The sequence below is a fragment of the Salegentibacter sp. BLCTC genome, from assembly GCF_015143665.1.
Taxonomy (GTDB): Bacteria; Bacteroidota; Bacteroidia; order Flavobacteriales; family Flavobacteriaceae; genus Salegentibacter; species Salegentibacter maritimus.
Genome location: NZ_WYEW01000008.1, coordinates 115343 through 230685 on the forward strand (window position 1 = coordinate 115343; position 115343 = coordinate 230685).

Genomic DNA, 115343 nt, shown 5'->3' on the forward strand with positions numbered 1-115343 from the left:
TTAATTGGTCTCCCCCAATAGCCGCATTTTCTTCGTTAAAGTAAGTAATATACTGGCTGGCATTTGCCATCTCAACCTGATTCAGGATTGGTTTGGCACCAAAGAAGCTTCTAAAATTCATTTTTGCTTTCCCAGACTTCCCTTGTTTTGTAGTAACGATTATCACTCCGTTAGCTGCTCTAACACCATAAATTGCTGCGGAAGAGGCATCCTTTAAAAAATCCATAGATTCTATATTAGAAGGACTAATGTTAGTAATATCATTAACAGGTACCCCATCTACAACATACAAAGGATCACGACCACCCAATGCAGTCCCCAGTCCACGTATTGCAACGGTAGGAGTTGATCCAGGTGCATCACTGTTAATAATATTTACACCCGCTACTTTACCTTGCAAAGCCTGAGCAGCATTAGAGGCCGGCTGCCTGGTAATTTCCTCTGAAGAAACCTGACTTATTGCTCCGGTTAGATCCTGCTTTTTCTGACGGCCATACCCAACTACCACCACTTCCTCAAGCTGATCGGTATCTTCTTCTAAGGCAATAGTATAAGTGTTATTAGCACTTATAGTAAACTCCTGCGGAAGAAATCCCAAAAAGGTTACTCGTACCACATCCCCCTCTTCAACATTTTCCAGAGTAAAATTTCCGTCAAAGTCGGTTACATCATAAATTTCTTTATCAATTACCTTTACTTCGGCTCCCGGTAAAGGTATTTCATTTTGGTCCGTTATAACACCTGAAACTGTTTTGCCTTCCTGAGCGAAGCCAAAACCAGATAAAAGGACCATACAAATGGTGAATAATTTTAATTTCATACGGTTCAAATTTTACTGAATTTTAGAAGAAAGATACAACCAAGACCGGTTTTTACGCAAACGATATAGTACACTACTGCTACATCAAAAATATTGAGATAACAAACAACTAATAATCAATAATATACACATGTTTAGAAGTAGTTTTTTAACAGCAATAAAAACCTTTGACGTAGTCTTGATGTAGTGTTTTTTTGTTAAAATATGGGCTTTAAATAACGAAACTAGTAATTTTTAATGAGGAAATTTGTCAAATTTTCGTTCTTATTTAGTCCCATTTTTTTTCGTAATCTATAACGATGTACTTCCACACCACGAACAGAAATTCCCATTAGAGGAGCAATTTCTTTAGAGGTAAGATTCATTTTTAAATAAGAACAAAGTTTTAAATCCTTACTCGTTAGTTTGGGGTAGGTTTTTAAAATATCCTTAAAAAAATCTTCGTGCAATTCATTAAAATTCGTTTCAAAGACTTTCCATTCATCCTTGTTTCTTATTGCACGGTTTATCTTATTTAAAATATGTTTCTTTTTAAATTGATTGGAAAAATTGGTCTTATCCTTACTCAATTCATTTTGAATCTCCATAAGCATCTCATTTTTCTTAGCCGCAACCAAGGTAGTATTGGCAAGTTCCTTACGTTTCAGGTTAATCTCATTTACAAGACGCTCTTTTTCTAATTTGTTAATACGCTCCTGATGCTCCTTTTCAAATTTTTCTTCAAGCAAGGATTGATGTTTCCTTAATTTAAGCCGGTTAAACCAATACATAGACGCGAGAATTACCAAAAAACAGAAAACATAGGCTATTTTCATGGCATTTGAGAGATACCAGGGTGGTTGAATACTAAAACTAAAGCTATTCCTTTTCGCAATATGAGCCTGAGGGCCCATAGCTAAAAGCTCTAATTCATAATCGCCATGACTTAAATTTTGTAGGTTTATAACTCCGTTAACCACCTTACCACTAAGCGTATCCTCACCTTTTAATTTATAATTTAAACCCATGGCCCCAGAGGTCGGAAAAGAAGTTTGTACATTTAAATCTCTTGAGTTTTTATAAGCCATTACCGGCTTTTCCCCCAGTTCTACACGTCCATTTGCATTAAAAAAACCTTTTACTTTGGGGGTGCTCACGGGTGTTTGCCCCAAACCTTTTATAAACTTCCTTAAATCTATTCGGGCAAAACCATCATTTAAGACCACATAATATATTGAATCTCCATTCTTTATAATCTTCTCATAATTTTTCACCAACCTATTCCCTAAGCTTTCTGGAGCAATTATTATAGTGTTCTCAAAGTCTGTGAACTTTAAGCTATTATTTTCGGTATCGCTAAACCAATAAGAACCTGCATCTTTAAAAAGCATTTTATGTTTTCTAAACGCTTTTAATTCTTCAAAAATATCCAGAGAGTCTTTAAATGGATTATACTTAAACCAACGATCTCCGTTAAATATGGCCAATTGATTATTAATCTTGGAAATGTTGGTATTAATACTATTCCCACCATCGGGCATAGCTATTTTTTTAACAAAATTGGTTTGCGCAAAATTATTCTCAAAACCAGCCCTATAAAGACCTTCGTACGGATGCACGGCCCATAGGGTATTTTCATTCTCAAAAACAACATTCTTAACAGGAAAATCCAGGCTATCTAATTGATAAATACTGTCTTTTAAAGGGTTTAGTTTCCTAAGCCCCGTATAACTACTAATTAAGTAATTACTCGCAGAATAGGAGATTTCATCTATCTTATAACTCCCTGTCGCAGTTTCAACCGGATACAAACTATTTTCTTTAATAAAATATGTCCCGGAGTTATGGTTTACAAATAAAGTATTATTAAGAATTTTTAAATTCCAGGTGTGCCCTTCAGAGCCGTCAATAATCTGAAGTTTGTTATTATTAAAATTATAAACTCCGGTATTACTTGCCAGGTACATTTTAGTTTCGTGAAATTCAAGGTCGTACACCGCACCCAATTCTCCCGTATCATCGGTATAGAAGTTAATCGGTGAATCTATTTCAATGCGATCTATTCCATTATCGAGGCCTAACCAAATATTGCCGTATTTCTCTACAAAACTTAAAACAGTATTATTTTGAAGTCCATTATTCCTATTTAAAATATTGTAACTATTATTCTTTAAATCGTAATTTATAAGGCCATTTTTAACCGTACCCAATAGCAATCTCTCATTATCTAAAGCAAGAATATGGTTTAGTTCAGAACGTTTTAACTCATCTGTTAAATTACTATCTCCAAAAGTCGAAAAAGTGTCACCGTTGTACCTATATAAATTATCCTTTGTTCCTATAACTAGATTCTGCCCGCTCACAGCCATATCAACAACTATTTCCCCTTGTAAAAGTTCCTGGTTAGGTATATTCTTCAAATCATTATCGGCACTTAAGATGTGAAGCCCGCTTCTCCCTAATGCCACCACAAGCTGATTTTTATAAACAATCATTTTATTGCTAATCACATTTTGAACCGGTTCAACGGTATCTTGGCTATATCTATAAATCGCGCCAAAAGACCTAAAATAAATGTCGCCTTTAAATTCAAGAATTTCCCAAAACTCTTCGCTTTGCATTTTATAATCGCCAAGGTTTGGTATTAAAGAGGTATAGTACATTTTACCGGTACTATCTCTTTTCCAGTATCCAAATTCTTTATAAGACCCGGTAAAGATTCGGTCTTTATGTACGAAAACAGATCTAATAATACTACCATTGGGCAAAGGAAAAAGTTCCCATGATTGTCCATCATAGCTAAGTAACCCCTGATTATTGGCGGCATAAATTACACCTTCTTCATCTACATCAATATCCCAGTTTTGACTAGCTGCATTATAATTAGTAGCCAAATAATTATGTATAGGCGGGGTAAGTTGTTGTCCTATAAGGCTGGAGTACTGCAAAACAAAGAAGAAAGCAGTAATTATATTCAGGATAGAGCGCTTCATAAATTCTATTTGTGCAGTTTTTGTATAGTTATAATTTAAGACAAAAATACATACTTTTTGTACTTTGGAACTTTCTCAATTTAAAAACATATTGGTATGATATTTAAAAAGGCGTTTCCCTTAATTTTGGGTTTTATATGTATAGGTATTTCTATTATTTCCTGTAAGAATAATTCAGAAGAAAAGAAATTAGATAAAGACGAAACAAACAAGCGTCCAAACATTGTGTTTATAATGACCGATGATCATGCTGCGCAAGCTATTAGTGCCTATGGCCATCCCATAAGCAAATTAGCGCCTACGCCAAACATAGATCGTATTGCCAAAAACGGGGTAACCTTTAAAAATAATTTTTGTACAAACTCTATTTGTGGCCCCAGTCGTGCCGTAATACTTACCGGTAAACATAGTCATCTAAATGGTTTTAGAATGAATGGTGAAACCTTTGATGGTTCCCAACCTACACTCCCAAAACACCTACAAAAAGCGGGCTACCAAACAGCATTGTTTGGAAAATGGCACCTACATGGTTCACCGCAGGGTTTTGACGATTGGAATATTCTTGTAGACCAGGGAAATTATTACAATCCCGATTTCATAAAAAATAAAGATACCACCAGAATTGAAGGATACGCCACAGATATTATCACCGAAATGGGCTTAGACTGGCTAAAGAACAACAGGGATAAAGAAAAACCATTTATGCTTATGGTACAGCATAAAGCACCTCACAGAAATTGGATGCCGGCTTTGAGGCATATCAACAAATACGACTCTATTGAATTTCCACTACCAAAAAGCTATTTTTCAGATCACCAGGGACAGCCGGCTGCACAAGAACAATTGCAAACAATCTATAAAGATATGTATGAAGGTCATGATCTTAAAATGACTATAGCAAAAGGCAGCGATTCGCTAAGACATAACCCCTGGAAAACCGATTTTGAAAGAATGACCAAAGCACAAAGGGAAGCCTGGGACAACGCCTACCGACCTAAAAATGATGCTTTTCACGATGCTAATTTATCGGGAAAAGAACTTGCTAAATGGAAAGCTCAGCGCTATTTAAGAGATTATCTAGCCACCGTAGCCTCGGTAGATGAAGGGGTAGGGAAAATTTTAGACTACCTGGAAACAACTGGTTTGGCTGAAAACACCTTAATTGTTTACACTACAGATCAGGGATTCTATCTAGGGGAAAAAGGCTTTTTTGATAAACGTTTTATGTATGAAGAATCTCTTGCCATGCCTATGTTAATGCAACTACCCGGTGAGATAGAAGCAGGAAGCGAAATTGATGCTTTAACACAAAATCTAGACTTCGCTCCTACTTTCCTTGACTTCGCCAATGCAGAAATTCCAAAAGAAATGCAGGGCAATTCTTTTCGCCCTTTACTGAACAATGCCATTTCAAATAAAGATTTTAGGGATGCAATCTATTACCATTACTACGATTTTCCTGCTTTTCACATGGTTAAAAGACATTATGGAATTAGAACCCATCGGTTTAAACTTATGCATTTTTATGATGATATAGATGTATGGGAAATGTACGATTTACAAGAAGACCCTAATGAGGTAAACAATATCTATAAGCATCCGGATTATGCTAAGGTTAGAAAAGATTTACACTCCAGGCTGGATTCTCTTCAGCAGAATTATGGGGTAACCGAGGAAGAATTCGCTACAACGCCCAAAGAGAAGGTAAATCAGGCGTATAGAAATTTTGCGCGAATGGCAGGAGAAAAGCCAGAAAATTATTCCGGATATAAAAAAGAGCAATAAAAAATAACAGCGAATAAGTAATTATTCCTATTTGTTGGATTTTTTCCTACATTTGAATCAAATTTCAATAATTATGAGGTTTGATAGAATTGAGGAAAAATTAGAAATTCTGGCCGATGCTGCCAAATATGATGTCTCCTGCTCCAGTAGTGGCAGCAAACGCAGCAATAAAAATAAGGGGCTTGGAAACTCAGATGGAATGGGCATTTGCCATTCCTATACGCCAGATGGGCGCTGCGTTTCCTTGCTTAAAATTTTGCTTACCAATCATTGTATTTTTGATTGTGCCTATTGCGTTACCCGCCGTAGCAACGATATAAAAAGAGCTGCTTTTAAAGTTCAGGAAGTAGTAGACTTAACTATCAATTTCTACCGAAGAAATTATATTGAAGGCCTGTTTTTAAGTTCGGGGATTTTTAAAAATGCCGACTTTACAATGGAGCGTCTTATACAAGTGGCCAAAAAACTGCGCCTGGAAGAAAACTTTAATGGTTATATACACTTAAAATCTATTCCCGGCGCAAGTGACGAACTTATGAGGGAGGCCGGCCTATATGCCGATAGGCTAAGTGTTAATATTGAAATACCAACGGTTTCCGGACTAAAAAAACTGGCCCCGGAAAAAGATCATTCAGATTTCATTAAACCCATGAAGAAGGTGAAAAATGAAATAATTCAATACAATTCAGAAAAGAAACTCATTAAAAGCACTCCCAAATATGCCCCCGCCGGCCAAAGTACCCAAATGATAGTTGGTGCATCAGGCGAAAGTGATCGCGAAATAATGCTTTCGGCAAATTATTTTTATAAAAACTATAATATGAAAAGGGTATATTATTCGGGTTATGTACCCATAAGTAACGATCCCAGGCTGCCTTCCCTGGGTTCCCAGGTTCCTATGCTAAGGGAAAACCGTCTTTATCAAACCGATTGGTTAATGCGCTTTTATGGTTTTGATGTAAATGAGTTATTGAACCAACAATTTCCTAATTTAGATGTAGAAGTAGACCCAAAACTAAGTTGGGCACTAAGAAATCAACATCAATTTCCGGTAGATGTGAATAGCGCCGAAAAAGAAATGCTACTAAGAATACCGGGGGTTGGATTAAAATCTGTACATAAAATACTTCAAGCCAGAAAATTTAGAAAGCTCAATTACGATCATTTAAAAGCCATAGGGGTAGCCTTAAACCGGGCACGATATTTTATAATTTGTGATGGTCGTGGATGGGAGAAACAAGATCTGAGCGCGAGCAGAATAAAATCTTTAATCTTACGAAATTCGGCCGGAAAGTTTAGAAAGGAGTACAGCAGCCAATTAAGTTTATTTTAAAATGAATTCACCCAAATGCCTATTGTACGATGGAACCTTTAAAGGTTTACTTACCTGCATTTTCGTAGCTTTTGATGAGAAATTGGAAGTGAATAATATTCTAGCTCCCGGCATTCACAAAACAGATATTTTTGCTGAAAATATTGAAGTAATTACAGACGAAACCAAAGCAAAACGTGTATGGCACGGATTCCAAAAGTTTGCCAACCATCGCAGTCAAAACGCAGTATATTACGCCTACTTGAGTGAGTTACCTAAAATTGAACTTGACATTTTAAGGTATTTTCAACATACCTTTAAAACTAAGGCTAACATTCACGGCGATTTTACAAATAAACACGTCCTAAAAATTGCACAAACCGCTAAAAAGGTAGGAAGGGAGAAACATAGAATGGAAGCTTTTGTTCGTTTTCAGCTAACAAAGGATAAAATTTATTTTGCCAATATTGAACCAGATTTTAACGTACTACCTTTAATTGAAAAGCATTTTACTTCCCGCTATAGCGATCAGCAATGGATTATTTATGACCTAAAACGAAAATTTGGCCTCTATTACGATCTCCAAAAAGCGCAAATAATTCAAATTAATTTCTCAAAAAATCTGTCTTTATCAGAAGAAAAAACACGAATATTTGATACATCAGAGATAGAATTTCAGAAATTATGGAAGAAATATTTTGAAGCAACTACCATTGAATCCCGCATAAACACAAGGCTTCACCTACAACACGTACCAAAAAGATATTGGAGATATTTGAGTGAAAAGAATCCCTTGCATAAATAAAAAATAGTTTACATTTGTTTCTTCAACTAATTAAACAAATTCTAACATGAAAAAATTATTTTTACTGTTTGCAGTTGCAACAATGTCTCTTTCTATCTATTCTTGTAGAGAAACTACTGAAGAAAAAACTGAAGACGCTATGGAGTCTGCAGGTGAAGATTTAGAAAATGCAGCTGAAGAGGCCGGAAACGAAATTGAAGAGGCCGGAAATGAAATCGAAGCAGAGGCTGAAGAAGCTGAAGCTGAAATGGAAGAAGAAATGAACGAAGACGATAACATGTAATCGTCTTGCTTCTTAAAAATGCTAAAGGCTGCTTTCCTTAAAGAAAGCAGCTTTTTTTTATTAAACCTAAAAGTAAAACAATGAAAAAGTTACTATTAATTATGGTGGCCGTTTGGGCTATAAGCCTATCTTCCTGTCGGGAAACTACCCAGAAAAAAACAGAAGATGCCGTAGAAGCAATTGGCAAAGACATTGAAGATAATGTAAAGAAAGCCGGTGATAAAGTTAAAGAAGGTACTGAAAAAATTAAGGAAGGTGCTAAGAAAGTAGAAGAAGGCGCTGAGAAACTTGAAAAGGAAATCGATGAAGAAATCGATAATTCCAGAGAACAATAATTAAAAGGGATTCTAAGTAAGGCTGTTTAAAGTTTTGCCCATAAGGCTAAGAAACAGCCTTATTTTTTACGTTCAATTACATAATTCACCATAAGTTCTAAAGATTCGCGGTAAGGAGAAGCCGGATATTTTTCCAGGATCACCAAAGCCTCCTGTTGAAACTCTTTCATACGCTTTACGGCATATTCCAGACCTCCCTTATCCTTTACAAACTGAATAACTTCATTTACCCGTTTTTTATTTTTATTATGATTCTTAACCGAATTAATTACCCAGGCTTTTTCCTTTTTGGTAGAATTATTCAGGGCATAGATTAATGGCAATGTCATTTTCTGCTCCTTAATATCTATTCCAGTGGGCTTTCCTATTTTCTCATCTCCATAATCAAAAAGGTCATCTTTTATCTGAAAAGCCATTCCTATTAATTCCCCAAATTTTCTCATTTCGGCAACCGCATTAGAATCGGGCTTTACCGACGCAGCACCTAAACTACAGCAAGCAGCGATAAGAGTAGCCGTTTTTTGCCTAATAATATCGTAATAAACTTCTTCAGTAATATCGAGTCTTCTAGCTTTTTCAATTTGCAACAACTCCCCTTCACTCATTTCCCTTACGGCAACTGAGATAATCTTCAATAAATCAAAATCGTTGTTATCTATAGAAAGCAACAAACCTTTAGAAAGTAAATAATCGCCCACCAAAACGGCAATTTTATTCTTCCACAAAGCATTTATACTAAAGAACCCCCGGCGACGGTTAGAGTCATCTACCACATCGTCATGAACCAAAGTGGCCGTATGTATAAGCTCTATTACTGAAGCTCCCCTATAAGTACGTTCGTTTACCTCGCCTTCTGAAACCATTTTGGCTACCAGGAAAACAAACATAGGTCGCATTTGTTTTCCTTTACGGTTTACAATATAATGAGTTATTCTATTAAGAAGTGCCACTTTAGAAGACATGGCTTCGAGGAACTTTTTTTCAAAAAGCTCCATCTCTTTCTCTACCGGAAGTTTTATTTGGGAAATTACTTTCATTAAGCCAGCAAAGATAATTATTTATACAGAATATTCAGTGATGCTTTTCTGCCAAAATCAAGATTATGAGCTAAGTTTGAGAGCTTATAAAAAAATAAAGCCTTAAGGAAGCTATGCCGACTTATTTGCCAACTGACCACAAGCAGCGTCTATATCTTTTCCACGAGATCTTCTAACGGTTACCGTAATTCCATTACGCTCTAAAATTTCCTGGTACATATCTGTAGCCTTAGACGAAGCCTGTTGAAAGCTACCATCGTCTATTGGGTTATACTCAATCAAATTCACCTTGCACGGCACATAATTGCAGAACCGAACCAGGGCTTCGGCATCCTTTCTTGTGTCATTAATATCCTTCCAAACAATATACTCGTAAGTAATTCGGCTTTTGGTTTTAGAGTACCAGTACTCTAAAGACTCCCTTAAATCGTTTAAAGGAAAGGTTTCATTAAAAGGCATTATTTTGGTTCGAATCTCATCGGTTGCAGCGTGCAGAGAAACAGCAAGTTTTATCTTGGCTTCGTCATCTGCGAGTTTTTTAATTATTTTAGGCACGCCCGATGTAGAAATCGTAATTCGCTTTGGGGACATGCCCAAACCTTCGGGAGAGGTAATTTTTTCGACCGCTTTCATAACATTCTTGTAGTTCATAAGCGGTTCTCCCATCCCCATAAACACAATGTTGCTCAAGGGCCTGTCAAAATACAACCGGCTTTCATTGTCTATAGCAACTACCTGGTCATAAATCTCATCAGGATTTAGGTTACGCATTCTTTTTAAGCGAGCAGTTGCACAAAATTGGCAATCTAAGCTACAACCAACCTGAGAAGAAACGCAAGCTGTAGTTCTGGTGGCGGTAGGAATTAATACCGATTCTACGGTGAGCTGATCGTGCAGCTTTACCGCATTTTTAATAGTACCGTCGCTACTGCGCTGCATACGGTCTACCCGAATATGGTTTATCACAAAATTTTGGTCTAACATTTTTCGGGTAGCTTTGGAAATATTGGTCATTGCCTCAAAACTATGGGCCCCTTTGCTCCAAAGCCATTCATAAACCTGACTTCCACGAAAAGATTTATCGCCATTGGCAACAAAAAATTCCTGAAGCTGGGCCTTGGTAAGTGCTCGTATATCTTTCTTCTTGTTTTTCACGCTGCAAAAGTACTAAGAATTAAAGGATTTTTTAGTTAAGCCAAAGCTAAGTGTTTTAGATTGTGGCAATAACAAAGCTTAAAGTTAGAAGCCTGTGGATTAATACGGCTTTTGAAAGTTACGTAATACGTAAGATTTATCGTTATAAAATAAAGAGCCACGAATTTACCAAATAACTTAGTGAATTCGTGGCTTAAGATTATATTAAACAAAAACTAGATAATCAACATCGCGTCTCCGTAAGTATAGAAACGATACTTTTCCCTTACTGCTTCTTCATATGCACGCTTCATAAAATCGTGACCTGCAAAAGCGGAGATCATCATAAGAAGTGTAGATTTTGGTGTATGGAAATTAGTAATCATACAGTTTGCTATGCTAAAATCGTAAGGAGGAAAGATAAATTTATTGGTCCAGCCACTAAACTCATTTAATGTATGGTTTGAAGACACCGAGCTCTCCAACACACGCATTACTGTTGTACCCACGGCACAAACCCGTCTGTTTTCAAGTTTCGCTTTATTGATAGTTTCAGTAGCTTTCTTTTCTATAAATGCTTCTTCAGAATCCATTTTATGCTTACTAAGGTCTTCTACCTCAACCGGGCTAAAAGTTCCTAAACCAACGTGTAAAGTAACTTCAGCAAAATCTACTCCTTTAATTTCCAAACGCTTTAAAAGATGTTTAGAAAAGTGTAGTCCTGCGGTTGGCGCTGCTACAGCTCCCTCTTTTTTAGCATAAATAGTCTGGTAACGCTCCTGATCTTCAGGTTGAACATCTCGTTTTATATATTTTGGAAGTGGCGTTTCCCCCAGCTCTTTTAGTTTTTTCCTGAAATCTTCGTAAGAACCATCGTAAAGAAAACGAAGGGTCCTTCCACGAGAAGTAGTATTATCTATAACTTCTGCTACCAGGCTTTCGTCGTCCCCAAAATACAATTTGTTTCCAATTCTAATTTTTCTAGCCGGGTCTACCAGTACATCCCAAAGCTTGGTCTCCGGATTTAATTCTCTTAATAGGAAAACTTCAATTCGCGCCCCGGTTTTCTCTTTATTCCCATATAAACGTGCAGGAAACACCTTGGTATTATTAAGTACCATGACATCTTCTGGCTCGAAATAATCTAGAATATCTTTAAATTGTTTATGCTCAATTGTTTGTTCTTTTCGGTTTAGAACCATAAGCCTTGCTTCATCTCTGTTCTCTGAAGGATACTCGGCCAAAAGTTCATTCGGAAGTTCAAAATTGAAGTGTGAAAGTTTCATTCCCATAATTGAATTTTTAGAAGGCGCAAATATACAATCTCAAGATAGGGGTTGTCAAGTATTTAAGCGTTTATTTAAAAAATGCCTTTCATTTAGCACTTTCTCAGCTTAAAATTGAGTTTTTCAAAATCTTCCCAAAACCCGGGATAAGATTTTGACACCACTTCGGCATCTTCAATCTTAAAAGGAACTTTAAGTCCTAAAGGCGCAAAAGCCATGGCCATTCGATGATCGTTATAAGTGGCAACCGACACGTTTTCTTCAAAATCTTTTTTCGGAAATAATTCAAGGCTATCCTGGGTAATCTCTACCTGGCTACCAAATTTCTCAATCTCTGCTTTTAAAGCCTCCAACCTATCGGTTTCCTTAATTTTCAGGGTATGTAAACCGGTTAAATAACAAGGCACCTCCAGCGCTAAACAGGTTACCGCAATGGTTTGCGCAATATCAGGTGAATTTTGAAGATTTTCCTTTATATGCTTTGGTTTCGTACCGGGCTTTTTGGATAAAATAATATGATTATCTTCAAATTTAGTACTTACCCCAAATTGCTTATAGATATTAGAAAGGCAAGAATCTCCCTGTAAACTGGTTTCTCTATAGGTGCTTAATTTAAGTTCGGCTGATTCGCTTATGGCAGCAAGACTATAGTAGTAGGAAGCAGAACTCCAGTCTGATTCTACTGCCAAGCTTTGATCTTTTAATTGTTTTGCAGGTTCAATTTTAATAGTGTTCCCCTCAAAAACTCCTCTTACTCCGGCTCTTTGCAAAAGCTCTAAAGTCATTTTAATATAAGGGGTAGACGTAATTTCACCTTGTAAATTAATTTCAAGTCCGTTAGGCAAAGAAGGTGCAACCAGCATTAAAGCCGAAATATATTGACTGCTAATATTGGCTTCCAGACTTACTGTTTTTGCCGTAATCTTTTTACCCTTAATTCTAATTGGCGGATAACCTTCATTCTTTTCATAAGAGATATCGGCACCCATTGTTTTAAGGGCATCTACCAATAGTTTAACCGGGCGTTCTTTCATTCGTTTACTACCGGTTAAAACTACTTCCCTACCTTCTAAAGTGGCAAAATAGGCCGTTAAAAAACGCATAGCAGTACCGGCATGATGAATATCAATTAACTCACCTTCACTCTTAAGTGCCTTTTGCAAATAATGGGTATCGTCACTATTTGAAAGGTTGCTTATTTTTAAGTTTGGAAATAAAGCCTGAAGGATTAACAAGCGGTTAGACTCACTCTTAGATCCGGTTATATTAATATTAGCCGACAGATTTTCCTGGCTATTTGATATCTCTAAATTCATGAATTAACAGTATTAGCTTTTTGAATCTTTTTTGTTTTTTCCTCTAAACTGCCCAAATGAGATAATAAACCCATAAGCAAAAGCGGCAAAAAACTGCCCGAGGATAAACCTGAACAACTTTCCGTTTTCGGTTCGCTCGGTAAAATAGGCTTTAAAATGAAAGCCTCCATATTCAAACAGCATACTTACAATATCATAGACAATAAGAAAGCCCAGACCAAGAAACAAAACCGATTTCCAGAAGGCTTTTTTAGAGATCATCTCTTTGAATTTCATTATTTTAACTTTTGATTATTATGATGCCTGTCGTGATCCCTTTTTGTTTTTAGATCTAATTTTTTATCAAAAGCTTCCTGTAGATCAACTCCGGTTTGATTGGCAAGACAGAGCACCACAAACATAACATCTGCAAGTTCTTCCCCTAAGTCCTTTTCTTTATCTGATTCCTTTTCACTTTGCTCCCCATAACGTCTCGCAATAATTCGGGCTACCTCCCCTACTTCCTCGGTAAGTTGCGCCATATTGGTAAGCTCGTTAAAATACCGAACCCCATGTTCTTTTATCCAATCGTCTACTGCTTTTTGAGCGTGTTCTATGTTCATATTATTTCTAAGATTTTGACAAAACTATGGCTTCTGAATGTTTATTCACCATTTCAGCATAGAAATTTTTAAGCGCTTTATAGTCCTGTGCAATATAAACCATATCATTCATATCTAAAGAAGATTCTACCCTTAAAAATTTCCCATTTAAGGTTGCCACAAACTTAAAAACACCCGCCCCTTCTTTTAAATTAACGATAGCACTTTCGGGCAGGGATTCTACTTTATAACCATCGGGAATTAAAATATTTATAATCTTATCATTACTGGTTGGAAAGTCAAAAAATATGGGGTAGTTACGATCTTCCCCTTTAAACGGATTTTCGTGTAGCCCGGCAAAAACCATAGGTTTTAAATATATCTTCCCATTTATCTCCTCCATTTCATCCCTTAATTCAAAGTTGTAAGTTTGCCTAATGTTTTCCCCAATGGCTTCTTCTTTCGAAATATCCAGCCCCGAAACCACTATGTTCCCTTTATCTTCCTCCAGGATTTTTAGGTAATCCTTCTCAGCCAATCCAACATAACGATCCCTAAATTCTTTCGCATGTAGACCGCTTAAATCTCTTACCGATTTTCCTTTTAAAACCATGTTATCGTCAAATTGCATATTTAACATCGTTGTGTTCTGTGATTTTGCGTTAGGCATTAAACTCACCCAACCTGAAGTTCCATCTTCCCTTATAATTCTTCCCTGCCAGTTCATAGCCCTTGCCGGAAGCTCTCCTATTGCCGCATTCTTGTCTGTAGCGTCCAATAACAAAATATTATCCTCATTTTCTACAGCAGCTATCACATAATTAAAACCGTTTCGTGTAGGAAAAATTGGGATACCATGAGATTTGGTGCTTACTAAGACAGGGTTAGCATTAAAGCCGGCATATCTTAACATGCTCACTAATAATAAATTTATATCTCCCGTGTTTCCTTTTTCATCCTTATAAGCCGTTCTTGTTCCACTCTCTGCTTGAAAGCCTACGAAATCATTCCAGGCAATTTTACTCTTAACATACATAAAGATTTTAGCTAGTTTTTCAGCATTATCTTTAGATCCGGCAAGTAGTTCATCTAAGTCCTCATCAAAGAAGCCGGTTCTATTTACCTCTTGTTTTAAACCGGCATCATTATAAATGCTTTTAGCAACATCTTCCCAGGTACTGGCAAAACTTTCTATTGGTGAATTAGGAAATTTAGTGTATTGTAATTCCCACCTTAAATATGCTGCATAGTTTTGTAAATAATCTACATAAACTTCTTTCTTCAAAGGAGGAATATCATCTTTCTGAAACTTATAAAAATCCAGCAAATAGTCTAAACTACGCTGTTTATAATCTGTTTGAACAGTTCTTCCGGTGGTTCTGGTTTTTTGGGAGTAATTATAAGTAAAGCTCTCTTTAGTTTTATCGATAGGAAAAACTATGGGCGATTTAGGATTATAATGCATTCTAAAACCAAAAAATTCAGGAATTTTAATCTCGGCTTCCAATCTATTCACCGGAATTTCAAACTGAAGCGGCACATCGTCAATAGATGTCACAAATGGGGATCTTATAGTATACGTATATTCTATAACACTACCTTCGCTTACCGCAGGCATAGTGAATTTTGTCTTTAGTTTATATTTATTAGTTTCTTCTTTAAAAACACCATTTCTTTTTAGCTTTTCTTCAACAAGCTTCCCATCTACAATATTATAGGTAACCCCCTTAATAGCACTGACCTCTTCACTTTCTGATCCGTTTTGATATCCGGTTATTGTTTTATTTGCCCAGTCAAGACCCTCTTTATTATATATTTTAATACGTTCGTGTACCACGGTAACGAGCGTCAAACCGGTATTTTTTCTAATATCATAATAGACCAGGTGCTTTCTAAACAATACAGCCGCATTGGCCTCTTTATACTTTGGATGTTCTTTTTCAAGCACCTCTTCTTTGGATACCCTTCCGAATTTGTAATCCTGTGCCTGAAGTAAACACACCGAAAATAAACTAACAATAAGAATGTAAAAATGTTTCATAATATGATTAATTACTAACTAAAACTGCTTTTTGATTGGCATAAGATTTAATTTGGTTCATAAACTCCCTATACGAATTATACGCTGAACTTTTCCAGTTCCCCTCTTCCAAAACCAGTATTCTTTTTACATCTAGTTTGGTCTCATCTTCCTCTACAATACTGGTTTCCATAATTAGTTTACCGTATTCATTTTCGATGGTTATGGGCTCCGGAATTGACTCTACTTTAAACCCTGCCGGTAAGGTAAATTGAAAGTGATCTTTATAAGTCTTCCCCCTTTCAATTACCAATGGATGTTTACGAGATTCATTTCTGGGTAAATTAAAAGTTTTTGCTTTTAAAAAATTAACAGGCACCAGTAATCGGTTACCAGCTTGCATAGCCAGTTTAGCCCCTTTAATCTTTAGCTTTTCGGTAAACACAATTGAATCCCTATCATTCTCAAAAGCAATTTTATCAAATTGTAATTCTCGTAGATGCCCCCAATTTTCCCGGTAGTATATTTTTTGATGATCATTTTTTAGACTTTCAATACTATAGATATCACCATACGGGATTCCGTGGTTTTTACGCGTAATTTCAGCTAAAAAACCACCAGATTCATCCAATTGAATTTCCACAAAACTTTCCCTAAGGTTGGCAGCAGTAGCATAATTTGGAGTACTTATTATCTCCCCACCATCTTCGGTTATTTTTAAAACCTTTCTATCATCGGTAAAATCGCCCAAATAGTTAAACGGATTAGTTTGACTGGTACACTCCAACCATATATCTTCTTCTGCCAAAGGCAAATTCAGGATTACATGATTGCCCTGCATGGAGGCAAATTCAGGGTCTATATTATTTTTATCGCCGCCATAAACCACTGTATAGTACGAAGGTATTCCCTGCGATTCTAAAAGAGCCTTGGTGTAATTAGTTAAGGCTTTACAGTCGCCGTAGCCCAATTCATCCACCTCTTTGGCAAGCATTGGCTCCCAGCCGCCAATTCCCAATTGTACACTTATATACCGTGTATTTTCCTGAACATAATTATAGATAATCTCTGCTTTTTCCCTGTTAGAAACTGCATTTGAAGTCAACTCATTAAGTTTTAAAATAGTTTCCCGCGGAAGTTCCATTTTCTCCTTCAATAAATACTCATACTGCCATTTACCTAATTCTTTCCAATTAGAAGCTTTTCCTTCTACCCCAACCAGTGCAAATTCATTTAAAGCAACTAACACCCTGGGGGCATAAGTTGAAAGATTAGGACTAAAAACTTCACTTTTTACTGCAGAAATATTCCTCACCTCATAATTTAAACCTGCACCAGTATTTTGTTTTTTAAGCTCTAAGCCTTCCAGGTTTCTTTCTTCAAACCTAAAGGGAATAGCATTTGGGTTAATTAATTTATAAGAAGATTTTTCTACGCTTAAATTATAGTTCTCCAGGGGATTCCATGACTGAATAAATATTGTGGAGTTTGTTTCTATCTCACTTTCGTAAGCAATTGTTATTGGATAATCTTTAATAGTATAGCTTAAGTAACTTAATCTATTATCGCTATAAAGCGTATTAGAACCTATAAGGCTACGATCCTGAAAATCTCTTTTCTTTATTTTCTCTATCTCTTTCCCCTTACTATTGTAAACAATAGCCTCCTGAGATTTTATCTTACTGTGGTCATCGTAAAAATCATAGGCACCTATGTGTTGCTCACCATATTCGTTGAACACGGTTACCACACGCTTTGTTTTAACCCTCATCTTATCTTTAGAAAGAACTGAGATTTCTATAGATTGATTTCGTACTACAGAATTGGCATTGGATAGTAAATTTGGCTCAATGGAAGATATGGCATAGTCCTGACCAAAAATCAAGGAAGGAACTATTTGAATAACTACAAATAGAAACAATAAAATTTTGCGCATTTATCGAATGTGATGAATAATAAATCCGCAAGATATAAATTTTTAACTAATTTTAACTTTTATTTTTAGAATCCACTATTATCGTAACCGGGCCGTCGTTAATTAACTCTACCTTCATATCGGCACCAAACTCTCCACTCCCAACCGGTTTCCCTAAACTTTCTTCCAGTTTTTTAATGAATTTCTCATATAGCGGTACAGCAATATCGGGTTTTGCAGCTTTTATAAAACTGGGCCTATTACCCTTTTTAGTAGAAGCGTGCAGGGTAAACTGGCTTACCACAATAGCATCACCACCTACATCTAATAAAGACAGGTTCATAGCTTCATTTTCGTCATTAAAAATGCGCATTTTTACTATTTTATTACAAAGCCAATCTATATCTTCCTGAGTGTCTTCAGCCTCAATTCCCAGTAAAATTAGAAGTCCCTTCTGCATTACTGCATTAATCTCATGGTTAATTTGCACCGAAGCTTTTGAAACTCTTTGTAATACTACTCTCATTTTTTTGGATAAATATCTGTTCTATAATTGTCTTCCTCGTCTTCCATAATCTGCAAATAACTTTTATAGCGGCTCCAGGCAATCTCTCCATCTTCAAGAGCATCCTTTACCGCACATTTTGGCTCTTCCAGATGTAGACAATTATGAAATTTACAATCTTGTTTAAGTTTAAAAAATTCAGGGAAATAATCTCCCAGTTCTTCTCGTTCAATTTCCACCACTCCAAAGCCTTTAATTCCCGGTGTATCAATAATTCTGGCATCAAAACCAAGATCAAACATTTCAGCAAAAGTAGTGGTATGCTGTCCTTGTTTATGTTGTTCTGAAATCTCAGAGGTTTTTAAATTTAAACCGGGCTCTATTGCATTCACCAAAGTAGATTTACCAGTACCACTGTGGCCGGCAAACATACTGGTCTTACCGGTCATCATCTCTTTTACCTTGTCTACATTTTTACCTGTTTTAGCTGAAATACCTATACAATCGTAACCGGCACTTCTGTAAATTGCCGCAAGATATTTCACTTCTACAAGTTCATCTTCATTGTAAGTATCTACCTTATTAAAAAGCAATACGGCTTTTACCTGATAGGCTTCGGCAGTCACCAAAAACCGATCTATAAAAGTGGTAAGGGTAGGCGGGTTATTTAAGGTAATTAATAAAAAAACCTGATCTATATTGGCTGCAATTATATGAGTTTGCTTAGAAAGGTTAACAGATTTTCGAATAATATAATTTTGCCGTTCCTCAATCTCTTTAATCACGCCCTGTGCCTTGCTTTCTTTATCTTCAACATCAAACTGCACACGGTCTCCCACAGCAACCGGGTTGGTACTTTTAATACCTTTAATTCTAAATTTTCCTTTAATACGGCAATCGTAAAACTTTCCAGCTTCACTTTTCACCTGGTACCAGCTTCCGGTAGATTTATAAACGGTTCCTATCATTCACATTATGGTTTTTTAAGTGGCTGTTTGAAAATTCTAATTTTCGTCAAGCTGAACTTGCTTCAGCTTTTATTATCTTAACAATTTAGATCCTGAAACAACTTCAGGATGACGTCCATAAGTCAACCTTCAAACAGCCACTTTGCTAAAATAGCAAAAGCAGTTTTTACTATTTGCTTTTAAACCAAAAATCATGGAAAACAAGATTCTAAGATTTCATGATTTTCTCCTGGTGATTAATAGATTCCTGGTGAACAGCTTTAAATAACCTTAAGATAAATTCTTCGCTCAAACCGTGTTGCTCTCCTTCAAGCACCATTTTTCCAAGAATTTCATTCCATCTTTTGGTTTGTAATACAGAAACGTTTTGGGCTTTTTTAACCTGGCCAATTTCATCAGAAATCTTCATTCTTTTTGAAAGTAGTTCAATTAACTGGTTATCGGCCACATCAATTTTAGCTCTTAAAGTGCCTAGTTTATTTTGAAACTCTTCACTTTCAGAAATTTCTTTTCTAATCTGCAAGTCTTTCATAATTTGAATAAGTGTTGCAGGGGTAATTTGTTGTGCAGCATCACTCCAGGCATCGTCTGGCGTATGGTGGGTTTCAACCATAATTCCGTCGTAATTAAGATCAAGTGCCGTTTGGCAAAGATCAAAAATAATATCTCTACGTCCTGCAATATGCGAAGGATCTAAAATTAACGGTAGATCTGGAAATTTATTCTGAAGTTCAATTGCTATTTGCCATTCCGGGTTATTTCTATATTTGGTTTTTTCGTAAGCAGAAAATCCACGGTGAATAACTCCTAAATTCTTAATGTCCTGGGTATACAATCTTTCAACTGCTCCCAACCAAAGAGAAAGGTCTGGGTTTACAGGGTTTTTCACCAATACGGTTTTATCGGTGCCTTTTAGCGCTTCAGCAATTTCCTGTACAATAAAAGGAGAAACCGTTGTTCTTGCGCCTATCCAAAGAATATCTACATCATTTTCTAAAGCAAGATCTACATGATGTGGGTTTGCTACCTCAGTTGAAGTTAACATGCCGGTTTCTTCCTTTGCTTTTTTCAACCATTTTAAGCCTAAAGCTCCCACACCTTCAAAGTTTCCCGGTCTGGTTCTGGGCTTCCATATTCCGGCACGTAATACGGTAGCATCAGTATCTTTTAATTGGTGTGCGATGTTTAAAACCTGCTCTTCGGTCTCTGCACTACAGGGTCCTGCAATTACTAACGGATGTTCTAATCCGAAAGCGTCTAGCCAGCCTCTTAATTCTTTCTTGTTTTCCATAATTTAAAATTTAGTTATGATTTATTAGTTTATTCCGTTTAAAATTGATTTAATATGATTGGTGCGTTGCATCTCGTTATACACCTCCTGAAAATCATCATTTTCAAGCAAATCCCTAAAATGTGTAAGATTATTGATATACTCGGTTAAAGTCTCCAGAACATTGCTTTTATTTTCCCTGAATATGGGCGACCACATTGCGGGGGAACTTTTTGCCAGTCTTACCGTAGAGGCAAATCCGCTACCCGCCAAATCAAATATATCCCGCTCATTACGTTCTTTTTCCAATACTGTTTTACCCAACATAAATGAACTTATGTGCGATAAATGTGAAACATAAGCTATATGCCTATCGTGAGACACAGGATCCATGTACCTAATGCGCATTCCCAATTTCTGAAAAATATCGAGTGCCCGTTCCTGAAGCTTAAAAGCTGTTTTCTCTACCTCGCATATAATATTGGTCTTTTTTCTGTAAAGATTAGCAATTGCTGCCTCCGGGCCAGAAAATTCTGTACCCGCAATAGGGTGAGCTGCCAAAAAATTCCTCCTATTCTTATGATTGGCAATTTCCTTACAAAGCCCTGCTTTAGTAGAACCTGCATCAAAAACCAGGGTATTATCACCCACTAAATCCAAAACCCGGCTTACTACTTTAGTAGCAGCATCTACCGGCACTGCTACCAAAACTACATCGGCTTGCGGCGTATCTTCTATTTTTGCAATATGATCTATAATCCCAAGGGTTTTCGCCTTTTTAAGGTTTTTGGCATCGGCGTCACTACCATAAATTTCGGCTTCTGGAAAAGCCGATTTAATATCTATGGCAAACGAACCGCCTATAAGGCCTATTCCTATAATTTGAACCTTCATTGTTTTATCCTTTTTATAGCGCGTTCTATATTTTCTTCGGAAGCACAAAGGGAAAACCTAATATAGGCTTCGCCATTACTACCAAAAATAAAACCCGGTGCAGTAAAAATGTGGTATTTATTTAGCAGAAAATCCACAAAAGATTCGGCGTTTGTTCCCTTCGGAACCTTTGCCCAAACAAACATTCCTGTTTGATCTTTTTCGGGTTCACACTCTAAGGCTTCCGCCAGCTCCAAAACTTTTTCTTTCCGACTTTGATAAATTTTATTCTGTTCAGAAAACCAATCTTTATTTAAGCGTAAAGCTGCTGCTGCACCGGCCTGAAGCGGATAAAACATACCGCTATCCATATTGGTTTTAACTTTTAAAACTGTATTCAAATTTCTTTCGCTGCCACAAAGCATTCCTATTCGCCAGCCAGCCATGTTAAAAGTCTTGCTCAACGAATTAAGCTCTAAAACCACTTCCCTGGCCCCTTCAGCTTCTAAAATACTTTTTGGGTGCTCGTTTAAGATAAAACTATAAGGATTGTCGTTTACAATTAAAATATTATGGGTTTTAGCAAAAGTTACAAGTTCTTCAAATAAACTTTCATTTGCAGAAGCACCGGTAGGCATATGCGGATAGTTAACCCACATTAATTTTACTTTGCTTAAATCTTTTTTGGCCAGTTCTTCCAAATTTGGCAACCAGTTTCCTTCAGCATTCAAATTGTAGTAAACAGCCTTGGCACCTACCAGTTCGGTAACCGAGGAATAGGTTGGATACCCAGGGTTTGGAATAAGTACTTCATCGCCCTCGTTTAAAAAGGCCAGGGAAATATGGGTAATTCCCTCTTTACTTCCCATAAGCGGAAGGATCTCAGTTTCGGCATCAAGTGAAACCTGATAATAATTTTGATAAAATTCGGCTATGGCATTTCTAAAATCGGCGGTACCTTTGTAAGGCTGATATTGATGTGCACCGGTATTTACCAGTGCCTCATTTAAAGCCGAAATCACCTGTTGGGGTGGTGCCAAATCTGGACTACCAATACCCAGGTTAATAATATCTTTCCCGGCAGCCGCCATAGCACGCACCTCTCTTAACTTTGAAGAAAAGTAGTACTCCTTTACACTATCTAATCTCTTGGCCTGCTCTATCATTACAAACTATTTTTGTAGGTTCCTAAAATTGTTAATCGCTCGGTCATCACTTCCAAAATATCCATAGCCTTTTTAAATTCTATATAATCTTCAAAGATTACATCTATAAAAAATGAATATTTCCAGGGAAATTCTATAATAGGCATACTCTGGATCTTGGTCATATCCAGATTAAAATCCCTTAAAATATTTAGTACCGAAACCAGGCTGCCTCGTTTACTTTCCAATTCAAATTTTAAAGATGCTTTATCTATTTTATCGCCATTAGGCTCTTTCTTTTTTGTGCTTAAAATCAAAAAACGCGTTGCATTGCTTTTTTTGGTATGAATACTTTCAGCCAAAATATCCAACCCAAACAACCGAGCTGCTGCCTTACTGGCTACCGCAGCGACTTTTGTGCTTCCCTTTTCTGAGATTCTTCGTGCCACTTCAGCAGTATCTGCATCTTCAATAAGTTTAATATGCGGATACTTTTTAAAAAATTCCTTACACTGTAAAAGTGCCATGGGATGTGAATAGACTTTTTTAATATTCTCTATTTTTTGTCCCGGCATTGCCATAAAATTCATGTCTATGGGAATATAATGCTCGCCAACTACTTTTAAGTTATTTTCATCTATAAGTGCATAATTTGGTAAAATTGAACCCGCAATAGAATTTTCTATGGCCATTACTCCCTCTTTAGCTACACCGGTCACCAGGCTTTTAGTAAGTTCTGCAAAAGACATACATTCTAAAACATCAACCTCTTTATGGTAATATTCCTGGGCTACCAAATGGTGGAATGAGCCCTGCACTCCCTGTATTGCGATAATTTTATCCATTAATCTTTAATTAAATCTCAAAATTGTGTAAAAAAAAAGCCCCGATATTTATCGGGACTTTTTTATATAATTTCTTACTTAACTACATAGCATTCCCGTTCCTATCTCTGAAATAGAAATAAAAAAAATAAAATGCGTTCCAGTTAAATGCGTGATTCATTGTTTCTTTGTTATGCGGCTAAAGTAGAATATAATTCTTTAACGAAAAATCTTTTCTCAGGTTTTTTTAAAGTTTACAAAGCTTTTTATAGACTTAATTTTTTTTCCACAAATAAATCGAAAGATTTGCAATAAGACTTTGATAAGATTACCTGCAATTCCGAAATCTACAAAGCCCTTTATAGGTTACCACAAGCGGCAGACTAATTTTGACTGTTTTAGGTGATTTAAAAATCCTTACTTTTGAAAAAAAGCTTGTTATGTCTATTCATGTTCAGGAAATCTCAAAGTTTTATAACGAACAAAAAGCGCTGGATGCTGTTTCTTTTAAGCTGAATAAAGGAGAAATTGTTGGTTTTTTGGGACCCAACGGTGCCGGAAAATCTACTTTAATGAAAATCTTAACCGGTTATTTAAGCCCATCGGCAGGCACGGCTAAAATAAATGGAATTTCCCTTGAAGACGATTTACATAAAATTCAGCAGCAAATAGGCTACCTCCCCGAACATAATCCTTTATATACAGAAATGTATGTGCGGGAATACTTAGAATTTAATGCCAGAATCTACAAGATAAATAAATCCCGAATTGAAAAAGTGATTGAACTTACCGGGCTAAAACCGGAAGCCAATAAAAAGATAGCACAGCTCTCTAAAGGATACAGGCAACGGGTTGGCCTGGCAACAGCTTTGCTACACGATCCCCAGGTTTTAATCCTGGATGAACCAACTACAGGTTTAGACCCTAACCAATTAGTAGAAATTAGAACACTTATTAAACAAATTGGAAAAGAAAAAACAGGCAAAACCATATTTCTATCTACTCACATTATGCAGGAAGTAGAAGCTGTTTGCGACCGTGTAATTATTATTAACAAAGGTGAAGTGGTAGCCGACAAAAACTTAAAAGACTTACGGGAAGAAAATGAACAGGTTATTTTCGTAGAGTTTGATTACCGGATAGAAAACATTGCATTACAAAGACTACCCCATCTAAAGTCTGCAAAAAACGTAGGCGGATTTGCCCACGAACTTACATTTGATACTAAAAAAGACATGCGCCCGGCTGTATTTGATTTTGCACACAATAATGGGTTAAAAACATTGCAGTTAAATCAAAAGACAAAAAACTTAGAAAGCTTATTTGCTGAACTTACTCAAAAATAAGTCTTCCGGTATAGTGCTGTTCAACATCTACTATGGGCGGACGATTTTTTGATATAATATCACCAAATCCAAAAATAACTCCCTTTAAAGATTGCTGCGGATTCACAATTAACTTGTTGGTACCGCGGTGCAACACATCATAATGCTGCACTATTAAATCGTCGGCTTCCAATCTACCGTCCCCATTGGCAAAAAACAGGTTAACATTGGTAGCTTTTCCGCTAAGGAAATAATTAGAAATATTATCGTTGGTAATTCTTAGGTTCTCAACCTCCAAATCTAAAATAAAATCGCCATTTGTATGAATATTGGGATCTTCCTCCTGGTTAAAAGAACGCAACCAAAGTTCAGGGAATTTTAAAGTTCCCATGCTTTCTATACTGCTTCCACTACTATTCTGTAACCAATTTAAAGTAGGTGTAGTTACATAAATTTTAGTGATTTCATAATCCCGAAAAAGATTACAGGAGTTTTCGTTTCTAAGCTGAAGCCTATTGTTTTCTACTTCAGCATATACTTTTTCCCTTAAATTTTCACCGGTTTCAATCTTCACCTTATATTCATCACCTTGTTCAAGGAAGAGCTTTACCCGTTCATAAACTATAATTTCCTCGAAAGCATCTACAGCAAACTCTTCAGCAATAATCTTACCCGAAGTTTTTATACAGGTAGGCGCATCTTCAGCATTACATCCTAAAAAGATAAAAAGTAAGATCGATATTCCTAAAACCTGTTTTTTCATAAGCGATATCCTATAGAAAGTTCTACAGCTTCTGCGTTGGCATAATGCGATCTAACTGTTAGTGAAGCCCATAAATCTTCGGTAAGTTTTCTTTGTAAACCAATGCGGTTATATAACTGATCTACAAAATGCTCGTAGGGGTAATAGGCATAATAGCCCAAATGCGTAATTACCGATAGTTTATCAAAATTTAACTGGTGACCTACAAAAACACCAACCCGTTTAGAATCTTCATCTCCAGTAGTACTGCCTAAAGGAAAAGCTATCGACTGGTATTTTATACGCTCTGCCATTGCTTTTGAGAAGAAAACTTCGGTTCCGGCCTGAAGGGTACTTTTATGGTTAAGCACCTTATCTACATAGGCCGAAAAGGTTAAAAACGGATACTGTTTAGAACCTATAATTCCCATAGTATTTACACCGCTTCGCAAAGCAAAATTAAAATGAAAGGGTTCTGTATATTTTTCTTTTGCCCCCCTGGGAATATAATCGGGTAAATTTTGGTGATTTAGCACATAGTTTATCCCCAGGTTAAATGTAATAGTGTTTGTACTGGCATTAGGCGATTTAAAATCGGCATTGGAATAATGAATTAAAGAAAGCCCGCCTTGAAAACCCAGGCCTTCAAATATATTCTCCTTTCTATAGTTTGCCATAAGATAGGTAGAACTTAGCAAACGTGAACCATAGGCATTATTCCTGTAATTTTTATCGGGATGGTATGGGTTAGAGGCATAGGCAAGGCCCTGGCCTATTCTAAACATCAAATTTCTTTTAAAGAGGTAAAAATTCATATGGGCATACAAGCCATAATTTTCACCCAAATTAGGATTTTTCATATCCTGATAGGTAAGAGAAACCCCAACATCGGGATAATTATAAGGTTTTTCCCAATCTTTAAAACCGAAACTTTTTTTATTAAAACCAAGAATAAGCCCGGTAGGATGCCCGGTGATTAAATGGGAGATATCAGGATTATGTTCAGCTATGGTTCCGTAAAAATAGCTGGCATCAAAAGAATAATGTTTCTGCCCGAATTCCTGGGCAGAAGCATTATATAAATTTATAAGAAAAAATAGGGCTGTAATTTTCTTCATGCCCCACAAATGTAGCCTAATATTTTAAAAAACAGCTTCTGCTATTTTTTGAATATTACTGCTTTTTCCCATAGAGTAATAGTGTAAAACCGGCACTCCCGCCGCTTTTAATTCGCGAGATTGCGCTATGGCCCATTCAATCCCCACTTCTCTCACCTCTTTATTATCTTTACAAGCTTCAACACCCACTATCAACTCCTCGGGTAAATCTATGCTAAAAACCTGCGGTAATAATTGTAAATGTTTTTTAACGGCAATAGGCTTTATCCCAGGAATTATTGGCACATTTATCCCGGCTTCCCTGGCTTTCTCTACAAAATCGAAATAGGCCTGGTTATTAAAAAACATTTGGGTAACCACATAATCGGCACCAGCGTCTACTTTTGCTTTCAGCCACTTTAAATCGGTAGTTAATGAAGGCGACTCCAAATGTTTTTCCGGATAGCCGGCCACACCTACACAAAAATCGGCATTGTTATCTGATTCTATTACTTCGTTAAGATATTTCCCCACGCCCAGGTTTTTAATTTGGGTAACCAGATCGCTGGCGTAACAGTTTCCTCCGTTGGTTGGCTCAAAATAACGTTGGTGTTTCATAGCATCACCACGTAAGGCCATTACGTTATCTATCCCCAAATAATGGCAATCTACCAACAAATACTCGGTCTCCTCTCGTGTAAAACCACCGCAAAGAACATGCGGAATGGTATCTACCTGGTATCTTTGCTTTAATGCGGCACATATACCTACCGTACCGGGACGCATACGCGTTATTTTTCGCTCCAATAAACCATTCTTTTTCTTAATATACAGGTATTCTTCCCTGGAGGTAGTGACATCTATAAACGGAGGATTAAACTCCATTAACGGATCTATATTATCGTATAAATCCTGAATATTTTTTCCTTTTTGTGGAGGAACAATTTCAAAAGAAAACAAAGTTTCCCCTTTGGCATTTTCTATATGTTCGGTAATCTTCATGGTATCGCTATTATTTTTAATCTGCAATATTTGGGTTTAGCCACTTCTCGGCTTGTTTCAATGGGATTCCTTTTCTTTCGGCAAAGTCTTTCACCTGGTCGTCCTTAATTTTTCCCAGGCCAAAATATCGAGCTTCCGGATTGGCAAAATAATAACCGCTTACGCTCGCGGCCGGCCACATGGCCAAACTTTCGGTTAGTTTAACCCCAATTCGCTCTTTAACCTTCAAAATTTCCCAAATACTCAATTTTTCTAAATGATCTGGACAGGCAGGATAACCTGGCGCAGGCCGAATCCCCTTATAAGTTTCTTTTATTAATTCTTCGTTGCTTAAATTCTCTTCGGGCGCATAACCCCAGTCTTCACGCCTTATTTTTTTATGTAAATATTCTGCAAAAGCTTCAGCCAGCCTATCGGCCAGGGCTTTGATCATAATAGAATTATAATCGTCAAGATCTTCCTCAAATTTTTTAGCTAGCTCTGCCGTTCCAAAACCGGTAGTCACACAAAAACAGCCTATATAATCCTGGATTCCTGTTTCTTTTGGTGCTATAAAATCTGCCAGGGCAAAATTTGGTTTCCCCCCGTGCTTTTTTAACTGTTGCCGTAGGCTTCTAAAAAGAATCGTTTTTTCTTCGGAATTTTCTTCATAACGAACTTCAATATCATCGCTATTTATGGTATTTGCCGGGAACAGCCCATACACAGCTTTCGCTTTCAGCAATTTTTCATCCAGAATTCTTTTCAGCAACACCTGAGCATCTTTAAACAAAGAAGTAGCTTGCTCACCTACTACTTTATCTTCTAAAATATCTGGATAGCGACCATGTAAATCCCAGCTTCTAAAAAATGGGCTCCAATCTATAAAAGCTTCAAGTTCTTTTAAGTCGAAATGATCTATTTGATGAATTCCAGGATTATTGGGTTTGGTAATTTGCGTATTCTCCCAATCTATACTGTACCTGTTTTGCCTGGCTTCCTCTATAGATAAAAAAGATTTTACTTTACTTCGTTTCTTAAAGCTCTGCCTGAATTTATCATATTCAGCCTTAAGATCGCTCATATATTTTATTCGTGTTTCCTCTTTTAAAAGATCTCCCACCACTGTTACTGCCCGCGATGCATCGTTTACGTGGGCAACGGCATTTTTATACTGCGGATCTATCTTTACTGCTGTATGAGCTTTAGAGGTAGTAGCACCCCCAATAAGCAAGGGCACATCAAAATTTTGCCGCTGCATTTCTTTAGCTAAAAAAACCATCTCATCTAAGGAAGGCGTAATTAATCCACTTAAACCAATGGCATCTACATTTTCTGCTTTTGCAGTATCTATAATCTTCTCGGGAGGTACCATCACCCCCAGGTCTATAATTTCGTAATTGTTACAGCCCAATACTACGCTAACAATATTTTTTCCAATATCGTGTACATCTCCTTTAACCGTAGCCATAAGGACTTTTCCGGCCGAAGAGCGCTTATTTGACTTATCGGCTTCAATATATGGAAGAAGGTAGGCCACTGCTTTTTTCATCACCCTGGCAGATTTCACTACCTGTGGCAGAAACATTTTTCCGCTTCCAAAGAGATCACCTACCACATTCATTCCAATCATTAAATGGCCTTCTATCACCTCAATTGGTTTGCTTGCTTCCTGGCGGGCTTGCTCTATATCTTCCAGGATATAGGTATCTATACCTTTTACCAAAGCATGGGTAATTCTATCCTGAAGCGGATTTTCCCTCCAGGAGAGATCTACTTTACTCTCTTTTTTTGAACCCACCACAGTTTCGGCAAACTCCAGCAAACGTTCGGTGGCATCTTCCCTTCTATCTAAAATTACATCTTCTACATGTTCCAGAAGGTCTTTGGGAATATTATCGTAAACTTCCAGAAGGGCCGGGTTTACAATCCCAATATTCATTCCGGCCTTAATGGCATAATACAAAAACACTGAGTGCATGGCTTCCCGCACCGGATTATTTCCGCGAAAAGAAAACGAGACATTACTTACTCCTCCGCTAACACTGCAATGCGGAAGGTTTTCTTTTACCCACCGGGTTCCCTCAATGAAATCTATCGCATTTTTTTTATGCTCGTCCATCCCGGTTCCCACGGGAAATATATTCAGGTCAAAAATGATATCTTCCGGAGGAAATTTCACCTGATTCACCAAAATATCATAAGAACGTTGGGCAATTTCAATTCTACGCTCATAATTATCGGCCTGTCCAACTTCATCAAATGCCATAACAATTACCGCCGCCCCGTAACGTTTAATCTTTTTGGCGTGCTCAATAAATTCTGCTTCTCCTTCTTTAAGGCTAATAGAGTTTACCACACATTTTCCCTGTACTACCTGTAAACCGGCTTCTATAATGTCCCACTTAGAACTATCTATCATAATAGGTACGCGGGCAATATCGGGCTCGGCTACAATTAGGTTTAGAAATTTCACCATAGCTTCTTTTCCATCAATAAGACCATCGTCCATATTGATATCTATAATCTGCGCACCACCGTCTACCTGATCCCTGGCAACTTCCAGGGCTTCCTCAAACTTATCTTCTTTTATTAATCGTAGAAATCTTTTAGAACCCGCAACGTTGGTACGCTCCCCCACGTTTACAAAATTACTGTCGGGCGTTATTACCAAAGGTTCCAGCCCAGATAGTTTTAAGGGCCTAATCTCCATATCCTTTTCTTTATTCTCAGTTGCTATCATAATACAGTAGAAAACTTAGGGGTCACTATTTTACGTGGCTTATAATCTTTGGTGATATCGGCAATAGCTTTTATATGTTTTGGTGTGGTACCGCAGCAGCCACCTAAAATATTCACCAATCCTTTTTCCAGATATTCTTTGATCTCAGCCGCCATTTCTTCGGCGTCCTGGTCATATTCTCCAAAAGCATTTGGTAAACCGGCATTTGGATAGGCTGAAACCCCTGAACTTGCAAAACGATTTAAAACTTCCAGGTGTGGCGTTAATTGTTTAGCTCCTAATGCACAGTTAAAGCCAATACTTACCAATGGAATATGGGAAACCGAAATAAGAAAAGCTTCAGCGGTTTGCCCAGATAAGGTACGGCCCGAAGCATCGGTAATTGTGCCACTAACCATTACAGGAATATCTAAAGCCAACTCTTCTTTAAGTTCATCTATGGCAAAAAGGGCAGCTTTAGCGTTTAAAGTATCAAAAACGGTTTCTAACAAAAGAATATCTACGCCTCCTTTTATTAAAGCTTTGGCTTGTTGCCTGTAGGCTAGTCGTAATTCCTCAAAAGAAATTGCCCTAAACCCGGGATCGTTTACATCGGGGCTCATACTGGCTGTTTTATTGGTAGGGCCCATAGCTCCCGCTACAAAACGAGGCTTTTCGGGGTTTTTCTTTGTTAATTCTACCGCCACCTCTTTGGCAAGTCTAGCCGACTCATAATTGAGTTCATCTACCAGTTCTTCCATCTCATAATCGGCCATTGCTATGGTAGTAGCAGAAAACGTATTTGTTTCTACTATATCTGCACCGGCTTCAAAATATTTGCGATGAATGGTAGCAATTGCCTTTGGCTGCGTAATAGATAGCAAGTCGTTATTACCCTGTAAAGGCGCAGGCCAATCTTTAAAACGTTCTCCACGAAAGTCTTCTTCAGAAAATTTATATTCCTGAAGCATAGTCCCCATGGCACCGTCTAAAACAAGTATTTTTTTTTGAAGTTGTTCTTCTAATCCTGACATATAATTTTATCTAAAATCACTATCAAAAAAAGAAGCGGGAAAGAATTCTTTTCTGTTATCTATCTGCGCAATAAGCGAAGTAGAATTTAGCACCTTCTCCCATTACAGGAGGGTTGCCAAGGTGTCGCAGGGTCTAATCCCTCAACCTTTCTTGATAACGATATTTCAAACAATGAACTTGAACCCACAAATATACGATACAAGCCATTAAACACAAGCCTCCAAAGCTATTTTTATTAAAAAGAAACTTAAATTAACATTTCAAAAGAATTATCTAAATACTGAAATTAAAAAAACTCAAAAGCTTTTAAATAGCAAAATTATAATGCTTCTTTAAAAACCTTTGAGTTTGTATTTAAGAGAGGGGTTATTAATTAATCAACTCCCCGTTTAAGATAATGGCGTATTTAATTTCTGCTGCTTTCTCCAACATTTTAGAAACCGAACAATATTTATCCATAGAAAGGTCTACTGCACGTTTGGCCTTAGCCGCAGGCACATCTCCTTTTAATAAAAAGTTAACCTGAATCTTCTTAAAAACATTGGGGATAGCTCCATCTTCCCTAAAGCCCTCTACCTCCACCTGAAGGTCATCTAACTCTATTTGTTGTTTTTTTAAGATCATTACAATATCGATACTGCTACATCCGGCAATGGCACGAAGCAGCAAATCCATAGGGCTGGCACCCTTTGGCTCGGCATTGGTTTTATTATCTAAATGAACAATATCCCCGCGTTCGTTTACGGTTTCAAAATGGTAATCTTTATTAAGTCTTTTAAGGCTGATTTTCATAATATTTTATTTTAAACAAATTTAATCAAAGCATACTAAAAAACCTCATAGTTCCAGAGCTTATCCCATATTATGGTTTTCCGTAAATGCCGGTAACAAATTTTTAATAGATTTACTGGGAAGTTTATTAATCAACCTGCTTTTATACCGACCAAAATCTGATTTAATAGTTTTGAAAGGTTGAGATAAAAGGAGTTGGGTACAATTTTAAACAAAATTTCATATATGAACATATTTACGCAAATTGTTGTAGTCATAGGAAAAATAAATCCTAATGGCGTACAAATGTTAGGAACTGGATCATTTATTACTACGGATGGAAAAATTGTAACATCAAAACATGTAGTTGGACAAGATCCAAATAATTTGGTGATTTTAGCACCACACATAACAAACATTAATGAGTATCAAGACACTTCTGACAATAGATGTCAACCTGTTTCTACAGAAGTTTTAGAAATTGATCCAATAAAAGATTTATGTATTCTTAAAGCAGATATTCAATTTCATGGCAATCTTCCAAAAATTGGTTCATTTGATGAATTAAATATTGGAGAAAAAATAGGGATATTTAGTTTTCCTCATTGTACAGAGGGAAGAAGAGTTCTGACTTTTCAAGAAACTGAAATCGGAGCCAAAATTCTATTAGAATCAAATTCTATAAAATCAAAACATGCCGTAATTAATACTCAGGCACGACCTGGACAGTCCGGAGGAATTATTTTTTCAGAAAAATTAAATAAGATTGTAGGCGTACTAATTGGAGCTTATGCACCATCACAAGGAGGAGGAATATCTTTAGGCGGAATAAATCCAAGAGAATTACATCAAACTACTCACTGTATATCTGCAGAATATATAAACGACATGATATGATAAAAGAAATTGAAAATATAAAATTAGAAGATTGGCTTAGCGAACTGAAAAATTACCAAAAAACCTCAATAGAAAGTCTGATTTCGAATTATGGAGAAGATGAAGCTATAGTGAAGTGGTTATCTGCAGAGGGTCCTAATGATACTGTTCCATTTGGAGGCAACAATAAAAAATTAGATTCAGAACCATTTTTAAACAAATTTAAAGATGAATTTAAAAAGTTCATTTGTGACCATCCAGATTATTCGGAAGAAAGAAAAAAGCTAAAATCACAATCAAATATTACAAATGCAATTTTCATCTCGGTAATTTCTGCGGCTCTTGGTGCAACATTAGGATTTGCAGCTACATTACTTGCTCCTGCTGTTGCAATAATGTTAGCAATTGTAGGTAGAATAGGTGTTAATGCTTATTGTAAAAACTAGGATTAAAACTGTACCCAACACCGCTTCATCGCAAATAACGGGTTTAATCGAAAAAGTGTAATTTTAGAAACCAAGATACAAAAGAATTAAGCCGACAACTCCGCATCCCTACTCCCGCAACTTGCGATAAGCGAAACCGTCGTAGCGCATTTTATAATATGAGTAATCGATTAAAAGCAAGAACCAAATTATTCGAAAAATTTTCAAATCAACTCCATCTTCTAAAAAATGAAGGAATAATTGATATTGAACTCAAATATGATGAAACATATATTTGTCAAATTTGCTTGAAACAATTTGAGAAATCTGATTTAATTTCTGATAAATCAAAAAATTTCCTAACAGAAGAAGATTCACCTCCAGCAAAATTAAACGGTTCAAGAATAGCATTAACTTGTTATGTATGTAATTCCAAAGCAGGTCATACTATTGATCATCACCTTATAAATAGATTGAAAGAAATTGATGACTCTAAATATTATAATGGATCGAATCAAAGAATAAGAGTGGAATTTGAAGATACACACGTTAACTCAGAAATTACATCTCAAGGTGATGGAATTTTGAAGGTTCTACACAGAATAGAAAATAATAATCCTAATACCTTAGAAAAATTTATTTACGGCTTAAAAAATAAGTCACTAGGAGAAATACTAACCTTTCATCCAAAAAAGAAAAAAATTGAAAATCTAAAAGTTGATAAAGCCTTACTAAAGACTAATTACATAATTTCATTTGCGAAATTCGGCTATTTATTTCTATTGGATGATTATTACAATGAAATTAGAAAGGAAATTACTGAGCCAGATTCAGATACTTCCGGTCATTTAATGGTTAATAATCAATTTACATCAGAGCAGACAGGCACATACTATATATGTAATTACAATGTGAAATCCATACTCAACGTTTTCTCATTAAAAACCGATTATTCTGAGACAATAATTGGAGCTTTGCTACCTTTTCCCAATATGGCCCCTAATGAATTAAGAAGAAATTTGACAAGTCAAGGCCGAAAACTTCCAGGAGAAAAAGTAGGCGTCACGATTGACACTAGAACATACGATCCTAAAGCAGATTTGTTTTCTGATATTGATGAAATTAACAAAGTTTTGAACTGGATAAAACGCACTACAACACCGCTTCATCGCAAATAACAGGTAATTAAAGAAAAAGTGTAATTTAAGAAACTAAGAAAAAATGGTTAAGCCGACAAGTTCGCGTCCCTACTCACACAACTTGCGATAACCGCAAACCGTTGGGCACAATTTATTTCGTGAACCGAACTCAATAATGATTTTTTAAAAAAAATAAAAAAGCCTCCCATAATAAGAGGCTTTTCAATATTCTTTCACTTGATTACGTTTCCGAATGGAAAGAGGCTTTATCAAGCATTACAGTACAAAAATAGTGACTATATTTGTTATGAACAAGAAAATTTCTTCTTAATTGGAATATCGCAAACTTGAGTATTACGTTTCTCAACCAAGATTAAATAGGTTTTTACAGGCAACAGGAAACTCCAAATCTAAAGCTCAAAAGTTATATAGAATAAACCTAAGAACTTCACAAGCATTTTACCCAATCCTAAATCTATTCGAAATTGTACTTAGAAACATAATTAACTATCAGATTTCAGGACATTTTGCAAATCCAAATTGGATAATTACTGAGAAAAATGGATTTATGGATGACAACTCCTTAAGAAGATCTCGATTTTACCTTAAAAATAGTATTCAAAAGGCTGAAAGAACTATTCGAAGAATGGGAGGCACTGTCACTGCTGGAAAAGTAATAGCAGAACAATCTTTGGGATTTTGGACAAGTCTTTTCGATCCACATCATTATAAATTAATTGGTGGCGTAGTAATACATTGCTTTCCTAATAAACCTGCACAAGTCAACAGGAGTATACTAAACCAAAAATTAAACAATATAAGAGAGTTCCGAAATAGAGTATACCACAATGAGCCAATTTGCTTTAATGCAAATAATATAGATTTTACAGAGGCAATTTCAATTAAAGAAGAAATATATGAGCTTCTCGAATGGATTGAGCCTGACTTAGTCGACTACGTAGAATATTTCAATGGAATTGAAGCCAAGATAAATTCGGCAAATAGTTTATAAACTTTGCCAACACCGCTTCATCTCAAATTACGGGAATCGTAGAAAAAGTGTAATTTTAGAAACCAAAAAAGACAAACGATAAGCCGCCAATGTCGAGTGCCCACTCCTCCAACTTGAGATAACCGCAAACTGTTGGCGGCATTTAGATGAAAAATCCAACTAAAATACATCAATGAAAAACTTTGGTAAAACAATTAAAATCTTTCTCGTAGATGGAGAGCCAAATGGAAGAATGACATGCGAATTATCAAATTGGACAGGTAAAGCATTAAAAATTCCAAGAAAAAAAATTAAGGAATCATCTGACAGACCAGAGTTAGAAAATACTGGAATTTATATTTTATTTGGAAAATCTGATAAATCAGAGAATAAAGAATTAGCATACATAGGTGAAGCGGAAGGGATCTACAAAAGGTTAAATCAACATTTATCTGCTAAAGATTTTTGGAACGAAGCTTTAGTTTTTGTGAGTAAGGATGAAAATCTAAATAAAGCTCATATAAAATATCTAGAAAGTAGATTACATGAAATTGCTATAAAAGTAAATCGCTACGATATAGACAATGGTAATTATCCAACCAGATCAATAATTTCAGAATCTGATAAAGCAGAAATGGAAGAATTTCTTGAAAATATAAAACTTCTAGTAAATGCTTTAGGTTTCAAAATATTTGAGGAATTAAGGAAAGATCAAACATTTGAAGAAGAAATAAAAAGTACATTTTATATAAACGCTGCCCGAGGAGCAGATGCAAAAGGACAAATGACTAATGAAGGATTTGTGGTTCTTAGAAACTCGGAAATTGCAACTACAACCACAAATTCTTTTCCTGAAAACTTAATTAAGTTAAGGCTGAGTTTAATTGATGACAACATTATAAATAAGATTAACAACAAACTTATTTTTAAAGAAGATTATCTATTTTCAAGTCCAAGCGCTGCAGCGGCTGTAGTAATGGGAAGAAGTGCAAATGGATTAACAGAGTGGAAGCTTAATGACGGTAGAATATTAAAATCCGTAGAATCTGATAACTAAACACAGCAAAACAACCCATCCTATGAAAAGCAATAATCTTGTCTCTCAAAAATAATATTTTAAACTCTATTATCTCATAATCATTTAATTTTTAAGGCGTTGAATTTTTAATAAAGCTTTGCTTCAGTAAGAATTCAATGCAAAAATAACCTGCTCAGCATCCTATTTGTGGTCACTTCCAGAGTGCCACCAGCATCACTATGATTGGTTAAATAAATCTGTCCACTTGCTAAAAAATGTGATCCTAATTGGCCACCTACGTTGTTTTGTGGTACAGACTTGTACTATTTTGAGCTTATCTATTGAATAATACTATGATATAAGCCCAATTTCATAAGAAGTTTCTGTTTTAATTACCGCCAAAGTGCGACTCCATAATTTATGCCCTACTTTGAGTGCAATTATTAACATGTAATACCATAAAATTAGAACTATCACCACATTCAGGGAAAATTGACTTTTCACCGAATTGTGCAACATGACCATAGGTGGGCCAAACAAAGATTTAGACCGCTTAAAGTACCATACAAAAAAGGGGCTGTCAATTACTTTTTTTTTCAAAACCTATGATATTATTAGAATCCCCTTAATTACCATATTAAATTTTTAATTTAACAAATAAAATAAAATCTTTGACCTATCAAATTATATGCATACATTTGCACATATAAGTGAAAAATGGCAAATCCAGAGCATAACATAGAAGAATCTATCAATTTGAAATTTTTTCTCACCATGTTTGAGCCTGTTCGCTTTGAACTTGTAAAGCACCTGGCTGATGGAAAGGAACGTAGCATCAAAGAAATTGCAGAAAATTTCACGCAGGATAGATCAGTAATTTCAAGACATTTAGAACAACTGCAAACACAAGGCATCGTTATAAAAGAGAAACGCTCAAGACATACTTTCTACACACTTGATTGTGAATTAATTACTCAACATATTGAGAAAACTGCTAAATCATTGAGAGATTTAATGAATGTACATACTAAGAACTAAAAAAATTTAATTCAAAATATGCATATGTGTGCATACAACCAAACAAAAAATGAAAGAACATAAAAAAAGACATTTTCTTGTTGTAGCGGCAGCATCTCGTGGTGCACGCTTCTTTGTAAAAAAGGCATTAAGACAAGGTCACGATGTCACAGCACTTTGCCGTGCAGTAGATGATAAAGCGGCACTAAGACGAATGAATGATGTATTGGAAAATACAAATCTAACCCCTGACGGAATAGCGACTAATAACAAAACAGGTAAATTAAAAGCAAAGAATAGCAACATTTTAAAGCCGGAAACTTATGCTCAACTTCTCAAAGAAGACAAGTCTATAGATGCAATTTGTTGTTTTGTTGGGGTGACAAAGACCAAAGACATGATAAATTCTAAAAACACACTTTACACCGATACGATTCAAGCAATAGTTGATGGCCAGCGAAATAGCCGTTGGGTAGAAACATTATATCATGGTTCGGTAGGCACCGAGGGCGTTCCGGGGAAAAGCCTAACCGCATGGCCTGCGAATTACAATATGTTATCTAATCTTGTTCAAGTGATTTTTCCAATTTTTAAAAATGTAACCAAGAGCGAGGCAATTCTTGCTAAGGCTCAACCGGAAGGTTTAGATTTTATCATATTCAGACCTGCTGCATTAAAAGATACACCTGCCAAAAGACGGTACGCATATGTTTTTAACACGACAGGATTAAATAGTGAAGAGCTCCCATTAAAATATGCCAAAAGAACAATTGGTAGAGAAGATACTGCCGAAGAAATATTAAGAGTTGCCACATTATCCAATGATGAAAAAAAACAATGGTATGGTCAAGGTGTATATCTAGTGGATATGAAAGATAATTATTTCAAAAAATTCAAGAAATAATATAAAAACAACATTCTATAAAGCGAGTTAGATGATTGAATCGTACCCTTGTGATATCAAGTAAGCGACCAAAAAAAGGCTTTAACCACCAGGCCTATTAGCCACCCCTCCTTTAAAAGGAGGGGAACTAATAACCATAAAAGGCATTTCTTTTACTCCCCTAAAGTAACCTGTTTCAAATTTACTTCGAGAGCTAAAAAGCCTACACGCCAATACTCTGTACCACTTCTTTTTTGGCTTCTTTTTTACTACCGTCAAATCCGGTTACGCCACCAACGGTGGTATATTTAAGTACATATTTTTTATCGGGAAAAATACGGTTGTAAGCACTTTGACACATAATAGCCGCCTCGTGAAACCCGGAAAGAATTAATTTCAATTTTCCTTTATAAGTGTTTACATCACCAATAGCATACACCCCTGGGATATTGGTTTGATAATCATAGGAATTATCAACTTTTATAGCGTTTTTTTCAATTTCGAGTCCCCAGTTTCCAATGGGCCCCAATTTTGGCGACAAGCCAAATAATGGGATAAAATCGTCTACCTCTTTAAATTCTTCTTCGCGGGCTTCATCTTTATGCCTAATTACCACTTGCTCAAGCCTGTCTTCTCCTCTTAGGCCAACTACCTCAGCATTGGTAATCATTTCTATCTTACCTAGTTTTGCCAATTCTGAAACTCTTTCTACAGAATCCAGGGCACCACGAAATTCTGCCCTTCTATGTACCAGCGCAACTTCAGCAGCAACTTCAGCCAGGTAAATAGCCCAATCTAAAGCCGAATCTCCTCCCCCGGCAATCACTACTTTTTTATCGCGGTAAACTTCAGGATCTTTAATAAAATAAGAAACACCTTTATCTTCAAAATCGGCAATATTTGAAATTGGGGGTTTTCTGGGTTCAAAAGAACCTAATCCGCCGGCAATAGCTACCACCGGAGCGTGGTGTTTTGTTCCCTTATTGGTAGTTACTATAAAGGTACCATCATCCAGCTTTTCTAAAGTTTCGGCGCGTTCTCCTAAAGTGAATCCCGGCTGAAAAGGTTTAATTTGCTCCATTAAATTATTTACCAGATCTCCAGCTAAAATTTCGGGAAATGCCGGAATATCGTAAATGGGTTTTTTAGGGTATATCTCAGAACACTGCCCCCCGGGTTGCGGTAGGGCATCTATTAAATGGGTTTTTAGCTTTAACAATCCCGCTTCAAAAACGGTAAATAAACCGGTTGGCCCGGCTCCTATAATGAGGATATCTGTTTTAATCATCACTCTTATTTTTAACTTTTAAAGATTCGGTTATAGTATTCATTTGTTCCACTTTGGCTTCAAAGTCGCCTTTAATAGTGCTTCGGTATTCATTAAGATTTTCTACCATTTGGTTTATATTTTCGGGAATAACTTCCTCGAAAAACTGGCGCAAACGCTTGGCAGCGGTAGGCGATTTTCCATTGGTAGAAATCGCAATTTTTACGTGCCCCTTATTTACAATTCCACCCATATAAAAATCACAGAGTTCAGGCGTATCAGCAATATTCGCTAGCAAATAGCGTTTTTTTGCATGGCGGTGAACACGTTTGTTGAGTTTCGCATCGTTAGTAGCTGCAATTACAAAGTGCCGGTTTTTCAAGTATTTTTTCTTATACCGACCTTTGGTTAATTTGGCGCCATGTTTCTTTGCAAGCTCTTCTGTTTCCGGCAAAAACCATGTTGCAACCACTTCTACATTGGCCCTGGGACTGGACTTAAATAAAAAGTGAAGTTTCTCATGCCCCACACTTCCACCACCAACCACTAAAACATTTAGCTTATTGACTTTTAAGAATACCGGGTATAATTCGTTTCTCTCTTCCATAAGCCCCTAGGCCCCAAACGGGGAATTTATAATTACTGGTTCCTGAATTGCGTTTTTCATTACCGACTCTAATTTCCCGCTTTCTTTAACAACTTCGCCGATCACGATAATGGCAGGTGCGGTTAATCGCTTTTCTGCAACTACTTTTTCTATACTTTTTATGGTTCCAAAACCCGACTTTTCATTGGCTGTGGTTCCATTCTGAATAATCCCTACCGGAATATTCTCTTTTCCGTAATAACTAAAAATCTCAACAATTTCCCGGAGTTTTGCCATTCCCATCAAAATCACCACCGTTGCGGTAGATTGCGCTGCCAAACGAACATCTTCTGAAATTTTCTTTTGGGTTGTGGTTCCTGTTATTACCCAAAAACTCTCGGAGGTGCCACGTTGGGTAAGTGGAATCCCCACATTGGCCGGAACGGCAATAGAGGAAGTAATCCCCGAAACTACCGTGGTTTCCAGGCCATATTGTTTTGCATAGTTAATCTCTTCTGAGCCTCTTCCAAAAATAAATGGATCGCCTCCTTTTAGCCTAACTACGTGACCTCTCTCCAGCGCATACTTTACAATAAGTTCGTTAATCTCATCTTGAGAATAGCGATGTTTATCCTTTCTTTTTCCTACAAAAATATGTTCGGCTTGTGGGGCGTATTCCAATAAATCGCGATTAATAAGCGCATCAAAAAGCACCACTTTGGCATCTTTTAAAGTGTTTAAAGCCTTAAGTGTAATCAATTCAGGATCTCCCGGCCCGGCGCCAACCACGCTTAATTTTGGTGAATTATACATTTTGTACCTCCTTTGTTCTAAATGCATCTACTCTTTTTAAGAACAAATGCGCATCTTCTAAATATTTATTGGCAAAAGCTTCATTGGGCTCGTGCTCATTCATTTGGTAGGCAAACTCTTTAAAAGAAGTTGCCAACTCAATTTTGCCGGTGTCTATAAATAACTCATCAAACTGAGAGATAATCCCGGCCTGGGTATTGGTTTTCACGTCTTCTGCAAGCAATAATGCTTTAGCTGAATTTACAATAGACGTATAGGAATGATAAATACTATCGGCCCAGGCTTTTCGCTCCAATGCACTTTTAGCATTATCTATCTTTTCTTCACTTTCAAATAACAAAGTTGCGATAAGATCTATAACCACGCCGGCACACTCGCCTACTCCAACCGCTTTTATATAAGGCTTTTCGTGCCCCCAATCCACATATTCATTTTCGGTAATAGTTGAAGTATCGGCAAGTTCTTTTAGTAAATCATAGAAATAGGTTTTCCCCTGTCTATCATAGTATTCTGCAAATTTTTCTTCAGAATTGGCATTCGCCTCGAAATCGTTAAGTAGCAATCGTAATGCTTGTGGCCCTCGCTTACTGGGCACTTTTACAACTTTATCGGCAAAACGACCTTTTCCGTTTCCAAGTGTTCCACCACCAAGTAAAACCTGAAGTGCCGGTGCCACGGTTTTTCCAACTTTTACAGACATTCCCTGAAAACCTATCTCGGCCATATTATGCTGGCCACAGGCATTCATACATCCACTAATTTTTATGGTGATGTCTTTTCCGTTTATAAACTGCGGATATTCCTCTTTTAAAACATCTTCCAAAACATCTGCAATTCCCGTACTGCTGGCAATACCAAGGTTACAGGTATCGGTACCCGGGCAGGCGGTAATATCTACGGTTTTGTCGTAACCGGTTTCAGCGTAACCAAGTTTTTTTAATTCTGAATAGAAAAAAGGCAGAAACGCTTCTCTAACATGACGAATTAGGATATCCTGTCTTAAACTAAGTCTGATTTCATTTCCCGCATATTTTTTAACCAAATCGGCAAGTTTCCTGGCACCTCCGGTATAAAAATCACCTAGCGGCACACGAATTCCCACAGCAAATAAGCCTTCCTGTTTCTGCGGAATTACGTTGGTGTTTTTCCAGGTTTCAAAGTGCTTTTTATCTTCAATTTCAACCTGAGGAACCTCAACTTTCTGAAGTAGTGGTTCTACCTCAAATTTTTCAATTTCAAAATCTGGATGATTTTTAGAAAGTGCCGTATTTTGCTCAGACACCAATTTCATAAAAGCTTCTTTACCTATATCTTTTATAAGAAACTTCATTCTGGCTTTCAGCCTCTTTTTGCGTTCACCATATCTATCAAAAACCCGTAAGACCCCTTCAATTAAAGGAAGAAGTTTTTCGGCCGGTAAAAATTCATAAAGTTCATCGGCGTGTCTTGGCTGAGAACCGAGTCCGCCGCCCAACATTACTTTAAATCCGCGTTTCCCGTCTTTCAACTTTGCAATAAAGCCCAGATCATGAATATAGCTAAGTGCCGTATCTTCTTCTGAAGAAGAAAAAGACATCTTAAATTTCCTCCCCATTTCCTGGCAAATAGGATTCCGCAGGAAAAACTGGAAAGTTCCATGGGCGTAAGGAGAGACATCAAAAGGCTCATTTTTATCTATCCCTGCAGTTGGGGAGGCCGTTACGTTTCTCACCGTATTTCCACAAGCTTCCCGTAAGGTAATGTCATCTTTTTCAAGTTGCGCCCAAAGTTCTGGCGTTCTATCCAGACTAACATGATGAATTTGAATATCCTGGCGCGTGGTAATATGCAATCGGCCTTTGGAATATTCATCAGAAACATCGGCTATTCTATGTAATTGTTCTGAAGTGACTCTTCCAAATGGCAGTTTTATACGAACCATTTGCACCCCAGCCTGCCTTTGTCCATATACACCACGCGCCAAACGCAGGCTTCGGAATTTTTCTTCGTCGGCTTTTCCTTCACGAAACAGCCTGATTTTTTTCTCTAAATCAAGGATATCTTGCTCAACTACCGGGTTTTCTATTTCGGTTCTAAAACTTTGCATTACTAATAATTTTTAAAATGATGCCTAAAACAGGCGTTTAACAAAAAAGGTTCTTTTGTGTTTTCACCTAAAAGAACCTTTTATAAATTTTACAAAAAGATACCTTTAAGTGCTGGGAATACACATAAAGCGGCACATGATAATCTGTGATTTTTCTTTATTCATTTTTTTATATTAAGCATGAAGCCCACACTCCCTATTTTCCAGAACTTTAGTGGGATCAAAATACTTGAACTCATTTGGCAGGTTATTTTCCTCTAAATAAGCATCTAGTTTTTCGTCACTCCAGTGATAAAAAGGGCTCACTTTTAACAATCCGTCTTTACTGTAACTCAAAATATCTATGCTATTCCTAAAATTGGTTTGACCCTTTCTAAGATTTGTAAACCAAACATCAGGATTTTGCTGATTCATGGCACGTGCAAAAGGCTCCAGTTTCACCTGCCTGGTAAACTCTTCGTGTTGAGGATTATTAATATCGGGAATTCCTCCAAAAAGTGCATCCCTATATGCTGCGGTTTGTTTTGGTATATAGAGCTTTACATTTAACTGTAATTGATCTATCACCTGTTTTGCGTGCTTGTAAGTTTGAGGGGTATTATAACCGGTATCGCACCATATGACCTTTATCACAGGATCTATTTCTGAAACTGCATGTAAAATTGCAGCTTCATAAGGCCTAAAGTTGGTGGTAACTACAGGTCTTTCTGCATTAGAAGTCACCCATTGTACAATCTCGGCCGGGGTTATTCCCTTGAATTGTTGGTTGAGAATTTTTAATTCTTTTTCACTGTACCGTTTCATCTTTCAAAATTTTCTGGTTCTTCTAGAACCTAACTTAACTTTATATATTTTTCTAAAATTCAATTTCAATCTTTCCCAAAACTAATCATGTTCCAAAGTCGCTCGTGGCCAAAATACAAAACCATTTTAGTGACCAATTCTACCGATCCTATGGCGAGTGCAGTGTCAATTTCCCCTGTAAGAACCCAGGAAATAGCTATGGTATCTAAGGTTCCTACAATCCTCCAACTCACCGTTTTTAGAATACTTCGTAGAGGCTTCTCTGAAGTCCTGTCTTTTTTATATGTGGTTTTAGTTTTTGCCTGATCCAATATCATACTCCTCAAAATTTTTAATTCTATTAACCTATAGAATTAGTAGGTTATAGAGCAAAAGTAATTTTATTTTTTTTTAGACCAATAAATAATGGTCTAATTTTCAGTTTTTAACATTAAAAAAATTATTTCCTTGCTGAAATATCGGCTAAAGTATTATCGCCTAAAACCTTAAGTGTACTATCCCTAACCTGTATCATTAGGCTATGCACCGAACAGGTTTCTTCACTAGGGCAATCGTCACACTTTTCGTAATAATTAAGGCTCACACAGGGAACCATGGCAATAGGACCTTCCAAAACGCGTATAACCGCTGTCATTTGAATATCTTTAGGCTCTTTTATTAAATAATAGCCCCCACCCTTGCCTTTTTTGGATCCTAAAAATCCCGATTTTCGTAATTCCAACAGAATGCTTTCAAGGAATTTTTGGGAAATATTTTCGCTTTTGGAGATTTCTGAAGTTTGCACTGGTTTCTTATCGGCTTTTTTCGCGATAAACGCCAGGGCTTTAATACCGTATTTAGTCTTTTTTGAAAGCATACTGCGAATATACTCAAATATTGACTTTTTTACATTTATTATAGATCTCTCTACGAAAATATCAAAACGAAAGCATTCTGCTGAAATGAGCATATTAAATTGAATTTAATGCCTGCTTTAGGTCTTCTATTATATCTTCTACATGTTCCAGGCCTACCGAAACCCTAACTAAACCGGGGGTTATCCCAGCTTCCAATCTATCTTCTTCACTTAATTTACTATGGGTGGTAGAGGCAGGATGCGTCACAATACTTCTTGTATCTCCCAAATTGGCAGATCTTGAACAGAGTTTTACGGCATCAATAAACCTTCTACCTGCTTCAATCCCCCCTTTAATCTCAAAGGAAACAATGTTTCCTCCTTTTTTCATTTGTTTTATTGCAATCTCATATTGTGGATGCGATTTCAAAAATGGATATTTTACATTTTCAGCATTGGCCTGGGATTCTAAAAACCGTGCTACTTTTTCGGCGTTTTCGCAATGTTTATCCAAACGCACCGACAGGGTTTCAAGGCTTTTTGAAAGCACCCAGGCATTGAACGGCGACAAAGCCGGGCCGGTATTTCTTGAGAACAAATAAATTTCCCGAATCAAATCGGCTCTTCCTACAGTTACCCCTCCTAGCACACGCCCCTGGCCATCTATTAGTTTTGTTGCAGAATGAATTACTAGATCTGCTCCATATTTAATAGGGTTTTGCAACCAGGGTGTGGCAAAACAATTATCAATTACCAGAATAATATTATGCTTTTTCGCAATCCTCCCCAACAACTCCAAATCCAAAATGTCCAAACCTGGATTGGTAGGCGTTTCGGCAAAAATCATTTTGGTTTCCGGCTTTATTAATTCTTCAATCTTATCAACTTCGTTTACATTAAAATAAGAGTGCGAAATATTCCACTTTGGAAAAAATTTGGTAAACAAACTGTGGGTAGAGCCAAAAACAGCTCTGGCCGAAATTATATGATCGCCACTATTTAACAAGGCCGCAAGACTGGAAAAAACAGCACTCATTCCTGTGGCAAAAGAAAAACCGGCCTCTGCCCCTTCCATTTTTACCATTTTTTCAGTAAACTCTGAATTGTTCGGATTTGTAAAGCGGCTATAGATATTGCGTTCTTTTTCCTCAGAAAAAGAAGCCCTCATGTCTTCGGCATCATCAAAAACAAAACTAGACGTAAGATACAAGGGCGTGGAATGCTCCTGGTATTGCGTTCGTTTGTTTTGGGTTCTAATGGCTTCGGATTCAAAATGCATAATTGTTGGTTTTGTTGATTTTTAATTTAGCCTTTGCGATAATTTAAGTACATCGCCGGCAATTCCACGGGCAGTTACGGCAGCTCCTGCACCTGCTCCCTGAATAACCAGGGGTTGATCTCCATAAGATTCGGTGTAGATCTCAAAGATGTTATCGGCTCCCTTAATTTGTCCCAGGGCTGTATTTTTTGGTTCAGAAATAAGCTTTGCCTCCAGGCTGGCACTGGCTACTTCAATCTCACCAATATATCGCAATACATTACCTTGTTCCTGCTCGTTCTTGTGTTTGCTAAAAATCTCGTCTAACTCCCCAAGTCTTTGTTGAAATTCCTCTGCGGTAGTTTTTCCGTTTAATTTCTCGGGAATTAAAGACTGAATTTTAACTTCTTGAAACTCCTTATCTAACTCAAGCTCACGGGCAAGAATTAACAATTTCCTACCAACATCGTTACCTGAAAGATCTTCGCGGGCGTCAGGCTCGGTATAACCAAGCGTTCCCGCTTTCTTTAATACATCAGAAAATTCTTCCTGATTTTCGGAAAAAGTATTAAAAATAAAGCTTAACGAACCGGAGAAAACTCCACGAATTTTGGTGACTTTCTCACCAGATTGGTATAGGTCCTGAACGGTTTGTACTATGGGCAACCCTGCACCTACATTGGTTTCGTAATAAAAATGTTTGCCGTGATAATCCAGTTCTTTACGTATTTCTTTGTAAAAATCTGAAGATAAGGTATTGGCTACCTTATTGGCCGCTACCAGGTTAAAGCCATTTTGAATTAACCTTATATAAATTGATGCAAACTCCTTACTTGCCGTAGCATCTATCCCAATTAAGTTTTCAAGATCGTTGGTTCTGGTAAAATCCAGGATATCTTCAAGTTTATAATTTTTAGCTTTGCTTTTGAATTCTTCTTGCCAGTTTTCAGAAATTCCTTCGGTAGTAAAAAGTGCTTTTGTAGAGTTGGCAATTACCGGAATGCTTATTGAAACTCCCGAATTCTTTTCCCATTGCTCTTTTGCGTTAAGTAATTGATTGATAAGGGTACTTCCTACGTTACCGATCCCAAACAAGATGATGTTCACTTTTTTCATTTTCTTTAATGTTGGTTTTAAATACAGGTTTTAAAAATCTAGACAGTTGTGCGGCTTCAATTAAAAACGCATCATGCCCGTGTATTGATTTTATTTCGTGAATACTCACATTATTTTTTTCGAGCGAAAGGTTTACATAAGTGTCCCAGTTCTCGTCGGCCAGGAAAAACCAGTCTGAATTTACCGTTACTATATGAATATCGCCCTTAATTTTTTTTGCGGCCTCCAGGTATTTACCGCTACCTTTACTAATATCTATGGTGGTTAGTAAATGGTTCATTAACTTATATGAAGCCAGTTGAAAGCGTTCTTCCAATTTTTTACCGTGGTATTGCAACCAGCCTTCAACCTTATAACAAGGCTCCAGTTCTTCTTTACTTCTATTAAATTTTTTACTTAGGGATTGTGGCGTACGGTAAAAAGTCATGGCATGCATTCTAGCGTCTTTTACCGGGGTATTAGAGTTATTTAATATTTGTCCCTGCACTTTACAATTTGCCAACACCCAATCTGTAGCTTTATAATCGGTTGCAATAGGAATAATATGTTCGGCCAAATCGGGTTTTAAAGCAGCCAATTCCCAGGCAAGGGCTCCTCCTATAGAGCCGCCAATTATAGCAAAGAGTTTTTCTATTTCCAGACGTTCCAGGGCCAGGGCTTGAATTCTGGCAATATCGGCCAGGGTAAACTCCTTGTAATTCTCAATTAGGTGTTCTTTTTTCCCATTGAACCCATTACCCGGAATATTAAAAGCCAGAATACTAAATTTATTGGTATCTACACTTTTGTTTTCACCTACAATTTTGGTCCACCACCCCAATTTCCCGGTAATTTGAGAGTTTCCTGTAAGCGCGTGGTTTATTAAAACAACCGGCGCAGTTTTATGGCTTTGCCCAAATTGTTGAAAGCTCAAATGGATATCCTGTACCGTTCCCGCCGAATTCCTAAAATCTTTTAAACAAAGTTCCTGAAGCATTTTTCTCTTTTTTTGATTTAGAAAGAGCAAAAGGAAAAAGACTTAACCTGGCTGCTTTCTCCTTTGCCTTTCCACCAACAATAAATTAAACCAGTGCTTTTTCTTTAATCTTGGCAAATGCCTCCACTAAATCTGCTTTTAAATCTTCTATATTTTCAAGTCCTACAGAAAGTCGAATAAGGTCTTTTGTAACTCCGGTTGTTGCCTGTTGCTTCTCGTCCAGTTGCTGATGCGTGGTACTTGCAGGATGAATAATTAAAGATTTGGTATCTCCAATATTGGCAACAAGAGAAAATAGTTTGGTCTCGTCGGCAATAACTTTAGCCGATTCAAAGCCACCTTCTACTCCAAAAGTAACCACACCACTTTGGCCTTTTGGAAGGTATTCTTTAGCCAGTTTATTGTACTTACTACTTTCAAGCCCCGGATAATTCACCCACTTCACTTCTTTTTGCTGTTCCAACCATTGGGCGAGCGCAAGGGCATTTTCACTATGTTGTTTTATCCTAATTTCCAGGGTTTCCAGCCCCTGTAAAATCTGAAAAGCATTATATGGGCTTAATGCTGCCCCGTGATCGCGAAGACCTTCAATTCTAACTTTAGCAATAAAAGCTGCTTCTTTCAATGCCTCGTGATAAACAAGTCCGTGGTAACCCGGTGATGGCTCTGTAAATTCCGGGAACTTTCCATTTGCCCAGTCAAAATTACCTGCATCAATAATAGCACCTCCCAGCGAAGTTCCATTACCGCTAATGTATTTGGTAAGCGATTCAATAACAATATCTGCTCCGTGCTCAATGGGTTTTAACAATGAAGGGGTAGCAACAGTATTATCAACTATAAACGGAACTTTAAGTGCACTGGCTTCTGTAGCAATGGCTTTTAGATCTAGCACATCGAGTTTTGGATTCCCTAGAGATTCCACAAAAATTGCACGGGTATTTTCTTTGGCCGCCTTTTTAAAGTTTTCGGGATATTCAGGATCTACAAAGGTGGTGGTAATTCCCAATCTAGGTAAGGTTACGCTCAGTAAATTGTAAGTTCCTCCATACAAACTACTGGAAGCTACAATATGATCTCCGGCTTTTAAAAGCGTTAAAAGCGTAGTGTTTATAGCAGCCGTTCCAGATGCAGTAACTACTGCCGCAATACCTCCTTCCAATACAGCAAGCCTTTGCTCCAGAACATCGTTCGTTGGGTTGTTTAAGCGGGTGTAGATGTATCCGGGTTCAGCCAATGAAAAAAGATTTGCAGCGTGATCTGAATTATTAAATACATAAGAAGTGGTTTGATAAATAGGCACAGCCCTTGTTCCTCCATTGTTTTTAGTATCGTGACCGGCGTGTAATGCGTTTGTTGAAAATTTTTGCGTACTCATAATTTCTAATTTTTTATATTCTTACTTCGTATTTTGAAGTTTGATTTATTTTTTATTGAATTCCCTACTTTGCGGGTATATAATTGTTTTGTAAAAAAAAGTCCCCTTAAGTAGCTATTACCAAGGGGACCTTTTAAATTGAACTCTAAACAAACTAAGTTAAATTCGGTTTTGGCAATAGCGATTCATGTGTCGCATCATCATAGACATCATCATATCACGCATCATCATATTGTTCATTGCCTTTTTCATCTCGTTTATTTCTATAGCTCCGGAAAACCGGAATTCTTCGTTTTATTTTTTATTGTAATTCTAAGCTTACAACATTAAATTATGACATAAAAAAACCGCTGCGTTTGGCAGCGGCTTTTTCAATTTTATCTTTTCAGATTTATTCAATTGAATGCGCTGCGGAGGCTTTCCACATCATCATACGCATCATATTGAAAATTGTCTGGTACATTTCTTTGTTTTGTTCCCGGCAAATATAAGGGGAGAAATTTCTAATTTCCAAATCGAAACAGCATTTTTACGAAAAAAATTTTAAAAGGCGTAAAAAATAAAAAGTCGATATTTATTTTGATTTAAAAATAACAATTCTTCATTTTCAAATCAAAAACAAAGACAATAAACTGTAAGTCAAATAATTACAAAATAGATGCTTTTATCTACGTTGCTAACATCCTTAAACCGAATAAAAAAGAAAGTTAAAGCAAGTTCGAGTTGAGGTTATTTTTATACATTTGTATCCGAATTAATTAAAGGGAAGGATTTGACTGATTGCAACCCTCAAATACACGAAATGTGTATTAAAAATGCTAAAGCAGTAATACACTCCTCTTAGCTTTATCTGTCAAATGCTGCCCATATTTTTTAAAAACATTTTTAAATATGGCATATTTATTTACTTCAGAAAGTGTATCTGAAGGACACCCCGATAAAATCGCAGATCAAATTAGCGATACACTGCTGGATAATTTTCTTGCATTTGATGAAAACTCCAAAGTTGCCTGCGAAACCCTGGTAACTACAGGACAGGTTGTACTTGCCGGTGAGGTTAGAAGTGATACCTATTTAGATGTACAAAACATTGCCAGGGAAGTAATAAACGATATTGGTTATACCAAAGGGGCTTATAAATTTAGCGGGGATTCCTGTGGTGTAATCTCATTAATTCACGAACAATCCCAGGAGATTTATCAAGGTGTAGATCGTGGAAACAAGGAAGAACAAGGTGCCGGAGACCAGGGTATGATGTTTGGTTACGCTACCAACGAAACCGAAAACTATATGCCGCTGGCACTGGACATTTCACATAGAATTCTTATTGAACTGGCAAAATTAAGGCGGGAAGGAAAAGATATTCCTTACCTGAGACCAGATTCTAAAAGCCAGGTTACCATAGAATATAGCGATGATAATGTTCCGCAAAAGATTGTTGCCATTGTGGTTTCTACCCAGCACGACGATTTTAATGGTAACGATGAGGAAATGCTGAAAAAGATTAAGAAAGATATTATTGAAATTCTTATTCCCCGGGTAAAGGCACAATTACCTGAATATGTACAAAAACTATTTAACGACGACATCACTTATCATATAAACCCTACAGGAAAATTTGTTATTGGCGGTCCTCACGGTGATGCCGGTCTAACCGGAAGAAAAATTATTGTAGACACCTACGGTGGCAAAGGTGCCCACGGAGGTGGTGCTTTCTCAGGTAAGGATCCCAGCAAGGTAGATAGATCTGCTGCTTATGCTTCCAGGCACGTAGCCAAAAATTTAGTGGCTGCCGGGCTTGCCGATGAAGTGTTAGTACAGGTTTCTTACGCGATTGGGGTGGTAGAGCCTACTTCAATCTCTGTAGAAACTTACGGTACGGCCAAAGTAGATATGAAAGATGGAGAAATCGCTAAAAAAGTAGCTGAAATTTTTGACATGCGCCCCTGGGCCATTGAAGACAGGTTAAAACTTAGAAACCCTATTTATCGCGAAACCGCTGCCTATGGTCATATGGGAAAAACCCCAAGAACCATTACAAAAATCTTTAAAAGTCCTTATTCCGGAGAAATAAAGAAAGAAGTTGAATTATTTACCTGGGAAAAACTGGATTATGTAGATAAAGTAAAGGAAGCTTTTAAGCTTTAAATTACAAATGCCATAATTATATAAAATACCGCTGCAATCAGCGGTATTTTTTTTGACTTTTTCTTCGGAAAGCTTTAACAACGGGGCGCAGTTTTAATTCCTATTTTTAGAATTACACTAACCAAGCGTCTTATGTCTGTTTTTAAAAAAGTAAAAAACACTATCAACCTATTAAAGTCGGTTGATATGGATCAATTAGCGAAAATCAATAAACAAATAGATCTTTCTGAAGCGGTAAAAAGTTTAGGCCAGCTCGATGAACGTCAGCTGCAGGGTTTAATGAAAATGTTAAAAGCCAAGCGTAAAAAAGGCCAAAGCGATCTCCCTCCCATAGATGGCGATTTTTACAACTTAGACCTTAAGTTAACAGAAGAGCAACGCAAGCTCCAGATGCAGGTGCGAAATTTTATGGAAGATGAAGTGAGACCTTTGGTGAACGACCATTGGAACCGGGCTAAATTTCCACACGAAATCATTGAAAAATTCAAGAAATTAAATATTACGGGCGTTCCTTACAAAGGTTATGGCTGCCCCAACCTTCCTTTCTTAATGGAAGGTATCATTGCGCAGGAAATTGCCAGGGTAGATGTGTCTATCTCAACTTTTTTTGGCGTACATAGCGGGCTTGCAATGGGCTCTATTTATCTATGTGGTAGCGAAGAACAAAAACAAGAGTGGCTTCCAAAAATGCAAAAACTGGAGGCGATTGGCGCTTTTGGCCTTACAGAACCAAATGTAGGTTCTGGTGTTGCCGGTGGCCTGGAAACCACCTGTAGGTTTGATGGCGAAAGTTGGATCTTAAACGGACAGAAAAAATGGATAGGTAACGCCACCTTCGCCGATGTAATTATTATTTGGGCAAGAGATGAAGATAGTAACCAGGTAAAAGGTTTCCTGGTTAGAAAAGAAAATCCCGGTTTTAAGGCTGAAAAGATGCAGGATAAAATGGCACTGCGAATTGTACAAAATGCCCTCATTACCTTAACCGATTGTAAGATACCCGAAAGTGATAGGTTGCAAAACGCCAATTCATTTAAAGATACCGCAAAAGTACTTCGCATGACCAGGGCCGGGGTAGCCTGGCAGGCGGTTGGCTGCGCCCGTGGAGCTTACGAAAGTGCTTTGAAATACACCCGAAAAAGAGAACAGTTTGGAAGACCCATTGCCTCTTACCAACTAATTCAGAATCACCTGGTAGAAATGGTATCTAATCTTACTGCAATGCAAACCCTGGTTTTTAGGCTTTCTGAAATGCAGGATGCCGATTTGCTTACAGACGAACACGCATCTCTGGCCAAAGTATTTTGCAGTATGCGCACCAGGGATGTAGTAAGCCGTGCCCGCGAAGTAATGGGCGGAAATGGTATTTTACTTGAACACGATGTAGCGCGTTTTGTGGCCGATGCAGAAGCCATTTATAGTTATGAAGGAACAAAAGAAATAAATTCACTTATTGTAGGCCGTGCAATTACGGGTTATAGTGCATTTGTGAGTTAATACTAATCAAAAAAAAATAGAAAAAGAATGTCATTATTAGTTATTAGTCCGGGGAAAGACCCGGAAGCCTGGGTTAAAGCATTAAAAGAACAACATCCGGGCCTAAACATTTATGTTTATCCGGAAGACCATGATAAAGAAGAAGTAGAGTTTGCCCTTACCTGGAAGCATCCACGCGGAATTTTCAAAAATTACCCTAATTTAAAAGTGATTGCTTCTATGGGTGCTGGGGTAGACCATATTACCAGTGATGAAGAGCTTCCCGAAAATATTAAAATCACCAAAGTAGTAGATGATAGATTAGAAGAAGATATGGGGACTTTTGTGCTGAGCCTTATTCTGGCTCACCAAAGAAACCTTCTGCATTACAGGGAAAGTCAACTTAACGAAAAGTGGGAACCTGTTCCCTACACCCGAAACAATCAAATTAAAGTAGGAATTTTAGGAATTGGAAACCTGGGACAACGGGTAGCACATAAATTACTTCAAAACGATTTTCAGGTAATTGGATTTTCAAGAAATAAAAAAGAAATTGAAAATGTAGAAAGCTTTGCCGGCGAAGATGAACTGGACGAATTCCTGGAACAATCCAATATCCTGGTAAATATGCTCCCTTTAACTCCGAATACCGAAAAAATACTCGACAAAGAATTATTCGAAAAATTACCAAAGGGGGCCTATCTAATAAATGTTGCGCGTGGAGAACATTTGGTAGAGCAGGACTTATTGGCCAAAGTAGATGATGGTCATCTTTCGGGGGCTGCCTTAGATGTATTTTGGGAAGAACCCATTAGAGATGAACATCCGTTTTGGAAACACCCAAAAATTAGAGTAACTCCCCACATTGCCAGTGTTACCCATCCAAAATCTGTGGTACCGCAAATTATTGAGAACTACGAAAGATTGCAGGACGGGGAACCACTTAAAAATGAAGTGAAAAGAGACATAGGTTATTAGTAAACTACCTCGTGTCAAGCTCACGAGGCATTCGTTGGAAACAAATTTTTAATGTCGAGGCAAGCCTTGGAGGTATTACACCCTTTGGCGGCGCCAATAAAAAAGTTACTTATGAAAAATTTCAAAAACATTCTTGTAGCCATAGATTTTAACGATGCCGTTGGGGAACTAATGGCTTATGCTGAAAGTATTGCAATGAAATTTAAGGCAAAGATCTGGGTGGTTCACGTGGCCGCCCCAGATCCCGATTTTGTGGGTTATAGCACCGGCCCTCAATACATAAGGGACATGCGTGCCGACGAACTTAAAACCGAACATAAAGAATTACAGGAAATTTGCAAGATGTTTATTAGTGAAAAAATACCATCTGAAGCCCTTTTAATTCAAGGCTCTACTGTAGAAACGGTTCTGGAAGAAGCCAAAAAATTGAAAGCCGATATGCTTATTGTAGGTACGCACAAACACAGCTTTTTTTACAATCTTTTTGCCGAAAGTGTATCGGTAGAACTTTTTAAAAACGCTGAAATACCGGTTTTTGCTGTACCCATTGAAGAAAAAAAATAGGCGATTATTTCATTTCTATTAAAATCGCAACATTTATTGTCATTAATTTTATTCGCATAAGTTTTTTTATAATGATAAGCAAAGAGGAATTCACAAAATTACACTCCAAAATCGCAACCTATATTAAGCGCACGCCCATTATGCGGTCTCGATTATTGAACGGTCTCGCAGGGACCGAAGTATATTTTAAATGTGAGAATTTTCAAAGAATGGGTGCTTTTAAAATGCGTGGTGCTACGGCCGCAATTATGGCTTTAGGTGCAGAAGAACGTAAAAAAGGCGTGGTTACCCATTCTTCGGGCAACTTTGCACAAGCAGTTTCACTTTCAGCAAAAAGTCTGGGAATTCCGGCTTACATTGTAATGCCCTCCTCTGCTCCACAAGTAAAGAAAGAGGCCGTAAAAACTTATGGCGGGCAAATTACCGAATGTGAACCCAATATAAAAGCCCGGGAATCAGCAGCCAAAAAAATACAGGAAGACACGGGAGCTGTTTTTCTGCATCCTTCTAATGATCTTGATGTAATTTATGGACAGGGCACCGCAGCTAAGGAATTTCTGGAAGATTTTCCCGAATTAGACCTAATTATAACTCCCGTTGGTGGCGGCGGACTTTTAGCGGGCACAGCACTTGCGGTAGACTTTTATGCTGAAAAATGCAAAACTATAGGTGCAGAACCCTTTGAAGTTGACGATGCCTACAGGTCTCTTAAAAGCGGAAAAATTAAGTTTAACAAAAGTACCAATACCATTGCCGATGGTTTAAAAACCCACCTGGGCGATAAAAACTTCCCTATTATTCAAGAAAGAGTCTCTGAAATTATTCGGGTAGAGGAAGAAGAAATTATTTCCGCTATGAAGCTTATTTGGGAACGGCTTAAAATTGTAGTTGAACCATCGGCAGCGGTAGCTTTTGCAGCCCTTTTACGTGAAAAAGAAAAATTTCAGGGAAAAAAAGTAGGGATTATTATCTCGGGAGGCAATGTAGATGTAAGCAATTTACCTTTTTAAATTTCCCGGTTTTCCTTTAAAAAACTCACCGTTACCAAAACTTGCCCAACGTGCCGTTGGCTATGTTCTGCTACGTGAAACAACAAACCAATTACGCTAGATGGCAATGCTTTTCTACCCACCGGTCTATTTTCTGTCAAAATATCTTCAGGGGTATTTTTAAGAAAAACGACTGCCTCCTCTACCTTTTTTCGGAAATTTTGTACAAGGATTTTCATGGAAATATCTTCATTTGAATTTCCCTCATTTTTCAAATAAGCAAATTGAGCTTCCGATAGCTTTTCAGCTTTTGCATAGCTTAACATTCTATCTACTACTCCGGTTAAATGTTGCAAATGAAAACCCACAGAAGCTCTTCCTGAGGACATTTTCCAAAGTAACTCTTCCGGAAATCCCTGCGTGTATTTTTCTATTTCTTCCATGGATTGCAAAAGTGCATGAGCCACAGGCTGCAACAAATTAGGCACCCCCGCTACTTTTCCCCGTAACCAAACTTCAGGTTTATTATCTCCCATTTTTTTAAGAATTTCAGTAAAATATTATTTACATCAAACTTAATAGAAAAAGTAATACTCATAAAAAACATACGTCATAAGATTTCAGGTTTTAAATCTACATATCTGCTTTAGCTTTTAAGCATTTCATAGTATATTTAGCCTCTTAAAATAAGAGCTTATTAAACACTAAGGGCATATCAATTCGAATAGTTTTTATGAATAATAACAATGAAAATTAATTGAGAACAGACTCAAGTGTTTAGCCTTCTCAATATATTTTTTTACTTCAAAAAACGCTCGAATTGAGACTTTTATAATTGGCATCATAACAAAAATCATTAAAAATTACACTATGCTTAGAAATTTCCTTCCGGCTATCTTGTTACTTTTAGCCGCTTCACCACTTTTCTCTCAAGAAGACGAAGAGAAAAAGAAATGGGATGTAAACAATCCTTATTCCGACGATTGGAATATTAAAGAAGTTCAGCTTCAAACCAATGAGGGCACCTGGATGAACCTTGATGTTTCTCCAGATGGCAAAACCATTGTTTTTGACCTTTTGGGCGATATCTACAAAATGCCAATTACCGGTGGTAAAGCAGAACTTTTAAGAAGTGGTATGGCCTATGAAGTTCAGCCGCGATTTAGCCCCGATGGTTCTAAAATATCTTTTACCAGCGATGCCGGAGGCGGTGACAATATTTGGATTATGGATGCCGAAGGAGAAAATGCCAGGCAACTTACCAAAGAAAATTTCAGGCTATTAAACAATGCGGTTTGGACTCCAAATGGCAATGCCATAGTAGCCAGAAAACACTTTACCTCGGGACGTTCTCTTGGTGCCGGCGAGATGTGGCTGTACCATATTGGCGGTGAAGGAGGCCTACAACTTACAGAACGTAAAAACGACCAGCAAGACGTAAATGAGCCCAGTATTTCTCCAGATGGCCGCTACCTTTACTACAGTGAAGATATGTATCCCGGCGGAATGTTTCAATACAACAAAGACCCGAATAAGCAGATTTACGTAATAAAACGCTACGATTTTGAAACCGGTAAAAATAAAACTATCACCGGTGGTCCCGGGGGCGCAGCCAGACCTCAGGTTTCACCCAATGGCAAAAAACTTGCTTTTATTAAACGAGTTAGAACCAAATCGGTTTTATACATTCACGATCTGGAAACAGGCGAAGAATGGCCGGTTTACGATAAATTGAGTAAAGACCAACAGGAAGCCTGGGCTATTTTTGGGGTATATCCCGGATTTAGTTGGATGCCTTCAGGAAAAGAGCTTGTTTTTTGGAGTGAAGGAAAAATCAATAAAGTAAATATTGAAAATTACGAAGCCGAAGTAATTCCTTTTGAAGTTGAAAACACCATAGAAATCGCTGAAACCCATCGTAGCGAACACCAGGTGTTTTCAGAAGAATTTAATCCAAAAGTAATTCGCCATGCGGTGACTTCACCAAACGGAAAAACACTGGTTTTTAATGCCGTTGGTTATTTGTGGAAAAAATCATTACCTAACGGAAAACCTCAGCGTATTACCAAAGGTGAAGATTTTGAGTTTGAGCCTGCTTTTTCACCAAACGGGAAAGAAATTGTTTACGTAACCTGGAACGACTCAGAAATGGGAGCTGTGATGAAGGTAGGCCTAAATGGAAGAAACCCGCAGAAGCTAACTTCAGAAAAAGGTATTTACAGAAACCCGGCTTTTTCAAATAATGGAGAACAAATTGTTTTTGTGAAAGAAAGGGGCAATAGTGACCAGGGACAAACATTTAGCAAAGAACCGGGAATTTACACGATAAGTGCTTCAGGAGAAAACAAAAAGAAAATCCACCACACAGGAGATTTCCCGATGTACAACAAAGACGATTCCCGTATTTTCTTTCAAACCGGGGGCGCACTTATGGGTAGCTTGCAAAAAAGCCTAAAAAGTATTGATTTAAACGGAAATGACGAGCGCACGCATATAAATTCAAAACGTGCCAACCGTTTAGTACCTAGCCCAGACAATAAATGGGTAGCTTTTAGCCACCTGCACCAGGCCTATTTAGCACCACTTACCTTAACAGGAAGACCTTTAGATTTAGATAACAATACCAAAAGTATTCCGGTAACCCAAATTACCAAAGATGCCGGGATGAACTTGCATTGGTCTAACAACAGTGAAAAAGTACACTGGACTTTAGGTGACGAGTATTTTACCAATAAAGTTTCAGAGCGTTTTACGTTCCTGGAAAGCTCTCCAGATTCTATTCCTGCCATTACCGAAAAAGGAACAAAAATAGGATTGGAATTAAAAACCGATGTGCCTAAAGGGCAAATAGCTTTCACAAATGCCAGGATCATTACCATGAATGGTGACGAGATAATTGAAAACGGAAGTATTTTAATTAAGGAAAATAAAATTGTTTCAGTAGGCGAAGCTTCCGAAGTGACTATTCCCAATAATGCCAAAGTTTATGACCTGGAAGGAAAAACCATCATGCCGGGTATTGTAGATGCACACGCTCATATTGGTGCTTTTAGATATGGTTTAACACCAAAAAAACATTGGCCTTTATACGCAAATATGGCCTTTGGGGTAACTACCGTGCACGATCCTTCGGCTTTAAGTGAAAGCATTTTTAGTATGGCAGAACTGGTAAAAGCCGGTGAAATGGTAGGGCCTAGAATTTACTCAACGGGAATTATTTTATACGGTGCTGAAGGAGATTTTAAAGCAGTTATAAATAGTTTAGAAGATGCTAAATCGGCTTTAAGAAGAACAAAAGCCTTTGGGGCAACCTCGGTCAAAAGCTATAATCAACCACGCCGCGAACAGCGCCAGCAAATAATGCAGGCAGCGAAAGAGTTAGAGATGAACGTAGTGCCCGAAGGTGGAAGTACGTTTTTACATAATATGAACATGATTGTAGACGGGCACACCGGGATAGAGCATAATATTCCTATAGCTCCTGTTTATAAAGATATAGAAACACTTTGGGGAAATAGCAAAACCGGTTACACCCCTACATTAATAGTTAATTACGGAGGCGTAAACGGTGAATATTATTTTTACCAGAAAGACAATGTTTGGGAGAATGAGCGTTTGCTGAATTTTACTCCGCGTCAAATTGTAGATTCAAGATCAAGGCATCGAACCAAACTACCTGATGAAGAATATGAAAACGGACCTATTTTAGTTTCAAACACCGCTAAAGAACTATCTGACCTTGGTGTAAAAGTAAATCTTGGCGCACACGGGCAGTTACAGGGTCTTGGTGCCCACTGGGAACTTTGGTTATTGCAAATGGGAGGCATGACGAATTTGGAAGCCCTCCAAGCCGCCACCATTAACGGTGCCGAATATATTGGCATGGGTAGTGAAATCGGGTCTTTAGAAGAAGGTAAACTAGCCGATTTAATTGTTTTAGAGAAAAATCCATTGGAGGATATTCGTAACTCTGAATCGGTTATTTATACCATGGTAAATGGCAGGCTTTATGAAGCCGAGACTATGAATGAAATTGGAAACAACCCAAAAGAACGCAATGAATTTTACTGGGAAAACAACAAATATAATGCGGCTTTCCCATGGCACGAAAGCACCCAGAGCTTTACTGCTCCCGGTTGTACCTGCCATAGATTAACAAATTAAAAACTCATAAATTGGATAGTTAATTTTAGCTTTTGCTTAAACAAACCTAATTTGGTAACTTTTAAAGCAAATTAACTATCCAGTTTCTATGCTGAAATATGAAATTTTATGAGAAGGGTAAAATTTGGTAAGCTTTTCACTCACAGAAAAATAGATGAAAGCATTATTCGTGAACATCTTGCGCTGGAAAGAACTAAGCTCGCCAATGAGCGTACATTGTTATCTTACACGCAAGCATCTATGTATTTTTTACTGGGGGGATTGGCTTTAATTCAGCTAAAGGAATATCAAGAGATGCATTACATTGGCTATTTGGCCCTGGTAATTTCTGTTTTGTTTCTTACTATTGGAATTTGGCGATTTATCGTACTCAAAAATAAAATGAAAGATCTTTTAAAGGGCAAGATAGAATCTTCTGCTGAAGAGAAAGAGGAGCCTTAATAAGTTAAATACAGGCTTCAATTTTCTTTAAAAACTTCAATTTTTAAGAGCTTCATTTGCAAACATTCACACATTATTTTCTTCATTTTATAGCCATTGGTGCTATTGCCTGGTTCTATGATAAAAAGAACTGGAAAAAAAACTGGCTTATTCTACTGGCTACCATGACTGTAGATATAGACCATATTTTTGCCACTCCCCTATTTCACCCTATGCGCTGCGGAATTGGCTATCATCCCCTACATTCACATTTTGCCATCGCGGGTTATGTATTAGGTGTACTTTTTATTAAGAACAAGCTATGGAAATTGATATTTATAGGTTTACTTTTCCATATGCTAACCGATTTTATAGACTGCCTTTGGATGTTTTCTAAATGCGGTGAGTGTTATACTTCTTCTGAAATTTACAAATGGGTTCATTAAATTCCACAGAAATATCGTACAGCATAATTTTAAAGTAAACTACCTCGGGGTGTTACACCCTTTGGCAGTGCCAATAAATTAGTTTCAAATTCGAACATCTTAGGGATTTTAAAAGACAAAAAAATTAAATCTAGATATCAAAAAAAAAACCTAAAAAACCGCATATTTGGGGTATATGCAGTTTTCAGGCATTGGCTAAGCAATATTTTAAAGGTTTAAATTTTTATTTTCTTCCTCATTAAGCATTCGTGACTTTATAAGAAAACGGTAGCCGGTAGGGATATCTAAAGAGAAACTACCTCCCCTCCCCTTAACGATATCTACCGTTAAATGGGTATGCTTCCAATATTCGAATTGGTCCCGGCTCATATAAAAATTCACTCCACCAACTTCGCCAAGCAATATATCGTTATCATCAATATAAAAATCTTCTTTTGGCAATAACATAGGGGTAGAGCCGTCGCAACAGCCACCACTTTGGTGAAAAATCACCTCGCCGTGCTGTTGCTTCAGTTCTTGTAGCAATTTATTTGCTTCAGGAGTTATTTCTACTCTTTTATAATCCATTTTTTAAAAGAAACCCAGTTTATTCTTATCGTAGGAGATTAACATATTTTTGCTTTGGCGATAATGGTTTAACATCATTAAATGATTTTCCCTTCCAAAACCAGATTTTTTGTAACCTCCAAATGGCGCGTGGGCCGGATAATCATGATAGCAATTTACCCAAACCCGACCGGCTTTTATTGCCCGTGGAATTTGATATAATTGATGTGCATCACGGGTCCAAACCCCGGCACCAAGACCATACATCGTATCGTTTGCAATTTCAATAGCCTCGGCTTCATCTTTAAAAGTACAAACGGCTACCACCGGGCCAAAAATTTCTTCCTGAAACACCCTCATTTTATTATGACCTTTCAGAATAGTGGGCTGAATATAAAATCCGTTTCCTAAATCTCCATCCAGTTTTGCTGCTCCTCCTCCGGCTAAAACCTCGGCACCCTCATCTTTTCCTATCTTAATATATTCCAGGATTTTTTGATGCTGATCACTGGAAGCCTGGGCACCCATCATGGTAGATTCTTCAAACGGATTACCCATTTTTATAGCTTTGGTACGCTCAATTACCCGCTTAATAAATTCGTCGTAAATATCTTCCTGGATTAAAATTCTGGAAGGTGCAGTACAAACCTCTCCCTGGTTAAAGGCGAAAAGTACGGCGCCTTCAATACATTTATCGAGAAAAGCATCGTCATGGTCCATTATGCTATTAAAAAATACATTAGGCGATTTTCCACCCAATTCCATAGTTACCGGGTGTAGGTTTTTTGAAGCATATTGCATAATTAATTGCCCGGTAGTGGTTTCTCCCGTGAAGGCAACTTTGTCTACATTTGGGCTTGACGCTAATGGTTTTCCTGCTTCGGGCCCAAAACCGTGAATCACGTTAAATACACCCGGGGGCAATAAATCAGCTATTTTTTCGGCTAAAAATGTTGCTGAAGCAGGGGTTTGTTCAGCAGGTTTTAAAACAATGCAGTTACCAGATGCTAAAGCAGGCGCTACCTTCCAGGCAAGCATTAATAATGGAAAGTTCCACGGAATAATTTGGGCAACCACTCCCAAAGGTTCATTTATAATTAAAGAGAGGGTATTTTCATTAAGTTCGGTAGCCGAACCTTCTTCGGCCCTAATTGCTGCCGCAAAATACCTAAAATGATCTATGGCCAGGGGTACATCGGCATTCATTGTTTCCCGAATAGCCTTCCCATTATCGGCGGTTTCCATTTGTGCAAATGTTTCCAGGTTTTCCTGGATTACATCGGCAATTTTATGCAAAATAGCAGCCCGTTCTGAAGCCGGGGTTTTCCCCCACTCGTGTTTAGCATTGTTAGCCGCTTCAATGGCACTATTCACATCCTTTTCAGTAGACCTGGGATATTTCGCCAATACCTTATTATCTACCGGAGAATGGTTTTCAAAATAGGCCCCATCTATAGGATCCTGAAATTTCCCATTAATAAAATTACCGTATTTTTCTTTAAATTTTGGTGCTGAGTAGCTCATAGAAATAATTTTAATATTTTAGCAATACAATTTATTTAAATTTAACACCAATTAATTGAACATTCCTATCAATAAATACCACATTACTATCAAGTAATTAAATTAAAAAGGTTTTGAATGATAATTTACTAAAATATAATCACGATTTAAAACTAAAAACTTCTATTGAAAACAGAACGATCTACAGTTCAGATTACGCTGAGTTAAATGTTTTTGAAACCAGGCAGGTAGCCGAGAAGATAAACCTTAAGTTTGGATTCCCAATTATTGCGAGTATGCTTACCGGAAAAAAGGTGATGCATCTTGACGGAATAAAGGCCTTTGATTTTTTCCCAGGGGAATCGGTTGTTTTGCCTTCAGATAAAAAGATGCTTATAGACTTTCCGTTAGCAAGTGCAAAAAATCCAACCCGGTGCCTTGCCTTGGGAATTGATCCTGAAAAGATTAAAGAAACGGTTGAAATCTTTAATGAAAACACCCGAATTGAATTTGAAAATGACACTCATAGTTTCGACACTACTGCGGTTCATTTAGACAATAATCAACAGGTACAATTTGTACTAGATCGAATTTTCAATACTTTCCTGGAGGCCGGGACAGCTAGAGACGCATTGCTAGATTTAATGCTAAAAGAACTTATTATTAGGTTGCTTCAAACCAAAGCAAAGGTTATGCTTTTGGACAACGAAACACTTTTTGACAATAATAGGATGGCTTTTATTGTAAAATACATGCGGGAGCACCTTACCGAAAATATTCAAGTAGATAAATTGGCCAATAAAGCCTGTATGAGCACTTCAAATTTTTATAGAAGCTTTAAAAACACCTTTGGCGAAAGCCCAATAGATTATCTAAACGCAGAGCGAATTAAGTTTGCAAAAAAACTTATTCAGCAAACAAATAAAAAGTTTGCCGATATCGCTTATAAAAGTGGCTTTAACAATACCAGCTATTTTAACCGTCAGTTTAAGCGCTTTGAGAAAATTACTCCTAATCAATATAGAAAATTGGTTAAAAACAATATCGCTTAATATTTTGCGACATTTCCACTTAGTTCCTCCAATGCATTTTTCATAGCACTCAACTGTGGAAGGTTTTTGGTAAGTTTAAACCTTTTTGCCAGAAACACAGGGTCGTTGTAGGATATTTTCACCACACCGGCTTCATCACGCCAAACCAAAAATTTAATCGGTAATTCCAGGGCAATTTTGCTATTCTCCTTCATAATTGGCGTACCAATTTTTGGACTCCCAAATATGATGAGTTTAGTAGGGCGCAATCCAATATTTATTTCCTCAGCATTTTTAAAATGATCTAACTCCATAAAAATCTGCAAATCAGGATTTTCTTTAATCGCCGTTACAAGACGATTGTAAGTGGCATTAAAGTTAAACTCACTAATTTCTGAGATAATACCCTGGTGTTTTTTCAGCTTGAGCTTTCCGGAGCTTTTAACCCTATTGCCCGCAGTTTTAGAAACTACGCTTTTAAGCGTTTTACTAAGATTCCCCAGATCCTTGTTTTTTCTAAGATCGTAGCGCTGTTTCAGGTAATTGGTACTACTATATGTTATTATAGTTTGATTGTCTTGTTTATATACCAATATTTTAAGCGGGAGTTCCAGACCCGCCAATTGATCTTTTTGCATTAAAAGGGAACCTTGTTTAGGATCACCAAAAATAAAAAGGAGATTTTCTGAGAGCTCTAAACCGGCTTTTTTAGCCTCTTTTGAATGTTCAATTTTTGAAAAAAAAGTGAACGTATTGTGTTGTTCTAAAGTTTTTGCCAAACGCGAGGCCGTTTCTTTAAAACTATAATCACTGCGGGCAAGCATTAAATGGTCCTTCTCTTTCTCCTGAGCCGTTCCTAATTGAATTCCGCAATAAAAAATAAGGAAGAAATATTTTAACAGGAATTTCATAGCTTTAAGTTAATGAATTTTAAGAAGATATAGAATGAAAAACTTTAGCTTTTCAAGATTTATGAGTATTTTGACAAAGTGGAAAATTCAAAGAATACTAATTCTTGTATCTTTGCAGGCCGCTTTTTAAAGCGGCTCTAACAACTATCTAATTATAACAACTTTATGCATGTAGCGATTGCAGGGAACATTGGCGCGGGAAAAACCACCCTTACTAAATTATTGGCAAAACATTATAATTGGGAGGCACAGTATGAAGATGTCTTAGAAAATCCCTACCTCGAAGATTTCTATAATAAAATGGAACGTTGGTCTTTTAACCTCCAAATTTACTTTTTAAATAGTAGATTTCGGCAAACACTTCAAATACGAGAGAGCGGAAAAAAAATCATCCAGGATAGAACAATCTATGAAGATGCCCATATTTTTGCCCCTAACCTTCACGCAATGGGATTAATGACCAACAGGGACTTTGAAAACTACAGTTCTCTTTTTGATCTTATGGAAGGCGTGGTGCAGGGCCCCGATCTTCTTATTTATTTAAGAAGCAGCATCCCAAACCTTGTCTCTCAAATACACAAAAGAGGCCGGGATTACGAAAACTCTATTTCTATAGATTATTTGAGCAGGTTAAATGAACGCTACGAAGCATGGGTTCATAACTACAACAAAGGCAATCTATTGATAATAGATGTAGATAATATTAACTTTGTAGATAACCCTGAAGATCTAGGAGATATTATAAACCGAATTGACGCTGAGCTTCACGGATTATTTTAAAAACAAGTAAGATGGAATCAACAAAACTTAAACGACCAAAACATAAGGGCTCTCCAAAACTATTTGATAACCCTATTTTAGAAAAGCTAACGCATACACATATTTCCCTGCCCCTAATTATTTTTGGGCTTATTGCTGCTGCTTTAATCTACTACGGAGTTATTGAAAAAGGTTTTGAAGCACCTATGATGATAGGCCTTTTCGCGGCCGGTCTTTTCTTTTTTACTTTTGTGGAATATATTATGCACAGGTATTTGTACCATATCCCTGCTACCAGCGAAAGAAAGAAAAAAATATCTTACACCATGCATGGGGTACACCATGACTATCCAAAAGATAAATCAAGGCTAGCCATGCCACCGGTGTTGAGTTTAATAATTGCTACCATACTTTTTATTATATACCGGGCGGTATTGGGAGATTATGTTTTTGGTTTCCTTGCCGGATTTTTAATTGGGTATGCAGGCTACCTTGCCGTACACTACTCGGTGCACGCTTTTAAGGTACCAAACAATTTCTTAAAAGTTTTATGGCAGCACCATAGCATTCATCACTACCGTGAGCCAGACAGGGCATTTGGGGTATCTTCCCCACTTTGGGATCATATTTTTAGAACGATGCCTAGAAAAACGGCGGCCAGCAGAAAAACTGCAGTAGGAAAAAGCATTGACGACTAGTATTAGATAAACCCCTGTCCTTTTGCGTGGGCTACGGCTTCTTGCGAAGATTCTACCATTAGCACAGGAGTGGTATTGAAGTTATCGATTATACTTCGCACCCGGTTCATCTGCTTTTTATGTTTTACACTACGCAAATAAATTGCCAGAATCCTATCGGGATATTGGGCAGCAATCTCGGTATAGATAGAAGCGTCGTGTTCACCACTATCACCTATAAGAATAAAATTCATACCTGTATAGGTCTGTAAAATATTGGTAATTTCTTTTTGCTTATGTGGTTTTTCCGGTTTCAAACTCCCATCGAACGGCGTGCTAAATTTCCGGAGTAAAATTGGTCCTTTGGGAAAAGCATTATGGTCTAAAAATAATTTTAAATACTCATATAAATTCCACGGGCTGTTACTTAAATAAAAAATGGGGTTATTTGGTGTGTTGTTACGTCCTTTGTGCAGTTTTTGGTAAAATTCTGCCGCTCCCTTTAGCGGAATTCTATCATAGGCATTGGTCAGCAATGAATTTTTGAGCAATCTAAGTTTTAAAAAAGACGTAACACCGGTATGTAAAATGGTATCGTCTATATCGCTAATTACACCATATTCTGCTTCGGGATCCGGAATTAAAAAACTACCGGTAAACGGATTTTCCAATAACTGGGTTTTCTTCCCCATTGGCCCCTTATAGTATAGCTTATAATCTAACCAGCCCTCTGCATCTGCATACTGTGCCAGGTTTTGCTTAATATCATTGTCAAATAAAAAATAGCCTTCCGCATTGGTTTTTGTAGTTGCCGGCACTTTCCCAGGCAGTAGTAAATCTACCTGAGCATCAGGAATCTCAAAAGTATCAAACTGCTTATAAGTGGTTTTTATGGTTCTAAAAATATTGGCATCCTTAATAATTTTTAGCGGCTCATTATCCAATACACGGCCTTTTATATATAAATGAGAATGTGTAGCATAGCTTCTATAAGGTGTAATTAATACCTGATCTATTAGCTTATACCTGCCAGCCAGCTTACGTATTCTTTTTTTCATGAAATTTGCGCTTTCGGACAAGTTAAAAATTATAGGATAGCGCGACCTTACTTTTAAATAAACTTTAGGAAGATGCGAAGTGCTAACTGATCTGTTTTACATACATCAACCTTACATACCTTCAAAACCTCTCTTCTACTTTCGTTTTTATCTTTATTTTATGCCTCTCTACAAAATATGGTAACTCCTGTGCCTAATTAGCGTATCAAGATTAAGCTTCTTTTTTAATAAATCTAAACATGAAAAACCCCTAGAACAGCTACCTATTACTCATTCTAGTGGTTTCTAAGGGCCTTTATCAATTCATCTTTACTCATATCGCTCCGGCCTTCAATCCCGATCTCCTGGGCTTTCTCATAGAGTTCCTCTTTGGTACGCTCTTCATATTTATCGGCTTTTCCACCTTTTTCACCAGAATTGGGGTCGTTTGCAATTCGTGCTGCTTTAGATTTACTCATTCCTTTATCCCTTAATTCCTCGTATTGCTCATCATTTTTAATAGATGGTCCATGATCTTTAGCCATAATATTATTTTTTAGGTTTCTTTTATTCTTAAATTTAAAAGAATTAACACGGAAGCTTAGTTGTAGCTTTGTTAAAATTGGAAAGGGCTTCGGCTTTAAAATGAATTATAAAATTTATGAAAATCTCAACTTTGGGGCATCAAAACCTTGTGAAAAAGAATTAATAAGCAAACTACTTCGAAGCAAGATCGGAGAATATAATTCCATTTTGAGCCAAGCCTAAGAGGCCGGATAACTATCGGGATAAATCTATCGATTATCGAGTAAGAAAGGGACATTAGCCCCTTTTTATATACAGATATACAGAAAGAGACTGTTTGAAAAACATCTTTTTTGTCAAGCTGAACTTGTTTCAGCTTCTAACATGAAATAAATTCTAAACATCTTAGATCCTAAAATAAATTCTGGATAACGGTTTTAACAAAAAATCAAACAGCCTCTTTGGTTTAAAAAAACCTGACTTTAGTATATTCTATCTCTTAACTGCTGTACCTGTTTTTCTACTTCGGCTTTGGTACCGGTAAAAGTTTTTTGCTGTACTGCAGTTTTTCCTTTTTCAGTAGTAGTAATTCTTACTTTAGCAATAGTTTCATTTCCTTCCGAAATCATATTAACCTGGATTTCTTTGGAGCTCTCATCGGTTGAAGCATTATTATTTATAATCACCTCTTTTTTTATTGCAGTCTCTTCGTTGGGCACATCGGTTTGGGTATGTCCTCCTAAAATTGGTGCAATTACCAAACCGATTAAACAGGTTAATTTAATTAAAATATTCATAGAAGGCCCGGAGGTATCTTTAAACGGATCTCCTACCGTATCTCCGGTAACCGCGGCTTTGTGGGCATCAGAACCTTTATAGGTCATTTCTCCGTTTATCATCACTCCTGCTTCAAAAGACTTTTTAGCATTATCCCAGGCACCACCGGCATTATTTTGAAAAATTGCCCAAAGCACCCCGCTTACAGTCACCCCGGCCATATAGCCGCCAAGCATCTCTGCTATTAAAACATTCTCATAGCCAAAAAGCATAGGAAGTAGGGCGATGGCAATTGGAAAGCCAATGGTTAAAATTCCGGGTAACAACATCTCTTTTAAGGCTGCTTCGGTAGAAATAGCGACACACTTATCATATTCAGGCTTCGAGGTTCCTTCCATAATGCCTGGAATGCTTTTAAACTGTCGTCTCACTTCCTCTACCATTTTCATAGCTGCTTTCCCAACAGATTTCATGGCTAATGCTGAAAAAACCACGGGCACCATGCCTCCAATAAACAACATCGCCAAAACCGGGGCTTTAAAAATATTGATTCCGTCAATTCCGGTAAAAGTTACGTAGGCAGCAAAAAGCGCCAATGAGGTTAATGCGGCAGAAGCAATTGCAAAACCTTTTCCGGTAGCTGCAGTAGTATTCCCTACAGAATCCAGGATATCGGTGCGCTCTCTAACCTCGGCCGGCAGTTCGCTCATTTCGGCTATTCCCCCAGCATTATCGGCAATAGGCCCAAAAGCATCAATAGCCAATTGCATTGCTGTAGTGGCCATCATAGCTGAAGCCGCCAATGCAACGCCGTAAAATCCGGCAAAAGCGTAAGAGGCCCAAATAGCTAATGCAAATAATAACACAGAAAGAAAGGTAGAGATCATTCCGGTAGCCAAACCTGCAATAATATTAGTTCCGGCTCCTGTACTCGAATTTTGCACAATAGAGAGTACCGGTTTTTTACCTAGACCGGTATAATATTCGGTAACCGCCGAAATTACACCTCCCACTACTATTCCTACCAAAGAAGCATAAAACACCCTAATTGATGCGATTTCCATAAATTCAAAACCTTCAGACCCACCAACAAAGAAGCCCATAGTTAAGGTCTCTTTAGGTAGCATCCAGGTTACCAAAAAGTAACTGGCCATTGCTACCAGAACTATGGAGGTCCAATTACCGATATTCAATGCTTTTTGCACCTGGGCTTCTTTAGCCGAATTACTGCTTATTTTCACTAAAAGCGTCCCGATAATAGAAATAATAATACCGGCACCGGCAATAGCCATAGGCAATAAAATAGGACCAATTCCTCCAAACCCGGAATCGACAATATTTCCGCCCATATCTTCAATAATATAATTTCCTAAAACCATAGTAGCAAGAACGGTAGCCACATAACTCCCAAAAAGATCGGCACCCATTCCAGCCACGTCACCAACATTATCTCCTACATTATCTGCAATGGTTGCAGGATTCCTGGGGTCGTCTTCCGGGATTCCTGCTTCAACTTTCCCCACTAAATCGGCACCAACATCGGCAGCTTTTGTGTAGATTCCACCGCCAACACGGGCAAATAATGCAATAGACTCGGCACCCAGGGAAAAACCTGCCAGGGTTTCCAAAACAACGGTCATTTGAGTGGTATTACTCCACTCCCCACCCATAAAATAATGGTAGAATAAAATAAAAAATGTGGTTAGCCCAAGTACCGCTAAACCGGCTACCCCAAGACCCATTACGGTACCGCCCCCAAAAGAAACTTTTAAAGCTTGTGGCAAACTGGTTCGGGCCGCCTGTGTTGTGCGCACATTACTTTGGGTAGCGATCTTCATCCCCATATTTCCGGCCAGGGCCGAGAAAAAAGCTCCAAAAATAAAAGCAACAATAATTAGGTAATGTGTGGTTGGCACAACATAGGCTATAGCTGCCAGGGCAATACTGGCCCCAACCACAAAAAAACTAAGTAATTTATATTCTGCATTTAAAAAGGCAAGTGCCCCTTCGTAGATATGTGAAGAAATATCTTTCATCTTGCCGTCCCCGGCATCCTGTTTAAGTACCCAGGAACGTTTTACCCACATAAAAACAAGACCTACTACTGCAAGTATTGCAGGCATATAAACCATTATTGATTCCATATTAATTGTTAAGTTTTAGTTAATATGGCTAATGTAGTAAATCACTGATAATTAAAAAAGCAATAACTTTTTAAGGTTATTGCTTTAAAATCGTCAAAATTATGTGACTGAAATTAAGGTTGTATTCCAAATTGACCTTTATCTCCATCAAAATTCTCAAAACGCTCTACGCATTGTCTTATAATTTCTTTGGCTTCTGAAGCATCGCCCCAGCCACCTACATCTACTTTTTTCTTCTCAAGATCTTTATAAACCTTAAAGAAATGCTCAATTTCTTTAATCATGTGGCCATTAAGTTCTTTAAGGTCATTCAACCTATTCCAAATAGGATCTGAAACCGGCACACAAATAATTTTTTCATCAGGTCCTTTTTCGTCGGCCATATGGAAAACACCAATTGGTTTAACTTCCATTACAACACCGGGGAAAGTTGGTTCACTTACCAATACCAAAACATCTAATGGATCGCTATCCTGGGCCAGGGTATTTGGAATAAAGCCGTAATCGGCCGGGTACATCATTGAAGAAAAAATCATCCTGTCGTAACGGACTTTCTTTAACTCAAAATCGTATTCATATTTGTTTCTACTCCCTTTTGGGATCTCGATTAATACATCAAAACTATCTGACATGTTCTTTCTATTTTTCTCATTTAAAGGCGGCAAATATAGTGAAAATCAGTATTAATTACGCCTATTTAGAAATGAAAACCAAAGGAGGCTGTTATTGCAAAAGATCGTGACTCTGGCACATTATAATAATTACCTCTAAAATGAGCTTCTACACTTAGAAATTTAAGAATATTTCCTATTCCAAGGCTATATTCGTAATAAGGTGCCTTGTTAGGTGCGCGAAATGGAATTCCAGAGGCATTTAGCGCTTTATTTGCTTCAGAAATTTCTCCCCAAACAGCCCTAACACCAACAAGTTCACGTAAATTTAATTCTCGCAAAAGCGGAATCCTGGCAAATAACCTTCCGTTAAAATTATGATCAAAATGTGCTGAAACATACGTATCAGTTACAAATTCATAGAAATTAAGTACCGGAAACGCATTATACATAGAAAAGTAAGTTTGGTTACCGGGCACCACATTTAAAAGCCCCAGCGGAACTTCGCCAAAGGTTTTTCCGGCTTCCATGCTGACATTTGCCCTACCAAAACCGCCAATTTTAAGTGGCTGATTGTATAAAAACTGGATTTTCTTATAATCAAAATCGCTTTTCAATATGCCTTTTAAGCCCAGACTATAATTAAAAAAGAAGGTAGGAAATTCATCTTCATTAATTACATTTTGTTCTACCCCAAACCCGGAAGTTTGCCTACCCGGCGTATAGGTGAAAGTAGTTGCAATTTCTGTTTGCTTTATAGTTGAAGCGACGTTAGACTGCATTTTATCGGTATAATAGTCCAAACTAAAATCTGGAGAGGCCGAACTAAGCTCACGATAAGAAGCACCTACCCGAACCTTAAAATTATTCCAGGGCTCAATTTCAAGATTTACAGTATTTAAGTTTAAATGACTTAATTTAGTATTGTCTCCCACGCTCACAAGTCCCGAAGATGCCAAACTACGCCCCAAAACATCTGTAGTATTACCGGTTAAACCGGCTCCCAACTGTACAATATCGTGTCTTTTTCCTCCAGAAATTATTAAGCGCGAACGTGCATCCAACAACCACTTCCCGGAAATTCCATATTTAAATTTTTCATCTAAAAAACCATATGCCAGATACCCTTCAACTCTCCAGGGGTCGTGTTGCCCAAAATAAGTTCTTCCCCCTATGCGGGTCCTAAACCCTTCTACCTCATTATAATCGAACAAGGAATAGACAGGGCCAAAATCCCAGCCATTAAACTCTACATACCCAGATTCGGCTATGGTTGCAATATCATAAATTCTATTGAATGCGGGCACACTGGTTAGACTATCCAGCATCACATAAATATCCTCCTCAGCCCTATTAAGTTCTTCCAAACGGTTTTTATCCCAAAAATCCTGACCCCGCTGATAAACCTCTTTATTAAACCTATATGCCTGTTTGTGGTAAAATCCTTCTGCTTGCTTTAAATTAAATTGATACTCGTCAAAAATCTGAGTCCTTTTGGCATATACCCCTTTTGAAGTCTCTTTTTTGGTCAAGGAAAAATTAGCCTGGAAATAATCTTTGGATATTAAAAACACCGAATCGTTAAGTACCTCAAATTCCTGTTCTATATACAACTCCTTTACCCAGTTTATATTGGCATCGCGAGAAGCCTCAAGATTTATTTTCTTAATCGCCCAGGTAGTATCATTTACCCAAAAATCTCCTTTAAAAGTAAGCTCGTTTTCCCGGCGTGGATAGTAAATAATATTATAACACCATTTATTTTCTACAAAAGCACTATCACTTAATACGTAATTGTAATTATTAATGCCGGTAGTAGAAAGCGGACTTACAAAACTTTTATCAAAAACCTTAATATAGTTGTTGTATACATTATACTCATCATACACATCTTTTACCGCAGCGATTAAATTTTGATTTTGATCAAAGCCTGAGTTTTTATTTCCTAAAAGATCTTCTCGTTTTTTATTTTCTACATTATCACCATATACCCTGGAAACCGATTCGTTTATAAAAACCGGTAAAATAGTCTTTCCGGTAATTCTATTGGTATCGGCATAATCAAATATGAATTCCATGCCGTTAAAAATTGGATTTTTCACTACTGAACTATCTATACCATCTAGTTCGAATTCCAGCTTTTCATATTTTTTAAACTGATATTGTTTAAAGGCAGTAACACCGTTATCTCGCCTATTTTTCCAGATTTTTCTCAGGATATCTATAGCGGGATTATTCTTCTTAGAAGTTTTCCCTCTAATTATTTTCACTTCATCAAGGCTTGAAGCCTCTTGCTGCAATACTATCTCCAGTGAAAGATTACTTTTTTGCGGAAGTGGGATTATTTCAGTTTGATAACCAATAAAAGAAATTTTGAGTTCGGTATGGTTATTTTCACTTTGCAAATAAAACTTCCCACTTTCACCTGAGGTTGTCCCTTCCGAAGAATTATTAAAAATCACATTCACAAAAGGCAAAGCCTGGCCGTTTTGATCTTTAACCACACCACCAACCCTGGTTTGCGATGCCATTATCGTATAGCAAAGCAAAAATAATAAGGAAAGATAAGTTGCTTTCGGCCTCATTGTTCTTCAGGACAAAAAAAAACTTCACCGAATCAGAATCCGATGAAGTTTTAGATTTATAAAATTTCTCTCTATTTGCAAGCTTAACCTATAATTGGTGTTACTTATAGAGTTATGATTAATTACCTGTTTATTGCTAAGTTTTAAGTCCAGCATCCTGCTGGCTTTTTTAGTCAATATACATCACCTGTTTAACCGCTTTAATAACATCGTCGCTGTTTGGCAACCATTCTTTAAGCAATACAGGAGAGTAAGGTGCCGGCGTATCGGCAGTATTTATTTTTACAATTGGTGCATCTAAATAATCAAAAGCTTTAGACTGTACCTGGTAGGTGATTTCAGTAGAAATATTTCCAAAAGGCCAGGCTTCTTCCAAAATCACTAAACGATTGGTTTTCTTAACCGATTCGATAATAGTCTCATGATCCATTGGGCGAATAGTTCTAAGGTCTATAATCTCGCAAGAAATATCGTCTTCAGCCAATTTCTCGGCCGCTTTGTATGCTTCTTTAATAATTTTTCCAAAGGAAACAATTGTTACATCACTACCTTCTCTTTTAATATCGGCTTTTCCTATTTCCAGTACGTACTCTTCTTCAGGTACTTCTCCTTTATCACCATACATTTGCTCACTCTCCATAAAGATTACCGGATCATCATCACGAATAGCAGCTTTCAACAAACCTTTGGCATCATAAGGATTTGAAGGTACAATTACTTTTAGACCCGGGCAGTTGGCATACCAACTTTCAAAAGCCTGGGAGTGCGTTGCACCCAATTGCCCGGCAGAAGCGGTTGGCCCCCTAAAAACGATAGGAATATTAAATTGGCCACCACTCATTTGGCGCATTTTAGCCGCATTATTTATTATCTGGTCAATTCCAACCAATGAGAAGTTAAAGGTCATGAATTCAATAATAGGCCTGTTGCCATTCATTGCCGAACCCACACCAATTCCAGCAAATCCAAGCTCTGCAATTGGGGTATCTATTACACGATCAGGGCCAAATTCGTCCAACATACCTTTAGAGGCTTTGTAAGCACCATTATACTCTGCTACTTCCTCGCCCATTAGATAAATAGACTCGTCTTTTCGCATCTCTTCGCTCATTGCTTGCTGAACGGCTTCCCTAAATTGAATTGTCTTCATTATATGCTATACTATTTAGATGTATCTTTTTAAACAACAAAAATAGTAATTCAATAAAGTTTTCCCCACTAATAATCCACAAAAATTTACAGGCCTTCCGTAAGTTCAACATTATAGCCTATTACCCCTAAGAAATAATTAATTTTTAGGAGTTTTTTAATCTTAAAATTGTCATATTTACAATATATTGATGGAATCTATAAAATTAATTTTGAAGAAAATTGCGAAATTTACTATGCATGCATAGCATTTTATGGATTAAATTATGTAACTTCGTGATGAAATTTGTTATAAATATAAAAAACTCGTTATAATGAAAATATTAGTATGTATTAGTCATGTACCTGATACTACCTCAAAAATCAACTTTACCGATGGTGATTCAAAGTTTGATACCAACGGAGTGAATTTTGTAATAAATCCAAATGATGAGTTTGGACTTACCCGCGCTATGTGGTTTAAAGAAAAACAAGGCGCAAGTGTAGATGTTGTAAATGTTGGGGGCGCCGAAACCGAGCCTACCTTAAGAAAAGCACTTGCTATTGGAGCCGATAATGCCATACGTGTAAATACGTTAGCTGTAGATGGTTTTCAGGTAGCAAAACAATTGGCAAAAGTTGCTAAAGAAGGAGAATATGACCTTATAATTGCCGGACGTGAATCTATAGATTACAACGGCGGAATGGTACCGGGAATGCTAGCAGCACTTCTGGACGCTAATTTTATTAACACCTGTATTAGTTTAGAGATAGAAGGCAACAAAGCTACAGCCGTAAGGGAAATAGATGGCGGTAAGGAAACTTTAACTGCCTCTCTCCCTTTGGTTATTGGAGGACAGAAAGGTTTGGTTGAAGAAAGCGATCTTAAGATCCCAAATATGAGAGGGATTATGCAAGCTCGTAAAAAGCCACTTAATGTTCTTGAACCCGAGGAAGCAGCTACACAAACCGAAGCTGTGAAGTTTGAAAAACCGGCTCCTAAAGGAGATGTAAAACTGGTTGACCCAGAAAATCTTGATGAATTGATAGATTTACTTCACAACGAAGCCAAGGCAATATAAATATAAATTACCTCACAAGTTTTCAAAACCTGTGAGAAATTACACTTAAAAAATAAAAATATATGTCAGTTTTAGTATATACAGAAACCGAAGACGGCAAGTTTAAAAAAGCTGCGTTTGAAGTTGCTTCTTATGCAAAGGAAGTAGCCGGCGGAGATGAAGTAGTTGCAGTAAGTTTTAACACTGCCGATACTTCTGAACTTGGAAAATATGGAGTTAGCAAAGTGCTAAATATCCAAAACGACAAACTAAGCAAGTTTAATGCTGAAGCTTATGCAGATGCAATTAAACAAGCAGCAGAAAAAGAAGGAAGTAAGCTTATTGTATTGAGCCAAAGCGCCAACAGTAAATATTTAGCTCCACTTTTGGCCGTGCATTTAAATGCAGGTTATGCATCTAATGTTATTGCAGTACCAGAGAGCCAGGAGCCTTTTACAGTTAAAAGGAGTGCTTTTACCAACAAAGCTTTTAATTTTACTAAAATCACTACCGATGTAAAAATTGTAGGTTTATCTCAAAATGCATTCGGTTTAAAAGAAAGTGAAGCTGCTGCTACAGCTGAAGATTTTTCTCCTGAGCTAAAAGAAGGGGACTTTACAGTAAATGTAGAATCGGTAGATAAAGCAAAAGACAAAGTAACCATTGCTGATGCAGAAGTAGTTGTTTCTGGTGGTCGCGGACTTAAAGGCCCGGAAAACTGGGGAATGATTGAAGAAATGGCCGATATTCTTGGGGCTGCCACAGCTTGCTCCAAACCGGTTAGCGATATGGGTTGGAGACCGCATAGCGAACACGTGGGCCAAACGGGAAAACCGGTAGCTTCTAATCTTTATATCGCAGTAGGAATTTCAGGGGCAATACAACATCTTGCAGGAATTAACGCTGCCAAGACTAAAGTGGTAATTAACAACGACCCGGAAGCACCTTTCTTTAAGGCCGCAGACTACGGAGTAGTTGGTGATGCTTTTGAAATTGTACCTAAGCTAAACGAAAAACTAAAGGAATTTAAAGCTAAAAACGCATAATTTTTATAACTTGCACCCTTTAAAAGGGCTGTCTAAAATACGGTGAAAGTCCTAAATTAGACAGCCCTTTTTAATTGATGATATATGAGTTTAGTGCGCCTTAATATAAAAGGAATTTCTTATAGCCAAACCCAAAACGGAGCCTACGCTTTAATTTTAAGCGAGGTAAATGGAGAACGTAAACTCCCCATAGTTATTGGAGCTTTTGAAGCACAATCTATCGCTATTGCTTTAGAAAAAGAAATAAAACCACCTCGCCCTTTAACCCACGATCTTTTTAAAAATTTCGCCGACAGGTTTGAAATTACGGTGAAGCAGGTAATTATTCATAAGCTGGTAGACGGTGTATTTTATTCCAGTTTGATTTGCGAACGCGATAAGATTGAAGAAATTGTAGACGCACGCACCAGTGATGCTATTGCCCTTGCCTTAAGGTTTAACGCTCCTATTTTCACGTATAAAAACATTCTTGATAAAGCAGGAATCTTTTTAAAAGGAGAGGAAGAAGAGCAAAAAACCGCTTCAGAAAAACAGGAGGAAGATATAATTTCAGAAGAGCTACTTCCCGACGATATTGATATAAAATCTGACGATACTGACTATAAAAAGTTATCCTTAGACGAACTTAAAGATATGCTTTCCCAGGCCGTAAACAATGAAGATTACGAAAAAGCGGCGCGCATCCGGGACGAAATTTCCAAACGCAAATAATGCTCCCATTTATGAATAAAACCTGGTTTTGCCTGATTTTAGTTCTTTTAAGTGTGACCGGCACTTTTTCCCAAAATATTTCAAAAACCTGGACTCTTGATAAAGAACAAGACAACCAGGAGACTTTTGCGCAGGGACACAACTTACATTTAGATGAAGGCATCTTTAACATTAGTACAGCTAAAGATACACTTGCCTCAGGAGATTATATTCTACAAAACAAACTTCTCGTTTTATTTTACAGCCCACCTCAAGACAGCATTGTAAATTACAGAATTTCTGCGCTTACAGATTCCAGCATGACGCTAAAGGAGGCTGATAAAGAATTTTACTTTAAGACCGAAGATTTTAACAATCTCGAAGAGGTTGTTCCTGCTAAATTGGCAAAAGAAATGGTGCCCAGTGCCGGGATATCCTTTAATAGTATTTGGAGGGGAGCATTAGGCATGCTAAGCTTATTATTTATTGCTTTCTTATTTAGCAGCAATCGCAAAGCCATTAATTGGAAAACCATTGGTATTGGACTTAGTGCACAATTGTTATTGGCAATTGGCGTTTTAAAGATTAGTTTTATTCAAAAAATATTTGAATTTATAGGAAATATATTTGTACTAATTCTTGATTTTACAGCCGCAGGCAGCGAATTTTTACTTGGCGGAATGATGGATGTAGACAGTTTTGGTTTTATTTTCCTTTTTCAGGTATTACCCACTATTATCTTCTTTTCAGCATTAACTTCTGTATTATTTTATCTTGGAATTATTCAAATTGTGGTTAAGGGAATGGCGATGATACTTACCCGTTTAATGGGAATATCTGGAGCCGAAAGCTTAAGCGTAGCAGGAAATATATTTCTTGGACAAACCGAAGCCCCACTTATGATTAAGGCCTATTTGGAACGAATGAACCGTTCTGAAATTTTACTGGTTATGATTGGCGGAATGGCTACCGTTGCAGGTGGTGTGCTCGCAGCATATATTGGTTTTTTAGGAGGTGACGATCCAGAACTAAGGCTTCAGTTTGCCAAACATTTACTGGCAGCTTCAGTAATGGCAGCGCCCGGCGCCATTGTGGTTTCTAAAATACTATATCCCCAGGAAAATAAAATTAATACCAATGTGGAGGTATCTTCAGATAAAATTGGTTCAAATATCCTTGACGCTATAGCCAACGGAACTACCGAAGGTTTAAAACTTGCCGCAAACGTTGCAGCCATGCTCCTGGTTTTTATCGCTTTTATAGCTATGATCAATTATATTTTAAACTGGACAGGATCCTGGACCGGCATGAACGCTTTTCTAGCCGAAAACACCCCCTACTCCAGCTTTTCACTTGAAGCTATTTTAGGAACAATTTTCGCCCCCCTCATGTGGCTTATTGGTGTTGCCAAAGAAGATATGATGCTTATGGGACAATTGCTGGGAATAAAGCTAGCTGCAAGTGAATTTGTAGGCTACGTACAACTGGCCGATCTTAAAAACACCGCAAATGCACTTAGCCTTAATTATGAAAAATCTGTGATTATGGCCACCTATATGCTTTGTGGTTTTGCAAATTTTGCCTCTATAGGAATTCAAATTGGAGGGATTGGATCTCTTGCCCCGGGACAAAGAAAAACCTTATCAGAATTTGGAATGAAAGCCCTAATTGGAGGGACTATCGCTTCTTTGCTCTCTGCCACCCTTGCCGGGATGATAATTGGGTAATTTATTAAAAAATCTTTAAGAATTGTATTTGAACAGCTTTTGCTATTTTAGCAAAACTAATCTTCTGCAGCGCAAACTTATGAAACAGTACCAAGAACTTTTACAGCATATTTTAGATAACGGAACCGACAAAGGCGATAGAACCGGCACAGGCACCAGAAGTATCTTCGGGCATCAGTTAAGGTTTGATCTTAGCAAAGGCTTTCCCATGGTCACTACCAAAAAACTACACCTAAAATCTATTATTTACGAACTCTTGTGGTTCTTAAAAGGCGATACCAATGTAAAATACCTCCAGGAAAATGGGGTGCGGATTTGGAACGAATGGGCAGACGAAAATGGCGATTTGGGCCCTGTTTACGGAAAGCAATGGCGAGATTGGAATGGCGAAGAAATTGACCAGATCAAAGAAATTATAGAAACCTTAAAAAAGAATCCTAACAGTCGTAGAATGTTGGTTTCGGCCTGGAACCCATCAGTTCTTCCAGATTCTTCTAAATCATTTCCAGAGAATGTAGCCAATGGAAAGGCAGCACTGCCGCCCTGTCACGCTTTTTTCCAATTCTATGTTGCCGATGGTAAACTTTCGCTTCAACTTTATCAAAGAAGTGCCGATGTATTTCTTGGGGTACCTTTTAATATTGCTTCGTATGCATTATTAACTATGATGATGGCACAGGTTTGTGGGTATGAACCGGGGGACTTTATTCATACATTTGGCGATGTTCATATATATAACAACCATATGAAGCAGGTAAAACTGCAACTTTCCCGAGAGCCCAGGGCGCTTCCAACTATGAGCCTTAACCCCGAAATAAAAAATATTTTTGATTTCGATTATAAAGATTTTAAATTAGAGAATTACAATCCGCACCCGGGAATTAAAGCCAAGGTTGCGGTATAATATATAATTATCTAATTAAAATTTTAAAATTTATGAAAAAGTTATTGCTTATCGCAAGTATAGTAGTTGGAGGTTTAACCACTGTTCAGGCCCAGCAAACTTCTCCGGTTTGGCCAGGTTGTGAAGACTCCGAAGACTTAAAAGCCTGTTTTAATCAAAAACTATCTCAACACGTAAGAGAAAATTATGAGTATCCTCAAACCGAAGACGGTGATTATGTGCGGGGAAAAGTAAAAATCTCTTTCACCATTACTGAAGAAGGAAAAGCCGTAGTAAAAAAGGTAGAAGGATCTGAGCCAAAAGTAAATGCTGCAGCCAGAGAAATGATTGAAAAAATTCCTGATATGAAACCTGGAACCTTAAATGGCGAACCAGATGACCGCAATTTCACCGTCCCATTTAATTTCTAGAGAACAGCTCTACAACCACTAACAGCCCGAGCCATGAAAAAATTAATGTTCTGCTTCTTTTTATTAACCGGCACTTTTTTGTTTGCCCAAAACGACGTAGAAGTTAAAGGAAATACGGTTACGGTAAAGGAAAAGGCACCGGTTTGGCCGGGATGTGAATCTAGCGAAGATTCAAAAAAATGTTTCAATCAAAAATTGATGGAACATGTAAAGTCTAATTATAAATATCCTCGTAACAATAAGGGGGAATTTATAAGAGGAAAGGTGGTTGTAAAAATGCATATAGATGAAGAAGGTAAAACAGTAATCAATACTGTTAAGGGCGATAAAAAAGAAGTAATTGCCGCAGTAAAAGAAATGCTTAAAAAGATGCCTAAAATGAAACCAGGCACTCGTGGCGGAAAGCCTACAAAAATAAGCTACACCCTCCCTTTAAATCTATAAGGGTCTCATTATACTTTAACTTGGCGTTAACTAGCTTAAGTTTTAGACCGAAAGAAAAAATTGTAAATTTGAGTGATACCCAAAAAGGTATCACTCTTTTTTATGCAATCACAAAAACAATTACTCGACTTTTTTAATAAAACCAGGGCACAATCTGAACTGATTTGTTCCTTTTTGGAAACAGAAGATTATGTGGTGCAACCAATAGAAAATGTGTCGCCCCCAAAATGGCACCTTGGGCATACTACCTGGTTTTTTGAGGAATTTGTTTTAAAACCACACCTAAAAAATTATCAACTTTTCGATAAACATTCGGCTTACGTTTTTAATAGTTACTACGAAAGTGTAGGCGATAAAGTAATAAGGACCAATCGTGGTAATTTATCGCGACCAACGGTAGCCTGGGTTTATAAATACCGAAATTATGTTTCAAAAGCTATAGAACAATTTCTTCAGGAGAGCAGTATTTCTAAAGACTTATGCAGCATAATTGAGATAGGTTGCCATCATGAGAAACAACACCAGGAACTCTTATTAACAGATATCAAGTATATTCTTGGAAACAACCCACTATTTCCGGAATATAACGATCAGTTTAAAGAAAATCCCATCGAGGATTTTAAGCAGGAATGGATCTCAATTTCTAAAGGTGTTTATGAAATAGGCCATAAATCTGATGGCTTCTACTATGATAACGAACAGGGGGCTCACAAGGTCTACCTAAATGATTTTAAAATTTCAAATAAACTGGTTACCAATGCCGAGTTTATTGAATTCATTGCATCAGGGGCTTATAAAGATGTGCTATTATGGCACGCCGAAGGCTGGGACTGGATTAATTCTAATAAAATTGAAGCTCCGTTTTACTGGCACAAAATAAATGGAGAATGGCATCAATACACTTTAAACGGACTTACAAAACTAATCCCGGAAGCTCCATTAAGTCATATTTCTTATTATGAAGCATTTGCTTTTGCGCAGTGGAAAGGTTTAAGATTACCCACAGAATTTGAATGGGAAACCGCACAAAAATATTTTAAATGGGGATACCGCTGGGAATGGACAGAAAGTGCTTATTCGCCCTACCCTAATTACACCAGGCCTGAAGGCGCATTGGGTGAATACAACGGAAAATTCATGGTAAACCAAAAAGTTTTACGAGGAGCTTCAGTTGCCACTTCCAAAAAGCATACACGCCACACGTATCGCAATTTTTTTCATCCACATTTACGCTGGCAATTTACGGGATTAAGACTGGCCAAATAACCAAAAAACTAAATGAAAACCACACCTACTACATTCCAATCGGCGTTTGAAGAAGACGTTTACAAAGGCCTAACCAGTTTTCCGAAATATTTACTTTCCAAATATATTTACGACCAAAAAGGGGATAAACTTTTCCAGCAAATAATGGAAATGCCTGAATACTATCTTACTAACTGCGAGTTAAACATACTGGAGCATCATAAAGCTGCTATTGCCGAAATATTTAATAAAGAAGGAGGATTTGACCTTATTGAATTAGGAGCAGGAGACGGAAAAAAAACCAAAATCCTCTTACAACATTTGGTAGCTAAAAAATACGATTTCAATTATCTACCTATAGATATTAGTCAGCATGTACTGGAAGAATTACGAGATTCTTTAAAGAATGAAATACCCGAAGTGAAGGTAAAAATTCAACAGGGCACCTATTTTAAAACCCTCGAAAACCTGGCCGATTATAACAATCGCCGTAAAGTAATCCTGGTGTTGGGCTCCAATATTGGGAATCTTTTACACGAAAACGCAATAAACTTTCTTCGTAATATTCAAAAAGCCATGAATTTTGAAGACCGTCTATTTATGGGTTTTGATCAGAAAAAAGATCCGCAAAAGATTTTAGACGCTTATAACGATAAGACCGGCATTACAGAAGCTTTCAACAAAAATTTACTGGCAAGAATAAATAAAGAATTAGACGCCAACTTTAATTTAGGCAATTTTAAACACTGGGAAACCTACGACCCCGAAACCGGAACCGCAAAAAGCTATTTGGTAAGTAGAGTAAAGCAAAAAGTGGCTATTAAAAAGCTGGAGCTGGAGGTATGTTTTGATGCGTGGGAAAGCATACACACCGAAATCTCCCAAAAATACGACGATGCCGTGGTAGCCTGGCTGGCGAAAGAAGCCGGTTTAGAGATTCAAACCAGTTTTCAGGACCAGGATAACTGGTTTAAAAACTATGTATTTAGGAAAAAGCATTAAACCCCAAACTCCCTTAATTGTTTTAGGAGGAAATGCAGCTCCTCTTCAGTATTAAAATAGTGAAAACTTACACGAACCCCACCACCCCGCATAGAAGTAATAATGTTTTTACTTTGTAAATGCTGGAATAATTTTTCTCCTCCTTTAATATTAAAAATTGAAGAATGTATTTTTCTATTTACCACGCTTTCTTCCAGTAAATCCATTTTTGTGAATTCACTTTTAGCCTTGTTGCTTAAAGATTCAATTCTTACGGAAATTTCTTTTATTCCAATTTTTTTGATCAATTTTAAGGCTTCAGCTAAGCTTCCGTAATTTAAGGTATCTTGATGCCCCGGTTCAAATTTCCCTATAAAATTACCTTCATGGGCTTTGTATTTACCCCGTAAAGAGCCAAAACCTAAAGTTTTTGGACTAATCCTATTTTCCATTTCTTTTTTAAAGAGCATAAAAGCATTGCCATAGCCGGCATTTAACCATTTATAAGTACTGCAAATAAGCACATCGAGCCCACTCTCCTCAAAATTAAATTCTTCGGTACCGCAATATTGGGTTGCGTCGGCAATAAATAAGGTATCAGGATATTCTTGTTTTAGTTTATTAACAAAACCAAGGTCTATTTTTATACCATTAAGATATTGTACAATACTAAAAGCAAAAAAATCGGGTTGTTTCTTTTTAAAGGCTTCAGCTATATTTTCTTCAAGGTTTTCGTTAATTTCGGCGTATTCAATTTCAAAATTCCTGGATGTGACTGCCCAGTTTAATGACGGATAATCATTTTTAAGCAAGAGCGCTTTTGGGTGTTTATCCAGCCCCTCCAATAAAGTATTAATCCCAAAGGAAAAATTAGGAACCAAGGCCACCCGGGCCGGGGCACACTTAAAGACTTCGCCTACCAATTCACGGGTTTCGGTTAGTACTTCGGCTTGTTTTTCTTTAAACACACTTGCCCCTAGCAGAAAATCCAGGTCATGATTTTGCCTAAACTCCCAAACCGCTTCGGGCAATAAACCTGAAGCTGCGGTATTTAAGTAAGTGTATTGTTCCAATACCGGAAATCCTTTTCTTAAATTCTCCATAATCCTATGTAAATTGTTAACGAAAACTGTAAATTTGGTATAGACACTAAAGTACTTCTTATTATGTTTTCTAAAAAGAAAAACACTTCCAAACTCGATGCCGAGCAGCGAGAACTCTATGAAAATGCGCGTAAACGTACACTTCAAAAAAAGAGGCTATTTCAACATTTTATTATTTTTCTTATTGGTGCCGTTTTCCTTATTGTTTTAAATGTAGTGATTGGTTACAAAGAAAACTTTATGCCCCTTGGCTATAATTGGTTTGTTTGGGCAATTTTAATTTGGAGCTTTCTACTTTTAGCCCACGTTTTTAATGTTTTTATTACCAATAAGTTTTTAGGAAAAGAATGGCAGGATAAACAAATGAGTAAATTAGTACAAAAACAAAAGGAAAAGATTGCAAAAATGCAAAAACAGGTAGAGCAGGATTTCCCTGCAAACCCTCCTTTGCATAAAAATACTGCTGAACCGGAGGTTAAACCTGAATTAAAAGCAGACAACGAGCGATTTAAACCAAAACCCGACCAGCCCGATAAACCGGATCAACCTTACAATACCTAAAACTATGATTACCATGATTGCCGCTGCTGCGGAAAATAATGCCCTGGGAAAAGACCGGGATTTAGTGTGGCACCTACCAGACGATTTTAAGCGTTTTAAGAAACTTACCACCGGGCACCATATTATTATGGGCAGGAAAACTTTTGAATCTTTTCCAAAACCGCTACCCAACCGTACACATATTGTAATTACACGCAATGATAATTATCTAAAAAAAGACGCTATAATTACCTCTTCGTTAGAAAAGGCGCTTGAATTTGCTAAAATAGACCCCCAACCTTTTATTATTGGCGGCGGCGAAATTTATAAATTAGGGATGGAGGTAGCCGATAAAATAGAACTTACGCGTGTACACGGTACTTTTGAAGCTGATACCTTTTTTCCCGAAATAGATGAAAAAAAATGGAAGTTAATAGCCGAAGAGTTTCATCCTAAGGATGAGAAGCACGACTACGCCTTTACTTACCTAACCTATGTTAGAAGATAACATTCTCTTTAAAATAGCTGAAGAGTATAATCTAAACAACGCCGAATTTAGCCGACTTACCGGCGGCGATATTAATGATGTTTATCTCATTACATTTAGTGAGAAAAAGCAGGTAGTAAAACTAAATAATGCCGAAAAGTTTCCCGGTATGTTTGAAGCTGAAAAGGCAGGCCTGGAAGCGCTTAAAAACACGAAAGTAATTGATGTTCCTGATGTTTTAGGAATTGGTAAAATTGAATCTTTTTCATATTTGTTGTTGGAACACAAAGAAAGTGCTACCAAGTCATCTACTTTCTGGCAGGATTTTGGCCGGCAATTGGCAGCCTTACATAAAACTACTGCCAAAGAATTCGGGTTTCACCGGGATAATTATATTGGCAGTCTTCCGCAACAAAATAATACTGCAGCTTCGGCAGCTGACTTTTATATTTCCCAGCGACTGGAACCTCAATTTAAACTGGCGAAAAATAATGGTTTTGACCTTGGTGCTACCGGTTCGTTTTTTAAAAACATTTCAACAATAATCCCCAATGAAAATCCTGCATTAATTCACGGCGATCTTTGGGGAGGCAATTACCTGGTTAATGGAAGCGGCGATCCCTGCCTTATAGATCCGGCCACTTCTTTTGCCCCCAGGGAAATGGACCTTTCTATGATGCAGCTTTTCGGCGGATTTGATAAGGAATTATTCAATAGCTACGAAAAAGAGTTTCCTTTAGAAGCAGGATTTAAAAATCGTATCCCACTTTGGCAACTTTATTATTTATTGGTTCATCTCAATATTTTTGGTGCGGGATATAAGCCACAGGTTACCAACATCATAAAGCAATACACTTAATTTTACAATTCTTAACAGGCCATATTATTCTTTTAGTACTTTCTTAGCGTAGATAGCTTAATATCCTCGTTAAATTCAATTTCCAACTTAAACTAAAAAATGATGAGTACAGAAAATTTGAATAAAGACGAGGCTTTAGACAAGATGAAAACTATGGTGAACAGCATACAAACGGCCATGCTGGTTACAGATTTTAGCAACAAGCCCCTAAGTGCCGTACCTATGACAACCAAAGAAGTAGATAAAGAAGGAAATATCTGGTTTTTTAGCAGGTTAGATAGTGACCATAATGGAGATATCGCAAAAGACGACGACGTACAACTCCTCTTTAGTGACACCTCAGATATGGAATTTATTAGCATTTATGGAAAGGCCAGTATTGAAACCAACAAAGGTGTTTTAAAAGAATTCTACGGAAAAATGGATGATGCCTGGTTTAATGGAGTTGACGACCCCAATTTAACGGCTATAAAAGTGGTTCCTCAAGAAGCTTATTTCTGGGATAACAAGCAAAACAAATTTGTAACTTTTTTAAAAATTGGGGCTGCGGCCATAACCGGTGATAAAAAAGAAATTGGGGAGAAAGGCAAATTGAACCTTTAAAAAATACCCGATTTTACAATTAAAAGACCTCCTGGCAATTCATTTGTTATGAGGTCTTTTTTATTATTTCTATTTTAGCCGAATCTAAATTGAAAAATTATGAAAGCATATATCTTCCCGGGTCAGGGAGCGCAATTTTCGGGAATGGGCTTAGACCTTTTTGAAAAATCTGCGAAAGCACAGGAACTTTTTAAGAAAGCCAATGCAATTTTAGGCTTTTCAATTACCGATATAATGTTTGAAGGCTCTGCTGAAGACCTCAAACAGACAAAAGTTACCCAACCGGCAGTTTTTTTACATTCGGTTATTTTAAGTAAAGTTTTGGGCGAAGATTTTAAACCAGACATGGTAGCAGGACATTCGCTAGGAGAGCTTTCGGCACTGGTAGCAAATAACACGCTTTCTTTCGAAGATGGTTTAAAATTAGTTTATAAACGCGCTATGGCTATGCAGCAGGCTTGCGAATTAGAGCCATCTACCATGGCCGCTGTTTTAGGCCTGGAAGACGAGATAGTAGAAGCCGTTTGTGCTGAAACAGAAGGAACCGTTGTAGCTGCAAATTACAATTGCCCCGGACAATTAGTGATTTCGGGAGATGTAAAAGCAGTAGAAGCCGCCTGCGAAACTTTAAAGGAACGCGGTGCAAAACGTGCTATGATCCTGCCTGTTGGAGGTGCCTTTCATTCTCCTTTAATGGAACCGGCCCGAAAAGAACTGGCTGCAGCTATAGAGAATACTACATTTAATACGCCTACCTGTCCTATTTACCAAAACGTAAGCACGTTTGCAGTAACCGATCCCGAGGAAATAAAGAAAAACCTTGTTTTTCAATTAACAGCCCCGGTAAAATGGACGCAAAGTGTACAAAATATGATGCAAGACGGCGCCAGTAGCTTTACCGAAGTTGGCCCTGGAAAAGTATTGCAGGGTCTGGTTAAGAAAATAGACCGAAAAATGGAAACTGCTTCAGCTTCTATATAGGACTGAGAAAACAGAATTTAAGTAGGCTCTTTGAATAACCAGCTTTCGTCAAGCTGAACATGTTTCAGCTTCTAATACGTTATATCCTGAAATAAATTTAGGATGACGGTCGTAACATGGATATCAAGAGACCGAAGCAGTTTCAAAAAATAAAAAATCCTGAAGCTATAAACTTCAGGATTTTTATTTTTATGTACTTCAAACGAAACTTTTCGACTCTGCCCGAAACAACTAAGGAATTTACTTTTTATATATCTTTCCTTCTTTCATAACGAATTTTACATTTTTTAAAGTTTCTATATTTTGGGTAGGGTCCTCCTCTACAGCTATAATATCGGCATAAAAACCTTCAGCAATTTGGCCAATTTTATTCTCCATTTTTAAAATCATAGCCGGAGTAATTGTAGCACTCTGTATAGCTTCCATAGCCGGCATTCCGGCTTCGGTCATATACACAAATTCCCGGGCGTTTTCTCCGTGTTTAAAAACACCTGCATCGGTGCCAAAAGCAATGCCAACGCCTCTTTTATACGCACGCTCAAACATTCCCTGAATTTGTGGACCTATTTCCCTGGCCTTCGGCACTACAAGTGCCGGATAGTAATTTTCAATCTCAGCGTTTTGGGTTACTTCTTTCCCGGCCGTAATGGTGGGCACCAAATAAGCATTATGCTTTTTCATCAAATCCATTGTTTCTTCGCTCATTTTGGTACCGTGCTCAATAGTTTTTACACCGGCCCTTATAGCCCGTTGCATTCCCTCATCGCCATGAGCGTGGGCTGCTACATGAAAATCATAATCGTTAGCTGTTTTTACAATGGCTTTTATTTCATCTTCGGTAAACTGCGGATTAGAGCTACTTTTTGCGACACTTAAAACCCCGCCGGTAGCCGTAATCTTTATTAAATCGGCTCCATTTTTATAACGCTGGCGTACTGCTTTCGCTGCATCTTCCTGGCCATTTACCACACCTTCCTTTGGCCCCGGATTTCCGGTTAATTTTTTATTCATCCCGTTTGTAGGATCGGCGTGACCACCGGTTGTTGCAAGGGATTTTCCGGCAGTAAAAATTCTAGGCCCAGGCACTTTTCCTGCGTTAATAGCATCTCGAAGCGCAATATTTACACCGCTACCGCCTAATTCCCTAACCGTAGTAAAACCAGCCATTAAAGTTGTTTTAGCAAAACCTACCGAATTAAATGCAGCATCGGCAGGATCCTTTACAAACCGCTCCATATATTTCTGCGGATTGGTTTCACTTTCCAGGTGAACATGCATATCTGTTAATCCGGGCAACACTGTCTTGTTCCGAAGATCGATTACAGAATCCTTCTCATTTTCTGGAGCTACAAATCCGTTCTCCACACTTTTAATCCTTTCTCCGGAAACGATAATGGTTTTCTCAGCTAAGACTTTTCCAGACCTGGTATCTACCAACTTCCCGGCCTGTATATATAAATCCTGGGCCTGAAGCCCGGCACACAGAAATATTCCGAAACAAAAGATTAAAAGTTTTTTCATACTTAAAAGTTTAAGTGTTTAAAAATTGCTTAATGGTTTCTGTAATATAGGAAATTTGTTCTTTATCCAGTTCGGTATGCATAGGCAATGATAAAACTTCCTGTACCAATTGATTGGTCACCGGAAAGTCACTTTCATTATACCTGGAATCGGCATAAGCTTTTTGTTTATGCAACGGAATTGGATAATAAATTCCAAAAGGAATTCCTTTCTCCTGAAGATGTTTTGCCAGGGCATCACGTTTTCCGTTCTTAATTTTCAGGGTATATTGATGATACACGTGGGTATCGCAATCGCCTTTCCTAACGGGAGTTTCTATATGCGCCTCGTCTTTAAAAGCATCATTGTAGCGATTTGCAGCTTCTTTACGAGCCTCGTTATAAACATCTAATTTTGGAAGTTTGGCACGCAAAACCGCCGCTTGCAAACTATCTAAACGAGAATTCACTCCTACTACATCGTGATGATAACGCTCGTACATTCCGTGGTTTACAATGCCTCGAATAGTATGTGCTAATTCATCGTCATTGGTAAAAATGGCCCCTCCATCTCCATAACAGCCAAGGTTTTTAGATGGAAAGAAGGAGGTGGCACCAATATGCCCTATTGCCCCTGTTTTATATGTCTTTCCATTTTTAGAATGATAATTTCCACCTATGGCTTGCGCATTATCTTCAATAACAAATAACTTATGTTCTTCTGCTATTTCCATAATCGCATCCATATTTGCCGGCTGGCCAAAAAGATGAACAGGAACAATAGCTTTAGTTTTAGGAGTTATTGCTTTTTTTATTGCTTCGGGATCTATATTAAACGTATCTGGCTCTACATCTACCAAGACCGGGGTAAGCTGAAGTAAGGCTATCACCTCTACAGTAGCCGCAAACGTAAAATCGGCAGTTATCACTTCATCCCCTGGTTTTAAACCAAGCCCCATCATGGCTATTTGAAGGGCATCGGTACCGTTTGCACATGGTATCACATTTTTTACCTGAAGGTAGTCTTCCAAATCTTTCTGAAATTGCTGAACTTGCGGACCATTAATAAAGGCTGCATTTTCTATCACTTCCTGGAAAGAAGTATTCACCTGGTCTTTTATTCCCTCGTATTGACCCTTAAGATCAACCATTTGTATCTTTTTCATGTAAGTTTTTTGAGTAGCACGAAAATACAAAATAAGCTCCTATTGCCAATCAATTTTAATTAAAGACCTATTTTCGCATTAGAAACCACTTATTTTGAGAGCACTATATAACCTAACTACAAGCATTGCAAAGAGAGTACTTCCGCTGGCCGCCAATTTTAATGAAAAATTAAAATTATTTACAGAAGGCCGAAAATCGGTTTTCAATGAACTGGAAGCTAAAATTAACCCTAAAGAAGAGTATCTTTGGTTTCACGCTGCCTCCTTAGGTGAGTTTGAACAGGCTTTGCCAATTATTGAAGATATAAAAAAAGACTTTCCAAAATTCAGGATTTTGATCACATTTTTTTCTCCTTCGGGCTATGAAAATAAGAAAAACCACCCGTTGGCCGATGTAATCACCTATCTACCACTAGACACCCGGAAGAATGCGAAACGCTTTTTAGCCCTTGTACAACCTAAAATGGCATTTTTTATCAAATATGAAATCTGGCCAAATTTTTTATCAGAATTAAAAAAGCGAGGTATTAGAACGCTATTAGTTTCAGGTGCTTTTAGGAAGAACCAGATCTATTTTAAAGGCTACGGAAGTTTTATGAGGAAGGCACTTTCAAATTTTGATCACTTTTTTGTTCAAAATAAAAGTTCTATGGACTTGCTGCAAAGCATTGGCTTCAATAATATTACGCTAAGTGGTGACACCAGATTTGATCGTGTATCGAGACAAATTAAGCATAACAACAAACTTGATTTCGCCGAAGAGTTTATTAACAACACCCCCTGTTTAGTAGCGGGAAGTACCTGGCCTGAAGACGATGAGCTTATAATTCCGTTTATAAATACAACTTCAGAAAAACTTAAAGTGATTATTGCCCCCCACGAGATAAAGGAAGAAAAGCTAAAGGCCCTGGAAAAGAGAATCACAAAAAAATATATCAGATATTCTAAAAGAGAACATAAAGATTTAAAAAGCTACGATATATTAATATTAGATACTATTGGTCTTTTAGGAAAGGTATACAGTTATGCTGATATTGCTTATGTAGGTGGTGCCGCCGGTACTACGGGACTTCATAACATCCTTGAGCCTGCTACTTTTGGAACTCCTGTGGTAATAGGTAAAAACTATAAAAACTTTCCCGAAGCCATTAAACTTCGGCAATTAGCGGGATTGTTCATGGCAGCCAGTTCTAACGAATTTTCTAACATAAGTAATAAACTAATTACCGACAGAAGTTTTAGGGAGAAAACAGGAATGATAGCCGGCCACTTCATCAACAGTAATACCGGGGCTACCCATAGCGTTATGAAATATCTAAAAAACCTACCTGATTTTGCTAAAGTTTCTTAAAAAAGAAATAAGCATAAAGTTTAAATTGTAATTTCGATCTACTAATCAAAAAAATAAAAACATGAAACGAGTATTTATTACAGGAATATTTTTGTTAGGTACCTTAAGCTTAACCTCTTGTAGGGAGACTGCAGAGGAAAAAACCGTGGTAAAGGAAGTTGAAGTTCAAAAAGAGGCACCAGAACCTGAAGAAGAGGAACAAAAAGGAATCTTAGAGCGTGCCGGTGAAAAAGTAGATAAAAAAGTTAACAAGGAGATTAACGAAGAGATAGACAAAATTGACGATAATTAATTTTACATCTTAAAAAGCTATTTATATCGACAAATTATCTATATTTTAAGAAAAATTTAATGTTATTTGTATCAACGATACAATTTTACCTCTGTAATTTTGTTCTTGAAAACTAGAAACAACCAAATTATGAAACGATCAATTTTAATGCTTGCCATGTTTTTCACCCTTAGTACAGCTTTCACTTCCTGCCGTGAAGTAAAGGAGGAAGAAAATGAAATGGAAATGGAGATGGAAGAAGAAATGGACGAAATGGATAATGATATGGACAATGTTGGAGAAGACATTGAAGACGCTGCCAACGACGTTGGAGATGCTGTAGAAAATGCAGCCAACGAAACCGGGGAAGCAGTAGAAGATGCTGCAAATGAAGTAGAAGATGAGGTAGAAGGTAATGACGACTATTAATTAACCAACATTTTAAAATAAAAAAGATGAAAAAGATAATTTTAATCCTGGCCATTAGTTTTAGTACTGCCGCAGTATTTACTTCTTGTAGAGAAGAAAAATCTGGAGTAGAACAGGCAGCAGACGATGTAGAAGATGCTGCTGAAGAGGCTGGTGAGGAAATTGAAGATGCCGTAGATTAGAGCATTTTTTTACAAGCTAACCAACCAATGGAAAAACCTTTTTGATACATATCAAAAAGGTTTTTTTTATTTATGCCTGTTTTTTAAAAGTTCGAAGCTCTCGTTTAAGATCTTCCATAGATTGTTTTAACTCTCTAAAAAGACCGCTTTCTGAAGGATTATCCAGATTAAAAGTAAGCTTTGAGTTTACCTGCCAAAGCTCCTGAATTTCATTTATATTCACTTCAATAGGAAGATATTCTTCATTTAAGGAGATCAATAATATCTTAGAAGAATCAGGTAATTTCTGTAGTTTTTTTACCAACACAGAGTCTTGTAAAACCACTACATAAATTTTATTGTTGCTGGCCTGGTCCAAATCGGGTACGGCTTTAGCCAAAACCCATTCATTAGGATAATAATTTGGAAGCATACTATCACCTTCAATTTGGAAGCCCCTATAAGTAGCATTTCTAAATTCGGGCAATGGAATATCAAAAGCCGGTAATTGCTGATACCATTCTACATCCTGTACATTATGGGGGTAACCGGCCGCAGCCTTTTGATTTACCATGAGCATATTCTCATTATCTGAAGAATCTACGGTCACTACCTTGGGGCTAACATCGCCTTTACTAAGTTGTAAAAACTTTTGCCCACTTTGCCCAAAAAGCCACAATGGATTAACCCCAAACTGCCCAAGAAGTTCGGCCACCACTTTGCCCGAAAGCTTGGTACGACCCCGCTCAATATCGGCAGTAGAGTTTTTAATCCCTAAAAGATCGGCAAATTCAGATTGGGTAAAGTTATTTTCTTCCCTAATCTCTTTAAAGTGTTTAATTTCAATAGAAGGTGGTTGGCCCATAATTATAATATTTTAGGAATATATCCATTAAAACCCAAATTTATTGGATATATTCCGTATTTACAAAATTATATGCCTATTCTTTTTTCTGTAGAATTGCTTCTATCCTGGCAGTAAGATCTTCCACTTCAAAAGGTTTCGCAATAAAATCGTTGGCACCGGCCGATTTACATTTAGGGCCGGCATCATGTAATGCCGACATCATAAGCACCGGAGTTTGAGCTATTTTAGAGTTTTGCCTAATACCGGCACAAACATCGGTACCATCAACCCCTGAGATAAGCATATCTAATAAAACCAGGTCTATACTTTCTTGTTGAATTAATTCTTCTGCCAGTAGTGGCTTTTCGGTAACCATTACCTGGTAACCATAAAACTCCAGCAAGGTTTTTAGCATCTCCCCTATTCCTGAATCATCATCAACCACCAGAATTTTTGTAGTTTTTTCCATATTTAATAATTAAGAAGTAACGCAAGTAGTGTTCAAAATAAATGAAAATTCTGATCCCTCACCCAGCTTACTTTTAAGTTGTATTTCTCCGTTATGTCTTTCTATAATTTCGTTAGCCAAATATAAACCAATTCCAAAACCCGAGTAAGTTTCTTCCCGCTTAACTTCTACCCGATAGAATCTCCTAAAAATCTTTTTATAATTTTCTTCCCCTATTCCTATTCCAAAATCTTTAACACTTACCCTTACCTTATCTTTACCCTCTCCGGTAATTTTAAGAATTATATTCTGGCTCCCCGGAGAATATTTAATAGCATTCATTACAAAATTTATAATTACCTGCCCAATACGATCCCTATCTGCCATCACCCTAAACTGACTATCACTATCTAAGCTAATCTCGTGTTGGGTATTGGTATAATTGATATCCTGAATAGTTTCTTGAACCAATTCGTTTAAATTGAATTCTTCCTTTTTTAGTTCCAATTGATTTTCCCTAATCCTTGAAAGATCCAGTATTTCTGAAATTAAACGGGTTAACCTGGTTACCTGATGATTTATGCGCTCTAATGAAGGTTTTAGAGGTAGTTTTGAAGCTTCTGCCGCCTCTTGTTTTTTGATTAAGGTTAACAAAAGCTGAACATAGCCTTTTATGGAGGTTACCGGTGTTTTTAACTCATGACTTACCATTTTTAAAAACTCTTCTTTCCGCTTTTCCTCTTCCTTAATCTTATTTATTTCGGTATTTACAGAAATCCACATTTTTATAGAACCATCGTCTTCTTTTACCGCTTCACATCTACTTAGATGCCAAATATATTTCCCTTCTTTATTTTTAAGGCGCAATTGCATCTCCATATTACAACCGGTACTTAGGCAATCTTGCCAGGCACGTAAAAACCCTTCTTTTTCATCGGGATGGATATATTGAAACCATCCCTTTTCTTTAAGCTTTGTAGTGTCGTTTCCGGTAAAATCCAGCCAATTTTTATTGAAATAAATACCCACACCTTCCTTGTTGGATTTAGACACCATTCCGGGCATCAAATCGGCCATTTGCCTAAACTGAAATTCACTTTCCTTTAGCAATATTTTTGATGTAACAGATTCTGTTACATCAATTGCCATATTTAAAATTCCGTAAATCTTCCCGTTTTTGTCCCTTAAGGGTTTATAGGTAAAGTTGTAATAGCCGGTTTGCATTTTACCGTCTATCATTAAATCTACTTTGTCTTCTTTTCCCCAATATGTTTCCCCGGTATCCAAAACATTTCTAAGCAAACCTAAAAAAGGCTGTCCGTCCAGTTCGGGCAAGGCCTTATGTAATGGTGTACCGATAACCGACTTATCTTTACCCCAAAGCTTAATCATAGCATCGTTGGCAAGATCTATGCGCATCTCCTTTCCTGTATAAATGGCAGTAGCTACAGTGGCCTCTTTTACAATACCCTGTAGCCGGTGATCTTTTTCCCTAACCAGGTCTTCCTTATTTTTTTCTTCATGGACATCTATTAAGGTACCTATCATACCTTCGTAATTGCCACTGGAATCAAATTTAGGGCCTGCCTTATCTAACACCCATCTGTATTCTCCTTTTTTCTTACGCAATCTAAAGCCTATACTATAGCCTTTTTTTTGCTCATGACCTTCCAGGAATGATAATTTAGTTTGTTCTCTATCTTCGGGATGAATGGCTTCCAACCACCCTAAACCTTCAGAAGTTTCCTTGTCCTGCCCGGTATAACTATACCAGTTTTTATTGAGGTAAACCGTTTGCCCTTTAGTATCGGAAATCCAAACAATTGCCGGGACAGCATCAATCACTTCCCGTAGGCGTTTTTCGCTATCTTCTACAGCTTTACGTGCCTCTACTTGCTCTGTAACGTCAATCACATGGGCGAAGATCCCATCTATTTTTCCTTTATGGTTTCTGGTGGGTTGGTATACAAAGTTTAGAAAAGAATTTTTAAATTTATCTTCATCTACTTTGAGTTGTACCTGGGTTTCCTTACCTATATAAGGTTCTCCTGTTTTGTATACTTCATCTAAAAGTTCTATAAAACCCTGGTTGCTCACCTCCGGAATCGCTTCTTGCACAGTCTTACCAATAATATCCCTATGCCCTAGCAGTTTCATATAATTCTCATTGGCCACCTCAAAGACATGATTCGGCCCGCGTAATACACATATAGCAGCAGGAGTTTTTGATAGGATATTTTTAAAAATACGATTAAAAACAGCCTCCTGCTTGTCGGTTTTACTCATTTCCTTTAGCTTTCTAAAGCTAACCAAAAGTATATTCTGCACATTAGGAGACTCTAACAAAGAAATATTTACAGCAAACCTCTTTTTTCCTTTCTTCTTAAGACCAATACTAAAAGTCTTCTCATTAATTGCCTCACCTGTTTTTAAGACCCCTTCAAGACTATTCCTAAAGTCAGGTATATCTAATTGCCCTTTGTTTAAGTGAAAAACCGAATCTCCATCCATGGCCTGCCCAATAAGCTTAAACCTATTCTTAAACCCGGTTGTAGCGCTTAAAACACAAAAATTTTCATCTAAAACCAGCAACGGCTCCCTAATAGTTTGGGTAAGCTGTAAGGCATATTTAGTAAGGATATTTTTTTCTTTTTCAGAAAGCTCGTTGGCATGAGGTTTTACCATAAATATAAACTAGATTCTCGGTTAAGATTTGCTTATTTAAAGTTCTAAAATACTATTTTTCAACAGCAATCCACCTCTCAATTTCTTATGAAAATCATAAAGTTATATTTTAGGGAAAGAAAACCAATTTTATTGGCAAGAGGCTTTCTGGATAGTCTACTTTCTTCTAGCTAAATTTTGATTTTAGGCTTTATTCAACATATCTTCAGGTTTTTGATTGTTCACCGATTAAAAAACAGTGTAGATGCTAACAATAACCCCAAAGACCTTTGGAGCAAAGCAAGGAGTTTATTAAACTTTTTCAGTCTATTTATTGTTTACACCAATAAAAACTTAAAATCTTACTGAGACAAATACCCTCCATCTATAGGATAATAAGACCCGGTGGCAAAAGAAGACCTATCACTTGCCAACCATACAAAAAGTTGTGCAACCTCATCTGCTTCTCCCAAACGCCCAATAGGATGAACACTTACCAATTGCGCCAAAAGCTCCTTGTTCAACCCCTCCAATAATGGTGTTTTTATAAAAGCAGGTCCTACAGAATTTACCCGTATTCCTTTCGCCGAATATTCCAGTGCTGCCGATTTTGTTAAGCCAACAACCCCATGTTTGGCTGCCACATAAGCTGATGCATTTGCAAAACCTACACTTCCTAAAATAGAAGCTACATTAATAATACTTCCTTTGCCATTTTTAAGCATCGCAGGAATTTGATAGCGCATTCCATAAAAAACCCCGGAAAGATTAATGTCTATTACTTTATCCCAGGCTTCAATTTCATATTCCCCAACAGGATTTTGAGGACCACCTATACCCGCATTGTTTATGGCAACATCCAGTTGCCCGAACTTTTTTACTGCCTGGGCTACGCTTTTTTCAGAATCTTCTGGCTTAGAGGTATCGGCTTTAAGAAATGCAGCTTCTCCTCCCGATTCCTCAATTTCAGCAACCAAGGCCTTTCCATCTTGTTCATTAATATCGGTTAAAAAAACTTTTGCCCCCTCTTTTGCAAAAACCAAGGCTGTACTTTTTCCTATTCCCGATGCTGCGCCTGTTATAAGAGCTACTTTACCTTTTAATTCCATGACCTGAATATTTAATTAATAAGCTTAAATTTAAGCCTTTAACCAAGAAAAAAGTATGATGAAAATCAGGGAATAATATTTTAAGTAACTTACCTCACAGCAGGTCAACAAAACATTAAAGAAACTTTTTGTAATATCGAGGCAAAGCTCCAAACATTAAGCCTCGATTATCGAGTAATCTGATTTAAATTTAGCCACGATGAAAAACTTAACCTATCTTTTCCTTTTCCTATGCAACTTAAATATAAGCCTGGCCCAGGAAAAAGGACTTCCCAAAGATTTTGTTTATATCAAAGAACAAATCCCTAACATAAAGCTGGATATTAGGTATGCCGGAAGTAATAATTTTATTGGCAAGCCGGTGAATGCCTATTATAAACCGGTTGGCATTTTAACCAAAGTGGCTACTGAAGCACTAAAAAATGCCCAAGATGACCTGATGCAGGAAGGCTATTGCCTTAAAATTTTTGATGCCTACCGGCCACAAATCGCAGTAAACCATTTTATTGAATGGGCCAGACATCCAAAAGACACGCTTACCAAAAATATATTTTACCCTGAAATTGCTAAAAAAGATTTATTTCAGTTGGGCTATATAGCCAGCAAATCGGGGCACTCCAGGGGCAGTACCGTAGACCTCACTATTATAGATATGAATACAGGAAAAGAACTGGATATGGGCAGCAAATATGATTTCTTCGGAGATATTTCCCACCATAATACCAATAAAATTAACAAAGAACAAAAAGCAAATCGTTTGTTGTTAAAACGAATTATGCTCAAAAATGGTTTCCGACCTTATTCCGAAGAATGGTGGCATTATACCCTTAGAAATGAGCCCTACCCTGAAACTTATTTTGATTTTCCCGTGCAATAGTTTTTGACGTCAGGGAAAACTTTAGAGGATAATATAAATGTTTGTTATTTTTCACAAACCTAAAAGCAAGCTCTTTTTTTCAACTTTAAATCTTTACTAAATAGATTCTGAAATAATCGCGAAAGTTTATAGAACAAGTTAAGGTAAAAAAAATAAAACCCCGAAAAACCTTTATGCTTTTCGGGGTTTCTATTGATATTTAAAAAAATTAAGACTCTACCTCCAACGCAGCATCTATTCTGGCAATTAGATCATTCCAATGATATCTGGTAAGCGAATGATTTACCCCAGATTTTCTTCGGTTTATATCTTGCTTTAATGTTTGCATCTCACCACGCATCAATGGCAATATATCCGATTTTAATAAAGCTTCATTTCCTTCTGACTTCATTTTTTTGAGATAATTTGAAGCAATATCCACATAAGAACGTTGTAAATTACGGCGGTACGCATCAACATTTTTACGGCTATAAAGTTCGCTAAAAATGCCTTTTCGTAATTCTTGCATTAAATTAATAGCGGTATAAGCTTCATTTCCGTTTATCTCTTCATTTTCTATCATTCGGTTTAAACGATCTTCATCCAACAAGCTTTTAAGGGCACGGGTCTGTAAACTTTGTACTCTTTCTATAGCTCCTGAAGCTTCAATACGGTCTAATATTTCCTGGTTAAGCAACCATTTGGGCGTGCTAAAAGCCTCATCTACCAAGAACCCTACAGCTTCTTTCTGTTTTTGTTTAGGCACGTTTTTATAAACCACACCATCCTGATTTGAGGTTTTACGAGTTTCATAAACGCCCCCAACATTGGTTACCACGTGAGAAACATAACCTCTCCACATATAGGTTAATTCCCTATAAACCTCTTCCAAATCCTCATAGCCGTAGCCATCTTTGGAGGTCCACTCAATTAAGTTAGGCACCACTCTTTTAAGGTTCGCCAAGCCATATTCACTAGCTTTTACCTGATCGTCTCCCAGGCTTTCACGTTGGGATTGTGGATCTACCCCCCCATAACCGTTTCCAAACTCATACCAGGGGTTTCCTGCTTTTTCCAATATCCAGGCATCTAATTTTTCTTTCTCTGCTTCAGCCGATTTAGCTTCAGGCAAATACCGGTACCCCCAGTTGATGGCATACAAGTCGTATGGCCCCATCATTCTTATATATCGCACGCCTTTATCTTCGGGTTGTGCCACATAATTTACGCGCGCATAATCCATGATAGATGGAGTTAAACCATACTTTTGGGTAAATTCAGCCGACCTTAAAGAATCTGTAGGATAGGCTGAGCTCGCTTTCATATTATGCGGTAAACCGAGCGCATGCCCCACCTCGTGCGCAATTACCATACGCATCATTTCTCCAATTTCCGATTCGGGGGTATTTAAGGTTCTGGCATCTTCGGTTTGGGCACCGGCTTCAATCATAAACCGGTTACGATAAGAGCGCAAGTGATTGTGGTACCAAATAATATCACTTTCTATAATTTCGCCTGTACGCGGGTCGGTTACCGAAGGGCCAACGGCATTTCTTGTGGTACTGGCTACATATCGCACTACAGAATAGCGAACATCTTCGGGGCTAAACTCGGGATCTTCTTCTTTAGTAGGCGGATCCTTGGCAATAACCGCGTTTTTAAATCCTGCTTTTTCAAAAGCCACGTTCCAGTCTTCAATTCCCTGCTTAAAATAAGGCCTCCATTTTTTAGGGGTGGCAGGATCTAAATAATATACAATGGGTTTTACCGGCTCTACCAGCTCTCCACGTTTATATGCTTCAATATCTTTAGGCACTAATCGCCAACGCCTAATTAACTCATAATCATCGGCTTTTAATTCTTCCGAATTATAATTGTACTTATCTATAGTAAACCAGCCCACACGTGAATCTGCAATTCTAGGCTGCATTTTATCGTCTGGCAACAATACCATAGATTGGTTCATCATCATAGAAATAGTCCCGGCCTGGTCCTGTGTTGGTGGTTCTTCGGCTTCGTAAGTCATCACGTGTTTAACCTCTATGTTTTTTGGATACGAATTTGCCGATTCTATATAAGATCTATTTTGATCTAGCCTTCTAACTTTATAACGTTTCCGAAGTGAAGAAGAAAGCCCGTTAATGGCTTTTACTTCGTTTTCAAACAAATCGCCTACTTCAATTACCACACTTGTGGAGTCTGCATTATAAGTCTCAATTTTTGAACTAAATAAAATAGGGAAATAATTATTGGCTTGTACCGATTTGTAAATAGGTGATTCTTCATCACTCATATTTTCAAAGCTAATTACCTTAACATCTATATTCCCCTTTCGTTTGGTCCAACGCACCACCTGCTCATTTACTTTAGAACCGGCATTTACATAGCCCCCACCATACCCATCGGGCACCCCGGCAATACGGCTTACCAAAAGCATATCTTTATCCAGTAAATCTATGGGAATTTCGAAGTAGAGTTTATCGTCTACAAAATGTGTGGTAAAGAGACCTTCGTCTGATTTAGCCGAAGAAGGTATCACCTGATTATAAGATTTGAGACCGTTGGTTGATTTTTTAGGTATGTTTTCGGCCGACTTATCCTTACCGCCAAAAAGAGATTTCTCACTTCCGCAACCAACTGCAAGCATTGCAGCCAGCCCCAGAACAGGTAGTTTTTTTATCATGAATTTTTATTTTGGCTTCAAGATACGGAAAGCTTACAAAAGCCTGAAATAATCGTAAGAGAAGAATTTAGATTGGCAACCAGCCTCAAGCTAAACTTGTTTTTCAGCTTCTAGCATAGTTAAAATATTCACATTTTAAATCTCCAAAAAAATTAGTACAAACTCTGAAACAAGTTTAGGATAATCTATAAAATTTTTCAAAATGGGCTTTCCTTACTCAGAGGAAGCCTCAGACTTGCTTTCGGTTTGCATCCATCTATCCCAAAAAGTGAAGTAAAGTCCGAAATTGGTCTTAAACTCGGCGTGATGAAAATGATGATGGGTAGCCCCAATAAACAATTTACCGAAGCAGGTTTTCCTAAAAAATTTTGGATAGATTTCAATATCTAAATGATTTATTACACTACTAAATGTCATAAAGATTAGATAGAGACTAATAACAATTGGATGTACGGGTATCAGAAGTAACAACAGCGGGACTATTATGGCTTCTAATAGAGACTCCCAGGGGTGAAATGAAAAAGCCGTCCAGGGACTGGGCACCAGGCTATCGTGATGTACTTTATGAATTTTTCTAAAAACACCGGGCTTATGCATCCAACGGTGTATCCAGTAATAATAAGTTTCGTGCAGTAGAGAAAGCAAAATAAAACTTACCGGTAAATACCAAAGCCCATATTTTTCGAGGTCTAAGTAAATGGCAGTAAAGCCCTTTTGCCAAAGAAAATAGGTTACCGCACCAAAAAAACCGAAAATTACAGAAGACCACATGCTCCAGTAGATCTCGCTTTTTAACTGCCCTTTTCTAAAGCCACGTTTACTTAACCTTTTTGCACTAAACTTTTTATTTTTCAGCTTAAAGTAATACCAATAAAAAATCCCTGCAGCGACCAGATACCTGAGAAAAACCGCAGCAAAAAAGATGAGTACACATACAAGAAACAACCCCGGATTATTAATTTCAAAAAATATCATATTCCATTTAAAATATTATAGATAACATATTCCTCAATTAACCCTACCCGGTAAGCAAAACCTCTCTTAGTAATAATTTTACTTGAAGGATGCTTTTTTTTACTGATCGTCTAAGGTTACTGACTCTGGATTCGCACCTAATTTTTCTAAAAGTTCGCCTACCTCTTCTGTCATTTTCGGCGGCCCACATACATAAAATTTTTCATCAAAATTATCTATATGTTTTTTTAAGAAGTCTTCATCTATATAAGCTTTGGTAAAATGAGTATCTTTTTGGTCGGTAATCACATAAGTTACATTTTTCCCCAGCATAGTATCCAATTCTTCTTTTAGAATAATGTCTTTATCGGTTTTATTAGAATAAAATAAAGTTATTCCGTCTAGCTTATTTTTTTCTTTAAGCTCGCGCAGCATCGCTATATATGGAGTTATTCCTGCTCCCCCGGCAATAATATATCCCGGCCCTTTATATTCTATGGCACCCCAGGTATCGCGAACAATTAATTCGTCTCCCGGTTTTAATTTACCTAATTGTTCAGTCACCCCATCATGATCTGGATAAATCTTAATTGTAAATTCCAAATAATCGTCTTCGTTTAAGCTGGTAAAGGTAAACGGCCTTTTTTCATCCTTCCACTCTTGCTTATTTATAGAAACTTCGGTGGCGTGACCGGGGGTAAACGTATAACCAGCAGGCTTTTCTACTATAAATTGTTTAACATCATGAGTTACAAGCTTCACTTCTTTAATCTTTACTATTTTTTCCATTTTTCATTATTTTAGTCTCTATTCTATAATTTACAGGTTTAAAAAAGCTGTTTCAAGAACTTTAACCTTCTTTAAAGATTTTACGATCAAGTTTTAAGGAAGATTTATAAGTCTGAATTCTAGAAATACGTTAGAACTGAAGCCAGAAAACTAAGCGATAAAAACAATTGCTTATCTTCGGCATAAGTTTGAAAACTGCCAACTCATGAAGTCAATAACCCGCGTACATCAGATTTTTATTATTTGTTTCTTGCTGTTTTCAAGCATAGATATCCAGGCGCAATTCTCATTATCTAAAACACAAAATGAAGAGCAGGAAGCAAAGGAAACCCCTAAAGACCCCCTTGGTAGAAGAACGCCAAGAGGAGCGGTAAATGGTTTTATAGATGCGATGGCCGAGCTAAACTATAACAAAGCAGCTAAATACTTAAATTTTCCGGCGGGTATTTCTACCGAAAAAGAGAAAGAGCGAGTTATTAGGATTTTACAAGGTTTGTTTGACCAAAAAGGAAACATACAGTCTTATTACATAATTAGCAATGAAGAAAGTGGCAAATTAGATGATGATATAGATGCAAATTTGGATCAAATTGGTAGTGTAAAGGTTAATGGTGAGACCATACCTATTTTTTTAGAAAAATATGATGATGAATCCGGCCATCCCATATGGCTTTTTTCCTCTAAAACTACCAGGGCTATTAGCTCGCTTAACCTGGAAAACCCTACATATATAGATGAAATAATGCCCGGTGTTTTAAAAAAGCACCTATGGGGCGGGGTTCCGGCCGGCCAATGGATAATTGCTGTAATACTTATTGCCATAAGCTATTTAATTTCGCGACTAATAGTTTCTGTCATTATATTTCTACTAAAGAAAATATGGAAAAAAGCAAGACATTCGCCAATTTCAGGAATCATTACTGCGCTGAAACTACCTGTAAAACTTTATATGGCGGTATGGATATTTGTATCTATTTCAAGAAACCTTGAACTTTCATTTATTCTACGGCAGAAATTTAGTGCCATTACCATAACCATAGGGATTGCTGCTATTCTTATCCTTTTATGGAGATTATCTGATTTTATTGGAAAGATAACTCAGGAAAAAATGCTTTTACGCGGAAACCCTGCCGGGGTTTCTATAGTCCTATTTTTACAACGTGCAGCTAAAATAGCTATTGTAGCTTTTGGAATTATAGCAATTCTGGGGGCTATAGGTGTAGATGTAACCACCGGCCTCGCAGCATTGGGAATTGGTGGTATAGCACTGGCCCTTGGTGCACAAAAAACTATAGAAAACTTTGTAGGAAGTGTAACTTTAATAGCCGATAGGCCCATTAGAGTAGGTGATTTTTGTAAAGTGGGAGAAATTACCGGAACTATTGAAAAAATTGGGATTAGGTCTACACGAATTCGAACCCTGGATCGTACACTTATCACCATTCCCAATGGAGCTTTCTCATCAGACACCATAGAGAATTATGCCTATCGAGATAAATTTAGATTCGCAAGCATTCTAAATTTCAGGTATGAAACCTCATCAGACCAATTGCGTTTTTTACTTACCGAATTACGAAAAACACTCTATTCACATCCAAAAGTTTATGAAGATCCGGCCAGGATTCGCTTTATAGGTTTTGGCGCACACTCTTTAGATATTGAAGTTTTTGCTTATTTAGAAGCACGCAGTTATGAAGAATTTCTGGAAATACGCGAAGACCTTATGCTTAGAATGATGGAAGTTGTAGACCGCAGCGGTACCGATTTTGCTTTCCCTTCACAAACTATTTATTTCGGAAAAGATCCCGGGCTTTCTAAAGAAAAGTCGGCCAGAGCCGAAGCTGAAGTTGAAAACTGGAGAAAAGAGCGCGAAATGCCGATACCGGAATTTACCAGGGAGCAAATTGATGCTCTTAGAAACCAATCAAGCTATCCGCCGAAAGGCTCCAGCACCGGAATTTAAAAGCAAAATCAATAAGCGAAATAAAGATTCCCTTTTTCAAAAAATATTAGGCTTACTTAAATAGAGGTAAAAACCCAGTATGTATAAAATGAGTAAAAACAGAAATAATTACCGGGGCGAAGAAGCTAAATGGCCACACCAAATCCCGTTATCGGGCTGGATAGACATTGGGAAACGTGTATTTCGAGAAATGAAATTAGACCATATACAAATAATTTCAGCCGGGGTTGCCTTTTATTTCTTTCTTGCAATTTTCCCCACTATTGTAGCTGCTATTTCCATCTATAGCCTGGTTTTAGAACCTTCGCAAATTGAAGAACAGATTTCATACCTAAACCTTATTTTACCCGACCAGTCTTTTAATATGCTAACCGATTTCCTGGATCCTGTTTTAGAACGTTCTAAAAAAGAAATTGGTTGGGGGTTATTTATTAGTATTCTTATAAGTATTTGGAGTGCCAATAAAGGAACAAGTGCACTTTTGCAAGGTATTAATATTGCTTACGATGAAATTGATGGCCGGGGAATTATCATGAAAAATCTGCTAAGCCTGTTGTTTACCCTGGGAGGTTTAGTAATAGGACTCATTAGTTTATTAATTGTGATTTTCTTCCCGTTACTCATAAAAAACCTGGGTTTAACACCACAATTAGAAAACATGTTCAACTGGTTACGTTGGGTATTTTTGGGACTTATTTTAATTTTTAATTTAAGTATGCTCTATAAAATTGCTCCATACAGAACAAATCCAAGATTTAGTTGGGTAAGCTGGGGTGCGGTAATTGGCTCCCTGATTTGGCTGGCCGGCTCTATTTTATTTTCGTGGTATGTAGCCAATTTTGGAAGTTATGATGATCTCTACGGAAGTTTTGCTGCCGTAGCAATATTAATGTTGTGGTTATTTTTAACCGCTTTTATTGTATTAATGGGTGCTGAGATAAATTCAGAAATGGAACATCAAACCCGCCACGACACTACCATAGGAATGGAAAAACCAATGGGCGAAAGAAATGCCTGGCACGCCGATCATTGTGCGGTTCAAGATCCTGATGAGGATTGTTAAAAATCAAATAAGAGAAGATTGGCTGGCAGGAGTATTTTTTTGCTGCAGGCTGAAAAAATCATAATTTAAAATAACTGGATTCTAATGGAAATGAGAAAGCAGAATTAACCGTATTATCAATTCCTTTAAAGATTATGGCCTACCTACTCCTAAAATAGAAGAAAAGAATGATTTTATAAATATCGAAATCGTTCGCAAAAAGGAAACTCCAGTCAATCAATCGACCGATTACGGACGATTACGAACGATTAAGTCCTGAAAAAAATTCTTCTTTATCTTTTAGATCACAAAACTATAAACAGAAGTACTGCCTCTCCATTAATCAAGGCTAAGTCAAGTAAAATTTCAGAGGTTTTAGCTGAATTGGTAAATGAAGATAAGTTAATAATTCGAAGAGGTAAAGGCCCGGGCACCTATTATACGCTTAAAAAAGATAACAATTGATGGCAAATATGATATCTGAATCAGATACCAGAGCGAACTTTATTGATCCCAAATTGGCTCACAGCCCATATTTTTTCCCATTTTGATTAACAAAGGATTGACAATTTGCAGCATTGGTATTTACAGAACTGGATATTCTCAGAAGACCATACGAGGTACAGGTGGCCTATTATCTAAATCGAATAACGCCCTATGCAGTTTTTACTTTATATTTAACTTCCTGTACGTTATAAAAACAGCATAGATCCCGGCGAAAGTTAGGGTAGATATGGGGCAGGAATTAAACTACCTCGGGGTATTACAGCCTTTGGCGGCACCAATGAAGTTTAATCACAATTTAGGTTTATTTTAATCCACAAAACTTACTTTTTAGTTATATTTGTTTATTATAACATACATAATGATAGAATTAATCACTATAAAACAAACTAAAGAGGAACTTGGTAAATGGTGTAAAGTTCAGAGGGACCGTTTTGGATTGACCCAACAAGAATTAGCAGATAAATTAGGTATTTCTCGCTATACCATTCAAAAAATTGAAAATGGTAAAAATTCAACCATTGATACCATTTTAAAAATCGCTCATCATTTTGATGATCTAAGCAAGTTTTATAGTGGCTTAAAATCCTACAACGACCAAAATACTACTAGCTCTTTATATTAATCATTATGGCTAAAAATACTATTCTAAATGTAAAGCTTTTTGATAGGGAGATAGGAAAGTTAGGTTACGATTTAGATCAGCAAAAAAGTTTCTTTCAGTATAATCCAAAATTTTTAGAAACAAATCAATTACAAAATATTTTTCCGTATATCATTAAACGAATAAAACCAGTTCAGGTATTCTCCGAATATGAAGGAAATACTTTTAAAGGTTTACCTCCAGCCATAGCAGATTCCCTTCCAGATATGTTTGGAAATATCATCTTTAAGGAATGGTTTGAAGCTAATAACAAAGATAAAACTAAACTCACCCCACTGGAGCAGTTAACCTATGTAGCTAATCGTGGTATGGGTGCTCTGGAATATGAACCGGCACAAAATATTCCCAAAACTTCAGCAATTGACCTTGAACAAATAATTGAAGTATTAAAAAAAGTAATTGATCAGAAAGAAGAGACTTCAGAAAAGAATTTTGATAACCTGGCTTTACTAAATATTTTCAAAATGGGCACCTCTGCCGGTGGTGCCAGACCAAAACTTTTAATTTCAAAAAACATTGAAACAGGAGAGATTATTCCTGGAGATATTGTTTCCTCTAAAGATTACAAGCATTATCTGGTAAAGCTCTCTTTAAACGAAGGTAATTACAATAAAGAAGTTATAGAATATGCTTACTACAAGATGGCTACCGCTGCAGGAATAATAATGATGCCTTCTAAATTAATTAACAACAAACATTTTACTACGCTGAGATATGATAGGCAAAATGGAACAAAACAACACGTTTTAACCGCTAGCGGACTGACCGGATGGGACTTTCAAAAACCAGAAAACTCCAGCTATGAAAATCTTTTCAAATTAGCACTGGATCTAAAAGTACCCTACAATGAGATACAGGAACTTTACAAACGAATGATTTTTAATCTGGTTTTTGCCAATATTGATGATCACCTAAAAAATCATTCTTTTATATATGATAAGAATTCTGACAAATGGAACCTCGCTCCTACCTATGACCTCACCTACCCATTAAACGTAGATTTTAATTATCATAAAGTGAGTCGTGCGCTGTCTATTAATAATAAACGGGATAACATCCAGTTAAAGGATTTACTTGGATTAGCAGAAGAATTTTCAGTAAAAAACCCTAGAGGGATTATTGAAAAAGTTCAGGAGCAGATTTCTGAATGGCCGCGAATTACCGAAGAGTTAAATATTCCTGCTTACGTAGTAGAAAAAATTTCCAAAGATTTCAAAACCTTTATTTAACCACGGGTTTCCCCCTATTTTTTTATAGGAAATCATAATTATTTTTAGTAATTATGTTAATCTTATTTAGGCTACCCTACTTTCCTAATAATAAAATCAACATTGAAACTTTATTTGCAGATTAAAAAATAAAAATCCCACAGAGTACGCAGGATTTAAGTTTCTTCGGCTTAAGGAGACGGATAGGCTTATGAAATAAATAGATAATATTGAAATTTGCGAAAATGGAGATCGAAAAATTTGATACTCAATTTGCTTCTCTTGCCGGGAAGGATATCTATATCCAAAATGCTGAAAGCGGCAGAAGAGGGTATACTTGTATTGGATGCGAACGACCATTGGAAGCTGTTAGAAGACGGAAAAATCCTGATCACAAATCCTATTTTAGACATATAGTTGATTCAAAAGAAAAAGATAATTTCAAATGTGATTTTAATGTTAGAAGATATCTAGAAAGGCTTGTTGAAAAAATTATAATAAAACAAGGATCTATATTAGTTCCTCCGGTAATCAAATATCCGGATTCTGGTTCTTTTGAACCTCCCTTATTACTTCAGGAGGCAAAAAATATTACCTCGAAAATAATTAAAGCACAACAAACTTTTTTTATAGATGAAAATGGAAAAATACAGTCTGGAGCTAAAGCAGGAGCTCAAAAAAAGAACTACTACATAAGACCAGATTTAACCTTCTATGACCATAATGGCGATCCTAAATTATTTATTGAGATTGTTTTTGCCCACCCAATAGATGATGAGAAAAAATCGAAATTAATCCATATTAGTATAGATACCATTAGGATCGATCTACCAGTCGTAGATAGGGAGAAATTAAAAGAGCTTATTGAACTAGGTCAAAACACTAATTGGGTTTTTAATAATGAAGAATTCTACACCGACTACTTATCAATTACCAATACAGGTAGAAAAAAACTACACTCACTTGCAGAAAAGCAAAGAGAGTTTCAGCAAGAATCTTTCAATTGCCGAGCAGGAAGAATTCGAGAGCTTATACGAACAATTAAACAATGTTTGGAATCAGATACATTTAAAGAAATTGAAAACCAGCTTAGATCAGAAGTTGAAAGAGTTGGAAGACTTGCAGAATCAGCAAAATCAGGATTGGCAAGAATGGAAAAGGAAGAAAAAAGAGGTTTATATTCAGAATTTGAACGAGAGGAAAAAAAACTTGCAGAATCTGAGTCAAGAGAACAAGCAGCTTCAGCAGAACTTAAATGCAGATATTTTGTCCTGGAAGAAAGATATTCTCGAAAGGCAGAAGAACTTGGAGAAGAGGAGTCTGCAATTCGAAGAAGGGAGCGAGATGTATTTGGAGCTGAAAACCCTTTTGAAAGCTTACCAAGACGTACAGCTGGATTGGAGAATGATATCCAGCGAATCAAAAACCAAGGAAAAGTCCAAGAAGGACAAACGATCCAGGTTGGCCCAGAAGAAAGAGGAATTGATGAACAACTGGAGGAATTTAATCGAATTGAAACCAGACTTGGACTATAGACAGCGTATTATACTTTATGACGAAATGAGGAATAGTGAATTTTGCCGGCGGCACGGTATATTGTACAAATACAATCAGATCTAAAAATAATATTTAAGTTTCCACTCTTATAAATACAATCACATCCGGTTGCCCTAAACGTAGCCCCATAAAACAAAAAAGCCTTGAAAATCAGTCGATTAACAAGGCTTTAAGTACTCGGGACGGGAGAGGAAACCCTATATTTAGAGCATTTCGGGAACTACTAAAAAACCTCAACAACCTACCGTATTTATTACAAATATCAATATTATCAATGCTTTATAAGTTCTTAAACAAATTGAATGAAATAGAATAGTTACTAAAATTCCTTTGTCAAGTCTTTGTCAAGTTGACAAATTAGAGTAATTTAGTATTGTTCAAATGTTCAATACTTCAAATTATGGCAACCGTTAATTTTAGAATACGCAGTAAGGCAAATAAACCCGTCTCAATATTTATATACGTTTCTTTAGAGGAAGGCAATGTAATTTCTACGCCTTCAGGCTTCACAGTACACCCAAAAGACTGGAGCAAGGCCACAAAACGACCCAAACAAAATTCAGTTCCCAATAAAAAAACCTTCAGCAAATTGAACAGGTTGCAGGAGTTTGTATATAATGCTGTTAATGATGCACAGGCAGCCGGGCAATTAATTGATGTTAATTGGTTAAAGGAAAATATTGATAAATGTTTTAGCCGGGTTAAAAAAACAGATCAAAGCCTTTTAACTAATCACATACAGTACATAATTGATAATGCTAACACCCGAAAAATTAAAGGCAGTAACAAAATAGGACTTTCAGAGCGCAGGGTTACAGGTTACAAGAGTTTTAAAAAGACTATTGAAGATTATCAAAAAGTAATTAAAAGCAAAATCCATTTCCAAGATATAAACAAGGCCTTTATTGACCGTTTTACAAACTGGCTATTTAATACAAAAAACTATTCCACTAATTACGCAGGCAAAATATTAGACAATCTTAAAACCGTTTGTTTAGATGCTGAAAAACTGGATATAAAAATTAATGATTACGCGCACAAAATAGAAGGTTTTAAAGAGCAAAATGAGGATAGGTATATACAAACCCTATCATTTGAAGAATTGAACCAAATAAGCACCGCAAAACTGGAAACCCCGGCACAGGATAACGCGCGTAAATGGTTGTTAATTGGTTGCGAGATAGGACAAAGAGCAAGCGATCTCTTAAGGTTAACCCCGGACGATTTACGGTATAAAAACAACCGTTTATATATTGATATTGAACAAAAGAAAACAGGAAAATTTATAACGGTTGGGGTTGTTAACACGCACGTTAAAAATATTGTTGAAAATGATTTTCCCTATAAAATATCACAGCAAAAATTAAATAAGCATATTAAAGATGTTTGCAAACTTGCCAAAATTGAGGATGAGGTACAAGGCAAAAAATATGATGCAAAAACCAAACGCAAAAAATTAGACTTCTACCCAAAATACGAGTTAATCACTTCACACTCTTTTAGAAGATCATTTGCAACTAATTATTATAAGAAAATACCAACCCCGGTTTTAATTGGTATTACCGGCCACTCTAAAGAAAGTTTGTTCCTGGAGTATATAAACAAGCGCGAAGATAAAGACCTCAACGCAGACTTATTTATGCAGTTTTACGAAACTATAAAGGATGACAGAGAGCCGGAAATGAAGGTAATTAAAAACGCGTCTAATCAATAAATTTAATAAATATGGAATACGTTTTACTAACTGGAATTATAGTCTTTGCTATTTTAATTTACGCGATCTATTCCAGGTCGCAACACAACAAAAAAGTAGACTTAGATTTTGAACAAATTGAAAGCAACGAAGAAAAAATGATACTTCTACAAAAACAGGCCAATAAGCATTTAAAGGGAATAGATACTACTTTAGATTGGTTTTTCTGGCTTCTAATTATCGGAATAGTTTTAACCGTTCTATCCTATTTTTTTGGAGCAATTGTATAATAGAAAATAAATAGTATTATGAATTCAACTTTAGACAAGATTAAAACCTATCTAGAACACCGCGAAACCTACTCTTTTAAAGAAAGAAAAATTATAAGAACTCAGTTAAGAAACGAATTAAAAAACCAGGATAATGAAAAATTCAATAAATAATTACTTAGAAAATAAAGTAAAAGAGCAAAACCACATTATAGCCAATTTAAAGGCCGAAAGATTAGCAAAAGGACTTCCGGTAACTTTTACACCTGAACAGATTAAAGAACGCTTAAAATAATCTTACAAACGCCCTTTGCGAACTGGCAAGGGGTTTTTTATATCTTAGTAACGGCAACGCAAAATATTTGTTCAAATGATTCTTACAGATACCCAAATAAAACAAAATTTAGCAGTCTACAAGGCCTGCGATTACCCAAAATTTATAAGTAACTATGAAATTGTTTTTGCAGAATATTGTGAGAACTATACGGAAATACCTTCCACACCCTTTCTAACTACAGATGAGGATATTTTAAATAATATTGAATACCCCGTAACCAATTATGCAGATTTAGAGATTAATTTTATTAAAGACCTAAATGCATATAGGGTTAAGAGACTGGATATTATGATGAGATATTTTGATCACTTAGAAAAAACTAAGAAATACCCCAAAAAATTATTTTATAGTCAAGTCCATAAAGAAATTACAAATGCTAAATTGAAATATCATTTTTTATCCAAGAAATTGTATTTATTAGATAGTTCAATTAAACTGCAACATTCTTTAGACCACCTTGAAAGCAAAGAAGATTTAGATTTAAGCAATACCAAGGGCACGGAAAAAATTATTTACTTACAACAACTAGGAATTTTAGACCATTTAAAAGAAAAAGAACCTTTTAGAAATTCTACTAATTCTTTAGCAATGGTAATTAGCGCAATTACTGGAATACCGCAAAAAACCGCACAATCTTATCTTAATCCTATTTCTAATCCTGAAGTAGATCAAAAAAACAACCCTCTAAATTCAATTAAGAAAGTTGATACAATTCAACAAACTCTTATAAAGTTAGGCTTCACACCACAGAAATAAACCTACTTAATACGTTTTAGGGAAAACCTAAATTTAACCTAACTTCTATTTGTTGCATAACCATTAAAAGAAAGAGTTATGCAACAAGTACAATTTATTCAGACCACCCCGGAGCAACTACAAGAAGCAATATTACAAGGGGTTAAAAGTCAATTAGAAGAACTTAAAAAGCAATACCAACCCAAAGAGCCGGAAGAATATCTTTCACGCGCTGAGGTCGCCAAATTGCTTAAAGTTGATATTTCAACAATTCACAATTGGGGCAAGGCCGGTAAACTCAAAAGGCACGGTTTAGGCAACCGGGTATATTACAAACGTTCGGAAGTAGAACAGGCAATTCAAGAACTGTAAAACCCCGGAAAAATGGCAACGATACCAACCCCAACAATACACACCTTTACAGAAATTAACCCCGGCAAGTATGCAAGTGTTAAGCATTACGAATTAGACCAGGTTAAAAACGGAAATTCTTTATTATCCGATAAAATCAACATTCAAAAAGACCGAAAATTTGCCAGGTCAATGCCCGATTATTGGCTAAAGAAAAGAGAGGGCAACAAATGGAGTAGACCAATAACAGGTTTATTTAAAACCGCGAAAGAGAATATTTATAAAGGCGATAGCAATTATAAAAAACACCTCATCATTTTAAAACTTGCAGAAGATGAGAGCCAGGCAACGGTTTACTATTTCCAAAACTTCTATACAGCCGATTTAAGGCACATTTTACCACTCATAAAGTAATTCACACCAAAAACAAAAAGAGGGGCGCATAACCCCTCTTTAAGTGTTCAAATGTTCGGGAATACGGCAACGCATACCCAATACCCCAAATATAAGAAATTAATTGATTGACTTTGTTAAATACGATCTTTTAGGAATAAACCCCAACACACTGGAGCAAAACAGCCTATTAGATTTTCATTACAAAGTAAACAGCAAAACGGGCGAACTGGGAAAATATAAAAATGCTTATTTCAGAGGTTTAGAATTTAGAGTTTACGAATCTACAACCGCGCACCCGGAACAACGTATAACGGTTGAAGGTAGTTTGCATAAATACTGGAATAAAGGCGCACACAATTTTAACGATTTTGGAATAGTTGAGGTAAAAGAGGTTTTAACCGACCTTAAAAACAAGTTTTTTATTGAGCCGAAATACTGCGTTTTAAGACAGTTGGAAATTGGAGTTAATATAAAACCACCTTCAAAGACTAAAACCATTCTAAAACATTGCCTAATACACAAAACAGACCGTTTTAAATGGATAGATACCAAAGATGAGGGAAACTATATCCAGGCAAAGCACCAAAGGCATATTTTAAAAATCTACGATAAGAAAACCCACTATAAAAACAAGGGGTTTAAAATTCAAGATGAGGTTTTAAGAATTGAATTGAAATATTTGAAAATGCACGAACTAAAACAAAAGGGAATCAAAACCCTTGATGATCTTATAAACTTTGGTTTAATAAACTTCAAACCCGAACTTTTAAAGCAATGGCAAAATGTTATTTTTTACGATTTTAAAGCCTTAAAAGGCACTAAATACGAGCATCAATACAGCAACCCCAATTATTGGGAAAACCTCAATTATGAAAGCCTAAAATATCACAGAAACAACCTCAACAGATTAATAGAAACCAACCCGGAAAACATTAAATTTAAAATAGCAGAATTGGTAAAGGAAAAAGCAGATTTTCTAAACACCGAAACTACCGAAATTAACCCTTTAAGTATACGGTTAAAAACGGTAGTTAGCACCTCTATAAAATCAGACCCAAATAGACAGTTTTGCAAGGTTACTGGGTTAAATATTTCTATGCAGAAAAAGGATAGTTTTTTACTCTCTCACACCGGGTTAAAATATTACTATAAAACAGATAAGAAAGTATTTAATGAGGTTAAAAGAAAGCAACTTTCGAGACTTTGGAAAAATGCAGATCATAAAACCCAAATAATAGAGATTGCCCACAATATTCGAAACAGTTATAACAACCAAAAATTAAAACAAGAACGACTTTACAACCCTTCGCAAAAGACATTATTTGAAATTAATTGATTGCCTTAACATTACTCAAATTCCCTAATGATTTAGGTTTAAATAAACTCTACACTATGCCAAAATTCTCAACATTTCCATATTTAATAGATGAGGAAAAACATATAAGTACTCAAAACCTCAATAAATGGGGTTACTTCAAAGTAAATACTAAAAAATGGGGTACAATTACTTGGAGTACGAACGGAAAAAAACCAGCAGTATAAGTATTGAATCACAGATAAAAGAAAATGA

110 protein-coding genes and 1 riboswitch (2 of these 111 running past the window's edge) are annotated in these 115343 nt (G+C 37.0%); of the genes, 57 read left to right on the forward strand and 53 right to left on the reverse strand.

Translation table 11 applies throughout. The features are described 5' to 3' along the window. Both GUB10_RS11460 and GUB10_RS11465 read right to left on the reverse strand, forming a co-directional pair. Positions 1-820 carry the 5' end (the start) of a TonB-dependent receptor gene (locus GUB10_RS11460; RefSeq protein WP_193711594.1) on the reverse strand. The gene continues 2297 nt to the left of window position 1, outside the view, so 820 of the gene's 3117 nt are visible here — the first part of the coding sequence; its start codon is at positions 818-820; its stop codon lies beyond the left edge, outside the window. Positions 821-1044: 224 nt separating this feature from the next. After that, positions 1045-3792 carry a LuxR C-terminal-related transcriptional regulator gene (locus tag GUB10_RS11465; protein ID WP_193711595.1) on the reverse strand — a complete coding sequence of 916 codons (2748 nt, stop codon included), beginning with the start codon at positions 3790-3792 and terminating at the stop codon, positions 1045-1047. A gap of 96 nt (positions 3793-3888) precedes the next feature. Here GUB10_RS11465 and GUB10_RS11470 point away from each other — a divergent pair, with 96 nt between their 5' ends. The 5 genes from GUB10_RS11470 to GUB10_RS11490 all read left to right on the forward strand — a co-directional run bounded on the left by GUB10_RS11470 (position 3889) and on the right by GUB10_RS11490 (position 8312). Continuing rightward, a complete protein-coding gene (locus tag GUB10_RS11470; protein WP_193711596.1) occupies positions 3889-5577 on the forward strand; it encodes a sulfatase in 1689 nt (562 codons plus the stop codon). A gap of 73 nt (positions 5578-5650) precedes the next feature. Further along, entirely contained in the window at positions 5651-6910 is a 1260-nt protein-coding gene (locus tag GUB10_RS11475) for a putative DNA modification/repair radical SAM protein (protein WP_193711597.1), read from the forward strand. A 1-nt stretch (position 6911) separates the two neighbouring features. Beyond that, positions 6912-7694 (forward strand): TIGR03915 family putative DNA repair protein, encoded by a 783-nt coding sequence (locus GUB10_RS11480; RefSeq protein ID WP_193711598.1) that lies wholly within the window; start codon positions 6912-6914, stop codon positions 7692-7694. Positions 7695-7740: 46 nt separating this feature from the next. Continuing rightward, the gene (locus GUB10_RS11485) at positions 7741-7977 is read left to right on the forward strand and encodes a hypothetical protein (protein ID WP_193711599.1); all 237 of its coding nucleotides are present in this window, start codon (positions 7741-7743) and stop codon (positions 7975-7977) included. Positions 7978-8057: 80 nt separating this feature from the next. Further along, positions 8058-8312, forward strand: coding sequence for a hypothetical protein (locus GUB10_RS11490; protein WP_193711600.1), 255 nt, complete (start codon positions 8058-8060; stop codon positions 8310-8312). A 59-nt stretch (positions 8313-8371) separates the two neighbouring features. Here GUB10_RS11490 and GUB10_RS11495 read toward each other — a convergent pair whose 3' ends face one another. The 14 genes from GUB10_RS11495 to GUB10_RS11560 all read right to left on the reverse strand — a co-directional run bounded on the left by GUB10_RS11495 (position 8372) and on the right by GUB10_RS11560 (position 23207). Further along, complete coding sequence (locus GUB10_RS11495) at positions 8372-9349, reverse strand: polyprenyl synthetase family protein (protein WP_193711601.1); 978 nt, start codon at positions 9347-9349, stop codon at positions 8372-8374. Positions 9350-9460: 111 nt separating this feature from the next. Beyond that, complete coding sequence (gene rlmN / locus GUB10_RS11500) at positions 9461-10504, reverse strand: 23S rRNA (adenine(2503)-C(2))-methyltransferase RlmN (protein WP_193711602.1); 1044 nt, start codon at positions 10502-10504, stop codon at positions 9461-9463. A gap of 215 nt (positions 10505-10719) precedes the next feature. Continuing rightward, complete coding sequence (gene queA / locus GUB10_RS11505; RefSeq protein ID WP_193711603.1) at positions 10720-11775, reverse strand: tRNA preQ1(34) S-adenosylmethionine ribosyltransferase-isomerase QueA; 1056 nt, start codon at positions 11773-11775, stop codon at positions 10720-10722. Positions 11776-11861: 86 nt separating this feature from the next. Then, the gene (gene aroA, locus GUB10_RS11510) at positions 11862-13085 is read right to left on the reverse strand and encodes a 3-phosphoshikimate 1-carboxyvinyltransferase (RefSeq protein ID WP_193711604.1); all 1224 of its coding nucleotides are present in this window, start codon (positions 13083-13085) and stop codon (positions 11862-11864) included. A 12-nt stretch (positions 13086-13097) separates the two neighbouring features. After that, complete coding sequence (locus GUB10_RS11515; RefSeq protein WP_193711605.1) at positions 13098-13361, reverse strand: hypothetical protein; 264 nt, start codon at positions 13359-13361, stop codon at positions 13098-13100. Further along, complete coding sequence (locus GUB10_RS11520; RefSeq protein WP_193711606.1) at positions 13361-13687, reverse strand: nucleotide pyrophosphohydrolase; 327 nt, start codon at positions 13685-13687, stop codon at positions 13361-13363. Before GUB10_RS11520 ends, GUB10_RS11515 begins: the two co-directional genes overlap by 1 nt. A 7-nt stretch (positions 13688-13694) precedes the next feature. Beyond that, on the reverse strand, positions 13695-15707 hold the full coding sequence (locus GUB10_RS11525) for a transglutaminase domain-containing protein (RefSeq protein WP_193711607.1): 2013 nt from the start codon (positions 15705-15707) through the stop codon (positions 13695-13697). Between the two features lie 7 nt (positions 15708-15714). Next, positions 15715-17622 (reverse strand): DUF3857 domain-containing protein, encoded by a 1908-nt coding sequence (locus GUB10_RS11530; protein WP_193711608.1) that lies wholly within the window; start codon positions 17620-17622, stop codon positions 15715-15717. A 52-nt stretch (positions 17623-17674) separates the two neighbouring features. Beyond that, positions 17675-18127 (reverse strand): D-aminoacyl-tRNA deacylase, encoded by a 453-nt coding sequence (gene dtd, locus GUB10_RS11535; protein ID WP_193711609.1) that lies wholly within the window; start codon positions 18125-18127, stop codon positions 17675-17677. Then, positions 18124-19074: a ribosome small subunit-dependent GTPase A gene (gene rsgA / locus GUB10_RS11540; RefSeq protein WP_193711610.1), complete on the reverse strand. Its 951-nt coding sequence runs from the start codon at positions 19072-19074 to the stop codon at positions 18124-18126. The genes dtd and rsgA overlap by 4 nt, the downstream gene beginning before the upstream one ends. Positions 19075-19282: 208 nt before the next feature. Next, the gene (locus tag GUB10_RS11545) at positions 19283-20365 is read right to left on the reverse strand and encodes a bifunctional 3-deoxy-7-phosphoheptulonate synthase/chorismate mutase type II (protein ID WP_193711611.1); all 1083 of its coding nucleotides are present in this window, start codon (positions 20363-20365) and stop codon (positions 19283-19285) included. A gap of 24 nt (positions 20366-20389) precedes the next feature. Next, complete coding sequence (locus tag GUB10_RS11550) at positions 20390-21238, reverse strand: prephenate dehydrogenase (RefSeq protein ID WP_193711612.1); 849 nt, start codon at positions 21236-21238, stop codon at positions 20390-20392. Continuing rightward, complete coding sequence (locus GUB10_RS11555) at positions 21235-22383, reverse strand: pyridoxal phosphate-dependent aminotransferase (protein ID WP_193711613.1); 1149 nt, start codon at positions 22381-22383, stop codon at positions 21235-21237. The genes GUB10_RS11550 and GUB10_RS11555 overlap by 4 nt, the downstream gene beginning before the upstream one ends. Then, a complete protein-coding gene (locus tag GUB10_RS11560) occupies positions 22383-23207 on the reverse strand; it encodes a prephenate dehydratase (RefSeq protein WP_193711614.1) in 825 nt (274 codons plus the stop codon). The genes GUB10_RS11555 and GUB10_RS11560 overlap by 1 nt, the downstream gene beginning before the upstream one ends. A 419-nt stretch (positions 23208-23626) precedes the next feature. Between GUB10_RS11560 and gldA the strand changes: the two genes are divergently transcribed. After that, a complete protein-coding gene (gldA, locus tag GUB10_RS11565; protein ID WP_193711615.1) occupies positions 23627-24532 on the forward strand; it encodes a gliding motility-associated ABC transporter ATP-binding subunit GldA in 906 nt (301 codons plus the stop codon). On the opposite strand, the gene GUB10_RS11570 is transcribed toward gldA, so the two are convergent. The 6 genes from GUB10_RS11570 to GUB10_RS11595 form a co-directional block, all read right to left on the reverse strand. Beyond that, positions 24519-25274 (reverse strand): head GIN domain-containing protein, encoded by a 756-nt coding sequence (locus tag GUB10_RS11570; RefSeq protein ID WP_193711616.1) that lies wholly within the window; start codon positions 25272-25274, stop codon positions 24519-24521. The two genes, gldA and GUB10_RS11570, sit on opposite strands and share 14 nt — an antisense overlap. Next, positions 25271-26371: an acyloxyacyl hydrolase gene (locus GUB10_RS11575; RefSeq protein ID WP_193711617.1), complete on the reverse strand. Its 1101-nt coding sequence runs from the start codon at positions 26369-26371 to the stop codon at positions 25271-25273. The genes GUB10_RS11570 and GUB10_RS11575 overlap by 4 nt, the downstream gene beginning before the upstream one ends. A gap of 24 nt (positions 26372-26395) precedes the next feature. Next, entirely contained in the window at positions 26396-27352 is a 957-nt protein-coding gene (gene metF / locus GUB10_RS11580; protein WP_193711709.1) for a methylenetetrahydrofolate reductase [NAD(P)H], read from the reverse strand. Positions 27353-27368: 16 nt separating this feature from the next. Next, complete coding sequence (gene metH / locus GUB10_RS11585) at positions 27369-30074, reverse strand: methionine synthase (RefSeq protein ID WP_193711618.1); 2706 nt, start codon at positions 30072-30074, stop codon at positions 27369-27371. After that, complete coding sequence (locus tag GUB10_RS11590) at positions 30071-31087, reverse strand: homocysteine S-methyltransferase family protein (protein WP_193711619.1); 1017 nt, start codon at positions 31085-31087, stop codon at positions 30071-30073. Before GUB10_RS11590 ends, metH begins: the two co-directional genes overlap by 4 nt. Positions 31088-31139: 52 nt before the next feature. Next, positions 31140-31248: riboswitch (SAM riboswitch) on the reverse strand. A 209-nt stretch (positions 31249-31457) separates the two neighbouring features. Then, positions 31458-31880, reverse strand: coding sequence for an OsmC family protein (locus GUB10_RS11595; RefSeq protein WP_193711620.1), 423 nt, complete (start codon positions 31878-31880; stop codon positions 31458-31460). A gap of 225 nt (positions 31881-32105) precedes the next feature. Here GUB10_RS11595 and GUB10_RS11600 point away from each other — a divergent pair, with 225 nt between their 5' ends. From GUB10_RS11600 to GUB10_RS11630, 7 genes are all read left to right on the forward strand, one after another. After that, entirely contained in the window at positions 32106-32756 is a 651-nt protein-coding gene (locus GUB10_RS11600; protein ID WP_193711621.1) for a serine protease, read from the forward strand. Beyond that, positions 32753-33181 carry a hypothetical protein gene (locus tag GUB10_RS11605; RefSeq protein ID WP_193711622.1) on the forward strand — a complete coding sequence of 143 codons (429 nt, stop codon included), beginning with the start codon at positions 32753-32755 and terminating at the stop codon, positions 33179-33181. Before GUB10_RS11600 ends, GUB10_RS11605 begins: the two co-directional genes overlap by 4 nt. A gap of 158 nt (positions 33182-33339) precedes the next feature. Beyond that, a complete protein-coding gene (locus GUB10_RS11610; protein ID WP_193711623.1) occupies positions 33340-34338 on the forward strand; it encodes a hypothetical protein in 999 nt (332 codons plus the stop codon). 292 nt (positions 34339-34630) lie between these two features. Beyond that, on the forward strand, positions 34631-35311 hold the full coding sequence (locus GUB10_RS11615) for an Abi family protein (RefSeq protein WP_193711624.1): 681 nt from the start codon (positions 34631-34633) through the stop codon (positions 35309-35311). A gap of 172 nt (positions 35312-35483) precedes the next feature. Continuing rightward, entirely contained in the window at positions 35484-36347 is an 864-nt protein-coding gene (locus GUB10_RS11620; RefSeq protein ID WP_193711625.1) for a GIY-YIG nuclease family protein, read from the forward strand. A 678-nt stretch (positions 36348-37025) separates the two neighbouring features. Further along, a complete protein-coding gene (locus GUB10_RS11625; RefSeq protein ID WP_193711626.1) occupies positions 37026-37346 on the forward strand; it encodes a helix-turn-helix transcriptional regulator in 321 nt (106 codons plus the stop codon). A 49-nt stretch (positions 37347-37395) separates the two neighbouring features. Beyond that, positions 37396-38229: an NAD(P)H-binding protein gene (locus GUB10_RS11630; RefSeq protein WP_193711627.1), complete on the forward strand. Its 834-nt coding sequence runs from the start codon at positions 37396-37398 to the stop codon at positions 38227-38229. A gap of 202 nt (positions 38230-38431) precedes the next feature. Here the strand turns inward: GUB10_RS11630 and GUB10_RS11635 are convergent, their stop codons facing one another. From GUB10_RS11635 to GUB10_RS11685, 11 genes are all read right to left on the reverse strand, one after another. After that, positions 38432-39496, reverse strand: coding sequence for an NAD(P)/FAD-dependent oxidoreductase (locus tag GUB10_RS11635; protein ID WP_193711628.1), 1065 nt, complete (start codon positions 39494-39496; stop codon positions 38432-38434). Then, complete coding sequence (locus GUB10_RS11640) at positions 39489-40082, reverse strand: bifunctional precorrin-2 dehydrogenase/sirohydrochlorin ferrochelatase (RefSeq protein WP_193711629.1); 594 nt, start codon at positions 40080-40082, stop codon at positions 39489-39491. Before GUB10_RS11640 ends, GUB10_RS11635 begins: the two co-directional genes overlap by 8 nt. A gap of 6 nt (positions 40083-40088) precedes the next feature. Further along, the gene (gene cobA, locus GUB10_RS11645; protein WP_370591096.1) at positions 40089-40901 is read right to left on the reverse strand and encodes a uroporphyrinogen-III C-methyltransferase; all 813 of its coding nucleotides are present in this window, start codon (positions 40899-40901) and stop codon (positions 40089-40091) included. Continuing rightward, positions 40867-42960 carry a HEPN domain-containing protein gene (locus GUB10_RS11650; protein ID WP_193711630.1) on the reverse strand — a complete coding sequence of 698 codons (2094 nt, stop codon included), beginning with the start codon at positions 42958-42960 and terminating at the stop codon, positions 40867-40869. Before GUB10_RS11650 ends, cobA begins: the two co-directional genes overlap by 35 nt. Before the next feature lie 174 nt (positions 42961-43134). After that, positions 43135-43764 carry a phosphoadenosine phosphosulfate reductase family protein gene (locus tag GUB10_RS11655; RefSeq protein WP_193711631.1) on the reverse strand — a complete coding sequence of 210 codons (630 nt, stop codon included), beginning with the start codon at positions 43762-43764 and terminating at the stop codon, positions 43135-43137. A gap of 65 nt (positions 43765-43829) precedes the next feature. Continuing rightward, a complete protein-coding gene (locus GUB10_RS11660; protein ID WP_193711632.1) occupies positions 43830-44081 on the reverse strand; it encodes a DUF2061 domain-containing protein in 252 nt (83 codons plus the stop codon). A 122-nt stretch (positions 44082-44203) separates the two neighbouring features. Further along, positions 44204-44620 carry an Rrf2 family transcriptional regulator gene (locus tag GUB10_RS11665; protein ID WP_193711711.1) on the reverse strand — a complete coding sequence of 139 codons (417 nt, stop codon included), beginning with the start codon at positions 44618-44620 and terminating at the stop codon, positions 44204-44206. Positions 44621-44714: 94 nt separating this feature from the next. Continuing rightward, positions 44715-45878 carry a PLP-dependent aspartate aminotransferase family protein gene (locus GUB10_RS11670; protein ID WP_193711633.1) on the reverse strand — a complete coding sequence of 388 codons (1164 nt, stop codon included), beginning with the start codon at positions 45876-45878 and terminating at the stop codon, positions 44715-44717. 21 nt (positions 45879-45899) lie between these two features. After that, a complete protein-coding gene (locus tag GUB10_RS11675) occupies positions 45900-46973 on the reverse strand; it encodes an aspartate kinase (RefSeq protein ID WP_193711634.1) in 1074 nt (357 codons plus the stop codon). Further along, a complete protein-coding gene (locus GUB10_RS11680; protein ID WP_193711635.1) occupies positions 46936-47949 on the reverse strand; it encodes an alpha/beta fold hydrolase in 1014 nt (337 codons plus the stop codon). The genes GUB10_RS11675 and GUB10_RS11680 overlap by 38 nt, the downstream gene beginning before the upstream one ends. Positions 47950-48034: 85 nt before the next feature. Then, positions 48035-49327, reverse strand: a complete 1293-nt coding sequence (locus GUB10_RS11685) for an O-acetylhomoserine aminocarboxypropyltransferase/cysteine synthase family protein (protein WP_193711636.1) — start codon at positions 49325-49327, stop codon at positions 48035-48037. A gap of 891 nt (positions 49328-50218) precedes the next feature. Between GUB10_RS11685 and metK the strand changes: the two genes are divergently transcribed. From metK to GUB10_RS11710, 5 genes are all read left to right on the forward strand, one after another. Further along, positions 50219-51475: a methionine adenosyltransferase gene (metK, locus tag GUB10_RS11690; protein ID WP_193711637.1), complete on the forward strand. Its 1257-nt coding sequence runs from the start codon at positions 50219-50221 to the stop codon at positions 51473-51475. Between the two features lie 132 nt (positions 51476-51607). Then, a complete protein-coding gene (locus GUB10_RS11695) occupies positions 51608-52972 on the forward strand; it encodes an acyl-CoA dehydrogenase family protein (RefSeq protein WP_193711638.1) in 1365 nt (454 codons plus the stop codon). 27 nt (positions 52973-52999) lie between these two features. Then, positions 53000-53929: a glyoxylate/hydroxypyruvate reductase A gene (locus GUB10_RS11700; protein WP_193711639.1), complete on the forward strand. Its 930-nt coding sequence runs from the start codon at positions 53000-53002 to the stop codon at positions 53927-53929. A gap of 111 nt (positions 53930-54040) precedes the next feature. Continuing rightward, positions 54041-54493 carry a universal stress protein gene (locus tag GUB10_RS11705; protein WP_193711640.1) on the forward strand — a complete coding sequence of 151 codons (453 nt, stop codon included), beginning with the start codon at positions 54041-54043 and terminating at the stop codon, positions 54491-54493. Positions 54494-54564: 71 nt separating this feature from the next. Then, the gene (locus tag GUB10_RS11710) at positions 54565-55503 is read left to right on the forward strand and encodes a pyridoxal-phosphate dependent enzyme (protein ID WP_193711641.1); all 939 of its coding nucleotides are present in this window, start codon (positions 54565-54567) and stop codon (positions 55501-55503) included. Here GUB10_RS11710 and GUB10_RS11715 read toward each other — a convergent pair. Then, a complete protein-coding gene (locus GUB10_RS11715) occupies positions 55500-56018 on the reverse strand; it encodes a DinB family protein (protein WP_193711642.1) in 519 nt (172 codons plus the stop codon). The two genes, GUB10_RS11710 and GUB10_RS11715, sit on opposite strands and share 4 nt — an antisense overlap. A 334-nt stretch (positions 56019-56352) precedes the next feature. Here GUB10_RS11715 and GUB10_RS11720 point away from each other — a divergent pair, with 334 nt between their 5' ends. The 3 genes from GUB10_RS11720 (at position 56353) to GUB10_RS11730 (ending at position 60512) form a co-directional block, all read left to right on the forward strand. Continuing rightward, positions 56353-59646, forward strand: coding sequence for an amidohydrolase family protein (locus GUB10_RS11720; RefSeq protein WP_193711643.1), 3294 nt, complete (start codon positions 56353-56355; stop codon positions 59644-59646). A gap of 108 nt (positions 59647-59754) precedes the next feature. Beyond that, on the forward strand, positions 59755-60087 hold the full coding sequence (locus GUB10_RS11725; RefSeq protein ID WP_193711644.1) for a DUF202 domain-containing protein: 333 nt from the start codon (positions 59755-59757) through the stop codon (positions 60085-60087). A 56-nt stretch (positions 60088-60143) separates the two neighbouring features. After that, complete coding sequence (locus tag GUB10_RS11730) at positions 60144-60512, forward strand: DUF6122 family protein (RefSeq protein ID WP_193711645.1); 369 nt, start codon at positions 60144-60146, stop codon at positions 60510-60512. A gap of 207 nt (positions 60513-60719) precedes the next feature. On the opposite strand, the gene GUB10_RS11735 is transcribed toward GUB10_RS11730, so the two are convergent. Together GUB10_RS11735 and GUB10_RS11740 are read right to left on the reverse strand one after the other, a co-directional pair. Beyond that, complete coding sequence (locus tag GUB10_RS11735) at positions 60720-61079, reverse strand: DUF779 domain-containing protein (RefSeq protein ID WP_193711646.1); 360 nt, start codon at positions 61077-61079, stop codon at positions 60720-60722. A 3-nt stretch (positions 61080-61082) separates the two neighbouring features. After that, positions 61083-62582, reverse strand: coding sequence for an aldehyde dehydrogenase family protein (locus tag GUB10_RS11740; protein ID WP_193711647.1), 1500 nt, complete (start codon positions 62580-62582; stop codon positions 61083-61085). A 113-nt stretch (positions 62583-62695) separates the two neighbouring features. On the opposite strand from GUB10_RS11740, the gene GUB10_RS11745 reads away from it, so the two are divergent. Further along, positions 62696-63613, forward strand: a complete 918-nt coding sequence (locus GUB10_RS11745) for an AraC family transcriptional regulator (RefSeq protein WP_193711648.1) — start codon at positions 62696-62698, stop codon at positions 63611-63613. On the opposite strand, the gene GUB10_RS11750 is transcribed toward GUB10_RS11745, so the two are convergent. Then, positions 63610-64503 (reverse strand): DUF302 domain-containing protein, encoded by an 894-nt coding sequence (locus GUB10_RS11750; protein ID WP_193711649.1) that lies wholly within the window; start codon positions 64501-64503, stop codon positions 63610-63612. The two genes, GUB10_RS11745 and GUB10_RS11750, sit on opposite strands and share 4 nt — an antisense overlap. A 165-nt stretch (positions 64504-64668) precedes the next feature. Between GUB10_RS11750 and GUB10_RS11755 the strand changes: the two genes are divergently transcribed. Next, positions 64669-65283 carry a deoxynucleoside kinase gene (locus GUB10_RS11755; RefSeq protein WP_193711650.1) on the forward strand — a complete coding sequence of 205 codons (615 nt, stop codon included), beginning with the start codon at positions 64669-64671 and terminating at the stop codon, positions 65281-65283. Positions 65284-65294: 11 nt separating this feature from the next. Then, positions 65295-65960: a sterol desaturase family protein gene (locus GUB10_RS11760; protein WP_193711651.1), complete on the forward strand. Its 666-nt coding sequence runs from the start codon at positions 65295-65297 to the stop codon at positions 65958-65960. Between the two features lie 2 nt (positions 65961-65962). On the opposite strand, the gene GUB10_RS11765 is transcribed toward GUB10_RS11760, so the two are convergent. From GUB10_RS11765 to GUB10_RS11790, 6 genes are all read right to left on the reverse strand, one after another. Next, positions 65963-66997 (reverse strand): App1 family protein, encoded by a 1035-nt coding sequence (locus GUB10_RS11765; protein WP_193711652.1) that lies wholly within the window; start codon positions 66995-66997, stop codon positions 65963-65965. A gap of 275 nt (positions 66998-67272) precedes the next feature. After that, positions 67273-67521, reverse strand: coding sequence for a Rho termination factor N-terminal domain-containing protein (locus tag GUB10_RS11770; protein ID WP_193711653.1), 249 nt, complete (start codon positions 67519-67521; stop codon positions 67273-67275). Positions 67522-67983: 462 nt separating this feature from the next. Next, the gene (locus GUB10_RS11775; protein WP_193711654.1) at positions 67984-70422 is read right to left on the reverse strand and encodes a sodium-translocating pyrophosphatase; all 2439 of its coding nucleotides are present in this window, start codon (positions 70420-70422) and stop codon (positions 67984-67986) included. 113 nt (positions 70423-70535) lie between these two features. Next, positions 70536-71054, reverse strand: a complete 519-nt coding sequence (locus GUB10_RS11780) for an inorganic diphosphatase (protein WP_193711655.1) — start codon at positions 71052-71054, stop codon at positions 70536-70538. Positions 71055-71119: 65 nt separating this feature from the next. Then, positions 71120-73618: a DUF5686 and carboxypeptidase-like regulatory domain-containing protein gene (locus GUB10_RS11785; protein ID WP_193711656.1), complete on the reverse strand. Its 2499-nt coding sequence runs from the start codon at positions 73616-73618 to the stop codon at positions 71120-71122. Between the two features lie 169 nt (positions 73619-73787). Next, the gene (locus GUB10_RS11790; protein ID WP_193711657.1) at positions 73788-74768 is read right to left on the reverse strand and encodes a pyruvate dehydrogenase complex E1 component subunit beta; all 981 of its coding nucleotides are present in this window, start codon (positions 74766-74768) and stop codon (positions 73788-73790) included. A gap of 313 nt (positions 74769-75081) precedes the next feature. Between GUB10_RS11790 and GUB10_RS11795 the strand changes: the two genes are divergently transcribed. The 9 genes from GUB10_RS11795 (at position 75082) to egtD (ending at position 83275) form a co-directional block, all read left to right on the forward strand. Continuing rightward, complete coding sequence (locus GUB10_RS11795) at positions 75082-75828, forward strand: electron transfer flavoprotein subunit beta/FixA family protein (protein WP_193711658.1); 747 nt, start codon at positions 75082-75084, stop codon at positions 75826-75828. Positions 75829-75890: 62 nt separating this feature from the next. Beyond that, the gene (locus GUB10_RS11800; protein ID WP_193711659.1) at positions 75891-76853 is read left to right on the forward strand and encodes an electron transfer flavoprotein subunit alpha/FixB family protein; all 963 of its coding nucleotides are present in this window, start codon (positions 75891-75893) and stop codon (positions 76851-76853) included. An 84-nt stretch (positions 76854-76937) separates the two neighbouring features. Next, entirely contained in the window at positions 76938-77564 is a 627-nt protein-coding gene (locus GUB10_RS11805) for a bifunctional nuclease family protein (RefSeq protein ID WP_193711660.1), read from the forward strand. Positions 77565-77575: 11 nt separating this feature from the next. Next, entirely contained in the window at positions 77576-79270 is a 1695-nt protein-coding gene (locus GUB10_RS11810) for a NupC/NupG family nucleoside CNT transporter (RefSeq protein ID WP_193711661.1), read from the forward strand. A 79-nt stretch (positions 79271-79349) separates the two neighbouring features. Beyond that, positions 79350-80174, forward strand: a complete 825-nt coding sequence (locus tag GUB10_RS11815; protein ID WP_193711662.1) for a thymidylate synthase — start codon at positions 79350-79352, stop codon at positions 80172-80174. A gap of 32 nt (positions 80175-80206) precedes the next feature. Next, positions 80207-80584 carry an energy transducer TonB gene (locus GUB10_RS11820; RefSeq protein ID WP_193711663.1) on the forward strand — a complete coding sequence of 126 codons (378 nt, stop codon included), beginning with the start codon at positions 80207-80209 and terminating at the stop codon, positions 80582-80584. A gap of 33 nt (positions 80585-80617) precedes the next feature. Further along, the gene (locus tag GUB10_RS11825; RefSeq protein WP_227740379.1) at positions 80618-81028 is read left to right on the forward strand and encodes an energy transducer TonB; all 411 of its coding nucleotides are present in this window, start codon (positions 80618-80620) and stop codon (positions 81026-81028) included. 102 nt (positions 81029-81130) lie between these two features. Then, positions 81131-82294 (forward strand): ergothioneine biosynthesis protein EgtB, encoded by a 1164-nt coding sequence (egtB, locus tag GUB10_RS11830; RefSeq protein ID WP_193711664.1) that lies wholly within the window; start codon positions 81131-81133, stop codon positions 82292-82294. A gap of 12 nt (positions 82295-82306) precedes the next feature. Continuing rightward, entirely contained in the window at positions 82307-83275 is a 969-nt protein-coding gene (gene egtD / locus GUB10_RS11835; RefSeq protein WP_193711665.1) for an L-histidine N(alpha)-methyltransferase, read from the forward strand. On the opposite strand, the gene GUB10_RS11840 is transcribed toward egtD, so the two are convergent. Then, entirely contained in the window at positions 83272-84357 is a 1086-nt protein-coding gene (locus GUB10_RS11840) for an aminotransferase class V-fold PLP-dependent enzyme (protein WP_193711666.1), read from the reverse strand. The two genes, egtD and GUB10_RS11840, sit on opposite strands and share 4 nt — an antisense overlap. Positions 84358-84420: 63 nt before the next feature. Here GUB10_RS11840 and GUB10_RS11845 point away from each other — a divergent pair, with 63 nt between their 5' ends. The 5 genes from GUB10_RS11845 (at position 84421) to fabD (ending at position 87827) form a co-directional block, all read left to right on the forward strand. Beyond that, the gene (locus tag GUB10_RS11845) at positions 84421-84918 is read left to right on the forward strand and encodes a 2TM domain-containing protein (protein WP_193711667.1); all 498 of its coding nucleotides are present in this window, start codon (positions 84421-84423) and stop codon (positions 84916-84918) included. A gap of 4 nt (positions 84919-84922) precedes the next feature. After that, positions 84923-85405 (forward strand): dihydrofolate reductase, encoded by a 483-nt coding sequence (locus GUB10_RS11850; RefSeq protein WP_193711668.1) that lies wholly within the window; start codon positions 84923-84925, stop codon positions 85403-85405. Further along, on the forward strand, positions 85392-86243 hold the full coding sequence (locus tag GUB10_RS11855; RefSeq protein WP_193711669.1) for a fructosamine kinase family protein: 852 nt from the start codon (positions 85392-85394) through the stop codon (positions 86241-86243). The genes GUB10_RS11850 and GUB10_RS11855 overlap by 14 nt, the downstream gene beginning before the upstream one ends. Before the next feature lie 99 nt (positions 86244-86342). Beyond that, the gene (locus GUB10_RS11860; protein ID WP_227740380.1) at positions 86343-86846 is read left to right on the forward strand and encodes a pyridoxamine 5'-phosphate oxidase family protein; all 504 of its coding nucleotides are present in this window, start codon (positions 86343-86345) and stop codon (positions 86844-86846) included. Between the two features lie 99 nt (positions 86847-86945). Beyond that, positions 86946-87827 carry an ACP S-malonyltransferase gene (gene fabD / locus GUB10_RS11865; RefSeq protein WP_193711670.1) on the forward strand — a complete coding sequence of 294 codons (882 nt, stop codon included), beginning with the start codon at positions 86946-86948 and terminating at the stop codon, positions 87825-87827. Positions 87828-88067: 240 nt separating this feature from the next. Here fabD and GUB10_RS11870 read toward each other — a convergent pair whose 3' ends face one another. Both GUB10_RS11870 and GUB10_RS11875 read right to left on the reverse strand, forming a co-directional pair. After that, positions 88068-89348: an amidohydrolase family protein gene (locus GUB10_RS11870; protein WP_193711671.1), complete on the reverse strand. Its 1281-nt coding sequence runs from the start codon at positions 89346-89348 to the stop codon at positions 88068-88070. A gap of 10 nt (positions 89349-89358) precedes the next feature. Next, positions 89359-90492 carry a DegT/DnrJ/EryC1/StrS aminotransferase family protein gene (locus tag GUB10_RS11875; RefSeq protein ID WP_193711672.1) on the reverse strand — a complete coding sequence of 378 codons (1134 nt, stop codon included), beginning with the start codon at positions 90490-90492 and terminating at the stop codon, positions 89359-89361. Between the two features lie 94 nt (positions 90493-90586). Between GUB10_RS11875 and GUB10_RS11880 the strand changes: the two genes are divergently transcribed. The 4 genes from GUB10_RS11880 (at position 90587) to GUB10_RS11895 (ending at position 92725) form a co-directional block, all read left to right on the forward strand. Beyond that, positions 90587-91843, forward strand: a complete 1257-nt coding sequence (locus tag GUB10_RS11880; RefSeq protein WP_193711673.1) for a 3-deoxy-D-manno-octulosonic acid transferase — start codon at positions 90587-90589, stop codon at positions 91841-91843. A gap of 61 nt (positions 91844-91904) precedes the next feature. Next, positions 91905-92135, forward strand: coding sequence for a hypothetical protein (locus GUB10_RS11885; protein ID WP_193711674.1), 231 nt, complete (start codon positions 91905-91907; stop codon positions 92133-92135). Positions 92136-92264: 129 nt separating this feature from the next. Beyond that, complete coding sequence (locus GUB10_RS11890) at positions 92265-92543, forward strand: hypothetical protein (RefSeq protein WP_193711675.1); 279 nt, start codon at positions 92265-92267, stop codon at positions 92541-92543. Positions 92544-92569: 26 nt separating this feature from the next. Next, a complete protein-coding gene (locus tag GUB10_RS11895) occupies positions 92570-92725 on the forward strand; it encodes a hypothetical protein (RefSeq protein ID WP_193711676.1) in 156 nt (51 codons plus the stop codon). A 70-nt stretch (positions 92726-92795) separates the two neighbouring features. Here the strand turns inward: GUB10_RS11895 and GUB10_RS11900 are convergent, their stop codons facing one another. The 4 genes from GUB10_RS11900 to GUB10_RS11915 all read right to left on the reverse strand — a co-directional run bounded on the left by GUB10_RS11900 (position 92796) and on the right by GUB10_RS11915 (position 97772). Beyond that, a complete protein-coding gene (locus tag GUB10_RS11900) occupies positions 92796-93569 on the reverse strand; it encodes an XRE family transcriptional regulator (RefSeq protein WP_193711677.1) in 774 nt (257 codons plus the stop codon). A 76-nt stretch (positions 93570-93645) separates the two neighbouring features. Next, positions 93646-94020: a response regulator transcription factor gene (locus GUB10_RS11905; RefSeq protein ID WP_193711678.1), complete on the reverse strand. Its 375-nt coding sequence runs from the start codon at positions 94018-94020 to the stop codon at positions 93646-93648. Between the two features lie 9 nt (positions 94021-94029). Next, positions 94030-96684 (reverse strand): PAS domain S-box protein, encoded by a 2655-nt coding sequence (locus tag GUB10_RS11910; protein ID WP_193711679.1) that lies wholly within the window; start codon positions 96682-96684, stop codon positions 94030-94032. A gap of 341 nt (positions 96685-97025) precedes the next feature. Further along, positions 97026-97772 carry an SDR family NAD(P)-dependent oxidoreductase gene (locus GUB10_RS11915; RefSeq protein ID WP_193711680.1) on the reverse strand — a complete coding sequence of 249 codons (747 nt, stop codon included), beginning with the start codon at positions 97770-97772 and terminating at the stop codon, positions 97026-97028. Positions 97773-97971: 199 nt separating this feature from the next. Between GUB10_RS11915 and GUB10_RS11920 the strand changes: the two genes are divergently transcribed. Then, positions 97972-98649: a M15 family metallopeptidase gene (locus GUB10_RS11920; protein WP_193711681.1), complete on the forward strand. Its 678-nt coding sequence runs from the start codon at positions 97972-97974 to the stop codon at positions 98647-98649. Between the two features lie 208 nt (positions 98650-98857). Here GUB10_RS11920 and GUB10_RS11925 read toward each other — a convergent pair whose 3' ends face one another. The 3 genes from GUB10_RS11925 to GUB10_RS11935 all read right to left on the reverse strand — a co-directional run bounded on the left by GUB10_RS11925 (position 98858) and on the right by GUB10_RS11935 (position 103054). Continuing rightward, the gene (locus tag GUB10_RS11925; protein WP_193711682.1) at positions 98858-101311 is read right to left on the reverse strand and encodes a zinc-dependent metalloprotease; all 2454 of its coding nucleotides are present in this window, start codon (positions 101309-101311) and stop codon (positions 98858-98860) included. Positions 101312-101524: 213 nt separating this feature from the next. Continuing rightward, positions 101525-102286 carry a sterol desaturase family protein gene (locus GUB10_RS11930; RefSeq protein ID WP_193711683.1) on the reverse strand — a complete coding sequence of 254 codons (762 nt, stop codon included), beginning with the start codon at positions 102284-102286 and terminating at the stop codon, positions 101525-101527. A gap of 99 nt (positions 102287-102385) precedes the next feature. After that, positions 102386-103054 carry an FAD-binding oxidoreductase gene (locus GUB10_RS11935; protein WP_193711684.1) on the reverse strand — a complete coding sequence of 223 codons (669 nt, stop codon included), beginning with the start codon at positions 103052-103054 and terminating at the stop codon, positions 102386-102388. 205 nt (positions 103055-103259) lie between these two features. Between GUB10_RS11935 and GUB10_RS11940 the strand changes: the two genes are divergently transcribed. From GUB10_RS11940 to GUB10_RS12000, 14 genes are all read left to right on the forward strand, one after another. Next, positions 103260-105017 carry a mechanosensitive ion channel family protein gene (locus GUB10_RS11940; RefSeq protein WP_193711685.1) on the forward strand — a complete coding sequence of 586 codons (1758 nt, stop codon included), beginning with the start codon at positions 103260-103262 and terminating at the stop codon, positions 105015-105017. A gap of 88 nt (positions 105018-105105) precedes the next feature. Continuing rightward, on the forward strand, positions 105106-106080 hold the full coding sequence (locus GUB10_RS11945) for a YihY/virulence factor BrkB family protein (RefSeq protein WP_193711686.1): 975 nt from the start codon (positions 105106-105108) through the stop codon (positions 106078-106080). A gap of 844 nt (positions 106081-106924) precedes the next feature. Continuing rightward, positions 106925-107188 (forward strand): helix-turn-helix domain-containing protein, encoded by a 264-nt coding sequence (locus GUB10_RS11950; RefSeq protein ID WP_193711687.1) that lies wholly within the window; start codon positions 106925-106927, stop codon positions 107186-107188. Between the two features lie 5 nt (positions 107189-107193). Further along, entirely contained in the window at positions 107194-108456 is a 1263-nt protein-coding gene (locus tag GUB10_RS11955; protein ID WP_193711688.1) for a type II toxin-antitoxin system HipA family toxin, read from the forward strand. A gap of 224 nt (positions 108457-108680) precedes the next feature. Next, on the forward strand, positions 108681-109970 hold the full coding sequence (locus tag GUB10_RS11960; RefSeq protein WP_193711689.1) for a hypothetical protein: 1290 nt from the start codon (positions 108681-108683) through the stop codon (positions 109968-109970). 422 nt (positions 109971-110392) lie between these two features. Beyond that, a complete protein-coding gene (locus tag GUB10_RS11965; protein WP_193711690.1) occupies positions 110393-111706 on the forward strand; it encodes a tyrosine-type recombinase/integrase in 1314 nt (437 codons plus the stop codon). 11 nt (positions 111707-111717) lie between these two features. Next, the gene (locus GUB10_RS11970; RefSeq protein ID WP_193711691.1) at positions 111718-111975 is read left to right on the forward strand and encodes a hypothetical protein; all 258 of its coding nucleotides are present in this window, start codon (positions 111718-111720) and stop codon (positions 111973-111975) included. A gap of 18 nt (positions 111976-111993) precedes the next feature. Next, complete coding sequence (locus GUB10_RS16065) at positions 111994-112128, forward strand: hypothetical protein (RefSeq protein ID WP_255528005.1); 135 nt, start codon at positions 111994-111996, stop codon at positions 112126-112128. After that, entirely contained in the window at positions 112109-112249 is a 141-nt protein-coding gene (locus GUB10_RS11975; RefSeq protein WP_193711692.1) for a hypothetical protein, read from the forward strand. Before GUB10_RS16065 ends, GUB10_RS11975 begins: the two co-directional genes overlap by 20 nt. Positions 112250-112324: 75 nt before the next feature. Next, positions 112325-113047 (forward strand): hypothetical protein, encoded by a 723-nt coding sequence (locus tag GUB10_RS11980; protein WP_193711693.1) that lies wholly within the window; start codon positions 112325-112327, stop codon positions 113045-113047. A gap of 78 nt (positions 113048-113125) precedes the next feature. Continuing rightward, the gene (locus GUB10_RS11985; protein WP_193711694.1) at positions 113126-113398 is read left to right on the forward strand and encodes a helix-turn-helix domain-containing protein; all 273 of its coding nucleotides are present in this window, start codon (positions 113126-113128) and stop codon (positions 113396-113398) included. Between the two features lie 12 nt (positions 113399-113410). Beyond that, complete coding sequence (locus GUB10_RS11990) at positions 113411-113791, forward strand: hypothetical protein (RefSeq protein WP_193711695.1); 381 nt, start codon at positions 113411-113413, stop codon at positions 113789-113791. Positions 113792-113894: 103 nt separating this feature from the next. Then, positions 113895-115109 (forward strand): hypothetical protein, encoded by a 1215-nt coding sequence (locus tag GUB10_RS11995; RefSeq protein WP_193711696.1) that lies wholly within the window; start codon positions 113895-113897, stop codon positions 115107-115109. A 157-nt stretch (positions 115110-115266) separates the two neighbouring features. Next, positions 115267-115343 carry the 5' portion of a hypothetical protein gene (locus GUB10_RS12000; protein ID WP_227740381.1) on the forward strand. The gene runs 415 nt beyond the window's last position, so only the first 77 of its 492 coding nucleotides appear in the window; the start codon lies at positions 115267-115269; the stop codon falls past the right edge of the window.

Coding starts and splice junctions, on each gene's coding strand:
- GUB10_RS11750 (WP_193711649.1), bottom strand. CDS start 64,503: ATGAAATTCCTGTTAAAATATTTCTTCCTTATTTTTTATTGCGGAATT.
- aroA (WP_193711604.1), bottom strand. CDS start 13,085: ATGAATTTAGAGATATCAAATAGCCAGGAAAATCTGTCGGCTAATATT.
- GUB10_RS11515 (WP_193711605.1), bottom strand. CDS start 13,361: ATGAAATTCAAAGAGATGATCTCTAAAAAAGCCTTCTGGAAATCGGTT.
- GUB10_RS11480 (WP_193711598.1), top strand. CDS start 6,912: ATGAATTCACCCAAATGCCTATTGTACGATGGAACCTTTAAAGGTTTA.
- GUB10_RS11945 (WP_193711686.1), top strand. CDS start 105,106: ATGAGTAAAAACAGAAATAATTACCGGGGCGAAGAAGCTAAATGGCCA.
- GUB10_RS11720 (WP_193711643.1), top strand. CDS start 56,353: ATGCTTAGAAATTTCCTTCCGGCTATCTTGTTACTTTTAGCCGCTTCA.
- dtd (WP_193711609.1), bottom strand. CDS start 18,127: ATGAGAGTAGTATTACAAAGAGTTTCAAAAGCTTCGGTGCAAATTAAC.
- GUB10_RS11890 (WP_193711675.1), top strand. CDS start 92,265: ATGAAACGATCAATTTTAATGCTTGCCATGTTTTTCACCCTTAGTACA.
- metF (WP_193711709.1), bottom strand. CDS start 27,352: ATGAAGATTACCGAACATATAGAAAATGCCAAAGGGGAAACTTTGTTT.
- metH (WP_193711618.1), bottom strand. CDS start 30,074: ATGATAGCAACTGAGAATAAAGAAAAGGATATGGAGATTAGGCCCTTA.
- GUB10_RS11760 (WP_193711651.1), top strand. CDS start 65,295: ATGGAATCAACAAAACTTAAACGACCAAAACATAAGGGCTCTCCAAAA.
- GUB10_RS11590 (WP_193711619.1), bottom strand. CDS start 31,087: ATGTCAGGATTAGAAGAACAACTTCAAAAAAAAATACTTGTTTTAGAC.
- GUB10_RS11940 (WP_193711685.1), top strand. CDS start 103,260: ATGAAGTCAATAACCCGCGTACATCAGATTTTTATTATTTGTTTCTTG.
- GUB10_RS11740 (WP_193711647.1), bottom strand. CDS start 62,582: ATGAGCTACTCAGCACCAAAATTTAAAGAAAAATACGGTAATTTTATT.
- GUB10_RS11470 (WP_193711596.1), top strand. CDS start 3,889: ATGATATTTAAAAAGGCGTTTCCCTTAATTTTGGGTTTTATATGTATA.
- GUB10_RS11465 (WP_193711595.1), bottom strand. CDS start 3,792: ATGAAGCGCTCTATCCTGAATATAATTACTGCTTTCTTCTTTGTTTTG.
- GUB10_RS11860 (WP_227740380.1), top strand. CDS start 86,343: ATGATGAGTACAGAAAATTTGAATAAAGACGAGGCTTTAGACAAGATG.
- GUB10_RS11705 (WP_193711640.1), top strand. CDS start 54,041: ATGAAAAATTTCAAAAACATTCTTGTAGCCATAGATTTTAACGATGCC.
- GUB10_RS11885 (WP_193711674.1), top strand. CDS start 91,905: ATGAAACGAGTATTTATTACAGGAATATTTTTGTTAGGTACCTTAAGC.
- GUB10_RS11975 (WP_193711692.1), top strand. CDS start 112,109: ATGAAAAATTCAATAAATAATTACTTAGAAAATAAAGTAAAAGAGCAA.
- GUB10_RS11685 (WP_193711636.1), bottom strand. CDS start 49,327: ATGAGTACGCAAAAATTTTCAACAAACGCATTACACGCCGGTCACGAT.
- GUB10_RS11735 (WP_193711646.1), bottom strand. CDS start 61,079: ATGGATTATAAAAGAGTAGAAATAACTCCTGAAGCAAATAAATTGCTA.
- GUB10_RS11725 (WP_193711644.1), top strand. CDS start 59,755: ATGAGAAGGGTAAAATTTGGTAAGCTTTTCACTCACAGAAAAATAGAT.
- GUB10_RS11675 (WP_193711634.1), bottom strand. CDS start 46,973: ATGAAAAAAGTGAACATCATCTTGTTTGGGATCGGTAACGTAGGAAGT.
- GUB10_RS11595 (WP_193711620.1), bottom strand. CDS start 31,880: ATGAAAATCAGCCTTAAAAGACTTAATAAAGATTACCATTTTGAAACC.
- GUB10_RS11875 (WP_193711672.1), bottom strand. CDS start 90,492: ATGAAAAAGATACAAATGGTTGATCTTAAGGGTCAATACGAGGGAATA.
- metK (WP_193711637.1), top strand. CDS start 50,219: ATGGCATATTTATTTACTTCAGAAAGTGTATCTGAAGGACACCCCGAT.
- GUB10_RS11825 (WP_227740379.1), top strand. CDS start 80,618: ATGAAAAAATTAATGTTCTGCTTCTTTTTATTAACCGGCACTTTTTTG.
- GUB10_RS11655 (WP_193711631.1), bottom strand. CDS start 43,764: ATGAAACGGTACAGTGAAAAAGAATTAAAAATTCTCAACCAACAATTC.
- GUB10_RS11985 (WP_193711694.1), top strand. CDS start 113,126: ATGCAACAAGTACAATTTATTCAGACCACCCCGGAGCAACTACAAGAA.
- GUB10_RS11695 (WP_193711638.1), top strand. CDS start 51,608: ATGTCTGTTTTTAAAAAAGTAAAAAACACTATCAACCTATTAAAGTCG.
- GUB10_RS11840 (WP_193711666.1), bottom strand. CDS start 84,357: ATGGAGAATTTAAGAAAAGGATTTCCGGTATTGGAACAATACACTTAC.
- cobA (WP_370591096.1), bottom strand. CDS start 40,901: ATGCATTTAGAACAAAGGAGGTACAAAATGTATAATTCACCAAAATTA.
- queA (WP_193711603.1), bottom strand. CDS start 11,775: ATGGGAATGAAACTTTCACACTTCAATTTTGAACTTCCGAATGAACTT.
- GUB10_RS11925 (WP_193711682.1), bottom strand. CDS start 101,311: ATGATAAAAAAACTACCTGTTCTGGGGCTGGCTGCAATGCTTGCAGTT.
- GUB10_RS11665 (WP_193711711.1), bottom strand. CDS start 44,620: ATGCTTTCAAAAAAGACTAAATACGGTATTAAAGCCCTGGCGTTTATC.
- GUB10_RS11870 (WP_193711671.1), bottom strand. CDS start 89,348: ATGAAAAAACTTTTAATCTTTTGTTTCGGAATATTTCTGTGTGCCGGG.
- GUB10_RS11700 (WP_193711639.1), top strand. CDS start 53,000: ATGTCATTATTAGTTATTAGTCCGGGGAAAGACCCGGAAGCCTGGGTT.
- GUB10_RS11610 (WP_193711623.1), top strand. CDS start 33,340: ATGAGTAATCGATTAAAAGCAAGAACCAAATTATTCGAAAAATTTTCA.
- GUB10_RS11790 (WP_193711657.1), bottom strand. CDS start 74,768: ATGAAGACAATTCAATTTAGGGAAGCCGTTCAGCAAGCAATGAGCGAA.
- GUB10_RS11630 (WP_193711627.1), top strand. CDS start 37,396: ATGAAAGAACATAAAAAAAGACATTTTCTTGTTGTAGCGGCAGCATCT.
- GUB10_RS11805 (WP_193711660.1), top strand. CDS start 76,938: ATGAGTTTAGTGCGCCTTAATATAAAAGGAATTTCTTATAGCCAAACC.
- GUB10_RS11475 (WP_193711597.1), top strand. CDS start 5,651: ATGAGGTTTGATAGAATTGAGGAAAAATTAGAAATTCTGGCCGATGCT.
- GUB10_RS11990 (WP_193711695.1), top strand. CDS start 113,411: ATGGCAACGATACCAACCCCAACAATACACACCTTTACAGAAATTAAC.
- GUB10_RS11895 (WP_193711676.1), top strand. CDS start 92,570: ATGAAAAAGATAATTTTAATCCTGGCCATTAGTTTTAGTACTGCCGCA.
- GUB10_RS11715 (WP_193711642.1), bottom strand. CDS start 56,018: ATGGGAGATAATAAACCTGAAGTTTGGTTACGGGGAAAAGTAGCGGGG.
- GUB10_RS11635 (WP_193711628.1), bottom strand. CDS start 39,496: ATGATTAAAACAGATATCCTCATTATAGGAGCCGGGCCAACCGGTTTA.
- GUB10_RS11650 (WP_193711630.1), bottom strand. CDS start 42,960: ATGCAAAGTTTTAGAACCGAAATAGAAAACCCGGTAGTTGAGCAAGAT.
- GUB10_RS11910 (WP_193711679.1), bottom strand. CDS start 96,684: ATGGTAAAACCTCATGCCAACGAGCTTTCTGAAAAAGAAAAAAATATC.
- GUB10_RS11575 (WP_193711617.1), bottom strand. CDS start 26,371: ATGAAGAAAATTACAGCCCTATTTTTTCTTATAAATTTATATAATGCT.
- GUB10_RS11770 (WP_193711653.1), bottom strand. CDS start 67,521: ATGGCTAAAGATCATGGACCATCTATTAAAAATGATGAGCAATACGAG.
- GUB10_RS11855 (WP_193711669.1), top strand. CDS start 85,392: ATGTTAGAAGATAACATTCTCTTTAAAATAGCTGAAGAGTATAATCTA.
- GUB10_RS11905 (WP_193711678.1), bottom strand. CDS start 94,020: ATGGAAAAAACTACAAAAATTCTGGTGGTTGATGATGATTCAGGAATA.
- GUB10_RS11525 (WP_193711607.1), bottom strand. CDS start 15,707: ATGAAACATTTTTACATTCTTATTGTTAGTTTATTTTCGGTGTGTTTA.
- GUB10_RS11710 (WP_193711641.1), top strand. CDS start 54,565: ATGATAAGCAAAGAGGAATTCACAAAATTACACTCCAAAATCGCAACC.
- GUB10_RS11490 (WP_193711600.1), top strand. CDS start 8,058: ATGAAAAAGTTACTATTAATTATGGTGGCCGTTTGGGCTATAAGCCTA.
- GUB10_RS11530 (WP_193711608.1), bottom strand. CDS start 17,622: ATGCGCAAAATTTTATTGTTTCTATTTGTAGTTATTCAAATAGTTCCT.
- GUB10_RS11915 (WP_193711680.1), bottom strand. CDS start 97,772: ATGGAATTAAAAGGTAAAGTAGCTCTTATAACAGGCGCAGCATCGGGA.
- GUB10_RS11815 (WP_193711662.1), top strand. CDS start 79,350: ATGAAACAGTACCAAGAACTTTTACAGCATATTTTAGATAACGGAACC.
- GUB10_RS11810 (WP_193711661.1), top strand. CDS start 77,576: ATGAATAAAACCTGGTTTTGCCTGATTTTAGTTCTTTTAAGTGTGACC.
- GUB10_RS11965 (WP_193711690.1), top strand. CDS start 110,393: ATGGCAACCGTTAATTTTAGAATACGCAGTAAGGCAAATAAACCCGTC.
- GUB10_RS11935 (WP_193711684.1), bottom strand. CDS start 103,054: ATGGAAAAAATAGTAAAGATTAAAGAAGTGAAGCTTGTAACTCATGAT.
- GUB10_RS11755 (WP_193711650.1), top strand. CDS start 64,669: ATGCATGTAGCGATTGCAGGGAACATTGGCGCGGGAAAAACCACCCTT.
- GUB10_RS11560 (WP_193711614.1), bottom strand. CDS start 23,207: ATGGATAAAATTATCGCAATACAGGGAGTGCAGGGCTCATTCCACCAT.
- GUB10_RS11850 (WP_193711668.1), top strand. CDS start 84,923: ATGATTACCATGATTGCCGCTGCTGCGGAAAATAATGCCCTGGGAAAA.
- GUB10_RS11520 (WP_193711606.1), bottom strand. CDS start 13,687: ATGAACATAGAACACGCTCAAAAAGCAGTAGACGATTGGATAAAAGAA.
- GUB10_RS11555 (WP_193711613.1), bottom strand. CDS start 22,383: ATGATAGAGCAGGCCAAGAGATTAGATAGTGTAAAGGAGTACTACTTT.
- GUB10_RS11670 (WP_193711633.1), bottom strand. CDS start 45,878: ATGCATTTTGAATCCGAAGCCATTAGAACCCAAAACAAACGAACGCAA.
- GUB10_RS11795 (WP_193711658.1), top strand. CDS start 75,082: ATGAAAATATTAGTATGTATTAGTCATGTACCTGATACTACCTCAAAA.
- GUB10_RS11820 (WP_193711663.1), top strand. CDS start 80,207: ATGAAAAAGTTATTGCTTATCGCAAGTATAGTAGTTGGAGGTTTAACC.
- GUB10_RS11550 (WP_193711612.1), bottom strand. CDS start 21,238: ATGAAGGTTCAAATTATAGGAATAGGCCTTATAGGCGGTTCGTTTGCC.
- GUB10_RS11640 (WP_193711629.1), bottom strand. CDS start 40,082: ATGGAAGAGAGAAACGAATTATACCCGGTATTCTTAAAAGTCAATAAG.
- GUB10_RS11970 (WP_193711691.1), top strand. CDS start 111,718: ATGGAATACGTTTTACTAACTGGAATTATAGTCTTTGCTATTTTAATT.
- GUB10_RS11950 (WP_193711687.1), top strand. CDS start 106,925: ATGATAGAATTAATCACTATAAAACAAACTAAAGAGGAACTTGGTAAA.
- rsgA (WP_193711610.1), bottom strand. CDS start 19,074: ATGATAGGAACCGTTTATAAATCTACCGGAAGCTGGTACCAGGTGAAA.
- egtB (WP_193711664.1), top strand. CDS start 81,131: ATGCAATCACAAAAACAATTACTCGACTTTTTTAATAAAACCAGGGCA.
- GUB10_RS11605 (WP_193711622.1), top strand. CDS start 32,753: ATGATAAAAGAAATTGAAAATATAAAATTAGAAGATTGGCTTAGCGAA.
- GUB10_RS11785 (WP_193711656.1), bottom strand. CDS start 73,618: ATGAGGCCGAAAGCAACTTATCTTTCCTTATTATTTTTGCTTTGCTAT.
- GUB10_RS11765 (WP_193711652.1), bottom strand. CDS start 66,997: ATGAAAAAAAGAATACGTAAGCTGGCTGGCAGGTATAAGCTAATAGAT.
- GUB10_RS11680 (WP_193711635.1), bottom strand. CDS start 47,949: ATGCTTCAGGAACTTTGTTTAAAAGATTTTAGGAATTCGGCGGGAACG.
- GUB10_RS11920 (WP_193711681.1), top strand. CDS start 97,972: ATGAAAAACTTAACCTATCTTTTCCTTTTCCTATGCAACTTAAATATA.
- GUB10_RS11620 (WP_193711625.1), top strand. CDS start 35,484: ATGAAAAACTTTGGTAAAACAATTAAAATCTTTCTCGTAGATGGAGAG.
- fabD (WP_193711670.1), top strand. CDS start 86,946: ATGAAAGCATATATCTTCCCGGGTCAGGGAGCGCAATTTTCGGGAATG.
- GUB10_RS11545 (WP_193711611.1), bottom strand. CDS start 20,365: ATGGAAAACAAGAAAGAATTAAGAGGCTGGCTAGACGCTTTCGGATTA.
- GUB10_RS11780 (WP_193711655.1), bottom strand. CDS start 71,054: ATGTCAGATAGTTTTGATGTATTAATCGAGATCCCAAAAGGGAGTAGA.
- GUB10_RS11955 (WP_193711688.1), top strand. CDS start 107,194: ATGGCTAAAAATACTATTCTAAATGTAAAGCTTTTTGATAGGGAGATA.
- GUB10_RS11960 (WP_193711689.1), top strand. CDS start 108,681: ATGGAGATCGAAAAATTTGATACTCAATTTGCTTCTCTTGCCGGGAAG.
- GUB10_RS11625 (WP_193711626.1), top strand. CDS start 37,026: ATGGCAAATCCAGAGCATAACATAGAAGAATCTATCAATTTGAAATTT.
- GUB10_RS11980 (WP_193711693.1), top strand. CDS start 112,325: ATGATTCTTACAGATACCCAAATAAAACAAAATTTAGCAGTCTACAAG.
- GUB10_RS11800 (WP_193711659.1), top strand. CDS start 75,891: ATGTCAGTTTTAGTATATACAGAAACCGAAGACGGCAAGTTTAAAAAA.
- GUB10_RS11570 (WP_193711616.1), bottom strand. CDS start 25,274: ATGAAAAAACAGGTTTTAGGAATATCGATCTTACTTTTTATCTTTTTA.
- GUB10_RS11775 (WP_193711654.1), bottom strand. CDS start 70,422: ATGGAATCAATAATGGTTTATATGCCTGCAATACTTGCAGTAGTAGGT.
- GUB10_RS11600 (WP_193711621.1), top strand. CDS start 32,106: ATGAACATATTTACGCAAATTGTTGTAGTCATAGGAAAAATAAATCCT.
- gldA (WP_193711615.1), top strand. CDS start 23,627: ATGTCTATTCATGTTCAGGAAATCTCAAAGTTTTATAACGAACAAAAA.
- egtD (WP_193711665.1), top strand. CDS start 82,307: ATGAAAACCACACCTACTACATTCCAATCGGCGTTTGAAGAAGACGTT.
- GUB10_RS16065 (WP_255528005.1), top strand. CDS start 111,994: ATGAATTCAACTTTAGACAAGATTAAAACCTATCTAGAACACCGCGAA.
- GUB10_RS11900 (WP_193711677.1), bottom strand. CDS start 93,569: ATGGGCCAACCACCTTCTATTGAAATTAAACACTTTAAAGAGATTAGG.
- GUB10_RS11930 (WP_193711683.1), bottom strand. CDS start 102,286: ATGATATTTTTTGAAATTAATAATCCGGGGTTGTTTCTTGTATGTGTA.
- GUB10_RS11845 (WP_193711667.1), top strand. CDS start 84,421: ATGTTTTCTAAAAAGAAAAACACTTCCAAACTCGATGCCGAGCAGCGA.
- GUB10_RS11660 (WP_193711632.1), bottom strand. CDS start 44,081: ATGATATTGGATCAGGCAAAAACTAAAACCACATATAAAAAAGACAGG.
- GUB10_RS11485 (WP_193711599.1), top strand. CDS start 7,741: ATGAAAAAATTATTTTTACTGTTTGCAGTTGCAACAATGTCTCTTTCT.
- GUB10_RS11495 (WP_193711601.1), bottom strand. CDS start 9,349: ATGAAAGTAATTTCCCAAATAAAACTTCCGGTAGAGAAAGAGATGGAG.